This window comes from Rhizobium sp. NZLR1 (assembly GCF_017357385.1).
Taxonomy (GTDB): domain Bacteria; phylum Pseudomonadota; class Alphaproteobacteria; order Rhizobiales; family Rhizobiaceae; genus Rhizobium.
Genome location: NZ_CP071632.1, coordinates 3,734,774 through 3,845,085, shown reverse-complemented (window position 1 = coordinate 3,845,085; position 110,312 = coordinate 3,734,774). Strand labels below are relative to the sequence as shown.

Here is a 110,312-nt window from a genome sequence, read left to right as displayed (position 1 = left end):
GGAACCGTAGCGAGCGCGATGCTCAAACAGAGAAGGAAAATGAGGCGATTAAAGCGCCGGCCGGCTCGATAGGCAAAGAGTGCGCCGGCGCCGTAGATCAATATTGCCGGCACGGCCAACATCAGCACCTGGCCCGGTCTGTCGCAATCGGGAGCGGCGATGCCCTGGGCACGATAGACGTTGGCCGGAAAAACGACGGCAAGTGCTGCAAGCGGCAGCGCGAGCAGCAGGACGAGATAAACGGCGAGGGCGCGCATGGCGTGCTTAGCCTATCCCCCTTAGCCTCGGCGGGAAAGCGTGAATTGTGCGCCGGAATCGGAGGTGCAATTGAGCTGGCTCTGATTGACAAGGGCGCAATTCACCTTGGACTGGGTCTTACGCACCAGCGAGGTCATGTTGATCTCCACCAAGGTCGGCGAAGTGTTGATATAGGTGCCCGAGGCAAGAAGCTGGTTGCTGTCGGTCGTGCGGGTGGTGAAACTACCGCCCTGGAAGGTGGAAACGATGCCGTTCGGATCGCTCCAGTTGCCTTCGACGCCGGTGGCTGACGGCGTCATTGCAACTGGCAGGCGGCGCGGCTCTGATGAAACGCAGGCGGCAAGAGCAGCCGCTGCACCGACAAGAACGAGACCAGTTCTGATTTTCATAAAGCTTCTCCCGGCGAATCGGCGCGGCGGAACACCCGCCAAGTTCGGGCAAAACATGGCGCGCGCCCGCCGTGAAGGCAAGCCTTGGCGGCGCGCCGGGCGGCATTTAGACAGCCGGCGTTACAAAAATGCCCGCCTTGCGGCGGGCATCTTCAGGGTCGCGCGAGCGATCTCAGCGAACGAGAATGTTCTTGAACTGCCACGGATCCTTGGTGTCGATATCTTCCGGGAAGAGGCCTGGGCGGCCATCGAGCGGGGTCCAGTCGGTGTAGTGTCCCTCGACCGGGCCGAGATAGGGCATCTGTACTTCGAGGCAGCGCTTGTAGTCGATCTCGTCGGCCTCGACGATGCCGGCATTCGGGTTTTCCAGCGCCCAGACCATGCCGGCGAGAACAGCGGAGGTCACCTGCAGGCCAGTGGCGTTCTGATAGGGCGCGATGCGGCGCGTTTCTTCCAGCGACAGGCGCGAGCCATACCAGTAGGCGTTCTTCTCATGGCCGTAGAGCAGGACGCCGAGTTCGTCGATGCCGTCCTCCAGTTCGTCCTCGTCGAGAACGTGGTGGACCGGCTGCGCCGTACCGCCATTGCCGAACATCTCATGCAGCGAGAGCACGGCGTCGTTGGCCGGGTGGTAGGCATAGTGGCAGGTCGGGCGGAAGGTCACTTCGCCGTCCTTGTCACGGACGGTGAAATAATCGGCGATCGAGATCGACTCGTTGTGGGTGACGAGGAAGCCGTATTGCGGGCCGGGCGTCGGGCACCAGGTGCGTACGCGGGTGTTGGCGCCCGGCTGCTCCAGGTAGATCGCCGCCTTGTTGCCCTTCTTGTGCTTCTTGGCGTTCTTCGGCATCCACTCTTCATGCGTGCCCCAGCCAAGTTCGGCCGGCTGCAGGCCTTCGGAGATGAAGCCTTCGACGGACCAGGTGTTCCAGAAGACGTTGAGCGGCTTCGGATGCTTGGTGCGCTGGGTGTCGCGCTCGGCGATGTGGACGCCCTTGACGCCGAGCTTCTTCATCAACTTTGCCCAGCCTTCGCGATCGTGCTGGTCCGGTTCCTCGAATTTGAGGCCGGTGTCGTTGGCGAGATTGACAAGCGCCTGCTTGACGAACCAGGAGACCATGCCCGGATTGGCGCCGCAGGTGGAGACGGCGGTGGCGCCACCCGGGTTCTTTGCCTTTTCCTTGCGCATGGTTTCGCGCAGCGCATAGTTGGTGCGGTCGGCATTGCTCATGCCCTTGTCGAAATAGAAGCCGAGCCAGGGTTCGACGACGGTGTCGACATAGGGCACGTCATGCTTGCGGCAGAGCTTGATAATGTCGAGCGAGGAGGTGTCGACCGAGAGGTTGACGCAGAAACCCTGGCCTTCGCCTTCGGTCAGCAGCGGCTTCAGCAGTTCCTTGTAATTTTCCTTGGTGACATATTCCTTGATGTGGCGAACGCCGTGCTTCTTCAGAATCTCCATGTCGGAGGGCTCTTCGCGCGGGTCGATGACGACCATCCGGCTCTTGTCGAATTTGAAGTGGCGCTCGATCAGGGGCAGGGTGCCGCGGCCGATGGAGCCAAAGCCGATCATCACGATCGGACCGGTGATTTCGGCATATACCGGATAGTTTTGTTCCGTCATTCTTTTCTCCTATGGAAGGGGACGAAGGCGTTCAGCCCGAAGAATTCTTTTGAAATTGCCGCAGAGATGCGAAGTGACCGGCTCTAACCATAAAACGGCGTCACAATAAAGAGCGTTGAGGGGGAAAGGGCAAATATCGGGTCGGCGAGGGACGACGGGATCATCCGACCGGCCTCTCTAAAATCAGCGCTTCAGGATTTCCAGCCCTTCGGCCGTCGTCGTCACCGCAAGCTCGGTGATGTCGTATTCGGCAACACCATGGATTGTAAAGGGATCGGCGGCGACATAGGCCTCGATTGTGGCGCAGTCGCCGACTGCCAGGATCGCGCCGCCGGTGCGCGGCACCTTGCGGCCGGAGGCGAGGAACCAGCCCTTCGCATAACCCTCCTTCACCCAGGCCAAGTGCGGCTCCATATGCCGGTCGGCTTCGTCATTGGATTTGATGTAGGTGAGGGAGAGAATGAACATGGTCAGTTCCTGACGAGGTTTGCGCGGATCAGGCCGCGCAGCGAGTTGCCGATATAAAGCGCGCCGGCATCGAGATCGGCAAGCGTGAGGCGGCCGACATGCGCCTTGCGGGCGCAGATCAGCTCCGTGCGCAGCACGCCGGCGAGCAGGCCGCAGGAGATCGGCGGGGTGCGCAGCATGCCGGTTCCGTCGTCCAGGAAGATCGAGGTGATGGTGCCCTCGCAGACTTCGCCGCGTTCGTTCAAAAGAATGACTTCGTCGGCCTCGTCGAGCCTGTATTCGGCGCGTGCGCTTTCGTAGACGGCGCGGCGGGTGGTTTTGACGCGCAGCAGCCTGTCGGTGGAGTTCAGACGTGTCTCGGCAAGGCGCACGGTCCAGGTGGTGTCGGGCGCCAGCGGCACGAACGCGGCGCTTGTCACCTCGATGTGGCCTTGGGCGTCGAAAGTCAGGCGGACACGCAGCCGACCGGCAGCACCGGCAACGGCTTCGTCAAGCCTTGCCATGGCGTCGATCGGTTGCGGGAAGCCAAGGCGACGGGCGGAGCGGGAAAGCCGGGCGAGATGCAGCCGCAGGCGGATAAAACCCTCACCAGGCTGCCAGCGCAGCGTCTCGACCAGCGAAAAATCGATCATCGTGCAATCCATTGGTCGCCGACGGCGAAGCGGGCCTTGAGCAGGCATTCCTCATATTCGGCCTCGGCTGTGGAATCAAAGACGATGCCGCCGCCGACATTGAAGACGGCTCTGCCGCCGTCAAAAAGCGTGATGGTGCGGATGGCGACGGAAAAGCGCATGGCGCCGCTCGGCGAAATCATGCCGATCGCGCCGCAATAGGCGTCGCGGGGCGTGTCTTCGAGCGCATGCAGAATTTCCATCGACCGCATCTTCGGCGCGCCGGTGATCGAGCCGCAGGGAAAGAGCGCGGAGAAGACGTCGCGGATCGAAAGATCCGGACGGAGCCTTGCCTGCACATGGCTCACCATCTGGTGGACGGTCGGATAGGTCTCGATGTCGAAGAGCTTCGGGACGTCGAGCGTGCCCACCTCGGTGATGCGGGAAATATCGTTGCGTAGCAGATCGACGATCATGCGGTTTTCCGCCTGCGTCTTGATATCGCGGCGCATGGCCTCGATGATTTCGGCATCTTCGGCCGCGGTAGCGCCGCGTTTCGCAGTGCCCTTCATCGGATGGGTCTCGATCCAGCCCTCTTCATCAATGCGGAAGAACAGTTCCGGCGAGCGCGAAAGGATAACCGGACCGCCGAGATCAACCAGCGCGCCGTATTTGACCGGCTGGCGTTCGATCAGCGACCAGAAGGCAGCACGGGGATCGCCGTTCCAGCGGGCCTCGACCGGCATGGTGAGGTTCGCCTGATAGGCGTCGCCAAGCCGCAGGTGCTGGTGCAGGCGGTCGAAGCGCTCTTTATAGAGAGGGAAATCCCAGGCAGCCTTGGGGGCCGTCAGGAATTCCTCGTTTTCGAGGCGCTGTTTTGGTTGGGCAAGCGGGTGTGTGTCCGGCTGCGGGGCGTCGAAGACGCCGAAACAGAGTAGCGGCGTTTCACGGTTTTCCCCGGCGAAGGGAGCGAGTTTTTCTTCGAAGAGATATCCGGCCTCGTAGGCCATGTACCCGGCGAGCCATTTGCCCTCGGCCTTGGCCTCTTCCATTCGGGCAAGGCCGGCAAAGAATTCGCCCCGCGTCCTGGCAATAATGATCTCTGCCGGCTCGGCGAAAAGCATCACCTGTCCTGATGTGTCGTCGCGGTAGAGAATAGAGGGTTGGGTTTCGGCCATCAGCGGCGTCTTTTCTTGGAGCACGATCCCTTATCCGCCTGCCGGCGCCTCTCCCCGCCTGCGGGAAGAGGTCGGCCGTGGGGAGGCAGATCAGGCAGCTCTATCCAAAGCTTCCAATTCGTCGATCAGCCCTTCGATCATCGACAGGCCCTGGCTCCAGAACGACGGATCGGTGGCGTCGAGGCCGAAAGGCTTCAAAAGTTCCGAGTGGTGCTTGGTGCCGCCAGCCTTCAGCAGTTCGAAATACTTTTCCTGAAAGCCCTTTTCGGCTTTCTGGTAGACGGCATAGAGCGAATTCACCAGGCAATCGCCGAAGGCATAGGCATAGACATAGAAGGGCGAATGGATGAAATGAGGGATATAGGCCCAATAGGTCTCGTATCCTTCAGAAATGTTGATCGCCGGCCCGAGGCTTTCCGACTGGACGGAGAGCCAAAGTTCGCCGATGTCGTCGGCGGTAAGTTCACCTGATTTGCGGGCGGTGTGGAGCTTGCGCTCGAATTCGTAAAAGGCGATCTGGCGCACGACCGTGTTGATCATGTCCTCGACCTTCTGGGCGAGCATCGCCTTGCGCTCGCGCATGTCGCTGGTTTTTTCCAGGAGCGCGCGGAAAGTCAGCATCTCGCCGAAGACCGAGGCGGTTTCGGCAAGCGTCAGCGGCGTCTGGCACATCAGCGCCCCTTGCGCGCCGGCCAGAACCTGGTGCACGCCGTGCCCGAGTTCATGGGCAAGCGTCATCACGTCGCGCGGCTTGCCCATGTAGTTGACCAGCACATAGGGGTGGGCCGAGGGAACCGTCGGATGGGCGAAGGCGCCGGGCGCCTTGCCGGGGCGGACCGGGGCATCGATCCACTGCTCGTCGAAGAACCGCCTGGCGATCGCCTCCATCTCGGGGGCGAAATTGCCGTAGGCCGAAAGTACCGTGTCCTTCGCCTCGGGCCAGGAGATGACGGCAGTGGAGGTTTCCGGAAGCGGCGCGTTGCGGTCCCAGAAATTCATCTGCTCCATGCCGAGCCATTTCGCCTTCATCTTGTAATAGCGGTGCGAAAGGCGGGGATAGGCTTCGCGGACGGCGGCGGCCAACGCATCGACGACCTCGCGCTCGACGCGGTTTGCCAAGTGGCGGCTGTCGGCAATGTCCTCGAAGCCGCGCCAGCGGTCGGCGATCTCCTTGTCCTTGGCAAGTGTATTGGTGATCAGCGTGAAGGTGCGGATATTCGCCTTGAATGTTTCGCCGAGCGCCATGGCGGCCTTGCGGCGGGCTTCGGGGTCCTTTTCCTGCAGCCTGTTCAGCGCCACTTCGAGCGGCACTTTCTCGCCATCGATATCGTAGCGAAGTTCCGCCATGGTTTCGTCGAAGAGGCGGTTGAAGGCAGCGGCCGATGTCATCGATTTTTCGAGGAAGAGCTGTTCCAGCCTGTCGTCGAGCTGGTAGGGCTTGTCCTTCCTAAGGTCGATCAGCCAGGGGCGATAGTGTCCGGCGGCGGTATCTCTAGCCATGGAGGCGTCGATCACCGCGTCGTCGATGCGGTTCAGTTCCAGCGCGAAGAACAGGAGATGGCCGGAAAATTCGGTGATCTTGGTCTGCACGTCGCCATAGAGCTTGCCGTTTGCCGGGTTGGTGGTGTCGGAGAAATAGGTGAGGCCGGCAAAGGAGCCGAGGCGGCCGATGATGTCGTCCAGCGCCTCATACTCCTTCAGCGCCGCGCCGATGCCCTCAGTGCCGGTCTTGGTCGCCGCCGCGGCCAGTTTGCCCTTCCACTTTTCTTCAAAGGCGATCGCGGCCTTGCCGGCCTTTTCCATGTCGGCGACGAAGGCGGTCGAGGTGGCGGAGGGATAAAGATCCTGCAGCTTCCAGACCGGCAGATCGCCGAGCGCCGGATCGGTCGCCCCAGCTGGCGCTGCTGCCGAGAAAAGAAGGCTGGCGTGCGGGAGCTTGATTTTCATGGGGCAATTCCTCTCCACTTTCATAACAGGTCTGCTTGAATAAGCGCGAGAAGGCCCGGCATCAAGGGCCTTTCGGCGCAAGAAAGGCATCGGTTCGGCACGAAAATGACCCGTTCCAATCGTTAAAATGCAATTATTTCTCAAAACTGGATGTTCAAGCCTTCCTGTCAGAGTGCGCTCAATGGTTTCGCATGAAGTGAGGCGACAATGACCGGTTACAATGAGCTCAAGGGAGCAGGGCAAATCCTCGTGGTCGAGGACGACCCCGTGCAGCGCCGCCTGCTTAAGAATGCAATCGAGCGGCACGGCCATGTCGTGCACCAGGCGGAAAACGGTCGCATCGGCCTGGAAATGGTCAAACGCGACAGCGGCCTTTTCAGCGTCATCGTGCTCGATCTGATGATGCCGGAGATGACCGGCCTCGAGTTCCTCGACGCGCTTCACGAATTCGGCACGCAGATCCCGGTCATCGTTCAGACGGGGCAGGGCGGTATCGAAACGGTGGTGCAAGCGATGCGGGCCGGTGCCTTCGACTTCGTCGTCAAGCCGGTCTCGCCCGAGCGCATCGCCACCTCGATCTCGAACGCGATGAAGCTCGACCAGCGCGAGGTGAAGGCGCGGGCCGGCCGCCGGTCGCGCTCAGGCTCGGTCGGCTTCGACGACATCGTATCGGCAAGCCCGGCGATGATCCGCGTCATCGATCTCGCCCAGCGGGCGGCTCAGTCCAATATTCCCGTCGTGCTCGAAGGCGAATCCGGCGTCGGCAAGGAATTGGTGGCGCGTGCCATCCAATCCGGCGGCGACCGCTCGAACAAGCCCTTCGTCACGGTCAATTGCGGGGCGATCCCGCATAATCTCGTCGAGAGCATTCTCTTCGGCCATGAGAAGGGTGCGTTTACCGGCGCGACCGAGCGCCATATCGGCAAATTCATGGAAGCCGACGGCGGCACCATTTTCCTGGACGAGATCGGCGACCTGCCGCTCGATGTGCAGGTGAAGCTGTTGCGCGCCGTGCAGCAGGGAGAGATCGAGACCGTCGGTGCGCGCACCGCCCATAAGGTCAATGTCCGGCTGATCTCGGCGACCAACAAGGATCTGATCGAGGAGGTCAAGAACGGCCATTTCCGCGAGGATCTCTACTATCGCCTCAACGTCTTCCCGATCACCATTCCGGCGCTGCGCAAACGCAAGGAGGATATTCCGAATCTGGTGCGTGTCTTTGCCGAGCGCTTCTCCAGCGAGCAGAAAAATGGTCGCCGCATGACGGTGAACTCGGGCACGCTGGCGTTGCTGACCGCCTATGACTGGCCAGGCAATATCCGCCAGCTCGAAAACGCTATCTTCCGCGCGGTCGTTCTCGCCGAAGGGCCGGAGCTGACCGAGGGGGACTTCCCGCAGATCGCCGCCCAGCTTCCGGAATACGAAGTCGTGGATCACCTGGCGCTCGTTGCCGACAATACCGGCCTCGATCCCGACGACACCTATGGTGAGGATTTCAGGGCGTCGATCTCGGGAGCGGTGCATCACCGTCTGTCCGAAGCCTCCGAAAACGCGATCGCCAGCGTCAATCCCGCCGGCGACGTACGCAGGCTTGCCGATGTCGAGGAAGAGCTCATTCGATTCGCGCTCAAATTCTATCGCGGGCAGATGAGTCAAGTGGCGCGCAAACTTGGCATTGGCCGGTCCACACTTTATCGCAAGCTCAAGGATTACGGTATAGACCCCGACAATCCCCAGAAAGATGCGGCTTAAGCGCTTTTTGTTAAGACTAAGGCAACCACGATTTGTTACTGGTCATAAACCACTTGTTAGTGGCTCGTTCACTATGTAAAGAAAAGGTTGATCATGTGTGGCATTTTTGCCATCGTGTGACCGCATTTGACAGTCATCTGAGACAGTACGGGACATTGTCTGTCTGACGGGGATCGAGTTGCCGAATCTGAATGGGAATTCCAAGCGTTCGCGCTTGAGCTGGCGTTTGTTGTGCGCCGACATTTGCGGAAAGGCAATAAGGACGGCAGCGGCCGCCCTTCTTGCGCTCGCGGTTTCCTCACCGGTATTCGTTGGTACACCTTCGCAGGCCGCGGGCGACACCCGCAGCCTCAAGCTCTATTTCATCCATACCGGCGAAAAAGCCGTCATCACCTACAAGCGCAACGGCAAGTTCGACCCGAAGGGTCTGGAGCAGCTGAACCGCTTCCTGCGCGACTGGCGCAAGAATCAGCCGACGAAGATGGATCCGCGCCTGTTCGACCTGATCTGGGACGTCTATCGCCAGAGCGGTTCGAGGGACTACATCAACGTCGTCTGCGGTTTCCGTTCGCCGGGAACCAACGAGATGCTGCGCGGCCGCTCGCGCAACTCAGGCGTCGCCGAAAAGAGCCAGCATATGCTCGGCAAGGCGATGGACTTCTTCATTCCGGACGTCAAACTCGCGACATTGCGCGGGATCGGCATGAAGATGCAGGTCGGCGGCGTCGGCTTCTATCCGAAATCGGGATCGCCCTTCGTGCATATGGACGTCGGCGGCGTTCGCGCCTGGCCGCGCATGAGCCGTGACGAGCTTGTCCGGCTTTTCCCGAACGGCAACACCATTCATATTCCGGCTGACGGCAAGCCGCTGCCGGGCTACCAGCAGGCGATGGTCGACTACAAGCGCCGCGTCAGCGGCACGCAGATCGAGATCGCCAGCGCCTCCGAATCGGCGCCGAAGCACAAGACGCTGTTTGCAGCGCTGTTCGGCGGCGGAGCGGATGAGCAGGAAGACGATACGGACGATTCGACCCCTGTTGCCGTCGCCAAGGCGACGCCGCCGAAGTCCGAGCCAGCCCCTGCCGAGCCGCAACAGACCGAGGTCGCCGATCTGAACGCGCCGGTGCCGCAGGTTCGCCCGGCATTCAGCAACCAGCCGGCCGGCAGCGACGTGGCGAGCGCGCTCGTCGCACCGTCTTCGGGTAATGCGGCGCAACAGGCTCTTGCAGCGGCCCTTCCTGCCGATCAGGCCCAACCGCAGCAGTTTGCCGATCTCAGCGCCTATAGTATTCCGGTCCCCTCGCTTCTCGGCCCGCGCCGTGCGCCTGGCGACGCCGAGCTTGCGTCGCTGACGGGCGCCAATGCGCTGCCGGTTCCGACGCCGGTCGAACGCCCTGCCGTTGCCGAGAACCTTCTTGCCGCGGCCGATGCCGATCCCGAAGCGGAGGCCGACGAAGCCGATCAGGACGCGTTGTCTCCCGCCGTCGCCGATGCGCTCGACCAGCAGCGAAACGAGGGTGCGGAAAGTCAGATCGCGTCGAAGGCGCCGCCAATCACAGTAGAGCAGGCGATCAACGCCGCGATGACGCAAAAGGCGCCTGCCGCAAAGCCGCCGCTCGAACTCGCCGCCTTGGCGCCGATGTCCAAATCGGCAAGCTTTGGTGACGGCTTCGACGAACCGGCCACCGAAAGCGCTGTGGCTCAGGGACTTCCTGCCAAGGGCGGCCGCCCGACACACAAGGAAGCCGCCGCAGCCGATGCCAGCCGCGCGGCAGTGCGCACCGAGCCGAAGCTGACGGAAAAGATGATCTCGCAGTGGGCGCTGACCAATGCCCGCCTCGAAATGGCCTCCAAGCAGGTCAAGGCGCCGCGTTTCGTCAGCCAGACGATGCGTGCCCAACCAACCGCCGTCTATGCCGAGGGCTTCAATGTCAAGACCGCTTCGGTCGACCCCGCCCGCTTCAGCGGCACGGCGGTGAACTTCATGCAAGTGCGCAAGTTCAACACGAACTGAGCCGGCCGATCATGAAATATCGAAAACCGTCGGAGCGATTCCGGCGGTTTTTCTTTGTCCGCTTCGACCGAGGCGAGGTGACCATTTAGCCAAGTGTGTTTCAGGGCGTGATGCCGAAAGTGTGAGCGGTTTTCTTATGACATCCTGTTCTAAAGCGCGTCGCATCAAGCTTGATTCATGCGACGCGCTTTAGTCCTTTGTTTTATGCATGTCGTTATCCCGGAACCGCTGCACACTTCCGGGCGACCTGCATTGGGCAAAAGAAAAGCCGCCGGAAGGCCCGGCGGCTTGTCGGCATCCGCGATGCGCGGCGGATCAGCCTTCCGGCGGCGACTCGATCATACCGAGCGCGAGCAGGTAGGTGTCGAGGATGGCTTCCTCCTCCATGCGCTCCTGCTCGTCCTTCTTGCGCAGCGCCACGACCTTCTTCAGGATCTTGGTATCGAAGCCGGTTCCCTTGGCTTCGCCATAGACGTCCTTGATATCGTCGGCGATGGTCTTCTTTTCTTCTTCCAGCCGTTCAATGCGCTCGATGAAAGCGCGAAGCTGATCGCGGGCGACGCCATGAGCATCAGACATCGTGTTCTCCTGATTTTTCGGGTGATCAATTTGGATGCACGTGACTGCCGCGAAGCGGCGTCACGGTCAAGCCTGTTGTCGGCAAGCCAAGCTATTTGTGTGGGTTGTTCAGTTCAAAAGCAGCCTTTTGCACAGGCGAGGCCTCGTTCTGGTGAAGATTCTTCCAGTCTTCATACGGCATGCCATAGACCATCTCGCGCGATTCGTCCCGGGTAATTGGGACACCCTCAGCCTCGGCGGCTTCGCGATACCAGTTCGACAGGCAGTTGCGGCAAAAGCCGGCCAGGTTCATCAGGTCGATGTTCTGAACGTCGTTGCGCTCGCGAAGATGTGCGAGGAGGCGGCGGAAGGCTGCGGCCTCGAATTCGGTCTGCTGTGTTTTGCTGAGCGCGGTCATCTCGCTTTCCTTTCTTCACCAGGGGCCTTCGGGGGCCTTTCACTCAATAGGGACCTGTGCGCGACAGGTGGACGTCGTATTCGTGCAGGGCCGGATCGGCATTCATCGCCGCAAAGATCGGCGCCAGGCGTTCGGCCCATGCCGATATTCCGGCCTCGTCTGCGATCAGGTCCTGGCGCACCTCGAGCAGCGCGTGCGGAATGCCGGTGATCATGCAATGCTGGTACATGGTATCGCCCTTCAGCGCGCCGTCATAGGGTTCGTTATCGCCGACGACAAGATCGGGATCGGCGCGCAACCTCTGGAGCAGCGGGCCGACGGCGCGGTGGTCGCTATCCCAAAGCACGGCGGCGTGCCAGGGGCGGGGAATGCCCTTCCAGGCCGGGGTGAAGGAGTGCAGCGACAGCACCAGCGGCGCCCTGCCGGTGGCATTCGCCACCTTGTCGATCGTTGCGGCCACGGCGCCGTGATAGGGGCGATGAAAGGTTTCGATGCGGGCATTCCACTCCTGCGGCGTGATCGGATGATTGCCTGTTATGACGGCGCCGTCGGAGATCTTCATGATCAAGGTGGGATCGTCTTCGCCGCGGTTCGGGTCGATCAGCAGGCGCGAAAAGCCGCCGAGTACCGCGGGCACGCCGAGCCTCGCCGAAAGCTGCCGCGTCAGCCCCTCAATGCCGATGTCATAGGCGATGTGGCGGCCGAAGGCGGCGTCGGGCAGGCCGAGCCGACCATATCGCGCCGGAAGGCGGTTCATCGCGTGATCTGCGAGGATCACCATGCCTTTGTCATGTTTGCCGGGTAGGATTTCGAAGGATTGGAAGTCGTCCATCAGGAATTGCCGTTTGTCATTGCGCAGTCGGTGGCAGTGATCGCATGCGTCTGCGCCACGTTCAAGCGCCGCAGGCGGACAGCGGTTGAGCCGGACCCTCGACGGGTGGTTTGTGAAAGGAAATATAATCGATTAGCATTGCGTTGACTTTCGCTTGACGGCGGCGCAAGAAGACACCGATACGAATAACCGTGGAGCTATTTGGGAGCCGTGTTGATCCAAGCCGCGCCAAGTTTCCTCACGCGGTCCGGACCGCTGGTCCGTCTCGCTCTGTTCGCTCTTGCAGCCATCATGCCGTTTTTCATCGCAGATGCCGCACGCGCCGATTTTCGCGTCTGCAACGGAACGCAAAATCTCGTCGGCGTCGCGATCGGCTACCGGGCCAAGGATGGCTGGATGACCGAGGGCTGGTGGCAGGTGCCGGCAACGACCTGCGCCACGTTGATCGAGGGAGAATTGCAGTCGCGTTATTATTACCTCTACGCAGAGGACGCCGCCCGGGGAGGACGATGGACGGGCGACGTGCAGATGTGCGTGGCGGAAAACGAGTTCAAGATTACGGGTGTGCAGGATTGTTATGCCCGCGGTTACCAGAAGATGGGATTCAAGGAATATGATACGGGCCGCCAGGGTAGCTGGATGGTCCAACTCTCCGACACCCCAGGGACGCAAGAAAGCCAGAATTGATGAAGCGTAATCGCAAAATTAAAATCCTCGCCACCCTCGGGCCTGCCTCCGCCGAGGAATCGATGATCGAGAAGCTGCACCAGGCCGGTGCCGATGTCTTCCGCATCAACATGAGCCATGCAAGCCACGACCTGATGCGTACGCTGATCCAGCGCATCCGCTCGGTTGAAGCGCGCTGCGGCCGGCCGATCGGCATTCTCGCTGACCTGCAGGGACCGAAACTGCGTGTCGGCAAGTTCGTCGACAGCAAGGTCGACCTGAAGCCCGGCCAAACCTTCACGCTCGACAACAACGAAGCGCTCGGTGATCAGAACCGCGTCTTTCTGCCGCATCCCGAGATCCTGGAATCGGTGCAGCCCGGCCACCGCCTGTTGATCGATGACGGCAAGCTCGCGCTCCGCGCCGAAAAATGCGACGGCAAGAGCATCGTCACCACTGTTATTTCGGGCACGCGCATCTCCGACCGCAAGGGCGTCAGCCTTCCCGACACGCTGCTCGGCGTCGGCGCACTGACAGACAAGGACCGCGCCGACCTCGACGCCGTGCTCGCCACCGACGATGTCGATTGGGTGGCGCTGTCCTTCGTCCAGCGTCCCGATGACCTTGCCGAAGTGCGCAAGATCGCCCGTGGCCGTGTCGGCCTGATGTCGAAGATCGAAAAGCCGCAGGCGCTCGAGCGTATCGAGGAAATCATCGAGCTTTCCGACGCGTTGATGGTCGCCCGCGGCGATCTCGGGGTCGAAATGCCGCTCGAATCGGTTCCCGGTATCCAGAAGCAGCTGATCCGCGCCTGCCGCCGTTCGGGTAAGCCGGTGGTCGTCGCCACGCAGATGCTGGAATCGATGATCTCCTCGCCGGTGCCGACGCGCGCCGAAGTTTCCGACGTCGCAACCGCCGTCTTCGAAGGTGCGGATGCCGTCATGCTCTCGGCCGAATCCGCTTCCGGCGATTATCCGGTCGAGGCCGTCTCGACCATGGCGTCGATTGCCACCGCCATCGAGCGCGAGCCGCATTATCCCGGCATCATCTACGCCCAGCGTGCCCAGCCCGAAGCGACCGGCGCCGATGCGATCTCGCTTGCTGCCCGTCAGATCGCCGAGACGCTGAAGCTGTCGGCGATTGTCTGTTACACCTCGTCGGGCACGACGGGCCTTCGCGCCTCGCGCGAGCGGCCGCAGGTGCCGATCCTGGCACTGTCGCCGATCATCAAGACGGCACGCCGCCTTGCCGTCGTCTGGGGCCTGCATTGCGTCGTCACCCATGACGCGACCGATCTCGACGACATGGTCAACCGCGCCTGCCGCATCGTCGCCGACGAAGGTTTCGGCAAGCCGGGCGACCGCATCATCATCTCGGCCGGCGTGCCGCTCGGCACGCCCGGCGCCACCAATATGATCCGCATCGCCTATATCGGCTCCGACGGCCAAAGCGGCATCTGATCCGATCGGTCCGTTTGAAAGCCCGCTGCCTCAGGAGGCGGCGGGCTTTTTCTTTGACAGGACAGCATTGCTAAGCGCTGCTGTGCGTGCAAGTTTCGATCCTCGATTGGGAGGGATCATCATGGATATCGTCACGCTTCTGGCTTTTGCAGCCGTTTCCTTTGTCGGCATCGCCACACCGGGGCCGACGGTGCTGCTGGCGCTGACCAATGGTTCGAGGCATGGCCTGCGCCGGGCGATTGCCGGCATGATCGGCGCGGTGCTTTCCGATTTCGTGCTGATCGGCGCCGTCGCGATCGGCCTCGGCGCCTTGCTGGCGGCATCGGAATTCTGGTTTTCAATGCTGAAATGGGCGGGTGCTGCCTATCTCGCCTTTCTCGGCATCATGCTGCTGCGCTCGAAGGGCACGATCGATGCGGCGCTGAAATCCGGGGCGTCTTCGGGGGCTATATCTCCCTTCTCGATCGGACTGAAGAGCTTCATGGTCGCGGCGACCAATCCGAAGGGCTATTTGTTCTTCTCGGCCTTCCTGCCGCAGTTCATCAATCCCTCCCTGCCACAGGCAACGCAATATGCGCTGCTCGCGCTCACCTTTGCCGCACTCGATTTTCTCATCATGTTCGGCTACGCCTTTTTCGGCTCGCGGGCGGTGCGTTTCCTGAAAACCTCAGGCGCCCTATGGTTGGAACGGGCTTGCGGCGGCGCGCTGTTGGCGCTTGCCGGCTCGCTCGCCTTTTATCGCCGGGCAATTGCTTGAACTCATGCTCGAGCCAGCGACAGGTGACCGACGCGATAGGCCTGCGTGTGCGCGTCAATTTCAGGAATTTCTCGCCATAGCCTGAAGCGCACCCGCGTCCATGTCGTCGGTTCGAAGCCGGAGACCGAGGCGAGTGCGCCGCCGGTCACGACGTCGGCTGCAGCCTCCGCGCTGTCGGCACGGCGGATTTCGGCAAGCGGAGCGTAGGGCTCGATATGCAGTATATCGCGCGTGGCAAATCTGGCCGCGGCGATGTCGGGCGAGATTTCTGCCTGCCAGACGATCCAGGTCCTCACCTGCGGCCAGCCGAAGGCGCCGGTGAGTGTTTGGAAAGCCGGGCCGCAGAGGAAGTCGCTTGCCCCTTCCGGCTCTTGCCAGAGATAGAAGGGCGCATAGAGATTGTCGCGGCTGCCGAATTCGCCCTTAAGGGCCCTGAGATAGGCCTTGAAGCCGAGATTGGGAAAGCCGTCGAGCAGCGGACCTTTGTCGCGGATACGATGGTCGATGATCGACATGTCGTAATCGGCCGGCAGCGTGAAGCTGTACTGCATGGCGATCATGACCGTGCCTCCACCGGCTGCAGCCATTCGACGATGCTGCCGTTTTCGGCCGGCTGGATGCTGATATAGCTGAAAGGACTGTCATCGGCTGCGCCATGCCAGTGGCGCTCGCCGGGGGCAAACCAGACGGCGTCGCCGGCGCGCAGTTTCTCGACGGGACCACCCTTGCTCTGTGCCAGCCCATGACCCGAAAGCACGTAGAGCAACTGGCCCTTGGGGTGCGTATGCCAGCGTGTGATAGTGCCGGGATCGAGTGTCGCGCGCATTGCGGTGTTCTCACCGTCGGCCCCGCCTTCGAGCAACATTTCGACCCAGAAAGGCGCCGTTGCAACGCCTTCCGGCGAGCGCACCGCCCTGCCGGGGCGCCTGATGGTCATCGTCTTCGGGTTCAACGTGGTCATTGCCGGCCTCCGACCGTCCGCAGCCGCCAGTCGGGATCGGCCATCTGGGCGATGCCGTTGCCGAAGGACCAATCATCCGGTGCGCTGGTGCTGATGACGATCATCACATCCTCGGGCCGGAGGCCCGGCGATTGCGCCAGAAGTTCGCCGAGCCGCCGATAGAGCGCAGCCTTCATCTCGGCTGTCCGGGGTCTGCCGATCGTGATCGAGATGTAGACGAAATCGTCGGAGCGGGGACCGGCGAGGTAGCTGCGGTCGAAGATCAGCTCGTTCTCATCATGCTGATGGATGGCCTGGAAGCGGTCGTTTTCGGGCACGTCGAAGGTCTCGACCAAGGCACGCTGGATGTTGTCGGCCAGTGCGGCGAGATAGTCCGACGACTTGCCTTTGCGAAGCGAAATTCGAACGAAGGGCATCTGGATCTCCATGGTTCAGGCCGTTCGTCGGCCTTGACAGCAGAACCATCGCACAGCACAATGATGCTGAAAATCAGAAAGTTATGGATCGATGATCCTGAAAAATGGGATTATAGAATGCGGCGGACAATTTTCGATCTCGATGTGCTCCGTACCTTTTCGACCGGTATGGAGCTCGGCAATTTCGCCAAGGCGGCCGAAAGGCTCGGGCGTTCCACCTCGGCGGTCAGCGCGCAGCTGAAGAAGCTGGAGGAGCAGGCCGGCACGCCGATCTTCCGCAAGGTGGGGCGCGGCCTGGCGCTGACCGACGCCGGCGAGACGATGCTCGGTTATGCCAGGCGGCTGCTGGAACTCAACGACGAGGCGGCTGCGGCCGTGCACAGCGTCGAGCTGGAGGGCTGGGTGCGGCTCGGCCTGCAGGAGGATTTTGGCGAAAACCTGCTGCCGGAGGTGCTCGGCCGCTTCGCGCGTGCCCATCCGAAGGTCCGCATCGAAGCGCGGGTGGTGCGCAATGCCGAACTGCTCGAGCGCGTCACCTCAGGCAAGCTCGATCTGGCGCTTGCCTGGAGCGATGGCACACGGACTTCGCATTGCGAGCAGATTGGCGAGGTGCCGATGCGTTGGATTGGACCGGTCGAGGGAGCCCCGGGCTGGCATGCGGCAAGCGGTGAGCCGATGCCGCTCGCTTCGCTGGAGGCGCCGTGCCTGTTGCGAAGTGCAGCGACCCGGGCACTTGACGAGGCGGGCATTTCCTGGCGTCTCGCCTTTGTCAGCCCCAGCCTCGGCGGTCTCTGGGCAGCGGCGGCGGCGGGCCTCGGCATCACCATCCGTACACCGATCGGCCTGCCGGCAAAGGTCCGACCGCTGGCGCCGGAGACGATCGGCCTGCCTGATTTGCCAAAGCTCGGTCTGGTCCTGCATCGGGCCGAAGCCGAACCGCAACCGGCTGCGGCCCGGCTTGCCGAACTCGTGCTGCAATCGGTGCATGGCGCCCTGCGCGGGACGGCGGCCTGACACATCACATCTGCCGTTGCTGTAGGGCGGTGCGCCGAATTGCCTGCGGCGGCTGGCCGAAAGCGCGCAGGAAGGCACGGCGCATGCGCTCGCGATCCACAAAGCCGGTTTCGCGGGCAACGACGTCGATCGGGTGGCGGCCCTGCTCCATCATCAGGCGGGCGGCTTCCAACCGCAGGTTCTCAACTGCCTTGGCCGGTGATTGTCCGGTTTCGGCGCGAAAGGCGCGGCTAAACTGGCGGAGGCTAAGGTGGGCCGCTTCCGCCAGTTCCTCAACTGGCAGCGCCGATTTCAGATTGCTGCGGGCGTAGGCGAGTGCCTTCTGGATGCGGTCCGATTTGGGCTCCAGTTCCAGAAGGGCGGAAAATTGCGACTGGCCGCCGGCCCGGCGATGATAGACGACGAGCTTGCGGGAAATGGCACGGGCCACCTCGAAACCGTGATCCTTCTCAACCATCGCCAAAGCCAGATCGAGACCGGCCGTCATACCGGCCGAGGTCCAGACGGAACCGTCGATGATGAAGATCCGGTCTTCTTCCATTTTTATTTTTGGATATCGGCTTTGCAGTTGGCGCGAGACATACCAATGCGTCGTCGCCCGACGGCCGTCGAGGATGCCGGCTTCGGCAAGAAAAAAGGCGCCGGTGCAAATCGAGGCCAAGCGACGGGTAGCGGGCAGGGCGGCGCGGATGAAGTCGGCTTCTGCTGCGCTCGGCAGCCTGACGCCAGGCGCTCCCGCCACGATCAGCGTGTCGAGGGCCGGGTCGCCAAAGGCCTCCGTCTCCATCACCATGCCAAGCGAGTTGGCAATCGACCCACCATGTTCAGAGAGATAATGGATGTCGTAAGCCTTTTCCTCAAGTTCGATATTGGTGAACTCGAAGGCGGAAACGGCCGCCAAGCTCATAATCTGGAAGCCGGGATAGAGCAGAAAGCCAATTCGTTGCACGATCATCAGATCCCAAATGATGTCCTGAAAGGTGGTATATATGACATTCAGGACATGCGCAATCGGGCGTAAGACTCTCCTCAAGCGCAGGGCATCAGGCCAGGGCGTATTCAAGGAGACGGATCATGACACAGGAACTGAAGGGCACGGCGCTGGTGACCGGTGCATCCTCGGGCATCGGCGCAGTCTACGCCCATAGGCTGGCGAAGCAGGGTTACGACCTCATCATCGTCGCCCGCAACGGCGAACGGCTGAAGTCGCTGGCAAGCCGGTTGACGGCGGAAACCGGCCGGACGGTCGAGACTGTCGTGGCCGATCTCGGCGACAAGACAGGCCTCGCCCGCATCGAAGGCGTACTGAAGGAAGACCGGAGCATTACGCTTCTCGTCAACAACGCCGGCGTCGGCGGAACGGCGCCGCTGCTTTCCTCCGATGTCGACAAGATGCAGGCGATGATCGAGCTCAATGTGACGGCGCTGACACGGCTGACCTATGCCGTCGTGCCGGGTTTCGTCGCCCGCGGCGGCGGTACGATCATCAATATTTCTTCCATCGTCGCGATCTCCCCAGAGATGCTAAATGGCGTCTATGGCGGCACGAAAGCCTTCGTACTCGCCTTCAGCCAGTCGCTGAAGCATGAGCTGGCGGAAAAGAACATCCGCATTCAGGTCGTGCTGCCCGGCGCCACTGCGACGGAATTCTGGGGCATCGCCGGCACGCCGGTCGAGTATCTGCCGAATGAGATCGTGATGTCTGCAGAAAACATGGTCGATGCGTCGCTCTCGGGCCTCGGGCAGGGCGAGTTCGCAACGATCCCGTCACTCGAGGATGCAGGCCTGCTTGCCGCCTACGAGGAGGCGCGTCAGGCGTTGATGCCGAACCTGTCTCGCACCGTGCCGGCGGAACGCTACAAGATCGCATGACGGTCGCCGATGAAAGACCGTCCGCCGCTGCTGCTGCGGACGGGTCACGGGCGTTCCTGAAATCCGAGGCCGTTTACAGCCTGCGCCGACACGGTATCTCAGCCGAAGCGTCCGAGCGCCATGGCGAAGATATCGGCATCGACATTGCCGCCTGAGGTAACGGCAACGACGGTGTCGCTTTCCAGCGCCTCGCCATGGAAGAGGGCGGCGGCAAGCGCCACGGCACCGCCGGGCTCGACGACGATCTTCAGCCGGGTGAAAGCCAGCGCCATGGCGCGCAGCGCCTCATCATCGGTGACGACGATGCCGGCGCCGGCGAGACGCTTGAGGATCGGGAAGGTGATATTGCCAGGCTGCGGCGTGAGGATCGCATCGCAGATCGAGCCTGCTGTCGACGCATTGCGTTCGATCCTGCCGGAGGCGAGCGAGCGGGTGGTGTCGTCGAAATCTTTGGGCTCGCAGGGGCGGACGCGAAAGCCAGGGGCGCTGGCTTCGAGAGCGAGCGCGATGCCGGAGGTCAATCCGCCGCCGCCGCAGGAAACGAGGACTTCGGCTGACGTTACGCCTTCCTCTTTGGCTTGCTCGGAAATCTCCAGACCGGTCGTGCCCTGACCGGCGATCACCAGCGGTTCGTCGAAGGGCTTGATCAGCGTCAGGCTGCGCTCGGCTGAAAGCCTCGCGCCGATCTCGTCGCGATCCTCATTGACACGGTCGTAGAGGACGACTTCGGCGCCGAAGGCGCGGGTGTTGGCGATCTTCAGCTTCGGTGCATCGCTTGGCATGATGATGACGGAGGGCACATTGTGCAGCTTGGCGGCAAGCGCGACCCCCTGGGCATGGTTACCGGAGGAGAAGGCGATGACGCCCTTGGCGCGCACGGCCGGATCGAGGCCGGAGACGGCAGACCAGCCGCCACGAAACTTGAACGAGCCGGAATGCTGCAGGCATTCCGCCTTCACGAACAGGCGCCGGCCGGCGATCTCGTTGAGGAAGGGGGAGGATAGAAGCGGCGTACGCCTGATGTGACCGCGCAGACGGGCGCGGGCGGCGACAATCATTTCAATGCTGACCATTCGGGAATCGTCCTGCTTGCGGGTTCGCTCTTGCTTAGGGTGCGGCAAGCGACTTGTGAACGGCGACTTTGTCACCGTGACATAAATGGTGCATCGCGTTTGCAGCTCGCCGCAAGCTGCCGACGTCAGTAGCCGTTGGCCGAACCCTCCGCCGCGCGGCTGTCCATGGCCCCATTATACCGCGCACCGCCGCCCTTTTCGATGGCGGCGAGGCTTTTGCCGCCGACGAGGATGCCGGCGGCCTGGCCCCAGAGCGGCGCGTCATTGCCGCCATCGAAGCTGTAGCCCATGGCGGCGAGGGTCTTTTCCGTATCGGGCGACAGCGCATAGGGTTCGAGATAGACCTTGTCGGGCTGCCATTGATGGTGGATACGCGGCGCGTTCACCGCCTGGCTGATATCCATGCCGAAATCGACGACGTTGAGGATCGCCTCCAGCGTAATGGTGATGATACGCGAGCCGCCGGGGCTGCCGATCACCATGAAGGGCTTGCCGTCCTTGGTGACGATCGTCGGGCTCATCGAGGAGAGCGGTGTCTTCTTCGGAGCGATGGCATTCGCTTCGCCCTGCACCAGGCCGTAGAGGTTCGGCACGCCGGGCTTGGAGGTGAAATCGTCCATCTCGTTGTTGAGCAGGACGCCGGTGCCCGGTGCCACGACGGCGGCGCCAAAGGAGCCGTTCAGCGTATAGGTGACGGCAACGGCATTGCCCTCGTCGTCGATGATCGAATAATGCGTCGTCTCGGTGCTTTCCTTGCCGCCGAGCGGTTTGAGGTTGGCGGAAGTGCCAGCCTTGTAGGGATCGATCTTGGCGTCGATTTCCTTGGCATAGGCCTTGTCGATGAGCTTTGCGACCGGATTCTCGATGAAATCGGGGTCACCGAGCGCAGCATTGCGATCGACATAGGCATAGCGCATTGCCTCGACCATGACATGGACGGTGTCGGCTGAACCGTAGCCCAGGTAGGAAAGTGGATAATTTTCGAGAACGTTGAGGATCTCGCAGATGATGACGCCGCCGGAGGAAGGCGGCGGTGAGGAGATGATGTCGTAGCCGCGGTAATTGCACTCGACCGGCTTCAACTCGCGCACGGAATATTGCTCGAAATCCTCCTTGGCGAGGATGCCGCCCTTGGCCTGGCTTGCCTTGACGATCGCCTCGGCGGGTGCTGCCTTATAGAAGGCGTCCGGACCTTTTTGGGAGATGCCTGCCAGGACCGCGGCAAGGTCGGGCTGATCGAGCTTTTCGCCCGATGCATAAGGTTTGCCGTCGGGTTTCAGGAAGATCTTCGCCGCCGCCTCGTCTTTGGCGAGCCGCTTGGCGCTGCCGGCGAGGCTCGCGGCGTCGCCCTGTTCCAGCGTGAAGCCCTCCGTGGCGAAGCGCAGTGCCGGTGCGATCAAATCCTGGCGCGACTTTGTACCGTATTTCTCGCGGGCGGTTTCGAAGCCCATGACGGAGCCTGGAACGCCAACGGCAAGATAACCGTCGAGGCTGGCGCGCGGCACGATATCGCCCTTGGCATCGAGATACATGGTCTTCGTGGCGGCGAGCGGCGCACGTTCGCGAAAATCGAGGAAGGTCTTCGTGCCGTCCTTCAGGCGGATGGTCATGAAGCCGCCGCCGCCGAGGTTGCCGGCCGAGGGATAGACGACCGCCAGCGCATAACCGACGGCGACGGCTGCATCGACGGCATTGCCGCCGCCCTTCAGCACCTCGACGCCGACATTGGTCGCCAGATGCTGGGCAGTGACGACCATGCCGTGCTCGGCTTCGACAGGGGCAGACGAGGCGGCGAGCGCCGGAGTCAGGCACAGCGACAGGGCTGATATGACGGAGATCGTCCCGATATGCAGGCGGCCCATGACTTCCCCTCTAGTGGACAATGATGGGAAGCATATGGGGCTGCGGCGGCCCGAGGCAATGCGAGGGTTTTGCTTTAGGCAAGAAGCTCGGCGAGTTTCCGGTTGGTGTCCTCATCATCCAGCGGGGTATAGACAACGAGCTTCATCTCCGGCCGGCTCGTCAGCGTCAGCGCTGTATGCTCGAAGCACATGCGGCCTTTTACAGGATGGTCGATGCGCTTGATACCCGACAGCGGGCTGACGACTTCGTGGCGCTGCCACCAGTCACGAAATTCAGAGCTTGCCTGTTTCAGCAGGGCGATCAGTCGCTCGAAATCCGGATCACCGGCATAACGCGCGCTGTCGGCGCGAAACATCGCCAGCGAGACGCGGGCAACCGCCTCCCAATCGACGAGGAGCCGACAATGCGTCGGGTCGGCGAAGAGGCGATGCATGATGTTGCGCTCGTCACGGTCGAGCGTGTCATAACCGCCGAAGAGTACTTCGGCGGCGCGGTTCCAGGCGAGCACATCCCAGCGGCGGCCAAGCACATAGGCCGGTTGGTGCGTGAGGTTGGCGAGTATGCGCTGCAGCGGTTCGTCGACGCATTCGGGTATGCTGGATACTGTCTGCGACGCCTGGCGGTCATTGAGGGTGAAGAGATGTTGGCGTTCGGCCTCGTCGAGACGCAGCGCATCGGCAAGGGCATTGAGCACCTGTGCGGAGGGGCGGACGTCGCGGCCCTGTTCCAGCCATGTGTACCAGGTAGTGCCGACGCCGGCGAGCATGGCGAGCTCCTCACGCCTCAAACCCGGCGTGCGTCGCCGAAAACCCTCTGGCAAGCCGACCTCGAATGGCGTCAGCCGCTCGCGACGAGAGCGCAGGAAGGCCGCGAATTCACGGCGGCGGGCTTCGAATGTGTCGGCTCTCTGGTCCATGCCAGGGATCATATCAGTATCGATACCAGGATAAAAACAGAACTGTTTGACGTTTCCAGGCGGCGCATGATGCAGGCGTCGCTGGTGGTCGAAGCGCCTGCGGCTCGATTAATTTAGGAGCAGCATCATGTCTTTACAGCATGTCGTCGTCATCGGCGGTTCTTCCGGCATCGGCCTCGCCACGGCGAAATTACTTTTGAAACAGGGATATACGGTCACCATTGCGGGCCGCGACGGCGAAAAGCTTGCCGCAGCAAAAGCATCGCTCGACGGCGATCTGCGCAGCCTCGTGCTTGATGCGACGGATTTTTCCACACTCGGGCAGGCCTTCGCCGGAATTGGCGCGTTCGGTCATCTGGTGCTGGCGATGGGCAGTGGTCACGGCGCCGGACCTTTTGCGACGCTCGACATGGCGGATCTGCTTGCCGGGTTCCAGAGCAAGCTCATTCCGCATGCCGCGGCGGCGCAGGCGGCATTGCCAGTGCTTGAGCCGGGCGGCAGCATCACTTTCGTTTCGGCGGTCAGCGCGCAAGCCGCGATGCCCGGCACGGCTGGCCTTGCGGCCGTCAATGCCGGCATCGAGGCGATGGTGCCGGTGCTGGCCGCCGAATTGAAGCCGCTGCGCGTCAACGGCGTTTCACCTGGGGTCGTCGATACGCCGTGGTGGGGTTTCCTGCCGCCCGAGCAGCGTGGCGGCGTGTTTGCGGACTTTGCCAGCCGCACGCCGGTCGGCCGCGTCGGCAGGCCCGAGGACATCGCGGAGGCGATCGCCTTCCTGATCGGAAACGGCTTCATGAGCGGCCACGTCATCACCTGCGACGGCGGTGTGCGTCTCAGCGCCTGATGCAGGTTTAATGCATGTTGCCCGGAAGTGTGCAGCGGTTCCGGGATAACGACATGTATAAAAACAAAGGACTGCAGCGTTGCCGCCGAGAAACGCGAGCCGGAGAGGTCATACGCCGTGCAGGGCGCCAGGCCCCAACGAGGGTACGGTTCCAAGCGTTTGATCGCGTGATGCGGCGGCAAGTCTCTCTTCGGCTCTGCGGGCGATTGCCTGCAGGTCGCGTGGCTTGCCGGCGATTTTTTCGATGGCGGCAATGGCGACATCGGTTGCGAGATAATCCGGCTTGTGGCCGACACCGCGAACGGTAATGAGCTCGGAGCCTGTTATGTCGCGGGCCAGGCCGCGCGAATGCAGGTGCTCCCACACGATCTCGTCGCTGTCGCCTGTTATGATCACGGTCGGCGCGGTGATCCGCGCATAGAGCGGCGACTGTTCCTTCACATAGGCAAGCAGTCTTTTAAAATCGGCCGCGTTGCTGTGGAAAGCGTTGGGTCGCAGCACCAGCGACGGACCGGTCTTTTCGATGTAATCGGCCGGGCGTGGATTGGGGCGGAAAATATTCAGTGTGCCGCGTTCCACCCGGCTCAGCCCGAGGGGCACGACGATCGCGTGGTTGAAGAGCCAGCCGAGGACCGGCACGGTTGCGACGTGATAATACCAGTCGATGCCGCCGGGCCAAGGGTGGGTGGCGGGTGCGAGGAAGAGCAGGCCTGATGTCTTATCGGGATGGCGCAGGCCGAAGGCGGCTACGATCGCACCGCCGAAGGAATGGCCGACGATAACAGCCCTTTCGATGCCGCGCTTTTCCATCAGCCTGGCGATCGCATCGGCCTGACCGGAAGGAACCGCGTTTTCAGGACCGCCGCGTTCGGAATAACCGTGGCCGGGACGATCGACGAACAGCATTTCCGCCCGGCCTTCGAGATCGGCGCGGAAGGCAACGATTTGGTCGAGCAGATTGCCGCTGGCGCCGTGAATGAAGACGAGCGCCGGAAGATCCGCATTTTCGGGACGCTCGATATGGACGGCGTTCATTCGGTAGCCGCCGACATCCGTCAGTTCGCCGATATTCGGATAGGCATATTCGAATTGCCGCGCCTTGTAGGAGGAGAAACCGATGGCGGCGGCGAGCGGGGCGAGAAGAGCGGAAACTTCTGCAAACATGATCTTAACGGCCGATAGTTGCGGCGGTTTTGCCGAGAGCGGACGCGCTGCGTCGTTTCCCGTCTACAGTTCTAAATTGCGCGGCTTGGCTGGAGGTCAAGATCGGCGAGCCGAGATCAGGTGCGGTTGCCGGCGAGTTTTTCCGCAAGCGTGTTGACCTGTTCCTGGGCGGTGCGCTCGGCGGGATAGACATCGAGGAAACGCTCCCAAGCCTTCAAGGTCAGCTGGTCGTTGCCGGAGTTGCTGAGGATCGCCGCCATGCCGGAGAGCGCGCCGAAATGGCGCGGCTCGAGATCGAGCACGTGTTCGATATCCGACATGGATTTGCGATAATTGCCCATGACGAAGTTCAGCGTGGCGCGGCGGTTCCAGCTTTCAGCATAATCGGGCTTCAGCGCGATCGCCTCGTCGAGGAAATCGAGGGCGGCGGGATTGCGCTTTTCCTCGATTGCCTTGTCGGCCCACTGCATCAGCAGATTGACAGTGGCGCTGCCGGAATCGTTCCATTCCATGCGGATTTCATTGGCGATGCCGTTGGCCTTGTCAGGGTCGCGCTCGCGTTTCAACTGGCTGAAGAGTTGGTCGAGGTGTTGCTTCGGCGAATTGGTGACGTCCGTCTGCTCGACGATGACGTTCTTCTCCGCCGCAGCGGCCGGAAAGGCGGAAGTGAGGAGGATGAGGGCGAGCGGCAGCGCCGCTGACGTCAAAGCAAAAAAGCGCATGGCGGACATATTAGCCCGCCAACGCCGAAGATCAAACAAATTTGACGTGATCACCGCAGCGACCCACCGGATATATCTGCCGAGGCAACTGCGCGGCAAGGCGATCCGGGCGCGCGAAATCAGCCCTGACGAGCCTTGAAGCGCGGATTCAGCTTGTTGATGATATAGATGCGTCCCTTGCGGCGAACCAGACGGTTGTCACGGTGACGAGCCTTGAGCGACTTGAGCGAATTCTTGATCTTCATTTTTCTGATCCGCGATCTCTATGGGGGAATTCACATTCGCCCGTATCTTTAACAATCAAAAGCGCGCCATCGGGCGCGCTGTTTAGGTGGGGGAGCAGATACCCCGTCACCTTTTCCGTGTCAACCGCATGACGGTGTTTTTCCCAAGGCGCAAGGGTGTTTTCTCAGCCCAAAACCGGCGATTTCGGCGTCAAGGTGGTGACATGCCCCATCTTGCGGCCGGGGCGCCACTCGGTCTTGCCGTAGAGATGAACCAGCGTATCCGGACGCTGCAGCCAGTTGGGAACGGCCAGGATATCGTCGCCGATCAGGTTCTGCATGATGCAGTCGGAATGACGTCCAGCGTCTCCCAAAGGCATTCCGGCAACGGCGCGGATATGCTGCTCGAACTGGCTGACGACGCAGGCGGCCTCCGTCCAGTGACCGGAGTTGTGGACACGCGGCGCCATCTCGTTGGCAATCAGGCCGCCATCGACAAGCACGAAGAATTCGATGCCGATGACGCCGACATAGTTCAATGCTGCGAGGATCTTTTCGGCCGATCGGCGCGCGGCGTCCGCCGTCGTCGGCGAGATCGTAGCGGGAACCGTCGAGGTGTGGAGAATGCCGCTGCGATGGACATTCTCGGCGGGATCGAAGCAGACGACCGTACCGTCCGTGGCGCGCGCAGCGATAATCGAGATCTCGCGCTCGAAGGCGACGAAGCTTTCCAGGATGAGCGGCACGGCCCCGAGCGCGGCATAGGCGCCATCCGGGCTGTCGGCCACTGAGCGAAAAACCTTCTGGCCCTTGCCGTCATAACCGAGACGGCGGGTCTTCAGCACGCCCTGGCCGCCGAAATCCTCAAGCGCCATTTCGAGATCGGTCTGGCTGTCGATCGCGTGGAAGCGGGCGGTGGTTATGCCGCAGCCGTTGAGAAAACGCTTTTCGACGAGGCGGTCCTGGGCGGCCTCCAGCGCCTTCGGCGGCGGATAGACGGCCACGCTGGCCGAGAGCGTTTCGGCGGCTTTAACGGGCACGTTCTCGAATTCGTAGGTAACGACATCGCAGACATCGGCGAGTTCGGCGAGTGCCGCCGGATCGTCATAGGCGGCGGTAATTTGCCGGTTGGCGAGCTGGGCGGCCGGGCAGTCCGTCTGCGGCTCGAGAATGACCGTGCGAAAATTCAACCGGGCGGCGGCAATGGCCAGCATGCGGCCGAGCTGGCCGCCGCCGATGATGCCGATCGTTCTCGCCGTCATAGGTCGTCCATCGGGTATTCGGCGACTGCAGCACTTTGGCGCTCGCGCCACTCGTCGAGCCGGTCGGCGATTTCTTCGTCGGAAAGGGCAAGTACGGCGGCGGCGAGGAGGGCAGCGTTGACCGCGCCGGCCTTGCCGATGGCGAGCGTCCCCACAGGGATGCCGGCCGGCATCTGCACGATGGAAAGAAGGCTGTCCTGGCCCGACATGGTTTTGGACTGGACCGGCACGCCGAAAACCGGCAGCGGCGTCATCGATGCGGCCATGCCCGGCAGGTGGGCGGCGCCGCCGGCGCCGGCGATGATGACCTTGAAGCCCTCCGTGCGGGCGCCCTTGGCAAAATTGAACAGCCGGTCGGGTGTGCGGTGCGCCGAAATGATGCGCGCGTCATAAGGGATTTCCAGCGCCTCCAGTGTGTCGGCGGCGTTTTTCATGGTCTCCCAGTCGGACTGGCTGCCCATGATGATGGCGACGGACGGTCTGTCTGTCATCATTGCTGCTATCCCCTCAGGCGATGATGTCAGGGATGATCTGATCTTCCAGCTTGGAGAGCCTGTCCTTGATGACAAGCTTCTTCTTCTTCATGCGCTGGACCCGCAGAGCATCGCATCCTATCTGGATCATGGCGTTGATCGCGGCGTCGAAATCCTCGTGCTCCTGGCGCAGACGCGCCACAATGAGCCTGATTTCCGCCTGTTCCTGATCGGCCATATGCATTCCCCGTTATCGTCCTCGGACCTTGTCCGATCTGCCGATGATTTCCGCAAGCTCCTATCACCAAATACAGGTAACGGCTAGTTAGTCTTGATCATGAAATTGCCATCCAGTCTCCATCTTTTGGCCTTCGACAAGCATTCAAAAATATGTCACAGTCCGCCGCGTTGACACCTTGATCCCCGACGATGATGGCCGGGGAGGGTAAGAGGAAGGAAGGGTCAAATGACAGTTCAAGCTCATCTTGAATCACTCCAGAAAAAGCATGTCGCTCTTGAGGAGGAGTTGCATACGCTCAGAACAGCTCCCTCTATCTCCGATACGGAAATTGCCGAATGCAAGCGCCGCAAGTTGCGCATCAAGGACGAGATTATGCGTCTCAAGTCATCCGTCCACTGATCTTCCCAAGGGTCGCCGGTCGACCATCTTGCGAACGAAAAGGTAAATCCATCCATTCCGTCTGAAATCAGCAAGAACCGGTGATTTTACACTAGATTTGCGCCAGCCCGATGCCTGCAGCATCGCGGCTGGCGCTTTTGGGTCGTAGGCTTTGAGCAGCGGTGCATCATAAGCATCGTGTCCCACAGTCTCGCGGGAGCAGGCATCAAGCCCAGAACTGATCGAGCCACAAATTAAGCTTGTCGAATCCGCGGTTATTGACAGTGTAAATGCGCTTCGTGCCTTCAGAGGTCACTGAGACGAGATTGCTTTCGAGCAGCGCCTTCAGATGTTGCGACACGGCCGGGCGGCTGATCGGCAGACCCTCGGCGAGCTCGTTGACTGTCCGTGGCGCGCGGCGCAGTTCCTCCAGCAGAAACCGCCGGTTCGGATCGGCAATCGCAGAGAAAGGGTCCGTGTTCGACATGGCGGGAACGCTACGGCAAACCGGCCGGTCCAGCAAGGAAATTGTGCATTGCAGCGTACTACAGCGCCGCTGTTACACTTAGAATTGCCGACTCTACCAGCCAAGACCCTCGCGCACGATCAGGAAGGCGGCGATCAGGGCCATCGCATACATGAACGGATAAAAGATCGCCGGCTTCATACGGCGCACGCACCAGGCGCCGGCAATGGTGGCGAGCGGAGCGAAGGGCAGAAGCGTCGCGGAGGTCGCAAGATTTTGGGTGTCGAGCTGGCCGAGCGCGAAATAGGGGATCAGCTTGATGGCGTTGAGGATCGCGAAGAAGCGCACGCTTGTGCCGGTATATTCGCGCGGCTGTAGCTTGAGCGGCAGGGCATAGATCTGGAAGGGCGCACCGCCGGCATGGGCGACAAAGCTGCCGTAACCAGAAAATGTGCCCCAGAGGCCGGCGGCCACCGGTCGCTGGCCGCGCGGCGGGATTATCTTGCCGGCGCCCGGGCCGTAATTGTTCCAGAAATAGCGCAGGCAGAAGAGAATGGTCACCGCGCCGATGACGATGCGCAGAATATTGCCCGGAACGAGCGCCGAAGTCGCCCAGCCGAGCGCGATGCCGAAGATTGCCCCCGGCAGCATGATCTTCAGCGTCGCCCAGTCGCCATGTCTGCGCCAGATGACGAGCGAGATCATGTCCATGAAGACCAGGATCGGCAGCAGGATCGCCGCCGCCTCGACCGGCGAGACGACGAGGGCGAGGAATGGCAGGCCGATCAGCGACAAAGCGTCGCCCATACCGCCCTTTGCGAGGCCTACCAGCAGAACGGCGGGCACGGCGGCGTAGTAGAATGACAAATCCTGCGGCATGCTTTCGACGTCCTCCTCTTGCAAGCCTCGTCTAACGGAACTACTCACACAAAACGAGTGCGGATCCCTCCTTTCGAAGGGGAATTCGCAGGAAACGGAAAGACCCCATGACCGAACCGGAAAACCGCTGCCGCCTTGTGCTCATCACACCTGATATCGCCGATGCCGATGAACAGGCAAGGATCGTTGCCGACGCGCTGAGGGGCGGCGATGTCGCCTCGGTGATCGTGCCGCAATACGGGCTTGACGATGGCACCTTCCAGAAACATGCGGAAAAACTGGTGCCGCTGATCCAGAGTGCCGGAGCGGCCGCGCTAATTTCAGGCGACAGCCGTGTGGCGGGACGGGCAAAGGCCGATGGCCTGCACCTTTCCGGCAATGCCGAGGCGCTTTCGGAAGCGATCGAAAAACATGCGCCGAAGCTGATCGTCGGCGGCGGTAACGCAGCCGACCGCCACAATGCACTGCAGATCGGCGAAGTCAGGCCCGACTATATCTTTTTTGGCAAGCTCGACGGCGATATCAAGCCGGAGGCCCATCCGAAGAACCTTGCGCTTGGCGAATGGTGGGCCTCGATGATCGAGATTCCTTGCATTGTCATGGGTGGCACCGATCCTGCTTCGGCGCTTGCCGTCGCCGAGACCGGAGCGGAGTTCGTGGCACTGCGGCTGGCAGTCTTCGGCGAACCCACCCGAGCGCCATCGATCGTCGCCGAAGTCAACGCGCTGCTTGACGAAAAAGCGCCACGGTTTGAGGATTGAAATCGCGCTCATGCCGATCCCGACCGCCCCCCTGTTGAAATTTATCCTTGCCAGCATGGCCGCCCTCGTTGCGGCCGGGCCGGATGTCGTCCTGGCGCAGGCCACCGACAGCGTCATCAGCCAGCCGGGCTCGGCGCCGGCTTCGACTTTCCGCACCGACCGGCCCTCCGGTCCGGTGGTGAGGCCTTCCGATGGTGTCGGCGTGTTCGACCGCATGGGTGCGAAGCTGCCTGACCTGCCGCCGGAGAAGGATTACAAGGGGCCGGTCGACGAGGCTTACGGCGCCTTCCAGCGCGGCTATTATCTGACGGCTATGGACAAGGCGCTGCCGCGCGCCCAGCTCGGCGATGCGGCGGCGCAGACGCTGATTGGCGAAATCCTCTCGCAGGGCCTCGGTGTCAAGAAGGACGTGAAGAATGCTGCCTTCTGGTACGGCAAGGCGGCCGAAGGCGGCGATGCGGCGGCAATGTTCAAGTATGCGCTGATCCTGATGGAAGGCGAAGGCGTGCCGCGCGACAAGGTCAAGGCCGACGACTACATGCGCAAGGCGGCCGAAGCCGGCAATCCTTCGGCGGAATTCAACTGGGCGCAGCTTCTCATCGCCGACAATCCCGGCGAGAAGGGGCTGAGGCTTGCGCTGCCGTTCTACGAGAAATCGGCCGAGCAGGGCATTGCCGATTCGCAATATGCCGTGGCGCAGATCTATTCGACGCTGAAGGACTTGCCGGAGGAAAAGAAACAGCTCGCCCGAGAGTGGATGGCACGTGCGGCGCGCGCCGGCTTTGACACGGCCCAGCTCGATCTCGGCATCTGGCTCGTCAACGGCGTCGGCGGACCGAAGGATTACGTCAAGGGCTTCGAATGGCTGAAACTTGCCGCCAATGGCGGCAACGTCGCCGCACAGAACAAGCTCGCCCACCTTTATATCAACGCCATCGGCACGGCGCCCGATCCGGTCGAGGCGGCGAAGTGGTACGTCCTGTCGCGCCGGGCTGGGCTCGCCGATCCGTCGCTTGAGGATTTCTATCTCGGCATCGAGGACGATCAACAGAAAGCGGCGATCGAGGCGGCCAACAAGTTCCGGCGGCGATAGCAGGCGCACGTCCAACTGAAGCGCGTCGCGATCTTCAGATTCGCTTGTCGCGCTTTAGCTTATTGTTTTTACGGATGTCGTTATCCCAGAACCACCGGGCACTTTGTTTGAATTTGCTCTAGAAAAGCGCGTCGGCGAACAGATCCTCGTCGTTTTCGGCTTTGCCGATCTCGGCTGGAGCGGGGGTGCTGTCTTCGCTCGCCGGGATGATGTCGCGATGAATGTTTCGCTCCTGGGCCATCGTATAGTGCTTGAAGATTTTGCGATCGAGCGGCGCGATCACCTCAGCGAGGTCGGAGATATCGGCGATATCGGTGCCGGCAACGCCTTCGAGCAGATCGGCGCAGCGGGCAAGGACTTCGCCGAGATCGTGCTGGAAATCGAGCTTGCCAATCAGCAGGCTGATGTTGGTGGCGACCTCGCGGCCGTTCTCGGCGAGTACCTTCAGCTCGTTTTCCATCGCGTTGGCCGCAGAGCGGATGTTGCCGACGGCCGACGTCAGGCTTTCTCCCAGGCCGCCAGGCTCGGCGTCCGTGGCGGGGGCGACCCGCCCGGCCGCGGCCTCGAGCGCCGGCAGGCCGTTGACGATGGCGTCGGCGGAATCATCGAGCTTGCCGGCAAAGATGCGTAGTTCGGCGGTGACAACGTTGATCGACTTGCCTTCCTCGCCGAGGCGGCTGCAGCGCAGGTTGGTATTCAAAGCCATATAGTGAATGTCGGTCTTGACGGCGCGGATGTTGCCGATCGCCTCGAAGAGCTTGGCGGCCGTGCCGATCGTCGACTGGCTCACCTGGTCGGCCTGGCGGCTTGTCGTATCGACCTGCTTGACGATTTCGTGGGCGGCCGAAACGCTGGATTCCAGCGCGCGCATGAAGTTGCCGCCGGCTTCGCCGCTCTCGCCGCTCATCTGATCGCGCAGCTTGAGGATCTCCCGCATATCGTGGTCGAAACTTGCTATCGTCTTGACGACGTTCTCCGAATCCCGCTGGAAATTTGCGCGCATGTCGCTCATCTGCGCTGCGGTCAAATGGTGAATGATGTTCTGGAGGCGCTGGCGCGCGCCGGCGTCGAGGCTTGCGCCACCCTCGCCGGCAAAGAAATCGTCAAGCAGCGAAAAGGTGGCCTGCACATGCTCGATGCGCTGGCGGGTGATGTCGCCGATCTGCAGGGCCGATAGCGTCGAGGCGACTTTACTCTGGACGGCGCGTGCAATTGCGCCGACGTCACGGGCGATGAAGCCGAGATCTTTGCGGTGCTCGGCGATCTTGGCTGCATCATCGCGCAGGGCTCCGGCAACCGCCGGAACGGTATCGGCATAACCCTTGGAAATGCTGGCGCCGAAAGAGGCTGCGAGCTTCACCTCCTTGTCGAGACTGTCGAGATGGGTTGCGAAACGGTTGACCTCATCGGTGCCGGAATAGATGCGCTCCAGGATCTCCTGGGCGAAGCCGGCGAATTCGGCAAGGCCGGCACCGGTGATCTTCACGGTCACGGCGAAGGTTCTGAGATAACGCATCGTCTCCTGCATGTCGGAGACATGCTTGCGTAGCTCCCTGCCGGTATGCGCCAGCGAGACGAGTGCCTGCTGCCGGTTTTCCTCGGTGACCGGCAGCGCCGTCAGGCTCTCCACGGTTGCGCGGAGATCGGCGCTGGTGTCGCTCGCCTCCTTGTTGTCGAGCGTCGTGGTGACGCTCTCGAGCGAATTCAGCAAGCGGTTGAGGACATCCATCACCGACAGCAGCACGGTGCCGCCTTCGAGGAAGCGTTCCTCGACCTGGCTGCGGGCGGATTCCAGGGTCTGGCTGATGTCCCGCCCAGACGTGTAGGTTGCAGCGTTCGATGTTACCAGGGCGTGTGCCACTTTTATACCTTTTCTTAGAACACAGGCGATTTGACTCTATTTTTACGGGCAGGATGGAAACGTCCGGTAAACGCGCCGGACTCGCCAGCGTTGTGATTAACGAAAGATGTGGATGGCGCTTCGGCACGCAGCGTCACGGCCGAGAGATCAATTCAACATGCTGTTTTTACTTTATTTTTTTCTAAATTTTGAGAGAAAAATACAACTTTTCCCGGATGAGAATTGAGAGTCGCGCGGCGCGCTATGCGGCGGTTTTCTACAACCGCTGTTTACCCTGCGTTAACGCTGCCATGAGAGTCCTTTTAGGGTCCTCAAGTATTTCCCTGGCCCAGGAGGCTGCATTGGATACTCCGAAACAATATTACGAATCTATAAATTTGCCGGGCGTACTCAGCATTCGCAACGTGTCCGAACTACACTCCAAGATTTCCAACGAATTTCATAGCCGCGATACAATCATCGTCAGCATCCCGGAAGGCGCTGAAGCAGATCTGAGTTTCGTTCAACTCATCGAATCCTCGCGGCGCCAAGCAAAATCCCAAGGAAAGACCTTCAGGCTTTCTTCCCCGGCTAGCGGCTCTGTCCTGAAAGTACTTGAGCGCTCAGGTTTCATCGAATCCTTCGATCAAGAAGACGCAAATTTCTGGTTGCATAAAGAGGTGTCGTTATGAGCGCAAATATCCTGACTGTCGACGATTCCGCCAGCATTCGTCTGACGACCAAAGTCACGCTGACCAATGCCGGCTATAGCGTCACCGAGGCGGTCAATGGGGCCGAGGGCCTGGCGACGGCCAAGGGCAGCAGCTTCGATCTGATCGTCACCGATCTGAATATGCCTGTCATGGACGGGCTGACGATGATCGAGGAACTGCGCAAACTGCCGGCACAGGCCGGGGTTCCGATCATCTTCCTGACGACGGAATCGGACGCCGATCTCAAGGCGCGCGCCAAGGCTGCCGGCGCGACGGGCTGGCTGACCAAGCCGTTCGACCCGGAAAGTCTGGTGAAGATCGTGAAGAAGGTTCTCGGACGATGAGTACGCTCGATCCTGTCGCCGTCTTCCGCACAGAGGCCGCCGAATGCCTCGAAGCGATCGAGGCTGGTCTTCTCGACCTGACCCACCAGCTCGACAACAAGGATCTCGTCGACGCCGTCTTTCGCGGGCTGCACACGCTCAAGGGCTCCGGCGCGATGTTCGGCTTCGAGGCGCTCGCCGCCTTCACCCATCATTGCGAAACCGCCTTCGACCGCGTCCGCAAGGGCGAGGTCGCGGCGACCAGTGAACTCGTCGCCGCCGTTCTTGCCGCCCAGGACCATATGCGTGCCCTCGTCGACCAGCCGGACGCCGATCACGGCGATACCGGCAGCACGCTTCTGGCGCAGCTGCAGGCTGCCGTCGGCGGCAAGGAGACGCCGACTGCTGCAGCGCCGGCCGCTGCTGCTGTAGCCGCTGCCATCCGCGAGGCACCGGCGAAGCAGAAAAACAGCTGGCGCATCCACTTTAGCCTGCCCGCCAATTCGATGGCCAACGGCACCAACCCGCTCGGCCTGTTGGACGAGCTGCGCGATCTCGGCGAATGCACCGTGCGCGCCAACACCTCGGCCATTCCGCCGCTCGACGAGCTCACTCCGACGGAACTCCACATTTCCTGGGACGTGACGCTGACCAGTGAGCAGGACCGCTCGGCGATCGACGACGTCTTCATCTTCGTGCTCGACGATATGGAGCTCAGCGTCGAGGATATCGATGGCGCGGCAGCGGCAACCGCCGCCCCGGCCGCGGAAAAGGCAGCCGCACCTGGCGCTGCAGCATCGGCGCCGGCCGTTCCTGCAGCACCCGTCCCGGAATTCCGTCCTGTCGAGGCGGTTTCGACCAAGCGCGAGGCGCCCGCCGCCGTCAGCCAGGCGAAGGCGACCGAGAATGTCCGCGTTCCGGCCGAACGTCTCGACGAGTTGATGGATCGCGTCGGCGAGCTCGTCATCGCGCAATCGCGTCTCAGCCAGCTCGCCAGCGCCAGTAGCGATATCGCGCTGCGCTCCGTCTCGGAAGAAATCGAACGTCTCTCCGGTGAATTGCGCGACACGATGATGGTGCTGCGCATGGTGCCCGTCGCCACCCTCTTCTCCCGTTTCCGCCGCCTCGTCCACGATCTCGCCCGCGAGACCGGCAAGGTGATCGAGCTGGTGACCGAGGGCGAGAGCACCGAGGTCGATAAAACGGTCATCGAACGTCTGGCCGATCCTTTGGTGCATCTTGTGCGCAACTCGATCGATCACGGCCTCGAAACGCCCGCCGGTCGCCTTGCCGCCGGCAAGTCCGAAGCCGGCACGGTGACGCTTTTGGCCCGTCAGGCCGGCGGCGAAGTGATCATCTCGATTAAGGATGACGGTCGCGGCATCAATCGTGAAAGGGTTCGCGCCAAGGCGGAATCCTCCGGCCTCATCCAGCCCGGCCAACCGCTTTCCGACTCTGAGCTGTTGCAGCTGATCTTCGCTCCCGGCTTCTCGACGGCCGCGGCGATCACCAATCTGTCCGGCCGCGGGGTCGGCATGGACGTGGTCAAGAAGACGGTCGAAGCGCTTCGCGGCGCGATCGACATCGTCAGCGTGCCGGGGCAGGGTTCGGAAGTGTCGCTACGCATCCCGCTGACGCTCGCCATTATCGATGGCCTGCTGGTGCGCGTCGGTTCCGGCCGCTACGTCATCCCGCTCTCGGCGGTCGAGGAATGCCTCGAACTGTCGCTCGAGGAAGATCTCCGCTCGCGCGGCCGCAGCTTCATCTCGCTGCGGGACAGCCTGGTGCCGTTCTTGCGCCTGCGCGATCTCTTCCGCACTGGCACCAAGCCCGACGTACATCAAAAGGTCGTCGTCATCTCGACCGGCATGGAGCGTGTCGGCCTCGTCGTCGACCAGATCATCGGCGACCACCAGACGGTCATCAAGTCGATGTCGAAACTGCACAATAACGTCGCGACATTCTCGGGCGCCACCATTCTCGGCGACGGCAGCGTCGCCCTCATTCTCGACGTCGGGCACCTGGTTGCCGCGGGTCAGCAACAGGAGGCGCAATTGCGTGTAGCAGGATGAGCGCAACAGCAACGACAGCCGAACGATTTGACAATCACTGGAGCTATGCCGAGGAAGTCGAGGTTCTAACCTTCGATCTCAACGGCGAAACCTTCGCGCTGGAAGCGGTCATCGTCCAGGAGATCCTGGATCTGCTTCCCGAGACTGCGGTGCCAGGCAGCCAGCCCTTCGTTGCCAGCGTCATCAACTTTCGAGGCAAGGTCATTCCGCTCGCTGATCTGCGTCTCGCCTTCGGGATGGAAGCCGCAGAGGCGACGATCGACAGCCGCATCATCGTCATCGAGATCGATCTGCAAGGCGAGCACACGCTCGTCGGCCTCAGGACCGACAAGGTGAACGAGGTGACGACGCTTGCAAAGACCGCGAGCGAAGCGCCGCCGAGCATCGGCATGCGCTGGCGCGCCGACTATATCAACTGCCTGGTGAAGAGGGGCGGAGAATTCATCATTCTCCCGAATCTGCAGGCGATTTTTTCATCGAGGCGCAATGCGGCGGGAGCCGCCAGCTGATGTCGGCTGAGTTCAGGTTGGGGTTAAACCGATGCGATTGACAATCAAGACAAAACTGGTGACCGCGTTCACCTTCATCATCCTCATGCTGATGGGCACCGCTGCCTACGGCATCGTCAGCCTTGGATCGCTGAACGATACGATCGGCAATCTCATCGCCGGTCCGGCAGCCCGTCTCGACCTGGCGCAGCAAATCAACATCGCCCAGCTCGAGGCCATTCGTCAGCAGAAAAACTTGCTCACCGCCCGCACTGCCGACGAGACGGCCGGTGCGATCGCAAAGGGCAATCAGGCCCGCAAGGAATTCACCGATGCCTTCAGCCAGGTGCTGGCGCTGGCAACGGAAGAAGGCAAGGTTCGCTGGGCGCGCATCGCCGAACTTTCCAAGACATTCAATGCAGCCGACGACCAGATCCGCGACTATGTGAAGGCCGGTAACGCCGAAGGCGCAAATACCATCTCCGTCACGGCAGCCCGGGCCGCCGCCAACGATATCGACTCGACGCTCGGCGAAATCCTGGCACTCGAAAAGCAGCGCATGAAGGCTGCGGACGATAGCGCCGACGCGCAGTATGCGATCACACGCACGATGATGATGGCGGTGGCTGCTTTTGCCCTGTTGATTGCGGCCATTACCGCCTTCTGGATCGCCAGCACGATCAGCAAGGGCCTTAGCCGGGCCAATACCGTGGTTCGCGAAGTGTCGGAAGGCGATCTGACGAAGATGGCCGATATCACCAGCCGCGACGAAATCGGCGAGCTTCTCGGCAACGTCAACATTATGATCGAACGCCTGCGCGGCGTCGTTGCCGATGCCCTGTCGGCCGCCGACAACGTCTCTTCAGGCAGCCAGGAACTGTCTTCGAGCTCCGAGCAGGTGTCGCAGGGCGCCAGCGAACAGGCCGCTTCGGCCGAAGAGGCTTCCGCTTCGATGGAGCAGATGGCCGCCAACATCAAGCAGAACGCCGACAACGCCGCTCAGACCGAGAAGATTGCCCGTCAATCGGCCAAGGACGCGGAAGCCAGCGGCGAAGCCGTCTCCCGCGCCGTCGAAGCCATGCGCACGATCGCCCAGAAAATCGGCATCGTCCAGGAAATCGCCCGCCAGACCGACCTTCTCGCCCTTAATGCTGCTGTGGAAGCAGCACGCGCCGGCGAGCACGGCAAGGGGTTTGCGGTCGTCGCCTCCGAGGTGCGCAAGCTCGCCGAACGCAGCCAATTGGCCGCTGCCGAAATCAGCGCCATGTCGGGCAATACCGTGACGGCCGCTCAGGAAGCCGGCGACATGCTCGGCCGCCTGGTGCCCGACATCCGCAAGACGGCCGAGCTGGTTTCCGAGATCAGTGCCGCCTGCCGCGAACAGGATATCGGGGCTGCCCAGATCAACGAGGCGATTCAGCAGCTCGACAAGGTGACGCAGCAGAATGCCGGTGCCTCCGAGCAGATGTCGGCAACTTCCGAGGAACTAGCCTCGCAGGCCGAGGAGCTGCAGACGTCGATCGCCTTCTTCAAGGTCGATATGGTGGGCGGGCGCCGTGAGCGTGCGCCAGCTGCAAAAGCCGCGGTCCGCAGCCGGCCTCAGCCCGTACCGCGCAAGCCGGGCACCAAGTCACCCGCCAATACGGTCGCCGGTCAGCAGGCCCGCGTGAAGGGATTTGCCCTCGACATGTCGATGGGTGGTCCCGACACGGCCGATGACGAGTTCAGGGAGAGCGCATAGCGCTCCCTGGGGAAGCGCTATGCGCTCTCGTGCGAATTGTCGTGGGCCAGTCAGCTCGCCCGCGACACACGCTTCCGGCACGCGCATGCCGGCATGGAAGTCTGTCAACTTCCTTCCGTGGCATGTCTTCGCCTACCAGAATTTCTTTGCTGCATGATGCCGCGCCCCTTGGTCCATATTTATTGCCTCGCTCTCAGAGAGGAACATTGAGATGCGTATTACGATTAAACTTAAGCTCGCAGCCGCATTCGGCTTTGTCATACTGTTGCTGGTGGGCAGCGCGGTATATGGGATCATCAGTCTCAGTTCACTCAACGATGCCGTCGGCAACCTCATCTCGGGTCCCGCAAAGAACCTGGAACTGGCCCTGGAAGCAAAAGCCGCGGAGCTCAATGGCATTCGCTGGCAGAAGAATGCCCTTCTGGAAATGGATCCCGAGGTGGCCAGGAAGAATTATCAGAACTCGGCGAGGAGCATGGATGAAATGCTCGCCTTCGCGGCGAGCGGCCAACAGCTTGCAACTGCTGACGGCAAGCCCATGTGGGATAGGCTGATCGAACTGGCCAAGCGCTTCACCGAAGGCTCCCACCAGGTTGCCTCCATCCAGGAAAGTGGTGACAGAGCAGCGGCCAATGCCCTGTCGTCAGGAGAGGTTCGCGCCCTCGTCGCGGAACTGGAAGACGTCTTCGCGGCGCTCGTTACGCAGCAGCAGAAGGCGATGACGCAGGCCGATGACGACACCGAAAGCCTTTATGGCTCCACCAAGAACCTGCTGATCGGCATCGCTATCGCCGCTTCCGTCATCGCCTTTGCCGCCGCATTGTGGATCGCGCTCGGAATCAACAGCGGCCTGCGCAAGATCATGAACGTTGCCAACGCGGTCGCCATAGGCGACCTGAACCAGAAGGCCGAGATCAAGAGCAACGACGAGATCAAGGATCTCGTCAACACGATCAACGTCATGACGGGTAATCTTCGCAACACCGCAGAGATCGCCAACCAGATTTCGAACGGCGACCTGACGGTGTCGCCCAAACCGCTTTCCGACAAGGATATGCTCGGCATAGCGCTCGAGCAGATGGTCGAGCGCCTGCGCGGCGTGGTCTCCGATGCGGCCGCGGCCGCGGAAAATGTTTCGGCCGGCAGCCAGGAACTGTCTTCGAGCTCCGAGCAGGTTTCGCAGGGCGCGAGCGAACAGGCCGCTTCGGCCGAAGAGGCTTCCGCTTCGATGGAGGAGATGGCCGCCAACATCAAGCAGAACGCCGACAACGCGGCGCAGACCGAAAAGATCGCCCGCCAGTCGGCCAAGGATGCCGAGATGAGCGGCGAAGCGGTGACGCGTGCGGTCGACGCCATGCGCACCATCGCCCAGAAGATCGGCATCGTCCAGGAGATCGCCCGCCAGACCGATCTGCTGGCTCTGAATGCCGCCGTCGAAGCTGCCCGTGCCGGCGAACATGGCAAGGGTTTTGCGGTGGTCGCCTCGGAGGTGCGCAAGCTTGCCGAACGCAGCCAATCGGCGGCCGCCGAAATCAGCTCGATGTCGGGCGATACGGTCAAGGCCGCTCAGGAAGCCGGCGACATGCTCGGTCGGCTGGTCCCCGACATCCGCAAGACGGCCGAGCTGGTCTCCGAGATCAGTGCCGCCTGCCGCGAACAGGATATCGGCGCCTCGCAAATCAACGAAGCGATCCAGCAGCTCGACAAGGTCACGCAGCAGAATGCCGGCGCCTCAGAGCAGATGTCGGCAACCTCCGAGGAGCTCGCCTCCCAGGCCGAAGAACTGCAGGCGTCGATCGCCTTCTTCAAGGTCGATGCCGCTGGCAACCATCCGTCCCGCATGCCGGCTGCCCGTATGACGGTCCGCAGCCCGGCTCCCGTCGCCGGCCGCAAGCCCAGCGCTAAGAAGTCGGCCGCCAACAGCATCTCTGGCCAGCAGGCGCGGCTGAAAGGTTTCGCTCTCGATCTCTCCATGGGCGGTCCCGATGATGGGGACGCCGAATTCAAGGAAAGCGCATGATCATGGCCACGACATCTCTGGAAGCGCAATTCGTGACCTTCAGCCTCGGCGAGGAGATCTTCGCCGTGCCGGTAGAGGTGGTACGGGAAATCCTCGACTATGCGGAAGCTTTCAAGATTCCGAATGGTCCCGACTATCTGCTCGGCCTGCGCGATGTGCGCGGGCAGGGCGTGCCGACGATCGATCTTCGATTGAAGCTCGGCATGGCCAAGACCGTGCCGACGCCGCACACACGGGTGCTCGTGCTCGACGTGCCAATGGAAAGCCGGCTGCTGACGCTCGGCCTTGTCGCCGACCGCGTCTTCGAGGTCACGCCGTTCCGGCGCGAGCAGATCGAGGCGGCCCCCGACATCGGCGTGCGCTGGCGCTCGGATTATATTGCCGGCGTCGTTCGCCGCGAAAACGGCTTCGTCGTCATCATCGATCTTGCCCGGTTGCTGTCGCGCGAGGACGCCTCGGCGCTGCAATCGGCCGCCTGACCGCGTTATCAACTTGGAGTACGGCGTTCTATGAGTATGGCAGCAGCGGTGGAAACCCAATTGCCGGGCGACCGGATCAGCAAGCGCAATTTCGACAAGCTTGCCCGGTTCATTTACGACTATAGCGGCATCAAGATGCCGCCGACCAAGCTGACGATGCTCGAAGGGCGGCTGAGGCGCCGCCTTCGTGCGACCAACCATTCGACCTTCGATGATTATTGCGACTTCCTGTTCGATCATGACGGCCTCGCCCAGGAAGCCGTTTACCTGATCGATGTGGTCACAACCAACAAGACCGACTTCTTCCGCGAAGCCAAGCATTTCAACTATCTGCAGACAGTGGCGTTGCCGGCGATCGCCAATAGCGGCGTGCGAACCATCCGCACCTGGAGTTCTGCCTGTTCGACGGGGGCGGAGCCCTATACGATGGCGATGGTGTTGGCCGAATTCGCCGAAAGCCGCAGCGACGTCTCCTACAACGTGCTTGCCACCGACCTTTCCACCGACGTGCTGCAGACGGCGCGCCGAGGCATTTATCCGGAGGATTTGATCGCGCCCGTGCCGCGCGACCTGCAGCGCAAATACGTGCTGACAGCCAAACAGCCGGGTCGGCGGGAGGTGCGCATCACGCCGAAACTGCGCAGCAGGGTGGGTTTTGCCCGCATGAACCTGATGGACGAGAAATACCCGATTGGCGAGGCGATGAACATTATCTTCTGCCGCAACGTGCTAATCTATTTCGACAAGCAGACCCAGGCCGGCGTGCTCAACCGCCTCTGCAACTGCCTGGCGAAGGGCGGCTACATGTTCATCGGTCATTCCGAATCGATCACCGGCTTCGACCTGCCGTTGAAGCAGGTCTCGAACACGGTGTTTCAGCGTATCTAGAGGCTTCATGGCTAAGAAAATCCGCGTACTGATTATCGACGATTCCGCCAGCATCCGCCAGACGCTGGCGCATGTGCTGGAGCAGGATCCCGATATCGAGATCATGGCGGTGGCATCCGACCCGTTCATGGCGGCGCGGAAGCTGCAGGAGGAGATCCCCGATGTCATCACGCTCGATGTGGAGATGCCGCGCATGGACGGCATCACTTTCCTGCGCAAACTGATGGCGCAGCGGCCGATCCCGGTCGTGATGTGCTCGTCGCTGACGGAAGCGGGCTCGGAAACGCTGATCCAGGCGCTGGAGGCCGGTGCCGTCGACGTCATTCTGAAATCGAAGATCGGGGCCGCCGACGGCCTCGCCGAAGATGCCATGCGCATTCGCGAAGTCGTCAAGAGCGCCTCGCATGCGCGGCTTTCCAACGCGCGGAGGGCCGCCGGAACCATCCGCTCGGCTGCCGCGGAGGGGCCGGCCAAGAAGCTGACGGCGGATGTGATGCTGCCGCCGCCGACGGGGCGGGCCATGGCGAAGACGACGGAGATGGTGGTCTGCGTCGGCGCTTCCACCGGCGGCACCGAAGCGCTGCGCGAGTTCCTGGAAGAACTGCCGGCAAATGCGCCTGGCATGGTAATCGTCCAGCATATGCCGGAGAAATTCACCGCGGCCTTCGCCAAACGGCTGAACGGTCTCTGCGAGGTCGAGGTCAAGGAAGCCGTCGACGGCGATCCCGTGCTGCGCGGCCATGTGCTGATCGCACCTGGTGACAAGCACATGCTGCTCGAACGCCAGGGTGCGCGTTATTATGTGAGCGTGAAGACCGGGCCGCTGGTGTCGCGGCACCGGCCTTCCGTCGACGTGCTCTTCCGTTCGGCAGCGCGCTCGGCCGGTTCGAATGCCATGGGGATCATCATGACCGGTATGGGCGATGACGGTGCGCGCGGCATGCTGGAAATGCATCAGGCCGGCGCCTACACGGTGGCGCAGGACGAGGCGAGCTCCATTGTTTTCGGCATGCCGAAGGAGGCGATCGCCAAGGGCGGCGTCGACCGTATCCTGCCGCTCGATCAGATCGCTCGCGAAGTGCTGATGACGCAGCAGAAGTTCTGAGGTCCGTTTCGACCGAACGCGAAAAAGCCGGCGATATCGCCATGCCGCCGGCTTTTATGTGCTCCGTCCGGATCAGGCGAGATATCCTCCATCGATCGTCAGGCTAGCGCCAGTGACGAAGCCGGCTTCCGCGCTTGCGAGATAGGCGGCAAGACCGGCGATCTCGCGGTCTTCGCCCAGTCTGCCGAGCGCCATCAGCGGTTTGAGGCGCTCGTGATCATCCTCGTGGGGGTTCATATCGGTTGCGGTTGGGCCGGGCTGGATATTGTTGACGGTGATGCTGCGCGGGCCCAGATCGCGGGCAAGGCCGCGGGTCATCGAGGCGATCGCGCCCTTCGTCATGCTGTAGACCGAAGATGTCGGAAAGCCGCTGCGATCGGCGGTGACGCTGCCGATGGTGATGATGCGGCCGCCCTCCTTCATGTGCTTAGCCGCTGCCTGGATGCCGACGAAAGCGGCCCGGACATTGACGGCGAACATGCGGTCGAAATCCTCGAGCGAATATTGGTCGAGCGGGTTGAGGATGAGGATGCCGGCATTGCTGACGAAAATGTCGAGCCCGCCAAAATGCTCGGCTGTCAGTGCGACTGCGTCCTGCACGGCTTTCACATCGGCACTGTCGGCCCGGATCGACAGCGCCCTGCTGCCGGCAGCCTCCAGCTCGGCGACGATCGCCTTCGCCTTGTGCTCGGAACTCGAATAGGTGAAGGCGACGGCTGCGCCATCAGCGGCGAGCCTTCGGACGATGGCGGCACCGATGCCGCGTGCGCCGCCGGTAACGAGGGCGATCTTGGTTGAAAGAGATTGAGACATGCAGGTTTCCTTTGTTTTTAGATCGATCAGTCTAGAATTGATCATGGAAAAGTCACCTCGGTGGTGCCCTTTCGTCAGCGGAGGCTTCTGATTGCCATGCGTGCGATGCCGCGAAGTATATCGGGTGAGGCGCCGTTTCGGGCGCTGATTTTCATGCCCGACAGAGCAGAGCCGAGAAATTGAATGGCGTCGGCGATATCGATATCGGTTCCGAGTTCTCCGGCCCTTTGAGCCTCGTCGAGAAGGCTCTCGATCGCCGAGTGAAGCGCGTGGCCGGCGCTGTCGGTAAGAGCTGCAATCTTGGCATCGGTGCGGCCGAATTCGCAGATGGCGCTGACGCCGAGGCAGCCGCGCCGCGCCTCGGCGGCGGGGCGCGAGGCGAAGGCGACGAGCGCGCCTTCCAGTGCCTCGATTGGCCGGCCTTCGCGGTGAAGATCGGCCATGATCTTGCCGGTGCTTTCGGTATTGTAGCGTGTCAGCGCTTCCAGATAGAGACCGCGCTTGTCGCCGAATGTGTCGTACATGCTTTGCCGGCTGATCTTCATCGCCGTCAGCAGTTTCTCGGTTGAGGTGCCTTCATAGCCGTGCTCGGAAAATACGCCGATTGCGGCGTGAAGTGCGATGTTGCGATCGAATTCCTTGTGTCGTGCCATGTCAAAGCTTTTACCGTTATTGGACTGATCTGTCCAGAATAAAATTGATGGTTTCTGGCGCCGCAGGGCAGCCATGCGTGTGTCCCCTTGAAATTTCCCTGATTTTGTGGTCTTGAGGCCGCCAATCTTTGCAGCGCTGCCTGTCATGCATGTTCAGGGACACTTCCCGCCCCTGGCAGCGCGCACCCCGTATCAGTCCCAAGGAAATGCGCCAATGGCCCGTTCAGCTCTTCTCAATGTCATGGTTCAGGCTGCCCTCAAGGCAGGAAAATCGCTGGGACGTGATTTCGGCGAAGTGCAGAACCTGCAGGTTTCCGTGAAGGGACCGGGCGACTTTGTTTCCACCGCCGACCGCAAGGCCGAAAAGATCGTCAGAGAAGAGCTGCTCAAGGCGCGTCCGACCTATGGTTTCCTCGGTGAGGAAAGTGAGGAGATCAAGGGCACGGACGGGGCGCATCGCTGGATCGTCGACCCGCTCGACGGGACGACCAACTTCCTGCACGGCATCCCGGCCTTCGCTGTCTCGATTGCGCTCGAACGCAACGGCGAGATCGTTGCCGCCGTCGTCTTCAATCCGGCGACCGACGAGCTCTACACCGCCGAGCGCGGCGGCGGCGCCTTCCTCAACGACCGGCGCCTGCGCGTCGCCGCGCGCCGCGCGCTGTCGGATTGCGTCATCGGCTGCGGCGTGCCGGCGCTCGGCAAGCGCAATCACGGCAAGTTTCTGGTCGAGCTTCGCCACGTGATGGGCGAAGTGGCGGGCATCCGCCGCCTCGGTTCGCCGACGCTCGACCTCGCCTATGTCGCGGCGGGGCGTTTCGACGGTTTCTGGGAGGTGGAGCTTGCGCCCTGGGACGTGGCAGCCGGCATCCTGCTCATCCGCGAAGCCGGTGGGTTTGCCACCGATTGGGACGGTGGGACGGCCATTCTGGAGAGCGGAGCGATCGTCGCCGGCAACGAAGCTATCCACAAGGCGTTGATCGAAGTCGTCAAGCGACCAATTCCCGCCAAGTAGGCGAACGAAAATCTGGCTGTTGTAAAGTCACGGTTTTCGCCCCGGCATACTTCAATTCGGCACAATGTTGCTCTAGTCTCCGCCAGCAATGACTCCGGAGGCAGCGGACCCTATGGAAAATGTGAATGTGGCGGAGATCGGCTCCACCGAAAAGACGGCCGGCGGTTATGCCTACAGGCTTTCGAGCCCCATGCCGTTTCTCTGGACGATGCTGCTTTTCCTCGTCATCGTCGGCTTTATCGCCGCCATCCTTTTCCGCCAGACGCAGACCGCCTTCATGCACAATCCGGGCCTCAACGGCCTGATCGTCGGCGTTCTCGCGGTCGGAATCATTCTTGTTTTCAACCATGTACTGGCGCTTCGCCCCGAAGTGCGCTGGTTCAACTCGTTCCGCGCCGCCGGCAGCGCCGACAAGGTCAACCGCAATCCGCGGCTGCTTGCGCCGATGCGGGCGCTCATCGGCAGCCGCAAGTCTGCGCTGTCTACGACGACGCTGCGCTCGATCCTCGATTCGATCGCCACCCGCCTCGACGAATCGCGCGATGTCTCGCGCTACCTGATCGGCCTGCTTGTCTTCCTCGGCCTGCTCGGCACCTTCTGGGGCCTCATCGGCACGATCGGTTCGATCAGCATCGTCATTCAGTCGCTCGATGCCGGCTCGAACGGGACGGGGGACGTGCTCTCGGCGCTGAAGGAAGGGCTTTCCACGCCGCTTTCGGGCATGGGCCAGGCCTTCTCCTCCTCGCTGCTCGGCCTCTCCGGTTCTCTCATTCTCGGCTTCCTCGACCTGCAGGCCGGCCGCGCGCAGAATCGGTTCTACATGGAGCTGGAAAACTGGCTCTCATCGGTCACCGATGTCGGTTCCGATCTGGCACCCGCCCTCGAGGCCGTTTCCGGGGCTTCCTCGGAGGACATGCGTGAGCTCTCCGATTATCTGCGCAAGGTCTCCGAAGAGGGCGGCGCCGGCAGCCAGCGCTCCGTCGCTGCCATGGCGAGCCTTGCTGAAGGCATTCAGGGTCTCGTCAAGAACATGCGCAACGAGCAGCAGATGCTGCGCGACTGGATCGAGGCACAGCAGGACGAGGCGAAGGCGATGCGCCGCACGCTCGACCGACTGGCCGAACGCATTGGCGTGCAGGAGCGTGCGGGCGACCGGGGCGAGCGCATGCGCGACCGCGCCAGCCAGACAGAAAAGAGCGAGGGCAAGTAAGCCATGGCTCTTGCCCGCAACCGGCGCCGTGAACGCACGGTGGATTACTGGCCGGGCTTCGTCGACGCGCTGTCGACGCTGCTCATCTCAATCATGTTCCTGCTGACGGTGTTCGTCGTCGGACAGTTCATCCTCAGCCGCGAGATTACCGGACGCGATGAGGTGCTCAGTCGCCTCAACAGCCAGATCAACGAGCTGACGCAGCTTCTTGCGCTCGAAAAGGGCAGCAACCAGGACCTCCAGGATTCGGTCGCCAATCTGCAGGCCTCGCTTGCCAGTGCCGAGGGCGATCGTTCGCGGCTGCAAGCATTGCTGAGTGCCGGATCGGGTGGCCAAGATGCGGCGCAGAAGCGGATCGGCTCGATGACGCAGGAGCTCGACGAGCAGAAGCAGGTGAGCGAGCGGGCGCTCAGCCAGGTCGAACTGCTGAATCAGCAGATCGCCGCGCTTCGCAGCCAGATCGCCGCCGTCGAAGCCGCCCTTCAGGCGTCGGAGCAGAAAGACCGGGTGTCGCAGACCAAGATCGCTGATCTGGGCAGCCGCCTCAATGTTGCGCTCGCCGCGCGCGTCCAGGAGCTGAACCGCTACCGCTCCGACTTCTTCGGCCGTCTGCGCGAGATCCTTTCCGACCGCGAGAATATCCGCATCGTCGGCGATCGGTTCGTCTTCCAATCGGAAGTGCTGTTTCCCTCGGGCGGCGCCGATCTCAACCCGGAGGGGCAGGCCGAAATGGCAAAACTTGCCGCCGCCCTTCTCGACCTTGCCAAGGAAATTCCGCCGGAGATCAACTGGGTGCTGCGCGTCGACGGCCATACTGACAATGTGCCGCTTGGCGGAACCGGCCGCTATCGCGACAATTGGGAACTCTCTTCGGCTCGCGCGATTTCGGTTGTCAAGTTTCTGATCGCACAGGGTGTGCCGGCCGACCGGCTTGTTGCCGCCGGCTTCGGCGAGTTCCAGCCGATCGCGCCGGGCGAAACACCGGATGCACGCGCCACCAACCGCCGCATCGAGCTGAAGCTGACCGAAAAGTGATCAGCTTGGCATGGACTGCCGCGCCTCCTTCAGCCGGTCGGCGAGAAAATCGCGCACCGCGGGGCTGTCGCTGAGGCCGATCGCCGCCATGTAAGCGTCGGCTGCGGCGGCATCGTCGCCGGTCCGTGCCAGAAGAAAGGCTCGCACGGCCCAATAGGGCTGATATGCCGCAACGTCGCGCGGGTCGAGCTTGTCGAGCTGTTCCAGGCCGGCGGCGGCGTTCGAGGCTCTGCCGATCACCGCAGCCTGGCTGACGCGTGCGCCGAGCGTCGGTTTCATCATCACCAGTGCCGCGTAGAGTGTCGTCAGCGCCTGCCAGTCGGTCGTTCCCGAAAGCCGGCGCGCCGCATGCACGGATTGGATCGCCGCCTGGCACTGAAAGGGGCCGAAATGGTCGAAACCTCCGGCCTTGCGCAGCAGGGCATCCGCTTCGGCTATCATGATCGCGTTCCATGCAGCCGTATCTTGCTCGTCCAGCGGCACATATCGGCCATCGCTGTCGCGCCGGGCCTTGTGGCGGGCCTCGCACTGAAGCATCAGCGACAGGAGGCCGATCGCCTCCGGCTCGTCCGGCAGCACCGTCAGAAGCGCCCGGCCGAGCCAGATCGCTTCGCCGGCAAGCGAATGGTGTTCTTCTACGCCGTCGAGACCGTCCCATCCGAGGCCGTAGGCGGCGTAGATCGCCGAAAGCACGGCGGCGAGCCGCCCTGCTAGAGCCGGGCGAGGCGGGATGGCGAAGGGAATGCCGGCATCGCGGATCTTCACCTTGGCCCGCACCAGCCGCTGGCTCATCGTCTCCGGCGAAACGACGAAGGTCCGTGCGATGGTTCTCGCCTCGATGCCGAGAACGGTCTGCAGCATCAGCGCCGTATGCACGGAGCTGTCGATGGCGGGATGGGTGCAGGCGAAGAGCAGCTTCAGCCGCTCATCGGGAAAGACGGCGTGGCCAGCATCATTCATACGTTCCTCCGCCTCCTCGAAGGCGAGCGATATCGTCGTTTGCGCATTGGTCTCGACGGTACGGTGGCGGGCCGCCTGCATGAGGTTGCGGCGCGCGGCCACCAGCAGCCAGGCTTCCGGGTTGCCGGGAACGCCGCGCTCCGGCCAGACACGAAGGGCCGAAGCCAGCGCTTCCGACAATGCGTCTTCCGCCGCCGGCATGTCGCGCGAGCGGGCGGCGAGGAAGGCGATCAGCTTGCCGTAGGACTGTCGCGCTACCTTTTCGGCAGCGCGACCGGCATCGGACGGCATTACCGCCTCACATCTGCAGGCGCGGGCGCACCTCGACCGACCCCTTGTCGGAGATCGGCACGCGGGTCGCCCATTCGAGTGCGGTGTCGATGTCGGGAACGTCGATCAGATAGAAGCCGCCGAGTTGTTCCTTGCCTTCCGGATAGGGTCCGTCTTGAACATCGTGTTCCTGACCTTTGCGACGCACGATCGTGCCGGTCTCCGGGCCTGTCAGCCCGGCGCCTCCGGTCATGATCCCAGCCTGGGCGAGCGCCTTGCTGTAGGCGACCCAGCCGTCGCGATAGGCGGGATCGCTGCGACTGGCGAAATCCTCGGCGGCTTCGCGAATGATAAGAGCATATTGCATGAAAAACTCCTGATCTCGTTGTGGCGTTGATCCGGGCATCGCGATATCGGGAACATCCCGACAGCCGTGACTCCCGGAGGAGCGGTTCAGCCGTTCCGAGACAATGAGGCGCGGCCAACGGCCATTTCGACATGGTTTTCAAGAAATCTGCAAAAAAGAGAAGTGGCGCGGAGATCACAAGCAAATAGGCCGGGCTCGAGGCGCCAGCGCTGCTTATCGGCCGCGCGGAGAGGCAGGGCGGCGTTTCACGCCGCCGCTGCCATCCTGTTCAGGCTTCGGCCTTCGTCTGGTCGATGACGTCGGCACCTGGCGTGTTCTTCTTGATCGATTCGATAGCACTCATGGCGGACGCCTTCGCCTTGTAGCCTTCGGACGAGAACATGGCTTCCCCGTTCGATGCCTTGAAGCGGAAGCGGAACTCGCCGGCCTTATCCTTATAAACTTCGAATTTATACATGGATGTCTCCCGAAACGCTGAATTGCAACCATCAGCGTCAGGGAGGCTAGATCAAAATGGCGAGCTTTTCCACTGCCTTAATTAGAATTGGCTGCTCAGCGTCCAATTGCCACGATTTCCATCGGACGCAAGCGAAAGCGTCTGCGCCGCCGCCGTCACTCCATCTGGATGTTCGCGCCCTTGACCACCGGTCCCCATTTGGCGAGCTCGGCCTTCACATGGGCGCCGAGTTGCTCCGGCGTCGAGCCGACGATGGTGGCGCTGAATTCCTTCATCCTTTCGGCAACGGCGGGGTCTTTAAGCGCCTTATTGGCCGAGGCGTTGAGGCGCATCACGACCTCGCTCGGCGTCTTAGCCGGGGCGAAAAGCGCATTCCAGGTATAGGTCTCGTAACCTGCTATGCCTGACTCGGCGATCGTCGGCACGTCGGGAAAGGAGGGCGCGCGCTCGGCCGTGGTCACTGCCAGCGCCCGCAAAGTGCCGGCCTTGATGTGGCTCGACGAAGAGGGCAGGTTGTCGAACATAATCGGCACCTGATTGCCGATGACGTCGTTCAATGCCGGTCCGGCGCCCTTATAGGGAATGTGCTGCATGCTGACGCCAGCCATGGCTTTGAAGAGCTCGCCGGAAAGATGCAGCGGCGTGCCGTTGCCCGACGAGGCATAGCTGTATTTGTCGGGCTCGGCCTTCAGCAGCGCGACCAGTCCCTGCACGGTCTTTGCCGGCAATTCCGGATTGACGACCAGCACGTTCGGCACGACGACAAGCAGTGAGACCGGCGCGAAATCCTTCTCGGGATCATAGGGGGTCGACTTGAGGATCAGCGGATTGAGCGCGTGGGTCGCGACGGTGCCCATCAGAATGGTGTAGCCGTCAGGTTCAGCACGGGCGACGTTATCCGCGCCGAGATTGCCGCCGGCGCCAGCGACGTTTTGGACGATCACCTGCTGGCCGAGATCCTCCGACATCTTCTGCGCGACGATGCGGGCAACGACATCGGTCGAGCCGCCGGCCGCGAAGGGCACGACCATGGTGATCGCACGATCGGGAAAATCCGCGGCAGCGGCTGATGTGCCGGCGGCAAGGGCCGCAAGCACGCCGAAACCGAGCGCAAGGCCCGCACGTCGCGTCATATCGAAAGGCGCCATTCCTATCTCCTCCCAAGAATTTCGATAGCGATATTCCCCACCCCGGGGAATGTAGAGCTTAGGGCAGGAGGCACGAAAGACAACCGCAGGGAGGTGCGGGGGAGCCAGACTTTATGGGTATTCGGCGACACGTTTCCCGCTCGCGCATCGTCGGACGCTCAGCCGAGAGCATCCCAGTCCGGGGCAAACGGTGGCCGAACGAAGCGTTGATCCTTCAGCAGCGCCGCGACGGCTGCGCGATCCTCGTCGTCGAATCCGAGCTTGCGCAGCCCCACCGATGCTTCTCCGGCGAGGCTGGCCGCTGTCAGTCGGCCGCCTCGGGGCGGCTCTGGCCGACCAGTTCCGCGATGACGCTTGCGAGTGTCACGGTGCCCTTGACCGCCGACTTGCCCTGGTCTTGGAAGGCGATCCAGCCCTCGTTGAAGCCGTCGAGCATGCGGATACGGGACTGCGGGTTCCGAGCGCCCTGAGCGCGGAAGATCTGCTCCCAGCTGTCGCGCGCCAGAATCTCGACCCCGACGGGATGTCCGAGGGCTCTCGTGAAGGCGAAAGCGATGTCTTGCGGCGATACGCGGGCCGGCCCTTCCAATTCGACGACCCGCGTCCCGCTCCAGTTCTCGCGCAAGAGTGCGGCCGCCGTGCGCCCGACATCTTGCGTCGCGACCATCGGAAAGGTTTTGTCGGCCGGCTGCAGGAAGCTGCGCAGGACGCCTTCGTCACGCGCGGCTGGGATGTCCCACAGGGCATTCTCCATGAACCAACTGGGCCGCAGGAAGGTAATCGGCAAACCGAGTTCGCCGAGAGCCTGCTCCAGCAGCGTGCGCTGGGTCAAAAGGTTCTCATGCGGCGCGTCCGCCCCAATGGCCGACAGGCAGACGATCTTGGCGGGACGCGCCTCGGTCAGAGCGGCCACCAGCGCCTCGACCACGCTCCGCGCTTCGGGAAAGCAGGGTTTGGGATCGAATTCCGATGGCGGCAGGATGAAGACGCCCTCGGCACCGCGGAAGGCGGCGGCGAGACTCACCGCATCGTCCATCTCGGCGAGTGCGACCTCGCAGTTCATCGCCGACCATTCGGCCGCCTTGGCCCGGTCACGCAGGACGGCGCGGACGGGCAGCGTGTCGGCAAGCAGGGCGCTAGCGAGGGCGCCGCCGACCTTGCCGGTGATTCCGGTGATTGCGTACATGTCGGTTCTCCTGAAGTTGGGGCTCGCGCGGTGATCAGGCGAGCCCGGCGCGGGGATCGCAGGAAAGCCGGCTGGTAGCCGCTTGCCCACGATGGCGTTGTGGTCCCGCTTTTGTACGCCGCATCATGGAGTGATTCACGCGCATTAATATCAATGTTATAGTGATTAAAAATCACCATCATATCGGGAAGCGTCCTTCCGACATCGACGCTGGCAAGGAGGGATAGAATGGCTTTCGACACGCGGCTTCTAACCGGCGTCGGCGTCCTTGCGGCTGTCACGGAGGCTGGAAATTTCGCGCGGGCGGCCGAGATGCTCGGCCTCACGCCGTCGGGGGTGAGCCGGGCGGTGGCGCGTCTGGAGGCGCGGGTCGGCGTCCGCCTCTTCGACCGCAACCCGCGCGAGGTCAGCCTCACCGAGGAAGGACGGCGCTTCCACGCGCAGGTGATGCCGCTCCTTACCGGTCTCGACGAGGCGGCGGCAGAGGCGGCGGGCGCTGCGGCGGTCGTGCGTGGCCGACTGCGCGTATCCGTTGACCCCTGGTTCGCCCGAATGGTCCTCGCGGCGACGCTCCAGCAGTTTCTGGTGCGTTATCCGCTTCTGTCGGTCGATTTGTTCACCAGCAACTACCGGGAGGAGATGATGGCGGGCGTCGATGTGGCGGTGCGCTTCGGGCCACCGGATGGGTCATCGCTCATCGTGCGCAAGCTCCTCGAAACACCGATCCTGACGGTTGCCGCGCCGGCTTATCTCAAACGCCATGGCCAACCGCGGTCGCCCTATGATCTCGCCCACCACGAGGCGCTCCGCTTCCGCGATCCACAGACGGGATTGCCGTTTCCGTGGGAGTTCCACCGAGGCGGCGAGCTCGTCGAGGTCAAGATGTCCAGCCGGCTGGTGTTGGATGATCCTTCCGTCGCGGTGTCCGCCTGTGTGGCGGGCCAGGGGGTGTTCCAGAGCCTCGCCGTGGGTCTTGCACCCTTCCTGGCACGTGGTGAACTGGTGCGGATCCTTCCGGACTGGTCGGAGGAGCTTTATCCGCTCTATGCTTATCAGCCCTCGCGCCATCTCCCTCCGGCAAAGGTCAGAGCGTTTCTGGACTTCATCCAAGAGATTGCGGCCGGATTGTGAGGCGCTAGTCGTTCATGCGCCCGGAAAACGCGAGTGGCTATTTCGTGGCAGCGAGCACATCCTCGTTGGCGGCGTCGAATTGCAGCCGCGCCAGCCGCGCATAGATGCCGCCATGGCGGATCAGGCTCTGGTGGGTGCCCTCCTCGACGATGCGGCCCTGATCCATGACGAGGATGCGGTCGGCCTTCAATACGGTTGCTAAGCGATGGGCGATGACGAGCGTCGTGCGGCCGTCCACCAGGCCGTCGAGTGCCTTTTGCACCAGCGTCTCGCTTTCGGCGTCTAGCGCGGAGGTCGCCTCGTCGAGCAGCAGCACCGGCGCGTTCTTCAGGATGGCGCGAGCGATGGCGATGCGCTGGCGCTGGCCGCCGGAGAGGGTAATGCCACGTTCGCCGACCTCGGTCTGGTAACCCTGATCCAGCCGCGTGATGAATTCATCGGCCTGGGCCGCAAGGGCTGCTGCGCGGATCTCGTCATGCGAGGCTCCGGGACGGCCGAAGGCGATGTTATCATGGATCGAGGCGGCAAAGATGGTGACATCCTGGGGTACGATGGCAATGCGCTGGCGCAGCTCGTCCGGCGTCGTAAGCTGAGCGTCGACATCGTCGATTTTCACGCTGCCCAGCTGCGGATCGTAGAAGCGCAGCAGCAGCGAGAAGACAGTGCTCTTGCCGGCGCCGGAAGGGCCGACGATGGCGACCGTCTCGCCCGGCGTGATGGCGAAGCTCAACCCATGCAGCGCCGATTTGCCGGGGCGCGAGGGATAGGCAAAGTGCACATCGGCAAATTCGACGCGGCCACAGCCGGGCGAAGGAAGAGCCTGAGGGCTGGCGGGGGCGGCGATCGGCGAGACTTCGTCGAGAAGCTCGGTCAGCCGGTCGGCAGCACCGGCTGCCTGCGAGAGTTCGCCCCAAACCTCCGACAGCGCGCCCAGCGAACCGGCGGAGATGACGGCATAGAGCAGGAACTGGCCGAGCGTGCCGGCCGAAAGCGTCCCGGCGAGCACGCTGTGGGCGCCGACCCAGAGCACGGCGACGACGCTGCCGAAGATCAGCGTGATGGCGATCCCGGTCAGCAACGCGCGCGAGCGGATGGCGGCGCGGGCAGCCTCGTAGGCGGATTCGACGGCGGTGCCGTAGCGCGTCGCTGCGGCATCTTCGCCGTTGAAGGCCTGGACAGTGCGGGTCGCGGCGATCGTCTCGTTGGCGAAGGCGGAGGCACCGGCAAGCGTATCCTGGGCAGCGCGTGAGCGCTTGCGCACCGAGCGGCCGAAGGCGACGAGCGGGAAGACGATCAGCGGGATCGCTCCGATGACAAGGCTGGAAAGCTTCGGCGAAGTGACGATCATCATGCCCATCGCGCCGAGACAAAGGATGAGATTTCTGAGCGCCACCGAGGCTGTGGCGCCGACGGCGGATTTGATCTGCGTCGTATCGGCGGTCAGGCGCGAAACGATTTCGCCGGACTGGTTGACGTCGAAGAAAGAGGGCGACAGCCTCGTCACATGGGAAAAGACATCGCGGCGAAGATCGGCGACAATGCGCTCGCCGATGGTGATGACGAAATAATAGCGCAACGCGCTTGCGACCGCGAGCACGACAGCCATGATCATCAGCATGGCGAAGTAGCTGTTGATGAACCGACCGTCGGACTGGGTGAAGCCATGGTCGATCATGCGACGCACGGCGAGCGGCAGCGCCAGCGAGGTGATGGCGGCAAGCGCCAAGGACATCAACGCGCCAGCCACCAGGCCGCGATACCGTATGACGTAGGGCGTCAGCCTGCCGAGCGGCCGTAGCGACCGCCTCTTGTTTTCCTCAGCCCGTGCCTGCTCTGCCAACTCGTCTCCGATCGCCCGCAGGACCCGCTCAATGCGGCCTGCTGGCTCTTGTTATCTAGGCGTCCTTCATGTATAGGCACCGCATCCTAATGGGAAGCCGTAGCCATCATGACTGCGGCTTCATTTATTCAATCGGTTCTTTGGCCGCAACTGCATGCGGCAAATTGAACTCCGGTAGCGCAGGAAGATTGTTATGAAGGCAGGCATCCATCCCGAATATCACATGATCAAGGTGGTCATGACCGATGGCACCGAATACGAAACCCGCTCGACCTGGGGTTCGGAGGGTGCTGTCATGAACCTCGAAATCGATTCCAAGTCGCATCCGGCCTGGACCGGCGGCAACCAGCAGCTCATGGACCGCGGTGGCCGCGTCTCCAAGTTCAACAAGCGTTTCGGCGGCCTCGGCCTCTAATCGCTTTTGCTCGATGGAATTGAAGAGAGCCCGGTTTTGCCGGGCTTTTTTGCGTTCTCGATGTTCGGAAATAGCTGAGTTAGCAAGCAAATAAAAAACCGGCCGCAGACGCGGCCGGTTTTTATCGAATTCTCGCAGATACGGTCAGTTGTTGCCGAAGGCGGTCTGGAGCAGGGAAAGCTGGGCCTGGACGCTGTTCTGATTGTCATGAACGATCACAGCTTCGGACGGGCGGTAGATCTCGCGGTCGAGCAAGGCGATACGGTTCTGCAGACGCAGCGAGCGCTCAACGAGGTCGCGGAAGGATTCCGGCAGGTCGCCCCAGCCCGGCGCGGCGCGGTCGACGTTGAAGCCATCGAGACGAACCTTGTTCTTCTCGGCCAGCACCTGGTCGCGAGACATTTCGCCATTGTTGACGGCGCGCTGCAACAGCAGCCAGGAGGCCATCTGCATGAGGCGGGTGGTGAGACGCATCGATTCTGCGGCGTAGAGAACCGAAGCCATCCGCGGCAGAACCTTGGAAGCGGCGCGGCCCTGGCCATCCAGATAGGCGGCAGTCTCTTCGACCAGCGACATGCCTTCCGCATAAAGTGCCTTGAACTGCGAGGATGCAGCGGCGCGACCTGCAAAACTGATCGTGTTCAATCCAACTTCCGACATCGCAATAGTCCCTGTTGCACGCAGCTACATATATTCAGGTAACGCGGGCACCGACGGAAAAGTTTCCGAGCCCGGTCTTTATGACTTTAAGATGGTATCATTAGCCCAAATGCGCAAGCCGTTTCTTAAGAAAGGGTTAATCTCCACAGTTTCGTGGAGAAGCGCCGGCCAGAGGAAAAAGAAGAGCCGCAAAAGCGGCTCTCAAGGTAAAACAGGGAGAAAAATCAGACCAATTCACCGCTTGGAAAACTGTCTGAGATCCAGAGAAAATCCGGATGAGTACAGTAATACCTTATAAAGCTTAATAATTTATTAACATTGTGCCGAAGTAAGACTTGAGGCGAACTCGTTTATCCGCCTACAGCTTTGATTTTCGGGGTTTTATCGGACTATGAGCGGAAAAGGCTTTCCGCTGCCTGCCGCCCGGAAGCCTTGCGGGCGGCTTCGGCCTCGAGACGGGCGATCTCCGCCTTCAGCAAATCCACCCGCGCGTTCAGTTCGTCCACCGAAAGCATGGAGAGATCGGCGCCGATCTCGTGGGCGGTCTTCTTCTGCGGCCGGTCGTCATCGATGAAGCTCATGGGTTCTCCTCCGTTGCTGCCTGAAGCATCCTGCCGAAAAGTTACGGAATCGGAATTTAGGCCGATCCGGCCTGAATTCATCCTCAACTCTGTTTTTATGCGTGTCGCTATGCCGGAACCGCTGCACCCTTTCGGGCGACCTGCATTAGCCGAACTTTACAGCGGGATCACCGCTTTCGGGAGACTTCCCGGTTTCAGGCGGTTTGCCAGCGCCGCGATCGGCAAGCGACATGCTTTGCGGTGTCAGCATCGGCGAGGTGCCGGTCGGGATCGTCGTGTAGGCGTCACGATCGCTGGCCGGGACGGCGGCGCGGATGCGGCTCCGGATGATCGCGTAAACGGTGATCAGCACGTGGGCGATGGCGGTGACGAGGAAAAGCGCATGCGGAGTGATCACCGACATGACGGGACCGCCGATCGTCGGGCCGATTACCGTGCCGATGCCGTAGAGCAGCAGCAGTCCACCGGAGACCTTGACGAAATCCTCCGATGCCGCGAAGTCGTTCGCGTGGGCGACGGCGATCGGATAGAGCGTATTGGCCACCGCGCCGTAAAGGACCACGAGCCCAATCAGCAAGGCGGGCGACGTCGGGTGGAGCAAAAAGATCAGCAAGCCGGCAAGGGCGGCGACCCCGGACATGGCAGCGAGCACATAGCGCCGGTCGATGCGATCGGAAAGCCGGCCGGCCGGCAGCTGCATCACGGCGCCGGCGAAGATGGTGGAGCTCATCATGATGGCGATGCTGGTGTCGGAGAGCCCGGCGCCTGCGCCGAAGACGGCGCCGAGCGTACCGTAGGCGCCGTTGGCGATGCCGACGAGCAGAATGCCGAGGCAGGAGACCGGCGAATTGCGATAGAGCGCCGGCAGGTCGAGGCGCACCGCCTTCAGCGGCTGCGGCGAAGCGGCGGTCGAAAGCGTCGTCGGCAGCATGGCAATGCAATAGAAGATGCCGCAGATCATGAACAGCACCGGCGTGCGCACATCCTCGAGCGGGATCATCATCTGGCCGCCGACGACGCCGAGCAGCGTGATGCCGATATAGAGCGAGAAGATCGCGCCGCGGCTTTCGTTGCTGGCGCGCTCGTTCAGCCAGCTTTCGATGATCATCGAGGTGCCCGCCGTGGAGAAGCCGGTGACGGCGCGCAAGACGACCCACCAGACCGGATGGATGAGGATACCGCTGACCAGGGCGATGATGGCGATGATCGAGATAAAGCCGGAGAAGGCGCGCACATGGCCGACGCGGCGCACCAGCTTCGGCGCCACTAGGCAGCCGATGACGAAGCCTCCGGCCCATGAGGTGCCGAGCAGGCCAAGTGTCGTCGTGGCATAGCCTTCGAGATTGCCGCGCACGGGAAGCAGGATGCCCTGCAGGCCGTTGCCCATGAAAAGGAAGAGCGTGCCAAAAAGCAGCGCGGCGACGGACAGAAGGTTTCTCTTCATTTCCCCAGACTCGGTCTCAGTGATTTTGAAATAGACATAAGGCAGGACCTGCGTCAGCCAGCCTCAAGATGATTGATTGTGCCCCGGAATGTCTTTACGGCGTGTGGAGATCCTGTGTTCGCGCGGAAAAATGTCCGTCCTGTGACATTCCGAAAAATGGAAAAAATAAAGCATGACAAAGCTGATAGCCTTGCTGCTCATCCTTGCCATGGCGATACAGGTGATCAAGCCGCTCGGGTTTCCCGGCCTCAGGCGGCGGATGGATTTCTGGAAGATCGCGCTGATCGCTTTCGCCGTCTGGGCATTGGCATTGCTTTCGCGCGACTTCCTGATGTAACCCCTCGATCACATGAACCGGAGGCACGGCCCAAACTGCGGTCGCTAGTCCTGCAGAATAATTTCTCCACGCATGACGGAAACGCAGCGTCCCGAGATGACGACATCGGTGACGATGCCGCCCGATTTCACGACATCGAGGGTGATGACGCTGCGGCGGCCCATTTCGACGCCCTGTTCGACGGTGATGCGGACGTTCATATCGGCGGCCGGCGCAAGCGAAACGAGATAGGCGCCGAGTGCGGCCGAAGCGCTGCCGGTTGCCGGATCTTCGGGCACATTGTCGAGCGGTGCGAACATGCGGGCGCGGATAGTCCACGGATCGTCGGATGCGCGGACATAGAGGAAGAGCGAGAAGTCGTGGCCGCTCGTCGTCTGCCGGCCGGCAGCCGCCTGGAAACCGGTAAGGTTCGGGCGGGCGGCGGCCAGCGCTTCGAGCCCATCCAACTCGGCGACGGCGAAGTTCAGCCCGACGGACGCAAAGACCGGGGCGTGGACGGTGCTGACGACGACGCCGGGTTCGAGCGAGACGCAGCCGGCGATGGTTTCTTCGGCAATGGTCTCGCCGATCGCCAACGGCTGCGGCGCGCGGATGGCGGTGGCCTCGATCCGTCCGTTGTTGCGTTTCAGGCTGACTTCGACGATGCCGGCCTTTTCCTCGAAGCGCAGCTTCTCGCCGACCGGCTTGCCGAAGATCTCCGTCCGCTGGCCGAGCACATAAGCGGTGCCGACATTCGGATGGCCGGCGAAAGGCACTTCCATCGTCGGGGTGAAGATGCGCACGCGGGCGGAATTCTCAGGGTCTTCGGGCGGCAGGACGAAGGTGACTTCGGAATAGTTGAACTCGGTGGCGATCTTCTGCATCGCCGCGTCGGTCAGGCCGCGCGCATCGGAGATGACGGCAAGCGGATTGCCCTCGAAGCGGGTGGAGGTGAAGACATCGACGGTGACGTAGGAGAGGGTGTCCATGGCGGCTCCTGCTGCAGTTGCCGCTATGGATAAGCACGATCTTGCGGCGAGGCGAGCCGCTTTCTTGTCGCCGTGACAATGCAGGAAGGGGCGGCAACATGGTGTTGTCGCCCCTTCTTTATCGGAGTTAAGGCTGCTGAAAAAATCAAGCTGCCTTTTCGAGGTCCTTCTTCCAGCTGCCCTTGGCCGCGAGGCTGTTCATCTCGGCACGGTGGGTGAATTCGCGCTGGCCGGCGGCGACGTTCTCAGGCTTACCGTTCCAGGCCTTGAGGGCGCTGTCCTGCAGGGCGCGGCCGTAGGAGAAGGTGACGAGCCAGGGCAGGTCGGCACTGGAATTGATGGCGGAAAGATGCGCCGTCGCTTCTTCGGTCGTCTGGCCGCCCGACAGGAAGGCGATGCCGGGGACGGCGGGCGGAACGGTCGCCTTCAGAACCTTGACCGTGCGCTCGGCAACTTCCGCGACCGAGGCCTTGCGGGCGTTCTTGCCGTCGATGACCATGTTTGGCTTCAGGATCATGCCTTCGAGGTTGACGCGGGCATCGGCCAGTTCCTCAAAAACGATGCGCAGCGTCGATTCGGTGACTTCGGCGCAGCGGTCGATCGTGTGGTCGCCCGGTTTCCCGTCCATCAGGCATTCCGGCTCGACGATCGGAACGATCCCGGCCTCCTGGCAGAGTGCGGCATAACGAGCAAGCGCCTGAGCGTTGGCGCGGACGGAACCGCGGGTCGGCAATGTCGACGAGATGGCGATGACACCGCGCCACTTGGCGAAGCGGGCGCCGGCTTCATAATAGCGGGCAAGGCGTTCGCCGAGGCCATCGAGGCCTTCGGTGATGGTTTCCGCAGGATATTTCGCCATCGGCTTGGCGCCGGTGTCGACCTTGATGCCGGGAATGGCACCTGCAGCGCGAATGATGTCGACGAAAGGCGTGCCGTCCGCGGCCTTCTGGAAAAGGGTCTCTTCGAAGAGGATGACGCCGGAGATATATTTCTTCATCGCCTCGTCGGAGCGGAAGAGCATCTCCCGGTAGTCACGACGGCTGGTTTCGGTCGATTCCAGGTTGATGGTGTCGAAACGCTTCTTGATGGTGGAGGTCGATTCATCTGCCGCAAGCAGTCCCCGGCCGCCTGCAACCATCTGCACTGCAATGTCTTCCAGTCGTTCGCTCATCTCGTTCTCTCCACAGCATTAAACATCGACGATTTAAGAATATAGGACGGCGATAACAGAAGTTGATAGTGAGGAAAATGGAAGGCTAAGTCATTGAAACGATTGAAATCAATTCAATCGTTTGAATATCTGGGATTTTTTCCACCGGCTGAGCAAAAGACCGCGGAAGGCGCTCTCGCCGCCGCGGTCTATCCACATGTAAAACCAGTCGAATCGGCTTGTGACTATCTGGCGGCGTTGAGGACGGCGACGCCGGGAAGCTCCTTGCCCTCCATCCATTCGAGGAAAGCGCCACCGGCTGTGGAGACATAGGTGAACGCGCCGGCAACGCCGGCATGGTTCAGCGCCGAGACGGTGTCGCCGCCGCCGGCAACGGAGGTGAGCTTGCCGGCTGCAGTGCGCTCCGCGGCGTATTTCGCGGCAGCGACCGTGGCGGCATCGAAGGGCTCGATCTCGAAGGCGCCGAGGGGGCCGTTCCAGACGAGAGTCGAAGCGCGCTCGATCCAGGCGTTGATGGCCTCGACGGATTTCGGCCCGACATCGAGCACCATGGCATCAGCGGGAATGGCGTTGATATCGACTGTCTCATTGGCGGCACCCGCCTTGAACTCCCGGGCAATCACGCCGTCTTCCGGCAGGATGATGGCGCAGCCGGCGGTCGCGGCCTCGATCATGATCTGCTTGGCGGTTTCGGCGAGATCATGTTCGCAGAGCGACTTGCCGACATTGGTGCCGCGGGCGGCGATGAAAGTATTGGCCATGCCGCCGCCGATGACGAGCGCATCGACCTTCTTCACGAGGTTCATCAGGAGGTCGATCTTGGTCGAGACCTTGGCGCCGCCGACGATCGCGACGACAGGGCGGGCGGGATCACCCAGACCCTTTTCCAGCGCCACCAGTTCGGCCTGCATGGTGCGGCCGGCATAGGCCGGCAGGTGGTGGGCGAGGCCCTCGGTCGAGGCATGGGCGCGGTGGGCGGCGGAGAAGGCGTCGTTGACATAGATGTCGCCGTTGGCAGCAAGCGACTTGGTGAAGTCGGGGTCGTTCTTTTCTTCGCCCTTGTGGAAGCGGGTGTTTTCCAGAAGCAGGATATCGCCGTCATTCATCGCCGCGACGGCGGAGGCGGCCGCCTCGCCGATGCAATCGGACGCCGTCAGCACGGCATGATCGAGCACTTCCTCGACCGAAGGGGCGATCAGCGACAGCGACAGGTCCGGCGAAGGGCCGTCCTTCGGCCGGCCGAAATGAGCAAGCAGGATCACCTTGGCGCCCTTCTCGGACAGTTCGAGGATCGTCGGCGCCACACGCTCGATGCGCGTCGTATCGGTGACCTTGCCATCCTTGACCGGGACATTGAGATCGACGCGGACGAGAACGCGCTTGCCGCGGATGTCGGAAAGATCGTCGAGGGTCTTGAAAGAAGGCATGGGGAAATCCAGTCTTGGTTGGCGGAAGTTGCGGCGACCATAGCAAGGATCATTTGAGACGCAAGGCGTTCAACGGCCGTTTTCGCGTGTGCCTTCGTCACGTCGGGGCGGTGCTTTCGCCGCGATTTCGGAGGCGGCGGTTTCGCGGCTTCGGCGCCCTTTCAGCCGGTCGCGGATGCGTTGGATGATGTCCTTGAGATTGATGAAGATTGGCAGCGTGATCGCTGGTTCGACCGCTTCGAGCGACATTCCGACGGAGGTGATGTGGTCGTGCTCGTCGAGATCGCGGACGATGAGAATGATGGAGCCGAGACGGACGCGGTCGGCATAATCGGCCTTACCGCCGAGGCGCTGACGCATCAATTCGGCGATCGTCAGGCCCTTTTCCGTTTCGTTGAGCAGGCCGGGGCCATAGGCGGCGTCGAGATCGGCGGCGGGGCGGGCAGGTGAGAGCGCGAAGGCTCCGAAAAAATCGGCATCGTCCTCATCCACTGGCGCACGGCTGGCGAAGAGCCGGTCGAGCAGGCGGGAGTAGCTCGGCACGATGAAGAGGTAGACGAGATCGTTCTCGCGCAGCCGCCCGGCATATTGGTAGCGCATCGACTTGCCGTCGCGGATCACCAGCGAAGGCGTCGCCCAACGCGGGATGCGTTCGCCACGCAGCACTGGACTATCCTTGATGACGCGGTAGGAGAGCAGTTCGTGGTTGGCCGCGCCCGGCAGGTCGACCTCGACCTTATCGACGGCACCGATGCGCGGCGGAATGATCAGGCCGAGCTTCTTGGCGACGGGCTTGATCGTCCAGCCCTGGAGGAGCAGCGAGACCAGCACAATAATGAAGGCCGTGTTGAAATAGATTTGTCCGTTCTCAAGCCCGCCGAGGATGGGCATGATGGCAAGCAGAATGGAGACGGCGCCACGCAGGCCGACCCAGGCAACGAAGCCGATTTCCTGCTGCGTGTAATCAAACGGGAGCAGCGACAGCCAGACCGCCAACGGCCGGGCGACAAAGGTCAGGAAGAGGGCAAGCAGAATGGCGGGCACGATGATGACCGGGAATTGCGACGGCGTCGCAAGCAGGCCGAGCACCAGGAACATGATGATCTGCGCCAGCCAGGTCATGCCGTCCTGGAAGCGTTTGATGGTGCCGATCGCCTGCATCTTGCGGTTTCCGGCGTAAATGCCGGCGACATAGACGGCGAGGAAGCCGCTGCCGCCGACCGCGCCGGTGAAGGAGAAGACGAGAAGGGCAAGCGCCAGCACGAAGATCGGCGTCAGGCCGCGATCGGTGTCCAGCTTACTGACGATCAGCACGATCATCATGCCGCCGAGCAGGCCGAGGATGACGCCGAGGCCCATCTGCTGCACGAACATGGCGAGCATGCCGATATTGATGCCGGCGGAACGCTCGCCGCTCGCCAGCACCTCGACAAGGGCGATGGTGAGGAAGATCGCCATCGGGTCGTTGGTGCCGGATTCGACCTCCAGCGTTGAGCGCACCTTGTCGCGGATGTTGATGCCGCCAATGCGCAGCAGGAAGAAGACGGCGGCGGCATCCGTCGATGCGACGATCGAGCCGAGCAGCAGACCTTCCAGCCAGGTGAAGTTCAAAAGCCACATCGCCGCGAAGGCAAAGAGCGAGGCGGTAATCAGCACGCCGACCGACGCGAGTGCCAGCGAGGGAACGGCCGCCAGGCGGAAGGCCTGCATCGGCGTGCCAAAGCCGGAATCAAACAGGATGACGGCCAGCGCGATAGAGCCGAGAATATAGGCGAGGTAATTGTTGCTGAACTCAATGCCGAGCCCGTCGACGCCGGCGGCAAGGCCGATCATGAGGAAAAGCAGCAGCAGGGGGGCGCCGAAGCGGAAGGCAAGCAGGCTCGAAAAAGCGGCAAGAAGCACGAGCGCCGTCGAGACCAGCACCACGATATAAAACGCTTCCATGCCCACCCCTTTCCATCGACTGCTTGACGAATACAGCCGCCCCGGCCGATCCGCCTTACTCCAACCCCTCCTCACCCGCGGCGGTCCAGTAAACGGCAAAACGTCAGAGAAGGGTAGGCCTTGCGGCTTAACCTCGTCGCGACGCTGCATCATGCTACTGAACGGCTGCCGGACGGCCAACCGACACGGAATGCTACGGGAGAAATTGTCTATAAGGAATGTATCGGAAATTCAGGCGAGAGCAGGGCAAAAGAGACAGGCACGGATTTTTCCTGCCGGTATCTGCGAACGACAACAGGCCAAGCCACGTTTTTGCGTTCACGCGGTGCGTCTGCCTTCTCAATGATGGGAAAAGGGATTGCAGGCGCGCATGCAGAGAGCGGGGCCGCTGCTCTGCTATCCCAACACCGCCTGAAAAATGACGATGGCGAGAAACGAGAGACCGATGAACGCGGCGACCCAGATAACCAGGCGATTGGCCTTTGCAAGCACCGCAGGTCGGACGTCCCGCTTGCGGTGAAACCGCTGCCGCCGCTTGAGCGTGGTGTGGGACAAGCGTTTTTGTGCCTCTGCCATTAATCGCCTCCACTTGGATTATCTTCGCCATTGCGCGGCGCTATGCATCTCGGCAATCTATCACGCTTTGCCAGCGGATTGCCAAGTGATCAATCCTTGCCTGCGGACGGCAACGCCACACCGAACCCGTCGCTTCGGTGTGGCTTTCGAAATCGGAAAACGATGCAGATCGTCGGTCAGTCTTCTGAGTCCTCGCCCACGTCGGTCAGATCCGCGACCGGGACCAGGAAAACGACGAACTCGTCCTCGATGGTCCGTTCCGGATCATCGTCGAATTCATAGGCGTGCTCGACTTCGCTGGCCTCCTCGGCGGTTGCCTTGCGCAGGCTGAGCACCGCTTTACGGTCCCACAGGGGTTTGCCTTCGGATTCCAGGATGGTCAGATCGTCACGAAAGTCTTCCGCCTCGAAGAAATGGGTCGCTTCCTCGTGATTTTCGGAGCGAAAGCTGGCAACGGCACGGCCGGCGATTTCTACGGTAAAGTAATCCATCCATCTCTCTCATATCAGCGACACTGCCGCCGCACGGTATTGGTGTTCCGCGCCTGGCCGGTGGCCGATGCGGCGCGAGGAAACTGGGCATTTTGGAATGTCCAGGCGAGTTATCCTAACAGATCTCATCTCTGCAATGGACGAAAAGATACCAGTGCGGAAAGGTTGGTTTCGTTTGCGGCATGGCAACAAAAAGCGGCCCGGTTTCCCGGGCCGCTTGCATGTCGATGCCTTAAGAGCGCTCAGATGAGCTTGGCAAACGCAACAGCCGTGTCGGACATGCGGCTGGAGAAGCCCCATTCATTGTCGTACCAGGACAGGACGCGCACGAAATTACCTTCCATGACTTTAGTCTGATCGGTTGCTAAGATCGAGGAGTGGCTGTCGTGGTTGAAGTCACGGGAGACGAGCGGCTCGTCGGTGTAGCCGAGGACGCCCTTCAGCTTGCCATTTGCGGCAGCCATGATGGCTTCGTTGATTTCGCCAACGCTGGTGGCCTTCTTGGCGACGAACTTGAAGTCGACGACGGAAACGTTCGGGGTCGGAACGCGGATCGAGGTGCCGTCGAGCTTGCCCTTCAGATGCGGCAGAACGAGGCCGACTGCCTTGGCAGCGCCTGTCGAGGTCGGGATCATCGAAAGAGCGGCGGCGCGGGCGCGATACAGGTCCTTGTGCATCGTGTCGAGCGTCGGCTGGTCGCCGGTGTAGGAGTGGATCGTCGTCATGAAGCCGTGGTCGATGCCGACGGCGTCGTCGAGGATCTTTACAACCGGCACCAGGCAGTTTGTCGTGCAGGACGCGTTGGAGATGACCATGTGCTCCTTGGTGAGCTGGTCATGATTGACGCCGAAGACGACAGTCAGATCGGCGCCGTCTGCAGGTGCCGAAACGATGACGCGCTTGGCGCCGGCCGTCAGGTGGGCGGCAGCCTTGTCACGGGAGGTGAAGATGCCGGTGCATTCCATCGCGATGTCGACGCCGAGTTCGCGGTGCGGAAGTGTCGCCGGATCCTTGATGGCGGTGACCTTGATCGGCTTGCCGTTGCCGACGATGATCGAGTCTCCCTCGACTTTCACGGTGGCCGGGAAGCGACCGTGGATCGAGTCGTAGCGCAGCAGGTGGGCATTGGTTTCGACGGGGCCGAGGTCGTTGATGGCGACGACTTCGATGTCGGTGCGGCCGGATTCGACGATGGCGCGAAGGACGTTGCGGCCAATGCGGCCGAAGCCGTTGATGGCAACCTTGACTGTCATGTTCATTCACTCCCGATAGAGTAGGGCCCGATACAGCCGGGCCTGGAATTGAGGAGATGGAGAGCGCCTCAAGGCGCCCTCATTAAAGCTTTGCTTCCGCGGCCGCAACGACGGCGTCGGTGGTGATGCCGAAATGCTTGTAAACGTCCTTCACCGGGCCGGAAGCGCCGAAGCCCTTCATACCGACGAAAGTGCCTTCCGGTCCGATAAAGGCATCCCAGCCTTCGCGGACGGCGGCTTCGACGGCAATCTTTACCGGTGAGTTGCCGAGGATTTCCTTGCGATAGGCGTCCGGCTGCTCGAAGAACAGTTCCGTGCAGGGAACCGATACGACGCGCACCGTGACACCCTTGGCTTCAAGGGCTGCGCGGGCGGCGACGGCGATTTCGACTTCTGAACCGGAGGCGAAGATCGTCACTTTGGCGTCGGCATTGCCGGCCAGCGTATAAGCGCCCTGTTCGCAGAGGTTCTTTTCGCTGTATTCGGTGCGAGACGCAGTGAGGTTCTGGCGCGTCAGAGCAAGGCCCGAAGGACGGTTGTGCGTCTTGATGGCGATCTGCCAGCATTCCGCCGTTTCCGTGGCGTCGGCCGGACGGAAGATCATCAGGTTCGGGATGGCACGCAGACCGGCGAGCTGTTCGACCGGCTGGTGCGTCGGGCCGTCTTCGCCGACGCCGATCGAGTCATGCGTCAGGACATGGATGACACGGATGCCCATCAGCGAAGCAAGGCGGATCGGCGGGCGGCAATAATCCGTGAAGATCAGGAAGCCGCCGCTATACGGGATCAGTCCGCCGTGCAGCGCAATGCCGTTCATCGCAGAGGCCATGCCGTGCTCGCGGATGCCCCAATGCATGTAACGGCCGGCGAAATCCGTCGGCGTGATCGAGTGCATCTGGCTGGTTTTGGTGTTGTTCGACGGCGTCAGGTCGGCGGAGCCGCCGAGCGTTTCCGGCAGGAAGCCGTTGATGACCTCGAGCGCGTCTTCCGAAGCCTTGCGAGTGGCAACGGTCGGCTTGGTCTCGGCAAGCTTCTTCTTGAAGGCGCTGATTGCGGCATCGAAGCCTTCCGGCAGCTCGCCTGCCATGCGGCGGGTGAATTCGGCCTTGGCCGGAGCCTTGGCCAGACCCTGTTCCCAGGCGTTGACGAGATCGACGGAGCGGGCGCCGGCTGCACGCCAGGTATCCAAGACGTCCGACGGGATGACGAAGGGCTCAGATTCCCAGTTCAGCGCCTTGCGCGTGGCGGCGATTTCCTCGGCACCAAGCGGGTTGCCGTGGACCTTATGGGTGCCCTGCTTGTTCGGGGCGCCGAAGCCGATGATCGTCTTGCAGGCGATGAAGGTCGGCCGGTCGGACTTGTGGGCAGCCTCGATCGCTTCGGCGACGGCAGCCTGATCGTGACCGTCGATCTCGATCGTGTTCCAATGAACGGCCTTGAAACGGGCGACCTGATCGGTGGAATCCGAGAGAGACACGGCGCCGTCGATGGTGATCGAGTTGTTGTCCCAGAACAGAACGAGCTTGTTGAGCTTCAGGTGGCCGGCGAGCGCGATGGCTTCGTGGCTGATGCCCTCCATCAGGCAGCCGTCGCCGCAGATCGCATAGGTATAGTGATCCTGAAGATCGGCGCCGAATTCCTCGCGCATCTTGCGTTCGGCAATCGCCATGCCGACGGAATTGGCAATACCCTGGCCGAGCGGACCGGTCGTCGTTTCGATGCCGGTCGCGTGACCGTATTCCGGATGACCGGCAGTCTTCGAGCCGAGCTGACGGAACTGCTTCAGATCTTCGATAGTCATGTCAGGATAACCGGTCAAATACAGCAGCGAATAGAGCAGCATCGAGCCATGGCCGGCCGAGAGTACGAAGCGATCGCGGTTCGGCCAGTGCGGCTTCTTCGGATCGAACTTCAGATATTTGGTGAACAGGACCGTTGCCACATCAGCCATGCCCATCGGCATGCCGGGGTGGCCGGAGTTCGCTTTTTCAACGGCGTCCATGGCGAGAAAACGGATTGCATTCGCCATCCGGTCGTGTTGTTCGGGAGAGGTCATGGCTTTTCCGCAAGTTCCGGGTGTCGGGGGATGGCCTCGAGCCTCCAAGACCATCGAGTGAAAGCGGCAGAGACATAGCAGTTGGGGCGGGCAAGTCAATAAATGGCAAGCCAAATCCGGGCGGGCAATGGCAATTTTTGACATTTGATCGCTCGATTGTACAAATGACAAATCACCTATCGTCGGCATGTGTAAAACGCTCATCCACAGGATAGGCCGGTAGGCAAGTGACAGGATTTATTGACGGGCCGTCGGCGAGCTGCATATCCTTTTTAAATCGCAGGATCGGCGCGGCGTGCCGATTCGCGGATCCTGCGCGGGAATTGGGAAGGCATGATGCCCACAGGCAAAACCATGGAAGCAGCGCTCAACGAATTGAGACAGGCGATTTCGGGCCTCGAAAATGCCGTCGACATGCGCGTCGAGCGGCAGCGCGAGCAGGGCGAGATCGAGGGCGAGGTGCGGCGCGTGCACGCCGACCGTTCGCGGCTGGCGCAGGAGCTCGACCAGGCCGAATTCCGCGCAAACCGGCTTGAGGAAGTCAACCGCGAGGTATCGCGGCGGCTGGTGACGGCCATGGAAACGATCCGCGCGGTTCTGGATCGCTAGAACAGGATGATTTTAGGCCAAGTTGGCCCAAAATCTGAATCCTGTTCTCATTTAAGCGTTAAGCATGATGTCGTCCGAAAACCGCTCATACCTTTCGGCATCATGCTCTCGTAGAAAGAGTTTGGCATGGCGCAGGTGACGGTAACGATCGACGGCAAGGCCTATCGCATGGCCTGCGAGGAAGGGCAGGAGGATCACCTGACCGATCTGGCGACCAGTTTCGACCGCTATGTCGGCCATCTCAAGGGGCAGTTCGGGGAAATCGGCGATCTCAGGATCACCGTCATGGCCGGTATCATGATCATGGACGAGATTTCCGAGTTGACGCGCCGCGTCGCCGGGCTCGAATCCGAGCTCGAGTCGCTGCGCGGCAACCGCGACACGGTGCTTGCGGCCACCGCCCGCACCGAAGAAAATCTCGCGGCGGCGCTCAGCGAGGTTTCAAGCCGGATTCGCGGAATCACCGACAAGCTGAACGGACGGCCCCCCCCGAACTCAATGGATCTGAATTAAATAACGACTGCGTGCCGCCGCCACTGGCGCGCTGGCGCAAACGACCTTATATATCGCGATGCGGTCTGCGCCTCTCGACAGGAACCACAATCCCTGGGGCCATACTCGATCCAAAGGGAGCTGTCCCTGGCTAGGCCCGTGGGCCTGGACACACGGCGCCCACCTACGTTTGTAGGCACCCAGGATCGTAAACATCCATCGGTTGTCGTGGATCGCACCTTTCCCTTCCCTCCCCTTCGACGGCGCCGGACCGACCGGGCGAACGCGGTTTACGCGTCCGCCCTGTTCAGCGCGTCCGCTATTTTTTCAGACCTGGAAGGGTGATCTGGAAGACCTGGAACAACGTGTCGACATCGGCACCGCCGTCCGCTTTGTAAGCCGCACCGACTTGGAAACCATCCTGTGTCAAGAAGTCGTTGTCATTGGCGAGGAACAGGAAGTAGTCGTCCGGCAGGTTCGGGTCGAGAACGCTTGCAAGACCCATGGCTTCCCATTTTTCCGACAGGTTGTTCTTGTCGTTCGGCGCACCGTTGTGCAGGCCGAAGCGAGCAAGGTCGGCCTTGTTGTTGATGTCGATGAAGGGCGTCAGCGTCGCCGTCGTCAGCGAGGGATCGACGACGCCCTTCGGCGCGATCGGCTTGTCGGCATCGAAATCGCTGCCGGCGATATCGGTCGCATCGGAGAGGTCGACGATGTTGATCTTGCGGTAGAGCGAGGTGTCGCCCTTCAGGCCCTGGCCGTTGCCGCTGTCGCGGGCGAGCATCAGGAAGGTCTTGTCGGACAGGGCGACGATTTCGCTCTCGGCGGCGATCACCGTCTTGTCCTTGGCATCTTTGAAGACCGGCAGCGGCACAACATATTCATGCACCAGCTTCAGATGATCGGGATCGGCGGCGTCATAGATCATGGCGCGGGTATTCTGACGGGTCGAGCTGGAATCGCCGCCGTCCTGGCGGGTGGCCGACTGCAGCACTGATATGATGAACTTGCCGTCCGGCGTCATTGCCATGCCTTCGAGCCCCTGGTTGTTCTGGCGTCCGGTCTCCGGATCCTTCGGATCAGGAGCGGAGGCGCCGGGGCCGGGATTGTTGGAGGCGAAGCTCAGCGCGCCCTTGCGCATCGGCAAAAGCGCCTTCGGCGGCTGGGTCGCCGAGAGCAGGTGGCCGTCGGCTACGAAGCGGTAGATATAAGGGCCGTATTCGTCGCTGACGAACATGGTGCCGTCGGCCATGCGGATGATGGCTTCATTGTCGAGCGCGATCTTGCCGTTTACAGCCTGCGGCAGCGGCGGAAAATTGCCGGCAGCGACGCGCACGCCGGATTCCGGATCGAGACCGGTCATGTCAGCGCCCTTGTCATCGACAAAGAGCATGGAATCGACAAGCTTTGCGTCGACGCCGGACTGCTCCTTGCCGGCCTCGGGTGTTGCGCCCGGAGCAACCGGCGTGAGGCTGATCGCGATGGTGTTCAGGCGCGGGCGGTAGTCGACTGTGCCGGTGACATTGTAACCCCGGTCGGGCAGCAGGTAGAGCATGCCCTTGTAGCTGGCGCCGTCGCGGCTCCAGGCGGTTGGATCGATCGCCATGCCAGAGCCGGAACCGAAGGTCTCACCGAATTTGTCGCGTTGGTTGGCCGGGATGCGGCCGATGCTGACCAGGCCTTTGTTGATGAAGGTGAGGCCGCCGGCGGTGGCGGAATTCTCGGCCATTGCGACGGCCGGAACGGCGGCGGATGCGGCAAGAACCGCGGCGAACAGCCGCGATGCATATGGTCTGACGTTTTTCATGAAAATACCCTCTCGGTCAAAAGCGCTCTCGAAACGGCTTCCGCCGGCAGGCCGGACACCGCAGACGGTCTATGACGGGATCATGATATCTGGATGACGCTTTGCAGCGAAAAGGCCATGCCGAGAGAATGTCGGGCATCCGCGTGTCCGCATTCCAGTTTGCTGCTTACCCGGCCGGATAAGGCCCTTCGGCAAAGACCTCGTCGTGGTAGAATTTCGAGCCGACGTCCAGCGCCAAGGGGCTGCGCCATTCCCTGTTGTCGCGCAGGCAATCGAGTACGAGTTGGAAATCATATCGGGGCTGCCAGCCCAGTTCCCGCCTTGCGCGAGCGTTGACATAGACACGGTCGAGCGTCGGGGACATCGTCCACCCGCGTGATGCATAGAGAGCGCCTGCACCCGGAAACAGTCGTTCGACGACAAGAGACGCGTCGTGCCGGATCGCGACGAGATCGGTCGCCGAAAACGGCGTCGTGGCGGAGACGATGTAGCGGCCGAAGCCGATTGCCGGCGCCTTGTCGAGCGCCAGCAGATGGGCGCGGACCACATCGGCGATATCGACGCGGCGGTGAAGAAGCTCGTTGGCATGGGCATTCTCTGCCGAATAGCCGCCGCGAATGTGAGGATCGTCGTCGATTTCGGGAAAGAAGCGCGATGTCCTGAGAATGACGACCGGCAGGCCGGAGTTGCGGGCGAAGAATTCGCACAGACCTTCGGCGGCGAGTTTCGTCACGCCGTAGATGTTTTTCGCGACTGAAAGCATGTCCTCGGTCACCCATGCCGCCGGTTCGCCGGCGGCCGGCGTCAATGCCGCACCGAAGGCGCTGGTGGTGCTGGTGAAGACGAAGCTTGCAACGCCCGCGGCGACCGCCTCTTCGAGCAGGTTCAGCGTGCCGCCGACATTGGTGTCGAGGAAATCGCGATTGCCGTGGGTCGCCACATGCGGCTTGTGCAGTGTGGCGGCATGGACGACGTGGCGGATGTCCGACATCGCCTGCCGGATGAAAGCGCGATCAGCGATCGAGCCGACCACGTCGGTGGACGCTGAGGGTTTGATATCGATTCCGCGCGCCGTCCGGTCTTGCGCTCGCAGGCTGCGCATCAGCGCCTCGCCGAGATGGCCGGCGCTTCCCGTCACCAGTATCGTCATTGCATCCTCTCCTTCGGCGGCGGAGGCTATAAAGACTGACGTTTGCGGACAACGCATGATTTATGCATGAGCATGCAGGAAAGCTGCAGGCTCAGCCGATGCTCTGACAAGGGGCCGGGAAGCAAGCTGTTCGCCGGATCATTATTCCGTCTGGCCTTCGAGATCGCTCCTCAACCGGTCGAGGATCGATAGAGCGTGGCCGGCGTAAGCGCTGATCCAGCGGTCATGGATGTGCTTGATCGGCAGGCTGTTCAGGTGGTTCCAGCGTTCGCGGCCTTCCTTCCGGGCGATGACCAGATCGGCTTCCTCCAGCACTTTCAGATGCTGCATCACCGTGCAGCGGTCCATTTGCGGAAACATCTCGCAGAGCGTCCCTGTGGTGCGGGGGGCATCCTTGAGCAGGTCGAGGATTTCGCGGCGGCGATGATGCGCCAGCGCCTTGAAAACGGGGTCGTCGGTCGATTCGCTTGACATGTTATGGTTTTATAACATAATGGATCCGAGTACAATGGAATACGAGCATAATGGAGAAGAGGAGAAGTGCCATGTCTCTCGGAATCCGTGTTTCCGGCCGCATCGGCCGTCCCGTCGCAGAGGTATTTGACGCCGTCGTTAACCCAAAGAAGCTCAGCAGCTATTTCACCACGATCGGCGGGGCGAGCGCACCGCTCGTCAAGGGCACGACGGTGACCTGGTGGAAGGACGCCCAAGTGGAGGTGGTCGAACTCGTGCCGGAAAGCCGCATCGTGCTCCGCTGGGATGGCGGCACCGACGACGACAAGACGACCTATAAGACGTCGGTGGAGATGAATTTCAAGCCGCTGGAGGATGGCGGCACCTTGGTGACCATCGCCGAGACCGGCTGGCGCGAGGACGATGCCGGCCGGCGCGGCAGCTATCTAAACTGCGAGGGCTGGACTCAGATGCTCTGCTGCATGAAGGCTTTTATCGAATATGGCATCAATCTGCGCGAGGGCATGTTCCTCAGCGAAATGAAGGGAGAGCCGGCCAGCGCGCCGGATGTCTGACGAACCTCAAGGAGATCGGCGGCGCAATCGTCGCACTCGCCCATAGGGGCCAGACTTCGCTTGCCTGTCACACTGCGGGTGCTAATTTCCGGATTCGATACTTCATCTCGATTTCCAGGAGATTTTATTATGCAGCTTGGCATGGTTGGTTTGGGCCGCATGGGCAACTACATGGTCCAGCGGTTGATGCGGGGCGGTCACGAATGCGTCGTCTACGACGCCAGGCCGGAAAGCGTTGCCGAACTCGCGGGCCTCGGTGCGACCGGCAGCGCTTCGCTCGAAGAGTTCGTCTCGAAGCTCACCCATCCCAGGGCAATCTGGCTGATGCTGCCGGCGGCGATCGTCGACAAGGTGCTGGCGAGCCTGATGCCGCTGCTGCAGAACGGCGACATCGTCATCGACGGCGGCAACTCGTATTACCACGACGATATCCGCCGCGGCGCCGAACTTATCACCAAGGGCATCCACTATGTCGATGTCGGCACCAGCGGTGGCGTCTTCGGCCTGGAGCGCGGTTATTGCCTGATGATCGGTGGCGAAAAGGGCACCGTCCAGCATCTATCCCCAATCTTCGCGACGCTGGCGCCCGGCGCCGGCACGACGGAAGCCTCGCCGAACCGCACCGCCGAAGCGGCTGCGGCCAGCACCGCGGAACAGGGCTACCTGCATTGCGGCCCGCATGGAGCCGGTCATTTCGTCAAGATGGTGCATAACGGCATCGAATATGGCCTGATGGCCGCCTATGCCGAGGGTCTCAATATCCTGCAACACGCCAATATCGGCGCTGCCTCGCATGTGGCCGACGCGGAAACCGCGCCGCTTGCCCATCCCGAACATTTCCAATACGACTTCAACCTGCAGGATGTCGCCGAAGTCTGGCGCCGCGGCAGCGTCATCACCTCCTGGCTGCTCGATCTGACAGCCGATGCGCTGCATGCCGACCCCTCGCTGTCGAAATATGCCGGCCGCGTCTCCGACAGCGGCGAGGGCCGCTGGACGATCATGGCGGCAATCGACGAAAGCGTGCCGACACCGGTGCTGAGTGCTGCGCTCTACGGCCGCTTCTCCTCGCGCGACAACGACGAATTCGCCAACAAGGTGCTGTCGGCGATGCGGGCGGGCTTTGGTGGCCACGTGGAAAAGCCGGCCGCCAAATCGTGAAGTCAGGCGTCGTGCGCGCCCGTTTCGCATTGTGACCTGGTGTGGCGAGGGCGGCGGCCATAAAACTGCCGGCCTTTCCTCACGGTCTTCGCTTTCGCCCTCCTTGCTGCCGGCATCGGTCGCGGCTATTCCATTGCTATCGGGAGACGTCCGCCTCGCCTTGTGTCGGCGGCCGGCGCTCCATCGGAGGGCGGCAATGAAGCGTGACATGGCAGGGATATTCAGGGTCGCCCTATTCTGGACAATGGCGCTGTCGACGCTTGCTGCGGCAGTTTCCCCAGGAGCGGCGCAGAGCCCATCTTCGGTTCCTGCCGCAGCAGGTCCGCCGGCCGAAGTGCGTGAGATGATGGAGCTCATGCAGAAACCTGAAGTCAAGCAGTGGATGTCGAACCAGATGGCGACAGCACCTGCGGGCGGTTCCGCGGCTGCGGATCAGATGTCGGTGCTGTCAGGCCTATTGCAGCATGCCCGCCGGCACGTCTCGATGGTCTCCGATGCAGCGATGACGCTACCCTTTCAGATCGGCAATGCATCCTCGCTGTTCTTCGGTGAGATCGCCGCGAACGGCTGGTCGCGCATGGTGGCGCAGTTCCTGGCGATCTTCCTGCTCGGCGCTATTGTCGAGAGCATTGCCCGTTATGCCTTCCGCCGTCGCCGGCGTCGCCTGGCTGAGATGGCCGGCATGCATTTGGCGCCGCGCGTCATCCCGGCGTTGATCTTCGCGGCGGCAACGGTGCTTGCGCTTCTCAGCCTCGGCTGGCCACCGCTTAGCCAGAGCATCGCGATCGTCTGCGTCGTCGCGCTCATCGTGCAACGCTTCACGATCTGCCTCGGCGGCGTGCTGGTCGATCTCATCGGGCTGGCGCGGGCCGAAGAAGAACGACAGGGCATCACCGCCCCGACGATGCCGGGGCGTGCCGTTGCGCTCTTCTGGTACCGCCGTTGCGCGACCTTCGTCATCTATTTCATGCTTGGCTGGGCGGTGATCCAGTCGATGGAGCCGCTTGGCTATTCCGCGAGTGTGCGGCTCCTCGTCGGTTATATCCTCGGCATCGGCCTGCTGTTGATTGCGATCGAAGCGGTCTGGTCGCGGCCGCACAAGGATGAGAAGCGCGGTCACGGGACCTCCTGGGCGCTCATCGTTTATTTCCTGTTGCTCTGGAGCCTCTGGGTCGCAGGCTTCAATTGGCTGCTCTGGCTCGGCATCTATGTGCTGCTGCTGCCGCGCGTGCTTGCCGTCTCGACGATTGCGGTAAAATCGCTGCAGCAGACCGAAGCAAGCTTCCTGGCCACGCGCCGCATTGCGGCCGTGTTGCTCGACCGCGGTGTGCGGGCGCTGATCATTGCCATTGCCGCCATCTGGCTCGGGCGCATGCTCGGCGTCGGCGCCGATACGATGGCCGCCGGCGACACCATGGTCGACAAGATCGCGCGCGGCGTCATCGGCGGCATCGTCATCCTGCTTGCCGCCGATCTTCTCTGGCATGTCATAAAGGCCTATATCGACGGCAAGCTGCTCGATTCATCCGTGGATGGCGGAGCAACGGACGAAGAGAAGGCCAAACGCGCACGGATCCTGACGCTGCTGCCGATCTTCCGCAATATCCTTGCCGTCGTCATCGCCGTCATCGCCGCTTTGATGGTGCTCTCCGGCCTCGGCATCGAGATCGGGCCGTTGATAGCCGGCGCGGGCGTCGTCGGCGTCGCGGTCGGCTTCGGTGCGCAGACGATCGTCAAGGACGTCATCAGCGGCATGTTCTATCTCTGGGACGATGCCTTCCGTATCGGCGAATATATCGAAAGCGGCAGCCACAAGGGCGTGGTCGAGGCTTTCAGCCTGCGCTCGGTGAAGCTCAGACATCATCGCGGGCCGCTGACGACGGTGCCATTCGGCGAACTCGGCGCGGTGAAGAACCTCAACCGCGACTGGACGATCGACAAGATCAGCCTCAACGTCAAATACGACACCGATCTGGTCAAGGCGAAGAAGGTGATCAAGCAGATCGGCCAGACGCTGCTCGAAAATCCGGAATTCGGCCCTCATATCATCGAGACGCTGAAGATGAAGGGTGTCGAGCAGTTCGGCGAATTCGCGATCGAAATCCGGCTGTCGATGATGACGAAACCCGGCGAGCAATTCGTCATCCGCCGCAATGCGCTGGCGATGATCCGCAATGCCTTCAAGGAGAACGGCATCGAATTCGCCGTGCCGACGGTGCAGGTGGCGGGTGATCGCGATGCGGAGGTCGATGCTGCCGTCGCCCGCTACGCCGCCCATGCGCGGGCGAATGGCGAGCCGGCGGCATAGCCGCCTCACATTGCACCGGCGGCTGTAATCAACAGGCCGCCGATGATCGCCATGTTGGTTTTCCAGGTGTTGATCGCGCTATCGCGGGCCGTTCCCTGCATATCCCAGAAATTCAGCAGCATGATCGTGGCGGCAAGAGTGAAGAGGATGAGACCGAATGCCGCCGCCGTGACGAAGAGGCCCAGCATCAGCAGGAGGCCGGCAACGATCTGGAACATGCTGCCCGAGAGCAGCACCGATTTCGCAAGAGGGACGCCGCGGGCCTCGATCGCGTCGGTCAGCGGCACGATGACGAAAAAATGATGAATGCCGCCAGCGACATAGATGCCGCCCAGCAACAGACGGCCGAGGACGATCATCATCAGCGCCGGGCCATCATGCATATCGAACTGTTCTCCCGCATCTCAAATCTCCGGCAAGGGTCAAGCTCGCCCGAAGCTTACGAAAATGCAATGTGCCGTCACGCTCGCCTGCGCAAATTCGCCCCAATTGAGGGTGATGGAGGCCAAGGCGGCGGGGCTGGGGTAGCGGCGGCACGGCTTCATGGAGCTTATATGGCTGTCATGTTACGTCTTTCAAAAATGATTCCCGCCGAGCTGGCAATTGCAGCAGGATAAGAGATGTCGGGTCACGACAATTTGAAAGAGATGGAAGACGCGGACGGATTTTCTTTTCGCGGATTGTTCAGGCGTTACAGAACGCCGCTGACGGCAGCGGCGACACTCGTGGTCTTCTGCCTCGTCGGTTATGCGATCATGCAGCTCACCAACGAGGTGCGCTATGACGACGTTGTCGATGCGCTGGCGGCGACCAGACCGAGCGCTATCCTGCTTGCGTTGTTCTTCACGGCCCTAAGCTTCCTCTCGCTGATCTTCTACGATCTCAACGCGATAGAATATATCGGCAAAAAGCTGCCTTTCCCGCATGTGGCGCTGACGGCGTTCAGTGCCTATGCCGTCGGCAATACCGCGGGCTTCGGCGCGCTTTCCGGCGGCGCGATCCGCTATCGCGCCTATACGCGCCTGGGGCTTTCGCCCGAAGATATCGGCCGCATCATCGCCTTCGTCACACTCTCCTTCGGTCTCGGGCTTGCGGGGGTCGGGGCGATCGCCCTCATCATCATCGCCGATGAGATCGGTCCGCTCATCGGCGTCAGCCCCTTCCTGTTGCGGTTGGCCGCCGGTTCGATCGTCGCCATTCTGGGCGCAGTGATGATCATCGGCCGTGACGGGCGCGTGCTCGACCTCGGTCCCGTGGCAATCCGCCTGCCGGATTCGCGCACCTGGTCGCGGCAGTTCCTCGTCACCGCCTTCGATATCGCCGCTTCGGCGTCGGTGCTCTACGTGCTGCTGCCGCAGACGGCAATCGGCTGGCCGGTCTTCCTTGCCGTCTATGCGATCGCGGTCGGTCTCGGGGTGCTCAGCCACGTTCCGGCCGGGCTCGGCGTGTTCGAGACCGTGATTATCGCGTCACTCGGCAGCGCCGTGAACATCGATGCCGTGCTCGGATCGCTGGTACTTTACCGGCTGGTGTACCATGTGCTGCCGCTGCTGATCGCCGTGCTCGCGGTGTCGGCGACGGAGCTACGCCGTTTCGTCGATCATCCGGCCGCTTCCAGCGTGCGGCGCATCGGCGGAAGGCTGATGCCGCAGCTGCTGTCGGCTCTCGCCCTGCTGCTCGGCGTCATGCTGATCTTTTCGAGCGTCACGCCGACACCGGACCAGAACCTCGAATTCCTCTCCAACTATCTGCCGCTGCCGATGGTGGAAGGGGCGCATTTCCTTTCCAGCCTGCTGGGGCTTGCGCTCGTCGTTGCGGCGCGCGGCCTCGGCCAGCGGCTCGACGGCGCCTGGTGGGTCGCGGTGTTCTCCGCCCTTGCCGCACTGACCTTGTCGCTGCTGAAGGCGATCGCGCTGGTCGAAGCCGCGTTTCTCGCCTTCCTCATCTTCGGGCTCTTCGTCAGCCGGCGGCTTTTTACCCGCCATGCCTCGCTGCTCAACCAGGCGCTGACGGCGTCCTGGCTGATGGCGATTGCCGTCATTGTCGTCGGCGCCGTCGTCATTCTGCTCTTCGTCTATCGCGATGTCGAATACAGCAACCAGCTCTGGTGGCAGTTCGAATTCACTGCCGAAGCGCCGCGCGGACTGCGCGCTGTTCTCGGTATCACCATCATCTCGTCGGCGATCGCCGTCTTCAGCCTGCTTCGGCCGGCGACCTTCCGGCCGGAACCGGCGACGGAGGAGGCGCTAGAGCGTGCCGTCGAGATTGTCGCCAAGCAGGGCAATGCCGACGCCAATCTGGTGCGCATGGGCGACAAGAGCATCATGTTCTCGGAAAAGGGTGACGCCTTCATCATGTATGGTCGGCAGGGCCGGTCCTGGATCGCGCTGTTCGACCCGGTCGGCGAACATCGCGCCGTGCAGGAGCTCGTCTGGCGTTTCGTCGAAGCGGCGCGCGCCGCCGGCTGCCGGGCCGTGTTCTATCAGATTTCGCCGTCGCTGCTTTCTCCTTGCGCCGATGCCGGCCTTCGCGCCTTCAAGCTCGGCGAACTGGCAGTGACCGATCTGAGGGCCTTCGAGATGAAGGGCGGCAAATGGGCGAACCTTCGCCAGACAGCAAGTCGTGCCCAGCGCGACGGGCTGGAATTTGCCGTCGTCGTCCCTGAGGATGTGCCCTCGGTCATCGATGACCTCTCCGCCGTTTCCACGGCCTGGCTCGAGCATCACAACGCCAAGGAAAAGGGCTTTTCGCTCGGCGCCTTCGATCCTGACTACGTCTCCTCCCAACCGGTCGGCATCCTGAAAAAGGACGGCATGATCGTCGCTTTCGCCAATATCCTCGTGACCGAATCCAGGCAGGAAGGCACGATCGATCTCATGCGCTTCTCGCCGGATGCGCCGAAGGGCTCGATGGACTTTCTCTTCGTGCAGATCATGGAATATCTGCGCGGCGAGGGTTTCACCCACTTCAATCTTGGCATGGCGCCCCTTTCGGGCATGTCGAAACGCGAGGCGGCGCCTGTCTGGGACCGCATCGGCAGCACCGTCTTCGAACATGGCGAGCGCTTCTACAACTTCAAAGGCCTTCGGGCATTCAAATCAAAGTTTCATCCGCACTGGCAACCGCGCTATCTTGCGGTCTCTGGAGGGGGCAATCCGATGATCGCGTTGATGGACGCGACATTTCTGATCGGGGGCGGATTGAAAGGGGTAGTGAGAAAATGATCAGGACATTCCTTCTTGCCGCAGCATGCGCCTGCATGCTCGCGGCCGCACCAGCTGACGCCGCCGAGGAGACCACGCAGAGCTTTGAAACCGGGCTCATCCCGTCACCGCACATCTTCCTTCCGGAAGGGGAGGTAAAGGGCACGGTGATGCTGATCTCGGATGCCGCCGGTTGGGGCGACTATGAGAAGGCGGAGGCCGACAGGCTGGTCGCCGAAGGCGCCGTCGTCATCGGCGTCGACTTTCCCTCCTATATCCAGGCGCTCAGCCAATATGACGTCAGCCTCAACGATGGCTGCGTCTACATGGTTTCGGACATCGAATCTCTGAGCCAGCAGGTCCAGCGCGCGACCGGCAACAATGCCTACCACCTGCCGATCGTCGCCGGCATCGGCGAGGGCGGGGCCTTAGCGCTGGCGATTGCCGCGCAGACACCGGATGCGACGATCGGCCAGACACTTGCCGTCGATCCGGTCGCCGGCATTCCGCTTGCCAAAGAGCTTTGCACGCCGGCTTCCAAGAAGGTCGTCGGCCAGCGTATCATGTATGGCCTCAGCGACGGTGCCCTGCCGGATCCGATCGTCACCGTCTTCACGCCCAATGCCGCCAAGGATGGCAAGGCGCATGCCGAAGCGCTGAAGAGGGTCCATGCCGCGATCGAGATCCGCGATTCCACCGACGATGCGCAGACGGTGTTTGCCGATACGCTCGACGATCTCGTCACCGCTTCCGGCGCCTTCGGTAATCCGCTCGGCCTGCCGCTTGCGGTCCTTGAGGCGACCCCCGCCCTCGATACGATGGCGGTGATCTATTCGGGCGACGGCGGCTGGCGCGACATCGACAAGGAGGTCGGCGGCACGCTGCAGAAGGAAGGCATTCCGGTCGTCGGCGTCGATTCGCTTCACTATTTCTGGTCGGAACGCAAGCCGGATGAGACCGCCGCCGATCTTTCGAAGATCATCGATTTCTACCGCAAGCAGTGGAAGGTGAAGCATGTGCTGCTCGTCGGATATTCCTTCGGCGCCGATGTCGTGCCGGCGACCTACCAGCTTCTCAAGCCAGCTGAAAAATCGGCGGTGGCGCAATTATCGCTGCTGTCGCTCTCGCACCAGGTCGACTACGTCATCTCCGTTCTCGGCTGGCTTGGCCAGAAAACGGATGGTGCCGGAGGCGATCCCGTCAGCGATCTGAAGAACGTCGATCCAAAGCTCGTGCAATGCATCTACGGCAAGGACGACGATGACGATGTCGCCTGTCCGGCATTGAAGGATAGCGGCGCCGAGGTCATCGAACTGCCCGGCGACCACCATTTCGACGAGAATTACGACCTTCTTACCAAGACGATCATCGACGGTCTGAAAAGACGCCTGCAGGATTAACGCATCAGCTTCGCTTCGCTCCAGCCAAGTTCGGCGAGTTCCTCGCCGCGAAACCGCGCATCGTCGGCGACGATGAATTCGTCGAGCTGTGGCGGAGCAACGCTGGTGCCGGAGAGCATCGCATGCACCTGGCCGCGATGATGCGTCTGGTGCTGGAAGAGGTGAGCGAGCACGTCTTCCATCCGCTCTTCCTGGATGCGGGCGCCGCGATGGAGGCTGATGGTCGAGGTGAGCCTCTCCGGCGTCAGAGCCTCGCAAAGTGCGGTGAGGCGCTGATCAACCTTGGCCTGCGCTTCGGTCAACGATGAAACGTCATCGAAGGGTTCATCGACCTCGAAGGCCTGGTAGCCGAGCGTGCCGCCTTCCAGTCCGTCGACATAGAACCAGTCGACCGTGATATTGTGGTTCAAGGTTTCCTTGATCGAGGGGAAGAAGCTTGTGCGCGGCGCTTCGAATTCGCCGGGCTTCAGTGCCGCGCAGGTCTGAAGCAGACGGTGGTTGGCAAGGGCGTTGTTATAGCCAAGTTTGCGGAATGCCCTGACGGGATCGAAGGTCGGCATCGGCAGCTTTCCTCTTCAAGTGCTTCTAGAACAGGATGGTTATAGGCCCGGTCGGCCTAAAATGATCCTGTTCTGCATTAAAGAGTTAGAGCGTGATGTGATAAGAAAACCGCTCACACTTTTCTGCATCACGCTCTGGAACGGTTGCCTCAGTCTCAGTCATCGAGGTTGCCGTCGCGCCAGACGAGATGACGGGGTGCTAGGGGCAGGTTCTCGATTTCATTGGCGATGAAATAGGGCGGAATGTCGAGCGCGGTCAGGGCCGTGCGCGTTGCCGCCACCCATTTGAATTCGAGATGATTGTCGCCGTCTTCGACGCGATGAATGATTTGGTGTGGCTGAAACGGGAATTCCGGCGGGATGTCCATCAGGTAATAGAAGCCGAGTTCATGCCAGTTGCGGTGTTCGTAGCGGAAGAAGTTCTCGACGATCCAGAGCAGGCGGGAAATTGAGACTTCGACGCCCAGCTCCTCCACCATCTCGCGTTTCAGCGTTTCTTCCGAGGTCTCGCCGATTTCCGCCCTGCCGCCCGGAAAGGTCCAGAAGGGTTCATGCACGGCGCGATGGACGAGCACGTGGCCATCGCGGAAGCCGAGACCGGCGATGCGATAATTGAATCGCTCGGCGCCCGCATTCAGGCGGATGAGAGTGCGCTTGGTCATGCTATTCTATCCGAGATCGATCACGACAATTTCCGGCGGGACGCCGAAGCGCACCGGTGCGATGGAGCAGCCGAGGCCGCCGGACACGATGATATTACGACCCTCCTCGACCATATGGCCATATGCGTAACGATTGCCGTAACGCGAGGGGACGATCGGCGAACGGCCGAGGAAACGGATCTGTCCGCCATGTGTGTGGCCCGATAGCGTCAGCGAGACGCGCTCGGGCACCCGCGGAAAGATATCGGGCTCATGGGCGAGCGGGATGACGGGTGCATCGTCGGTCACCTGAGCCATCGTTCCATCGAGATCGTCGAGGCCGAGCATATGGGTGCGGCCCCACTTTTTGCCGGGCAGCAGCGCCAGCTGATCTTCGAGGCCTGCCAGCCAGAAGCCGCGGCCATCCTTTTCGACCCGAACGGCGCGGTTGCCGTAGACCGGGATTCCGACGTCGGCAAGCGCCCGGTGCCCGAACGTTTCCATGCCGCCGTTTTTCTGGGCCGACCTGTCTTCCCACCAATCGTGGTTGCCCATGATCGCATGGACGCCGAGAGGGGCCCGCAAGGTGGCGAGCGCCTTCGACCATTGGCTCGAATGCACATATTGCGTCACCATGTTCATGCCGGCAGCATAATCGCCGAGGAGAACGGTGACATCGCCTTCGAGTTCATTGGCTCTGTGGCAGATCGCGGTGATGCGGCTTGCCGACATCCACGGTTCGCAGGCATGAAGATCGGCGAGCGCGACGATGCGGAGCTTGAGCCCTGGCGTCCATCCGGGCGGGGTCAGCCGGTAGCGGGTGATGGCGAGCCTTGCCAACGGTTCATAGGCAAAGGCGTAACCGCCGAGGGACATGACGCCTGCGACACCGCCGCCAAGAACCTTGAAGAATCCGCGGCGGGTGATCACTCAGTTGTCCTCCTGGAACAGCCGGAACTGCGCAGCCTCCATATCCTTGGGCGGTTGCATTCCCAGATGTTTCCACGCGATTGCGGTCAGAACACGGCCGCGCGGCGTGCGCTGAATGAAACCCTGCTGGATCATGTAGGGCTCGATGATGTCTTCGATCGCGTCGCGCGGCTCGGAAAGCCCGGCGGCGATGGTCTCGATGCCGACCGGGCCGCCGCCGAAATTGACGGCGATCATGTTGAGATAGCGTTTGTCGAGCTGGTCGAAGCCGACATTGTCGACCAGCAGGCGGGTCAACGCCTCGTCGGCAATCTCGCGGGTGACGGATTCGGCCCTTGCCACCTCGGCGAAGTCGCGCACACGCCGCAGCAGCCGGCCGGCGATGCGCGGCGTGCCGCGGGCGCGTCTTGCAATTTCGCGGGCGCCTTCCTCGGTAATCGGCAGGTTCATCAGCCGCGCGCCGCGGCGCACGATCAGTTCCAGCTCCTCGACGGTGTAGAAGCTCAGGCGCACCGGAATGCCAAAGCGGTCGCGCAACGGCGTCGTCAACAGGCCGAGGCGGGTGGTGGCCGCCACCAGGGTGAATTTCGAGAGATCGATTTTCACCGAACGAGCGGCAGGGCCTTCGCCGATGATAAGGTCGAGCTGGAAGTCTTCCATGGCCGGATAGAGGATTTCCTCGACGGCGGGATTGAGGCGATGGATCTCGTCGATGAAGAGCACGTCGCGCTCCTCGAGATTGGTAAGCAGGGCCGCGAGATCGCCGGCCTTGGCGATCACTGGACCGGATGTCGAGCGGAAATTGACGCCGAGCTCCTTCGCCATGATCTGCGCGAGCGTCGTCTTGCCGAGGCCGGGCGGGCCGACGAAGAGCACATGGTCCAGCGCCTCGCCGCGGTTCTTCGCCGCCTCGATGAAAACTTTCAGATTGGCGCGCGCTTCGGCCTGGCCGGTGAATTCGTCCAGCGATTGCGGGCGCAGGGTGATATCGAGATCTTCGCCCCGCTTTTCCGGCGATATCAGGCGGGCGGGTTCGCTCATGAAAGAAGCTCCATGCCTGGCACGGTCTCGAATGCGTGCCGGTCAAATGTCTTAGTCGCCTGGCATCCCTCAGCCGCGGCGCGATAACCAATCAAGGCATCGGCAAAATCGGCATTGCGCGTTTCCACGGCTCTTAGCGCCATGATAACGAGGGTTTGGTTTTCGATGTCCAAACCTCTGACGCGTGTCAATTTGCCGATTGCATCGACGACGTCCTTTTTCTTGAAGCCGAACCGCGCGCGCAATGCCCAATCCAGTTCCAAAAGGTTCAGCAGGGAGAGAAATCCACGATAATCCCTGCCGATACCCTCGCCGAATTTCAGTGCAGCCGCCCTTTGCTCCGGATCATCGTCGACGATGAGTCTCAGCAGGACGTTGGTATCTACGCCATAGGCGATCATGCTGCGATATCCGATTTCGATCGTCTGGCTTCATCGACCACGTCGCTGCCCGCAGCATCGGTGACGGCCACGTCGATCTCCTCCAGCGAGGCACGACCATTCGGAGGCGCTCCGAGAAGGCCTGCAAGGTCGTTGAAGTTGATCGATTTCGGTGTCATCACGACTTCTCCGTCGATGACGGAGAAAACCAGTTGATCGCCAGGTCGAAGGCCGAGAGCATCCCGCAAGTCTTTGGGGAGCGTGATCTGACCTTTGGGCGAAAGCGTAAATTCTCCCCACATCGTTCGGAAATCCTATTTTTGTGCGGCAGTTGGAATGCTTGCAAACCGGCAGAAAAGTGACAGCTTATCCTACTTTATCGCGCCAATTCTTTCAATCCCAACCTAATCAACTTTGCGCTGTCGGCGCCGTCGCCCGCCGCCTTTATCGCCGCGGCAATGGCATTTGCCGCCTGGTCGCGGGAATAGCCGAGGTTCGTCAGTGCGGAAACCGCATCGGTAACCGGTGCGGCCGCGACACCTTCGCCGAGTTCCTGCTTGAGGGCAATATTGATCCCTTCCCCGGCAAAGGCCGGCGCCCGGTTCTTGAGTTCGGTGACGAGGCGCATCGCCACTTTCGGGCCGACCCCCGGCGCGCGGGAGACGGCGGTGCGGTCCTGCAGAGCTATTGCATTGGCGAGTTCGCCCGGCGTCAGGGTCGAGAGTACGGCAAGCGCCACCTTGGCGCCGACGCCCTGGACGCTCTGGAGCAAATTGAACCATTCCCGCTCCAGCGCCGTCATGAAGCCGAAGAGCTTCAATTGATCCTCGCGCACATAGGTCTCGATGAACAGCATGCAGGCCTCGCCGGCCGAGCCAAGCTTGGAGAGGGTGCGGGCGGAGCAATGGGCGACGTAGCAGACGCCGTGCACATCGACGAGTACATAGTCTTCGCCGATCTCGTCTATGGTGCCTTTCAGCTTGCCGATCATGGGTCGCGGTCTTTCAAGGGTGCGTTTCGGGTGTGATAAGTTCCACGGAGGGAAAGTAAGACCGGTATCCGCCGGGATCGCGGGTCAAAATTTTGTAACCCCTGATCGTCGCATGGGCGCCGATGAGGAAGTCGGGCAATATCCGTTCGCGTCCTCCGCCGGCACGACGGTAAAGCCGGAAAGCTTGAGCAGCGGCAAATACAGCCGGCCAAGGCAGGTTCTCGCGGCGGAATTCATCCTGCGGAAGCAGTTGCTCAACTTCATCCATATCGTCGTAGCGAACGGAAAATTCGGAATAGATAATCGGATTTATGAGCACCGGCCCATCTCTGAAGACGTCGAGCAATTTCCGACGCGACCAGCCATGCCAGTCCGAACTGACCACGGCCAGGTCGACGAGGATGTTTGTATCGACAAGCGTCGCCATCAGCGATCACGGGTCATCGACATGAGGTCTTCGGCATCGATCTCCTGATCACCGGTTCCTTCGAGACGACGGATCGTCTGCAGGAACCGGTCGAGCCGACCTCTATCCTCGATCTCCTGTTTGCCATTTTTCGGCGAGACAACCAGCTTGCCGTTCTCGATCGAGAAGATGACCTCGCTGTTGGCCTCGATGCCGGCAAGCTCCCTGAGATCGCGAGGGATGGTGACCTGGCCTTTGGACGTGACGCGCATCTTGCTGCTCCTTCAAAGTAAGAATTATCCTTACCATCGGAACAAGTCAAGAACAAACTAGCCGGCCAGTGCCTGCCGCATCCGGTTGCTGCCGCGATTGTGGGCATGGCAGATGGCGATCGCCAGGGCGTCGGCGGCGTCATCGCCCTTGAATTCAACTTTCGGCATCAGGATTTTCAACATCATATGGATCTGGCGTTTTTCGCCATGGCCGACGCCGATGACCGCCTTCTTCACGGCATTCGGAGCATATTCGGAGACCTGCAGTCCGGCGCGGGCCGGCACCAGCATGGCGATGCCGCGGGCCTGGCCAAGTTTCAGGGTCGCCACAGCATCCTTGTTGACGAAGGTCTGTTCGACGGCGGCTTCATCCGGCGCGTAGCTATGGACGACCTCCGCCAGGCCATCGTGCAACTGGCAGAGGCGAGAGGCGAGGTCCATGTCTCCATCGGAGGTCACGGTTCCGGAGGCCACAAACCGCAGGGAATTGCCCAGCGTGTCGATGATTCCCCAGCCGGTGCGGCGAAGCCCGGGATCGATGCCGACGATGCGAATCGTATTTTGCATGGTTCAACCTATAGCGACTGCGAAATAACTGCCATCGATATGTGAACAAAACAAAAACATTCTCGGATTTAAGCCGCTCCATTTACCGCGAATTAAAACAGATGCTTGAATTCTAGTGTCAAATACGAAGGGGGTCTCGTGTCGCAAGGAGATAAGCCCCCCGATGTTCGGTTTAAAGATCGGTCGATCAGGCATGCGCTGCGTGCCCACGCCGGCAGGCGTGTCAGAAGGGGTTCGTCGTACATGGCTCAGAGATTTCAGTCCCTGTCCTTCAAGGTCATTGCCACATTCATTCTGCTGACCGTGCTATCGATCGCCGTGATCGACGTGCTTGCCTATTTTGCCAGCAGCCGGATCTCCGACGAGCAAGCGCTGAAGGCTAAGGAGAGCGTGCTGATCTTTCGCGGCGACATGCTGCAGGACCAGCTGACGCAGCTTGAAAACCAGGCAAATTCCATCGCGCGCATCGAAGCGTTGCAGATGTCGATCACCAGCCTGAAGAGCGGCTGGAAGACGATCGAGAAGACCTCGGGCGATGCCCGCGCCGAATTGAAGAAGGTTTTCATTGCGGGCAATCCCAACCCGGCCGACCAGCGGGAGAAGCTGATGAAGCCGGAAGGACCGAGCGGCTTTTATTATTCGAACCACGAGAAAACGCAGGGCGAAGTTGCCCGCGATCTCGAGGGTACCGCCTTCAGCGATCTGCTGATTGCCGACCTCGACGGCACGGTCCTCTATTCCTACAAGAAGCAAGACGATTTCGCCGAGAACCTCAAGTCGGACGCGTGGAAGACCACCGGCGCCGGTATCGCCTTCGCCAAGGCGATCGAGAATACTGCCAAGGCGACCGATGACGCCGCGCCGACAGGTTTTTCCGGTCTTCGCGTCGATGGCGCCAGCGGCAAATCGGCGATCTTCTATGCCGTACCGATCATCAAACTCGGGGCGGCCAAGGGCATCATCCTCTTCAAGGTGCGCGACGACATCGTCACCGGTATCCTTGGCAAGGGCATCGTCCAGGGCAGCACGGCGCAGGCAGCGATCGTCTCTAGCGATGGCTCCGCCGTCGGTCTCGACGCGAGCGGCAAGCTTGCGACGCTCGATGCGGCTCCTTTCACCTTCATCAAGAACGCGCTTGCCAATTCGGCGATGACGGTGGCCGACTTCAGCCGGGCGGACGGCGCGGCCCGCGCCTATGTCGGCGGTATCGACTATCGTGGCGACCGCTTCCTCGTTGTCGAGAGCGTGCTTTTGAGCGAGCTTAATGCCGGCTCGATCGAGATCGCCACGCTGCTGACGATGATCGGCATCGGCGTGCTCGTCGTCATGGCGGTCGCGACCGGCCTCGTCACCAATTTCCTGTTTTCGCCGCTTGCGCGGCTTGCCGGCGTCACCCGTGATGTTGCCGACGGCAAGCTCGACAGCGAGATCGGCAGCCAGAACCGCAAGGACGAGATCGGCACGATGGCGAATGCGCTCGCTCGCTTCCGCCAGTCGCTGATCGAAAGCCGCGAACTCGAAGCCGCCAGCGAAGAAACGCGCCTGAAGGCCGATCACGACCGCCAGCAGAACCTGGCTGAGCGCGAAGCCGAGGCGAAGAGCCTGCAGCACGTCGTCGAAGCGATCGATGAGGGTCTGCATCATCTGGCGACTGGCGATCTCGCCTACCAGATCGATACCCGTTTCCCGAATGAGCTCGAAAGCCTGCGCGTCAATTTCAACGAGGCGCTGGCGACGCTGAGTGAAACAATGACGGCTATCGGCGGCAACTCGATGGCGGTGCGTGCCGGCTCAGAGGAGATGCGCACCGGCGCCGACGAGCTTGCAGGGCGCACCGAGCGTCAGGCCGGCTCGATCACCGAGACGGCGAATGCGATCAGCGCCATCACCCAGTCCGTCCGCCGGCAGATCGAGCGAGCCGAACAGGCCGAGCGCATCGCCCGCGACGCCAAGAAGGAGACGACCGGCTCCGGCCAGATCATGCGCGAGACAATTGCAGCGATGGAGGCAATCCAGACGTCTTCGCGTCAGATCAACACGATCATCTCGGTCATCGACGACATCGCTTTCCAGACCAACCTCTTGGCGCTCAATGCCGGCGTCGAGGCGGCGCGTGCCGGTGAATCGGGCAAGGGCTTCGCCGTCGTCGCCATGGAAGTGCGCGAGCTGGCACAGCGCTCATCGAGTGCGGCAAAGGAAATCTCCAGCCTGCTGCAGAAATCGACACATGAAGTCGAAAGCGGCGTGGCGCTTGTGGAAAAGGCTGGCGTTGCGTTGACCGGCATCGGCGCCCATGTCGAGGCGATCAACGGACAAATCAATGAGATCATGGGTGCGACCCGCGAGGAAGCCAATACGTTACGCGAGATCAACAGTGCCGTCGCCGAACTCGACGCGATGACGCAGCAGAACGCGTCGATGGTCGAGGAGACGACGGCGGCGATCCACAGGCTGGCAACGGAAGCCCTGGAAATGGATCGCCAGCTCGGTAATTTCACGCTGCCGCACGGAAACCACCACCCAAGCGCCGAAGTGCATGTGCTGCGCCGTCACCGGTAAACCGTGGCTTCTGAGAGCTGACACTGGGTCGCGCTCGCGCGGCCCTTTCGTTTGGGTGAATGGTTTGGAATGGCTGGGGCGGCAACCTACATAGACGGCATCGTTCAACCGCCCGGCAGGTTTCCCATGGTTCCCTTCTCCATACTCGACCTTTCCCCCGTTGCCGAAGGCAGCAGCATCCGCCAGTCTCTCGAGAGCTCGGCGCGGATGGCCGGGAAGGCCGAGCAATTCGGCTACAAGCGCTTTTGGCTCGCCGAGCATCACGGCATGCCGGGGATCGCCAGCGCCGCCACTGCCGTCGTCATCGGCCATGTCGGGGCCGCAACAACGCGTATCCGTATCGGCTCCGGCGGCATCATGCTGCCCAATCATTCGCCGCTCGTGATTGCCGAGCAGTTCGGCACGCTCGAGGCGCTCTTCCCCGGCCGCATCGATCTCGGCCTCGGGCGCGCGCCGGGAACGGACATGCGCACGGCACAGGCGCTGCGGCGCAATCTCGAGGCCGGCGCGAACAGTTTCCCGAACGACGTGGTGGAATTGCAGCAACTCCTCGATACGCCAGTCGAAAACCAGACGATCCTTGCGGTTCCCGGCAATTCATCGCGTATCCCGATCTGGCTGCTCGGCTCCAGCCTCTACAGTGCCCAGCTTGCTGCCATGCTCGGACTTCCCTATGCCTTCGCTTCGCATTTTGCGCCCGACATGCTGCTTGATGCGATCGCGATCTACCGGGACCGCTTCCAGCCCTCGTCGACGCTCGACAAACCTTATGTGATGGTCGGCGTGATGGGCGCGGTGGCTGCGACCGACGAAGAGGCGCGCTACCATTTCACCTCCGCCGAGCAGCAGTTCGTCAACCTGCGCCGCAATGTCCGCGGCCCGTTCCCGCGCCCGTTGGCCGATATGGAAAATTTCTGGTCGCCGATGGAGAAGATGAACGTCGAACACACGCTGCGTTACGCCGTGGTCGGATCGCCGACGACGGCGGAGGCGAAACTGACGGAGTTTCTCAAGGAAACGCAGGCCGACGAGGTGATCATCTCGATGCCGATCCACGACATCGAAGCGCGGTTGACGTCGGTGGAACTGTTTGCGGGCTTGGGAAATTTCATGCGGGCGGCCGCGTAGGCTTGCCAAGCTGCGCCTCGAGGGCGGAACATCGCGAGCGCTGACCGTCCATCGGCAGCAGAAACCCGGCATCGCGGCCGGGTTTTCCATTGATGATCGTTCTGAGGAAATTCAGGCCGAGAGTTTCGCCAGCACTTCTTCCGAGACCTCGAAGTTTGAGTAGACGTTCTGCACGTCGTCATCGTCTTCCAGGCTGTCGATGAGCTTCATCAGCGACTGGGCCTTTTCTTCGTCCACCGGCACGTTGTTCTGGGCGCGCCAGACGGCTTTGACAGTCTCGGCGTCGCCCAGGCTCGCTTCCAGCGCTTTTGCCACCTCTCCGAGAGCTTCGAATCCGCAGGTGATGTAGTGGCCGTCTTCGTCGGTCTCGACATCGTCGGCGCCGGCTTCGATCGCGGCTTCCATCACCTTGTCGGCATCGCCGACGGACAGCTTGTAGGTGATTTCGCCGACATGGTCGAAGGAGAAGGAAACGGAACCGGTTTCGCCAAGCGCTCCGCCAGCCTTGGTGAAGATCGAACGGACGTTGGAGGCGGTGCGGTTGCGGTTGTCGGTCAGAGCTTCGACGATGATCGCCGTGCCGCCGGGGCCATAACCCTCATAACGGACTTCATCGTAGTTTTCGCCGTCGGCGCCAGCTGCCTTCTTGATGGCGCGGTCGATATTGTCCTTCGGCATGGACTGGGCCTTAGCGTTCTGGATCGCCAGGCGAAGGCGGGCGTTCATCGTCGGGTCGGGCAGGCCGGCCTTGGCGGCAACGGTGATTTCGCGCGCAAGCTTGGAGAACATTTTTGACCGCACGGAATCCTGACGGCCCTTGCGGTGCATGATGTTTTTAAACTGTGAATGGCCAGCCATGGCACCCCTGTCCACGTCATATTGTTCGGAATGGGCCGCCTTATAAGAGCGAAACGGTACCCGTTCAAGGAAAAAGCAGTTTGGAACAAAGGCGGGGGGATGACGTTTCAGGAACTCCATCCAACGGAAAGGAACGGTCATGGCAAGTCTCAGCGATGCGCAGGAACAGCCAGCACGTCAGCTCTGGGATCAGGTCAACGATGTTCATGCCGGCATGCTCGGGATTTCCGGGCTGGACATGCACATGCAGCCGATGGCGCCGCATGCCGATCCCACCACCAACACGATCTGGTTCTATACCAAGACCGATGCCGACATCGTGCGCGCCATAAAACCGGGAAGCCGCGCGCATTTCTGTGTTATCGGCAAGGATCACGACTATCACGCCTGCCTTGCCGGTGTGATCGACGTGCGCCCTGACCCTTCCAAGATCGAGGAATATTGGACTTCGATTGTCGCGGCCTGGTATGATGGCGGCAAGAAAGACCCCAAGCTCACCATGCTTTCCCTCCATGTCGACGATGCCGAGATCTGGGTTTCCACAGGCAACAAGCTGAAATTCGGCTGGGAGATCGCCAAGGCCAATCTTGACGACGACAAGATGCCGGATGTCGGCATCAAGCGCCACCTGCAGTTCGCTTGATGATTTGAAGAGTGTCGCTTTAGGCCCGGGGAAAATCGCCGGGCCTTTTTACTGCACACCCTTCAGTACATAGATCAGCGGCCTTTTCGGCAGGGTGCGCATGGAGATGGTGATACTGTCATCGGGCGCATTGACGACGTCGAAATCCTTGCCGAACATTGACACGAAGGCTTCGACCGGCGGGCCGCGCCGGTGCATCGGCAGAATCAACGACGAGCGTAGCCGCTTGATGACGCGGCTCATGCTGTCGGCGCCCATGGTCAGGCCACCATCGACCGGGACCATGACGATGTCGAGGCGGCCGATCTCGGTGTAATGGGCATCCGTCAGTTCATAGTGCAGGTGGCCGAGATGGCCGATGCAAAGGCCGGCGATTTCGAAAATGAAGATGGAGTTGCCGTTTTCCTGCGAGCCGCCAAGGCCATAGCTGAAACGGATATCCGTCGGGACATTGCGGATATAGGCATCGCCAATGACGAGATTGATGTTGGCCTTCTCGCCCGGAACGTCGCTCCAGCCATGCAGCACATGCTTGATCTCAGGATCGGGCGTCAAGGTAAAGTGGCTCGTGTGCGCCTTGTTCATGGTCACGACATCGGGCATCGTTCCCGGCTTGTACCAGCCGTTATAATCTGTCGCGATGACGATGCCGCCGGGCGTGTCTATCTCGAAGGTTGAATGACCGAGGAAGGTGAATTTGACGTCTTCGCCCTCGGAGACGGCAGGCGTTAGCGGCGTGGCGCCGGAAAAGCTTGCGAAGGTTGCCTGCGGGACGTTCTGCGCGATCGCCTGGCAGTGGCTGACGGGCGGTCGCTCACCCTGTGCCCCGGCAAGACCTGGCGCGGCGAAGGCCGCAAGGCATGCGATAGCAAGGACAAGATATTGCGGCTTCATGCCACCCCCTCCGGCGCTCTATCACTTTGAATTGGCGGCGGAAGGATGCGGCATGAGGTCGCAGCGGTCCAGACTAGGATGCTCACGATTGCGTGTGGGTCTGCGTATCGGCGCGGGGGCGGCGGGCTTAGAGCATTTCCGTTTTTCTCCAAACCACGGAAATGCTCTATCTATTTGTTTTAACACAGTTCCGGACGCAAAACTGTTGCTCACTTTTGCTGGAATTGCTCTAGCAGTCTGCTGAAAAACCCACTGGCTTTTGGGCTGGACACATGATTCCATCTTGCAAGTGATTTCGAGGGAATTTGGATGCGCGGCGGGGATGATCGGACGGGGTCGCTGTTTTCGTATGTCGACCTTGAGGCACGGGTTCCGGCCCGGCATCCGCTTCGGGCGATGCGCGAACTTGTGAACACCTCGTTTGTGGCGTTGGATGGATCGTTTGCAGCGCTGTATGCCAACACCGGTCGGCCGTCGATTGCGCCGGAGCGGATGCTGCGGGCGGTGCTGCTGCAGATGCTCTATTCGATCCGCTCGGAGCGTCAACTGATGGAACGGCTGGAGTTCGACCTGCTGTTCCGCTGGTTCGTCGGGCTTGGCATCGACGATGCGGTCTGGGATGCCTCGTCGTTTTCGAAGAACCGGGACCGGCTGCTGACGACGGAGGTTGCCCAGGGTTTCCTGTCGGCGTTGCTTTCGCAGCCTGCGGTCAAGCGGCTGTTGAGTGCGGAGCATTTTTCGGTCGACGGCACGATGCTGAAGGCGTTTGCCTCGATGAAGAGCTTCCGGGCCAAGGACGGTTCGGATGAGCCGCCGGAGGATGGCCGCAACGGCGAGCGCAACTTTCGCAAGGAGAAGCGCTCGAACAAGACGCATGCCTCGACGACGGACCCGGATGCGCGTCTGTACCGCAAGGGCAATGGCCAGGAGAGCCGCTTAGCCTATCTGGGGCACGCACTGATGGAGAACCGCAACGGGCTTGTGGTCGACGGCGCGGTGACGCATGCGACCGGCACGGGCGAGCGGGATGCGGCGAGCGCACTGAGCGAGGGCCTTGGCGAAGGGGCGACGCTGGGCGCCGACAAGGGCTACGACGCGGAAGCCTTCGTCGAGGAGTTGAAGGCTCGCAAGATCGTGCCGCATGTGGCGATCAATGGGACGGTGAGCAAGACGGGCAAGGTGCGCAAGACGGCGGTGCCGCCAGAGGTGGCGCAAAGTGCCGGCTATGCGATCAGCCTGCGCTGCCGCAAGCGGATCGAGGAAGTCTTCGGCTGGGTCAAGACGACGGCCGGGCTGGCGCAGCTCAAGCTGCGCGGACTGGACAAGGTGAAGGCCGCCTTCACCTTCGCCCTTGTCGCGTACAACATCATCCGCCTTCCCAAATTGATCGGATCGACGGGCGAAGTGTGTCTTGAGGGAGATCAATAAGCCGATATGGCCAGAAAACCCGCCTCAATCGGCCAAAATCCCACCGCACGACAGCCAGTCTGTAAAAAAATCAGACCCACAGCAAGCAACTGCGCCAACGCAGAGCGAATTTCAGCAGCCTGCTAGCGCCAGAACTCCGGCACCGTCTCGGCCAGCCGCGGCCCGAGCCGAAGCGGCGCGATCTTTTCGGCCAGGCCGGTTCTATCGGAAATCTCCACGCCGACGCCGCAGATCGTCGCCGGGCCGTTCGCGGCTTCCATGCGGCCCTTCGGCATCTTGGAGATGAAGCGGTTGAGCGGCTCTTCCTTATCCATGCCGAGAGAAGAGTCGTAGTCGCCGCACATGCCGGCATCCGACATATAGGCGGTTCCGCCGTTCAGGATCTGTGTGTCGGCGGTCGGCACATGCGTGTGGGTGCCGACGACGAAACTGGCGCGGCCGTCGACGAAATGGCCGAAGCATTGCTTCTCGCTGGTCGCCTCTGCATGAAAATCGAAGATGATCGCATCGGCCTGCTCCTTGAGCGGGCAGGCAGCGAGGATCACTTCCGCCGATTTGAACGGGTCGTCGAGTTCCGGATGCATGAAGACCCGGCCCATGACGTTGGCGACGAGCACGCGCGCGCCATTCCTGGCATAGAACAGGCCGGAGCCGCGGCCGGGCGTGCCTTGCGGATAGTTGGCCGGCCGCAGAAATTGATCGTGCCTCCCGGCAAAGGCCACGGCTTCCTTCTGGTCCCAAACGTGATTGCCCGTCGTCACCACATCGGCGCCGGCATTGATCGTCTCCAGAAAGATGTCCTCGGTGATGCCGAAGCCGCCGGCGGCATTCTCGCCGTTGACGACGACGAAATCGAGCTTGAGGTCGGAGATCAGGCCGGGAAGGCGCTCCCAGACTGCCGTGCGTCCCGTCTTGCCGACCATGTCACCCAAAAAAAGCAGCCGCATTCCCTATCCAATCCAAGAGGCAAAAAAGCGAAGGCCGCTTTCTGTCAGGATGGCATCCAGGCTTATGTCGTGCGGCTCAGCGGGCACATGTGCCACTTCCTGGCAGTCGAATGCAATGCCGATCAGCTTCGGATGCAGGCCTTTTTGTCTCAGCCGGCTGATGGCGCGGTCGTAGTGGCCGGCGCCGTAACCGATGCGGTGGCCGCGGGCATCGAAGGCCGAAAGCGGCACGAGCATGATTTCCGGATTAAGAATGGCGGCATCCGCGCCAGGGCCGACCGTGCCGAAACCGGTATCGACAAGCGGCGCACCCTCCGCCAACTCGCGAAAGACGATGGTCTGTCGATCGAGGATCGCCGGCACGCAGAGCCGCGCACCGCGCACGGCAAAGCGCGCCATCAGCGGCCTGAGATTAGCTTCCGAACGGATCGGCAGGAAGCCGGAGACAATTGTGCCCAGCGCAAAACCAACCGCTTCGCCTGCATGTTCAGCCATTGCGAGACTCTTGGAGGCGCGTTTCTCGCCCGGGATGGCGTCGCGTGCGGACAGCCGTTCGTTGCGCAGCTGTGCTTTCAGTTGTTGAGCGGTCATTCGATCTACCGGTATGAGAGATTGACCGAGCATAGACGCCTGGATGTCCGATGCAAATGCCAGATGCGACAGTGCTGCGCCCGTTTCACGCCCTGTCGGCGGGATGCGGCCGGAGGTCAGATGACGATGCTTGTCGGTATTGTCGCGGTGCCGGTGGATAAGCCTGCCATATCAGGCACGGCGTTGGCCCCGCCCTGCCAGTCCTGCTGCCGCAGGTCGTGCATCGCCTTTTCGAGCAATTGCCTGAGTTCGCGCACGACCGCCTTGAACGCTTCCATCGTTTCTCGGTCATCGGACGAGATGCCCGAGGATTTTGGCGCGTCCTCGGCGGTGCTCTCATAGGCCTCGCGGGCCTGGGCGGCGTCGACCGGTTCCTGCGATCCGGTCGCGGTTTTTTCTGAGACATCCGTCAGTGCAGCCTCAGTCCCGCTCGTCGCGGCGGCTGTTGCATCCGTGGTTGCGTCCACCGGAGCGACTGCTGCAGGGCTGCCGGTCGCGGCGGCCGATGCGAATTCTGAAGCGGCGGTGCCGACCTTGCGCGCCAGTTCGGCGGCCAGACGGGCGACCACCTCGGGCGGCATATTGGAGCTGCGCAGCATCTCCAGCTGTTGCTTTGCCTCGTCGAGCTTGCGTTGTGCCTTTGTCTTGGCTTCGTCCCCGGAATTCGCCAAGGTCTGCCGCATCTGCTGCAGCGTCTGGGTGCTGCGCTGCAGCTTCAGCACACCCTGATCGGTCTCGTTTCCGGCGGCAGACATTGCTGCAGCAGAAGGCGTGCCACGCAAGATGATGGAGGCAGACGTAGTTGCGACCTGCATGAACAATCCCCGACAGCCCGATTGCAATTCGGCGCATCCTGCAACGTCAGACTTGCGTGGACCTGTGTTCTGGGGCCGCCCGTAGGGCCGCGGCGAGCCGTTGCATCGTTTCTTCAAACAGCGTTGCTCCGCCCGGCAACCAGCCGAGCGCGCGGATTTTCGCCGTGCTCATGCGATTGAGCGCCACCCTGTCGGCGGGGGGCGGCAGCACGTGCCGACAGCCGGTCTCGCGCCGGATAGGCGAAAGAATATCGCGCGTGTCGACTGATATGTCCGAGACGTTGAAGACCTCGCCGGAGATGCGGGTGCTTTCCGTCTCCAGCATCAGCCGTACCGCACGCCCGAGGTCGCGGCCGTGAACTTCCGTTCCTACACGCGAAACAACCGCCCGGCCGGCGAGATAATCGGCGGTAAGCCCGTCCCATTTGTTCGGCGAGAGATCGCCGTAGATCCCGGTCGCCCTCAGGCTCACGCCGGCAAAACCCGGCGTGGAGAGGTGGGCGAGCGCGCGTTCGGCATCGAGCTTGACCTGGCCGTAGAGCGTTTCGGGCTTGGCCAGCATGGTTTCCGCCAGCTCGGTTCCCTCGGGATGTTCGCCATAGGCGGCGCGGCTGGACAGGAAGACGCAGCGGCGTGTGCCGGCGCGTTTGGCTGCTTCGAAAAGCCGGACGGTGCCGTCGAGGTTCAGCCTGTGGAAATTCTTCGGATCGTCGCCCTCGCCGCCGCGATATTTGCCCGGAACATGGCTCAAGGCGGCGTGGACGAAGAAATAGGCATCGTCGAAAACACCGATCTGATCCTTGTCGGGATCGAGCGAAAGCGCTGCGAAATCGACCGGGCGCGAGAAGAGGCGGGGCAGCGGCGCACAGCGCCCTCCGACGATCACCTGATATCCGCCAGCCAGCAGCTCCTCGACGACATACCGGCCGACGAGACCCGTTCCGCCAGATACCAGTACCTTCATGCTGCCCCTTCCGGATTATCCAGCGCCGTGATCTCGGGCACATCGCCGTCATCGTGGAAACGGTGCCACAAATCGATCAAGGGTTGTAGTCGCGCTGCCTTGGGATGATCCTTTTCCCACGGTTTTTCATATTGGTAATGCAGGATCGAAATGCTCTTCCAGTCCCAAAGCTCGGGCATGGTGAACCATACATATTGCAGCATGTTGAAATAAACAGGCAGGCCGTGCCAATCCGGAAAGAAAGTCTCGAGAAACGTCTGATCGGTGCGCCGCCAGAAAACGTCTGCCGTGTCGAGCCTTTCGAGCATGTGCCGGAATGTGTCAAGCGACGGCGTGGCGACGAAGACGCCGGAATTCATGCGGCGAAAGTCGGCGAGGTTTTCATAGACATTCGGGGCGGCGGAGAATTCCGGATAGTGGAAGAGCCTGTCGACGTTCTTCAGTACGAGGGCGTCTGCATCGATGAAGACGCAGCGCTCATATTCGACAAGCTGCCACAGCCTGAGCTTGCAGAAATTGTCGAGCGGCGAATGAAAATCCGGTTTGCGGCCCTTGGTGAAGGGGGCCGCCGAATGGAGCTGGCCACGGGCATGGCGTTCGTTAAAGGCAGCTGACAGCGGCAAATGCTCGACCTCGATCAGGCGGCAGTCGAGGATTTTGAGCGGGACGAGGGCGGTGGCATCGACGCCGCCGGTGTGGAGGACGACGATGTCGGCGGTGGTGTCGGTGCGGCGCAGCGAATTCGCCAAGGCGGTGGCGCCCATGGCGTAGTCGGCGTTGGTGACGAGGGTGATATAGGCGAAAGGGGCTGGTTTTTCGCTGGCGCTCGTCATGTCGCCGCTCATGATACCGACTTCAGCCGCTTGCCTTCGGGATCGTGATTGATCGTCGCGGCGATGTCCTTGGTCCAGGCGGAGACGGCCGGCACGCGCGAGCGGTCGACGCGATAGGCGAATTTCTTCGCGACATCGACGATCTCGCCGAGCAGGCCCGCTTCCAGCGTGATCGGTTCGAGGCCGAGATCGCGGAATTTTTCGTTCCGGACGATCAGCTCGTTCTCGGCAGCTTCCTTGCGCGGGTTGGGCAGCCAGGCGATCTCGGCGCCGCTGATCCCCGCGATCATCTCTGCGAGGTCGCGCACCCGGTGGGTTTCGGTCATCTGGTTGAAGATCTCAACGCGCGCGCCGCGAGCCGGCGGGTTCGCAAGCGCCAGCTCGATGCAGCGCACCGAATCCTGGATATGGATGAAGGCGCGGGTCTGGCCGCCGGTGCCGTGTACCGTCAGCGGATAGCCGATCGCCGCCTGGATCAGGAAGCGGTTCAGCACCGTGCCGTAATCGCCGTCGTAGTCGAAACGGTTGATGAGCTGTGCGTGGCGGCGCGTCTGTTCGGTATGGGTGCCCCAGACGATGCCCTGGTGCAGATCGGTGATCCTGAGACCATCATTCCTCGCATAGAACTGGAAGAGAAGCTGATCCAGGCACTTGGTCATGTGGTAGATCGAGCCGGGGTTGGAGGGATAGAGGATCTCCTGGCTCACCGTCTCGCCGCCTGGCGTTTCGATGCCGACCGGCAGGTATCCCTCTGGGATGGCAGCGCCGACCGTCGAGTAGCCGTAGACGCCCATGGTGCCGAGATGGATGAGATGGGTATCGAGATTGAGCTCGGTCAGCGCGTTCAGCAGGTTGTGCGTGGCGCTGACATTGTTGTTGACCGTGTAGTTCTTATGGCGGTCGCTCTTCATCGAATAGGGTGCGGCCCGCTGCTCGGCAAAATGGATGACGGCATCCGGACGGTGTTCGGAAAGCCAGTTCTTCAGCAGTTCGTAGTCCTTGGCGAGATCGATCAGATTGAAGTGGATGCGGCGTCCGGTTTCGACATGCCAGATGCGGGTGCGCTCCTGGATCGAATCCATCGGTGTCAGCGACTGAACGCCAAGTTCCGTGTCGATCCAGCGGCGTGAGAGGTTGTCGAGGATATGAATGTCATGTCCGGCATCGGAGAGATGCAGCGACGTTGGCCAGCCAATGAAACCGTCTCCGCCCATAACCGCAATCTTCATCACATCGTCTCCTTATCGGTCACTCAATGTCGGGAATAGTTAGGAATTATGACAATCATTCAATGCTTGCCGGTCGGGCATTCAATGCTTGCCTGTCGGGAAGCGTTGCGCCAAAGAGGGCACCTCAGTTTGGAGAAAATTATGACGGAGCGCCCTTTTTCCATTTCGGGAGAGCTGACCGAGGCCGGGCATCGCCTTGTCCAGCGGGTCTATTATGAAGATACGGATTTCTCCGGCCTGGTCTATCACGCCCGCTATCTGCATTTCCTGGAGCGTGGCCGCACCGATTATCTGCGTTGCCTCGGCGTCGAGCAGCGCGAACTCGTCAGCGCCGACGAGGAGGGCCTGGTCTTCGTCGTCCACCGCATGGAGATCGACTTCAAGAGCCCGGCGCGCATGGACGATGTGCTGACGATCCTGACGCACACGGAAAAGGCCGGCGGCGCCAAGATGGTGCTCAATCAGCAGATCCGATCCGGCGAGACGCTGCTGATTGCCGCCAAGGTGATAATCGCTGTCATCAACGCCAGGGGGCGGCCGCGGCGGCTGCCGGAAACGCTGGCGGTGAAATTCCTGGAAGGCAGCACGCCGCTATAGCCGCGAATCGCCTGGAATTCGGGCTTGTAAAAACTTGATCTTTATGTGAAGGAATTCCCGCGCCGCAGGATGAGCGCTCTTTCGGCAGCCGGATCTTGCTCCGGTCAAGTAATCCATGGAATGAAATCTTCCAAACACAGGCTTGCTGTCACAGTCCGGCACTAACGATCTATTAACCATAATAGTGTCTTACTGGGAAAGTCGGAGTTTGTGCGGTGCACGCCTTCCTTTGACCAAATTTGACGGCAAGAAGGCGGAAGATGAGCTTGGAAGCTTGACCAGGGCTTTGGGCGGCGGCCACCGGACACTTCTTGCGAGATCAATTTGTGCCGCCCGGTCCAGCACCGGGCGTTTGGATTCGGGGATTTTGGATCAATGGAACAAGTAGGATTGGCAGCAGCAACGACGGACGTCAGCCTCTGGTCGCTTTTCATGCAGGCCGGAATCGTCGTCAAGCTCGTCATGCTCGGGCTTATCGCAGCCTCGGTGTGGACCTGGGCGATCGTTATCGACAAAAACCTGGCCTATGGCCGCGCACGGCGCCAGTTCGACAAATTCGAACAGGTGTTCTGGTCGGGCCAATCGCTGGAAGAGCTCTATCGCTCGCTGTCGGAGCGCAACAATACCGGGCTGGCATCGATTTTCGTTGCGGCCATGCGGGAATGGAAGAAATCCTTCGAACGCGGCGCCCGCTCACCGATTGGCCTGCAGATGCGTATCGACCGGGCGATGGACGTGACGCTTGCCCGTGAGACCGAATTTCTCGGCGCTCGCCTTGGATCGCTGGCAACGATCGGTTCGGCCGGCCCGTTTATCGGTCTCTTCGGCACGGTCGTCGGCATCATGACCTCGTTCCAGGCGATCGCAGGTTCGAAGTCGACCAACCTTGCGGTTGTCGCACCCGGTATCGCCGAAGCGCTGCTTGCCACCGCGATCGGTCTCGTCGCCGCTATTCCGGCGGTTATCGCCTACAACAAGTTCTCTGCCGATGCCGGCAAGCTCTCGGGCCGCATGGAAGGTTTCGCGGATGAATTCTCCGCCATACTTTCGCGCCAGATCGACGAGAAGCTACAGCCGCGCGCTGCCGCTCAGTAACCAACGGAGTATACTGACATGGGTATGGCTGTTGGAGGCAATGACGGCGGGGGCGGCAGACGCCGCCGTCGCGGCGGTCGGAACAGGGCCGTAATCTCCGAAATCAACGTGACGCCGCTCGTCGACGTCATGCTCGTGCTTTTGATCATCTTCATGGTCGCGGCACCGATGATGACCGTTGGCGTGCCGATCGACCTGCCGGAGACGCAGGCCAAGGCGCTGAATTCCGAGACGCAGCCGATCACCATCTCCGTCAAGAACGACGGCGAAGTGTTCCTGCAGGAAACGGCGATTCCGGCCGCCGAGATCGCCGCCAAGCTCGAGGCGATCGCCACCACTGGTTACAACGAACGGATCTTCGTGCGCGGCGACGCGACAGCGCCTTACGGCGTCATCGCCGACGTCATGGCCCGTATTCAGGGCGCAGGCTTCAAGAATATCGGCCTCGTGACGCAGCAGAAGAAGGACCAATAGCGTTCAAGATGAAGACCAGCGTCGTCACATCTGCTGTTCTGCACTGCCTGGTGCTTACCTGGGCGATGGTGTCGCTCAGCGCGCCGGAATCCTTCAAGGTGGAGGATTTCGAGGCGATGCCGGTCGATCTGGTGCCGGTGGAATCCATTACCCAGATGCAGCAAGGCGACAAGAAGGCTCCGAAGAAGGAGACTTCCGCACCCGTGCCGACGACACGTCCGCCGATCGCGCAGCCGGCCGAGAACGCCGGCGACAACAATGTCGACCTGAAGACGCCGCCCGTTCCGAACGCCAAGCCCAGCAATAGCGAGGCTGCCGCGGCGAATTCGAGCGACAAGCCGATGCCGAAAACCGATCCAAAGCCGAATGATGTCAAGGATATCGTCAAGGAGGAAACGGAGGTCGAACAGCCGAAGGAGGTCGCTTCCATTCCGCCGCCGAAGCCTGTCGAGGTGACGCCGCCGAAGCCCGAGGAAAAACCGCCGGAAGAGCAGGCCAAGCCGGAGGAGCCGCCGAAGCCCGATGCCGAGGCGCTGCCGGACAATGTGCCGACACCTGTCGCCAAGCCGCAGGTGAAGCCGCCGGAACCGCAGAAGCCGGCCGAAAAGCCGCCGGAAAAGACCCCGGACCAGCCGAAAACCGCCGACACGCCGACCGACAAGAAGAAGGCGGACAAGAAACAGGAAACAGCGAAGTCCGCTTCATCGATGAAGAGCGACTTCAATGCCGACCAGATTTCGATCTTGCTGAACAAGACCGATCCTTCTGCCGGGGGCGCCAAGCGCTCGACGCAGGAAGCATCGCTGGGCGCGAAGAAGAGCAACGGCGGCTCGAAACTCAGCCAGAGCGAAGAAGATGCGATGCGCAGCTTGATCGAGGGCAATTGGCTTGTCACGCCCGGAATGGAAGGCCTTTCCGGCTTGGTTGTTACGGTGCATTTCAAGCTGGGCAGAGACGGCAACATCATTGGTGAGCCGGAGATAGAATCGTCTGGTGGGAGCAGCAGCGATTCGACGCGTCGTGCGCTGGAAAGCGCTGCTTACCGTGCCGTGATGAAATCGGCTCCCTCGTTTTCTTCGACTCTTCCGATGGACAAATATGAAGCTTGGAATGAGGTCGTTCTTAACTTCGATGCGAGCAGCCTGGGAATCTAGATGCCTAGGAGCCGAGCTTCCAAAGATAAATACAATGCTTGGAAGGAAGTTATCTTGCACTGTCCTACTAGCAAACTGAATTCATGAAGTGCTGAAAGGCTTATTTGATATGGTCAAGTGTTCCCTCATCCGCGCTCTGATGGTCATTGCAGGCCTGTTTGGGGTCGCAGCCTTTACGACTCCGGCGAACGCGGTGCTTACCCTCGATCTTCGAAAAGGTAACGTTCAGCCGTTGCCGATCGCGGTGACCGACTTCCAGGGCGATATGGGCGCGCAGGTATCGCAGGTGATCGCCGCCGACTTGCAGCGGTCCGGTCTCTTCGCACCCATCAACAAAACCGCCTTCATCGAGAAGATTTCTAATCCCGACGCTTCGCCGCGCTTCGAGGACTGGAAGGTCATCAATGCACAGGCGCTGGTCACCGGCCGGGTTACCAAGGAAGCGGATGGCCGTCTTCGCGCCGAATTCCGGCTCTGGGACCCGTTCGCCGGGCAGCAGATGACCGGTCAGCAGTTCTATACGCAGCCGGAGAACTGGCGCCGCGTGGCTCACATCATCGCCGACGCGATCTACAAGCAGATCACCGGGGAAGAAGGTTATTTCGATACCCGCGTCGTCTTCGTCTCCGAATCCGGCACCAAGCAGCAGCGCAAACGCCAGCTGGCGATCATGGATCAGGACGGCTTCAACGTGCGTATGCTGACGGATGGCAGCGATCTCGTGCTGACGCCGCGCTTCTCGCCGAGCCGGCAGGAAGTCACCTACATGTCCTTTGCCAACCAGCAGCCGCGGGTCTATCTGCTGCAGCTGGAAACCGGGCAGCGTGAGGTCGTCGGCAATTTTCCCGGCATGACCTTCTCGCCGCGCTTTTCGCCGGATGGCCAAAAGGTGATCATGAGCCTGCAGCAGGACGCCAATTCCAACATCTATACAATGGACCTGCGCTCGCGCACGACGACGCGCCTGACCTCGACGGCTGCGATCGACACTTCGCCGTCCTATTCGCCTGACGGCGCGCGCGTCAGCTTCGAAAGCGACCGCGGCGGAAAACCGCAGATCTATGTGATGAATGCAGATGGCTCGGGCCAGACCCGTATTTCCTTCGGCGACGGTTCCTATTCGACGCCGGTCTGGTCGCCACGAGGCGATCTCATTGCCTTCACCAAACAGGCCGGCGGCAAGTTCTCGATCGGCGTGATGAAACCGGATGGTTCGGGCGAGCGCATTCTGACGACCGGCTTCCATAACGAGGGCCCGACCTGGGCGCCGAACGGACGTGTGCTGATGTTCTTCCGGCAGGCGGCAGGTGCCGGCGGTCCGCAGCTCTATTCGATCGATTTGACCGGCTACAACGAGCAGCTTGTGAAGACGCCGAGCTACGGTTCCGACCCCGCTTGGTCGCCGCTTATGGAGTAGGCAATGCGCTTCTGCCTTCATGTCGTCCCAAAGTCATGGAATCGAGCGACCAAGGGACAAATCAGTAATTCGTTAACCACAATTTTTGAGGGGCGGTTAACCGAGTGCGGTTACTGTCCGGAAACCCTGATGAACCCGCAAGGAGACCGGCCATGAGCCGAATTCATACCCCGGCAATGAGCCGCATGCAGAATTTCGCCCGCAACCCCGTCATGATCGCGCTTGTCGCCGGTCTCGCGCTTGCGAGCTGCGCCAAGAAGCCGCCGAACAGCGCCGGCGATCTCGGCCTCGGCTCCGGCGCGGGTGGCTCCGCAACGCCGGGCTCGGCCCAGGACTTCACGGTCAATGTCGGCGACCGCATCTTCTTCGATACCGACTCCTCGTCGATCCGTGCCGATGCTTCGCAGACGCTCGACCGTCAGGCCCAATGGCTCGGCCGCTACCCGAACTACCAGATCACCGTCGAAGGCCATGCCGACGAACGCGGTACGCGCGAATACAACCTCGCGCTCGGTGCCCGCCGTGCGGCCGCCGCCAAGGATTATCTTGCTTCGCGGGGCGTTCCGGCGCAGCGCCTGAAGACGATTTCCTACGGCAAGGAACGTCCGGTTGCCGTCTGCGACGATATTTCCTGCTGGTCGCAGAACCGCCGCGCAGTCACGGTTCTCGGCGGCGCCGGCATGTAATTGCCGACTTAGTTCGCTTTCGGAAGGCGGTCCCATCAGGGGCCGCCTTTTCTTTTTGACCACACTTTGGCCAGACTCCGTTGCTTTTTGACAGCAATTGGAAAAATCTCCTGCTCGTGTCATCGAGGCGCGAAGAATCACTGGGACAGGACGATACATATGAAGAAACTTGTCGTGGCAGGCATGCTGTGCCTCGCGGCCGTGACCGGGAGCGAGCGGACGGCCTATTCGGCCTCGTTCTTCGGGCTGCATCTCGGCGGTCGATCCGCGGAAAACCCGTCGGCGCTGCCGGTCGTCAAGGTGCAGAGCGGCGATGCCGAGGTCCGCGTGCAGCAGCTCGAAGAGCAACTGCGGCAGCTGAACGGCCGGATCGAGGAGATGAGCTTCCAGCTGCTGCAGATGCAGGAGACGATCCGCAAGCAGCAGGAAGACAATGAATTCCGCTTCCAGCAGTTGGAAAAGACGGGTGCCAGCGGCGGCGGTGCCAAGGCTCCTGTCAAGAAGAGCGAGACCGACGTCGCTCCGGCAGCTTCCGGCGGCGATGACATCGCCAAGGTGATCCAAGCACCGCAGGGAGCCGAAACGGCTCCCTCCACCGACGTGCCTGCCAATAGCGGCCTCGGCCAACCGCCGAAGGAGCTCGGCTCGATCGATTTCGATCAGAAGGGCAATGCGATCGGCGGAAGTGTCGATGAAAATGCGGGGATCGGCTCCGGCCCGGTTCCCAATACCGCTAATCCGCAGCAGACCGCATCGCTCGGTGGTGAAGCGGACCAGTACAAGTCGGCCTATGGTCACGTCTTGTCCGGCGATTACAGCACGGCCGAACAGGAATTCACCCAGTACATCACCCGCTACCCGAGCAGCGCGCGGGCGGCGGACGCCAATTTCTGGCTTGGCGAAGCGCTCTATTCGCAGGGCAAGTACAATGAGGCGGCCAAAACCTTCCTCAATGCACATCAGAAATACGGCACATCAGAAAAGGCGCCTGAAATGCTGTTGAAACTCGGCATGTCGCTTGCTGCGCTCGACAATACCGAGACGGCCTGTGCGACGCTGCGCGAAGTCTCGAAGCGTTATCCCAAGGCTTCGCGTGCCGTCATAAGCAAGGTTGCGAGCGAACAGAAGCGCCTCGCCTGCTAAGGTCTTCCGGCATGTCTCCGGAAGTCCGATCGCCGCAAGAGGCGATCCTCCAGTTTCTCTCGTCCCTTCAAAGCCCTGCACGCATTCTCGTCGCGATATCGGGCGGCAGTGATTCCACCGGCCTGCTTCTCCTCCTCGACGAAGCCGTGAAGGCCGCGCCTCATCTCAAAATATCCCTATGCGCTGCGACCGTCGACCATGCGTTGCGCGCCGGCTCCGCAGACGAGGCGCATACAGCTGCAGCCCTCTGCACATCACGCGGCATTCCCCACACCATCGCGACCTGGCAGGGCGACAAGCCGAGAACCGGCATCATGGCCGCGGCCCGCGAGGCGCGTTACGGCCTTCTGGCCGAAGCGGCGGCAGCGTTTGGCGCCGATCTCATCGTCACCGCCCATACACTCGACGACCAGCGCGAAACACTTGCCATGCGCGGCATGCGAACGGAGCAGGCCTCGACCGGCATTGCCGATGCGGTGCTCTTCAACCGGCATTTTTGGGTCCTGCGGCAGCTTCTCTTTTCCAGCCGGGCGGATATCCGCTCTTTCCTGAAAGAGCGGGGCGTGCCGTGGATCGACGATCCGAGCAATGAGGATGTGAAGTACGAGCGCGTGCGAATCCGCCGGCAGCTGTCGGCCGGTGCGGGTCCGGAGAAAAATATCCGCAGGGCCTGGGAAGAGCGACTGGCGCTTTCGGCCAAGGCCGCGGAATGGCTGGACCGTCATTTCAGGCTTCACGGCGGCCTGCTCGGGCAGGTGATGCCTGACGGGTTGCGGCGGGATCGGGCAGTCCTCGACTATGCGCTCGGCCGTCTGACAGGCGTTTTCGGCGGGCAGCCGTTTGCCCCGGGGAGGGCGCATATGGAGCGTATCCTTGCATTTGCCACCGGCAGCCAGCCGGCACGGATGACCGCCGGCAGGGTGGTGTTCGATCTCAGGCGTGACGGGCTTTATCTCACACGCGAAAGCCGGGGGATTTTGCCGCTGGTGTTGCGGCCGGGAGAGGCGGGTGTTTGGGATGGGAGGTTTTTTGTGCGCAACGGAGTGGCCAGACCAATCGTCGTCGAGGCCGCATCACACTCCCCCTCATTCCTGTCCCTCGGGTCAAGCCCGAGGACAGGAATGAGGGAACATCATTTTGAGCACCTTCCCAAGGCGGCATGGAACCGCGCCATAGCCTCAGCACCGGCTTTATCCGCCGAAGGAGCGCTTTTATCTCAGGAATATGCCCGCATGGTCGACCTCACGCCCTATTTCGCACCGTTCGACCGCTTTTTGACACGATTTGATTTCATCTTTGCCGATAGGCTTTCGGCGGTTTTCGTAACGGCGCCCTATCCGAGGCCGCCTTTAAGAAGTATTGACGGAAAAACCATCTGACCTGGGGGATCGCCTTGGCAATCGCACGGCGCAACCCTATGTTAGAAGCGAATAAGACGGTCGCCATGAGGCGGCTGTTCCAGTGCTGGGGAGTTCAATGAACCCTAACTTACGTAATTTCGCCTTGTGGGCGATCATAGCGCTTCTGCTGATCGCCCTTTTCAGTATGTTCCAGACGGCGCCGGCGCAGACGGGCTCCCGCGAAATCCCTTATTCGCAATTTCTGCGTGAGGTCGATGCGGGCCGCGTGAAGGAAGTCGTGGTCACGGGGAACCGTCTCTCCGGAAGCTATGTTGAAAATGGCACCACCTTCCAGACCTATTCGCCCGTAATCGACGACAGCTTGCTTGATCGCCTGCAGTCTAAGAACGTTCTGGTTTCGGCCCGTCCTGAAACGGACGGTTCATCGGGTTTCCTCAGCTATCTCGGCACGCTTTTGCCGATGCTTCTGATTCTCGGCGTCTGGCTGTTCTTCATGCGGCAGATGCAGGGCGGCTCGCGCGGCGCGATGGGCTTCGGCAAGTCGAAGGCCAAACTGCTCACCGAAGCGCATGGCCGTGTGACCTTCGACGACGTCGCCGGTGTCGACGAAGCCAAGCAGGATCTCGAGGAAATCGTCGAATTCCTGCGCGATCCGCAGAAGTTCCAGCGTCTCGGCGGCAAGATCCCGCGCGGCGTGCTGCTCGTCGGTCCTCCGGGCACCGGTAAGACGCTGCTCGCCCGCTCGGTTGCCGGCGAAGCCAACGTGCCGTTCTTCACCATTTCAGGTTCCGACTTCGTCGAAATGTTCGTCGGCGTCGGCGCCAGCCGTGTACGAGACATGTTCGAGCAGGCGAAGAAGAATGCGCCCTGCATCATCTTCATCGACGAAATCGATGCCGTCGGCCGTCATCGCGGCGCCGGTCTCGGCGGCGGCAATGACGAACGCGAGCAGACGCTCAACCAGCTGCTGGTCGAGATGGACGGCTTCGAGGCAAATGAAGGCGTGATCCTGATTGCCGCCACCAACCGCCCTGACGTCCTCGACCCGGCGCTGCTGCGTCCCGGCCGTTTCGACCGTCAGGTCGTCGTGCCAAACCCAGACATCGTCGGTCGCGAGCGCATCCTCAAGGTACATGCCCGCAACGTTCCGCTGGCACCCAATGTCGATCTCAAGATTCTTGCCCGCGGCACGCCCGGGTTTTCCGGCGCCGACCTGATGAACCTCGTCAACGAAGCCGCACTCATGGCCGCCCGCCGCAACAAGCGCGTCGTCACCATGCAGGAATTCGAAGACGCCAAGGACAAGATCATGATGGGCGCCGAGCGCCGTTCCTCGGCAATGACCGAGGCGGAGAAGAAGCTCACCGCTTACCATGAGGCCGGACACGCCATTACCGCGCTCAATGTCGCGGTCGCCGATCCGCTGCACAAGGCGACGATCATTCCGCGCGGCCGTGCACTCGGCATGGTCATGCAGCTTCCCGAGGGCGACCGCTACTCGATGAGCTACAAGTGGATGGTTTCGCGTCTTTGCATCATGATGGGTGGCCGCGTCGCCGAAGAGCTTACCTTCGGCAAGGAGAACATCACGTCAGGTGCCTCCTCCGACATCGAACAGGCGACCAAGCTTGCCCGCGCGATGGTCACGCAATGGGGATTCTCTGACCAGCTCGGTCAGGTCGCTTATGGCGAGAACCAGCAGGAAGTCTTCCTCGGCCACTCGGTTTCGCAGTCGAAGAACGTTTCGGAAGCAACCGCGCAGAAGATCGACAATGAAGTGCGCCGCCTAATCGACGAAGCCTATACCCAGGCCCGTACGATCCTAACAGAAAAGCACGACGAATTCGTTGCTCTTGCCGAAGGTCTGCTCGAATACGAGACGCTGACCGGCGAAGAAATCAAAGCGTTGATCCGCGGTG

The 110,312-nt window shown here is 61.6% G+C and carries 113 protein-coding genes, 1 other RNA gene and 1 pseudogene (2 of these 115 running past the window's edge); 47 read left to right on the top strand and 68 right to left on the bottom strand.

Going from position 1 to position 110,312, the window contains the following annotated elements:
* The 7 genes from J3O30_RS19015 to J3O30_RS18985 form a co-directional block, all read right to left on the bottom strand.
* Positions 1-257, bottom strand: the 5' portion of a protein-coding gene (locus J3O30_RS19015; protein ID WP_207581753.1) for a hypothetical protein. 64 nt of this gene lie to the left of the window's left edge; only the first 257 of its 321 coding nucleotides appear in the window; the start codon lies at positions 255-257; its stop codon lies off the left edge, out of view.
* Positions 258-278: 21 nt separating this feature from the next.
* On the bottom strand, positions 279-647 hold the full coding sequence (gene omp10 / locus J3O30_RS19010) for an outer membrane lipoprotein Omp10 (protein ID WP_207581752.1): 369 nt from the start codon (positions 645-647) through the stop codon (positions 279-281).
* A 172-nt stretch (positions 648-819) separates the two neighbouring features.
* Positions 820-2,271 carry a homospermidine synthase gene (locus J3O30_RS19005; RefSeq protein ID WP_007631624.1) on the bottom strand — a complete coding sequence of 484 codons (1,452 nt, stop codon included), beginning with the start codon at positions 2,269-2,271 and terminating at the stop codon, positions 820-822.
* Between the two features lie 183 nt (positions 2,272-2,454).
* Positions 2,455-2,739 (bottom strand): YciI family protein, encoded by a 285-nt coding sequence (locus J3O30_RS19000; RefSeq protein WP_207581751.1) that lies wholly within the window; start codon positions 2,737-2,739, stop codon positions 2,455-2,457.
* 2 nt (positions 2,740-2,741) lie between these two features.
* On the bottom strand, positions 2,742-3,371 hold the full coding sequence (locus J3O30_RS18995; RefSeq protein ID WP_207581750.1) for an aminotransferase class IV family protein: 630 nt from the start codon (positions 3,369-3,371) through the stop codon (positions 2,742-2,744).
* Positions 3,368-4,528 (bottom strand): aminodeoxychorismate synthase component I, encoded by a 1,161-nt coding sequence (locus J3O30_RS18990; protein WP_207584374.1) that lies wholly within the window; start codon positions 4,526-4,528, stop codon positions 3,368-3,370. The genes J3O30_RS18995 and J3O30_RS18990 overlap by 4 nt, the downstream gene beginning before the upstream one ends.
* Positions 4,529-4,618: 90 nt before the next feature.
* The gene (locus J3O30_RS18985) at positions 4,619-6,475 is read right to left on the bottom strand and encodes a M3 family oligoendopeptidase (RefSeq protein ID WP_207581749.1); all 1,857 of its coding nucleotides are present in this window, start codon (positions 6,473-6,475) and stop codon (positions 4,619-4,621) included.
* Between the two features lie 207 nt (positions 6,476-6,682).
* Here J3O30_RS18985 and J3O30_RS18980 point away from each other — a divergent pair, with 207 nt between their 5' ends.
* Both J3O30_RS18980 and J3O30_RS18975 read left to right on the top strand, forming a co-directional pair.
* Positions 6,683-8,227 (top strand): sigma-54 dependent transcriptional regulator, encoded by a 1,545-nt coding sequence (locus tag J3O30_RS18980; protein ID WP_207581748.1) that lies wholly within the window; start codon positions 6,683-6,685, stop codon positions 8,225-8,227.
* A 178-nt stretch (positions 8,228-8,405) separates the two neighbouring features.
* Positions 8,406-10,241 (top strand): DUF882 domain-containing protein, encoded by a 1,836-nt coding sequence (locus J3O30_RS18975; RefSeq protein WP_207581747.1) that lies wholly within the window; start codon positions 8,406-8,408, stop codon positions 10,239-10,241.
* A 315-nt stretch (positions 10,242-10,556) separates the two neighbouring features.
* On the opposite strand, the gene J3O30_RS18970 is transcribed toward J3O30_RS18975, so the two are convergent.
* The 3 genes from J3O30_RS18970 to J3O30_RS18960 form a co-directional block, all read right to left on the bottom strand.
* Positions 10,557-10,820, bottom strand: a complete 264-nt coding sequence (locus J3O30_RS18970; RefSeq protein ID WP_007631616.1) for a DUF2312 domain-containing protein — start codon at positions 10,818-10,820, stop codon at positions 10,557-10,559.
* 91 nt (positions 10,821-10,911) lie between these two features.
* Positions 10,912-11,217: a DUF1244 domain-containing protein gene (locus tag J3O30_RS18965; RefSeq protein WP_207581746.1), complete on the bottom strand. Its 306-nt coding sequence runs from the start codon at positions 11,215-11,217 to the stop codon at positions 10,912-10,914.
* A 43-nt stretch (positions 11,218-11,260) separates the two neighbouring features.
* On the bottom strand, positions 11,261-12,049 hold the full coding sequence (locus J3O30_RS18960; RefSeq protein ID WP_207581745.1) for an N-formylglutamate amidohydrolase: 789 nt from the start codon (positions 12,047-12,049) through the stop codon (positions 11,261-11,263).
* A gap of 201 nt (positions 12,050-12,250) precedes the next feature.
* On the opposite strand from J3O30_RS18960, the gene J3O30_RS18955 reads away from it, so the two are divergent.
* The 3 genes from J3O30_RS18955 (at position 12,251) to J3O30_RS18945 (ending at position 14,932) form a co-directional block, all read left to right on the top strand.
* A complete protein-coding gene (locus J3O30_RS18955; protein WP_089152718.1) occupies positions 12,251-12,736 on the top strand; it encodes a DUF1036 domain-containing protein in 486 nt (161 codons plus the stop codon).
* The gene (pyk, locus tag J3O30_RS18950; protein WP_207581744.1) at positions 12,736-14,175 is read left to right on the top strand and encodes a pyruvate kinase; all 1,440 of its coding nucleotides are present in this window, start codon (positions 12,736-12,738) and stop codon (positions 14,173-14,175) included. The genes J3O30_RS18955 and pyk overlap by 1 nt, the downstream gene beginning before the upstream one ends.
* Positions 14,176-14,296: 121 nt before the next feature.
* Positions 14,297-14,932, top strand: coding sequence for a LysE family translocator (locus J3O30_RS18945; protein ID WP_207581743.1), 636 nt, complete (start codon positions 14,297-14,299; stop codon positions 14,930-14,932).
* 2 nt (positions 14,933-14,934) lie between these two features.
* Here the strand turns inward: J3O30_RS18945 and J3O30_RS18940 are convergent, their stop codons facing one another.
* The 3 genes from J3O30_RS18940 to J3O30_RS18930 are packed head-to-tail and all read right to left on the bottom strand — an operon-like array spanning position 14,935 to position 16,309.
* On the bottom strand, positions 14,935-15,492 hold the full coding sequence (locus J3O30_RS18940; RefSeq protein WP_207581742.1) for a DUF4865 family protein: 558 nt from the start codon (positions 15,490-15,492) through the stop codon (positions 14,935-14,937).
* Positions 15,489-15,893: a cupin domain-containing protein gene (locus tag J3O30_RS18935; protein ID WP_207581741.1), complete on the bottom strand. Its 405-nt coding sequence runs from the start codon at positions 15,891-15,893 to the stop codon at positions 15,489-15,491. The genes J3O30_RS18940 and J3O30_RS18935 overlap by 4 nt, the downstream gene beginning before the upstream one ends.
* Entirely contained in the window at positions 15,890-16,309 is a 420-nt protein-coding gene (locus tag J3O30_RS18930) for a tautomerase family protein (RefSeq protein ID WP_207581740.1), read from the bottom strand. Before J3O30_RS18930 ends, J3O30_RS18935 begins: the two co-directional genes overlap by 4 nt.
* 117 nt (positions 16,310-16,426) lie before the next feature.
* On the opposite strand from J3O30_RS18930, the gene J3O30_RS18925 reads away from it, so the two are divergent.
* Positions 16,427-17,323: a LysR substrate-binding domain-containing protein gene (locus tag J3O30_RS18925; protein WP_207581739.1), complete on the top strand. Its 897-nt coding sequence runs from the start codon at positions 16,427-16,429 to the stop codon at positions 17,321-17,323.
* A 4-nt stretch (positions 17,324-17,327) separates the two neighbouring features.
* On the opposite strand, the gene J3O30_RS18920 is transcribed toward J3O30_RS18925, so the two are convergent.
* On the bottom strand, positions 17,328-18,278 hold the full coding sequence (locus J3O30_RS18920; RefSeq protein WP_207581738.1) for a GlxA family transcriptional regulator: 951 nt from the start codon (positions 18,276-18,278) through the stop codon (positions 17,328-17,330).
* Between the two features lie 119 nt (positions 18,279-18,397).
* Between J3O30_RS18920 and J3O30_RS18915 the strand changes: the two genes are divergently transcribed.
* Entirely contained in the window at positions 18,398-19,195 is a 798-nt protein-coding gene (locus tag J3O30_RS18915) for an SDR family oxidoreductase (protein WP_207581737.1), read from the top strand.
* Between the two features lie 98 nt (positions 19,196-19,293).
* Here the strand turns inward: J3O30_RS18915 and J3O30_RS18910 are convergent, their stop codons facing one another.
* The 3 genes from J3O30_RS18910 to J3O30_RS18900 all read right to left on the bottom strand — a co-directional run bounded on the left by J3O30_RS18910 (position 19,294) and on the right by J3O30_RS18900 (position 23,059).
* Complete coding sequence (locus J3O30_RS18910; protein WP_207581736.1) at positions 19,294-20,268, bottom strand: threonine/serine dehydratase; 975 nt, start codon at positions 20,266-20,268, stop codon at positions 19,294-19,296.
* Positions 20,269-20,393: 125 nt separating this feature from the next.
* Complete coding sequence (gene ggt / locus J3O30_RS18905; RefSeq protein ID WP_207581735.1) at positions 20,394-22,130, bottom strand: gamma-glutamyltransferase; 1,737 nt, start codon at positions 22,128-22,130, stop codon at positions 20,394-20,396.
* Between the two features lie 74 nt (positions 22,131-22,204).
* Positions 22,205-23,059: a helix-turn-helix transcriptional regulator gene (locus J3O30_RS18900; RefSeq protein WP_207581734.1), complete on the bottom strand. Its 855-nt coding sequence runs from the start codon at positions 23,057-23,059 to the stop codon at positions 22,205-22,207.
* Between the two features lie 115 nt (positions 23,060-23,174).
* Between J3O30_RS18900 and J3O30_RS18895 the strand changes: the two genes are divergently transcribed.
* The gene (locus J3O30_RS18895; protein ID WP_207581733.1) at positions 23,175-23,891 is read left to right on the top strand and encodes an SDR family oxidoreductase; all 717 of its coding nucleotides are present in this window, start codon (positions 23,175-23,177) and stop codon (positions 23,889-23,891) included.
* 108 nt (positions 23,892-23,999) lie between these two features.
* Here J3O30_RS18895 and J3O30_RS18890 read toward each other — a convergent pair whose 3' ends face one another.
* The 6 genes from J3O30_RS18890 to J3O30_RS18865 form a co-directional block, all read right to left on the bottom strand.
* Positions 24,000-25,055 carry an alpha/beta hydrolase gene (locus J3O30_RS18890; protein WP_207581732.1) on the bottom strand — a complete coding sequence of 352 codons (1,056 nt, stop codon included), beginning with the start codon at positions 25,053-25,055 and terminating at the stop codon, positions 24,000-24,002.
* A gap of 116 nt (positions 25,056-25,171) precedes the next feature.
* Entirely contained in the window at positions 25,172-25,786 is a 615-nt protein-coding gene (locus J3O30_RS18885) for a hypothetical protein (RefSeq protein ID WP_207581731.1), read from the bottom strand.
* Between the two features lie 110 nt (positions 25,787-25,896).
* On the bottom strand, positions 25,897-26,022 hold the full coding sequence (gene ykgO, locus J3O30_RS18880; protein WP_003566454.1) for a type B 50S ribosomal protein L36: 126 nt from the start codon (positions 26,020-26,022) through the stop codon (positions 25,897-25,899).
* Between the two features lie 164 nt (positions 26,023-26,186).
* Positions 26,187-27,263: a 5-(carboxyamino)imidazole ribonucleotide synthase gene (locus tag J3O30_RS18875; RefSeq protein WP_207581730.1), complete on the bottom strand. Its 1,077-nt coding sequence runs from the start codon at positions 27,261-27,263 to the stop codon at positions 26,187-26,189.
* A complete protein-coding gene (purE, locus tag J3O30_RS18870) occupies positions 27,260-27,754 on the bottom strand; it encodes a 5-(carboxyamino)imidazole ribonucleotide mutase (RefSeq protein ID WP_164008565.1) in 495 nt (164 codons plus the stop codon). The genes J3O30_RS18875 and purE overlap by 4 nt, the downstream gene beginning before the upstream one ends.
* A 16-nt stretch (positions 27,755-27,770) precedes the next feature.
* Positions 27,771-27,974, bottom strand: coding sequence for a YdcH family protein (locus J3O30_RS18865; protein WP_164008191.1), 204 nt, complete (start codon positions 27,972-27,974; stop codon positions 27,771-27,773).
* A 228-nt stretch (positions 27,975-28,202) separates the two neighbouring features.
* Between J3O30_RS18865 and J3O30_RS18860 the strand changes: the two genes are divergently transcribed.
* Positions 28,203-28,376 carry a DUF465 domain-containing protein gene (locus tag J3O30_RS18860; protein WP_007631579.1) on the top strand — a complete coding sequence of 58 codons (174 nt, stop codon included), beginning with the start codon at positions 28,203-28,205 and terminating at the stop codon, positions 28,374-28,376.
* Between the two features lie 205 nt (positions 28,377-28,581).
* Here the strand turns inward: J3O30_RS18860 and J3O30_RS18855 are convergent, their stop codons facing one another.
* Together J3O30_RS18855 and J3O30_RS18850 are read right to left on the bottom strand one after the other, a co-directional pair.
* On the bottom strand, positions 28,582-28,842 hold the full coding sequence (locus J3O30_RS18855) for a metalloregulator ArsR/SmtB family transcription factor (protein WP_164008189.1): 261 nt from the start codon (positions 28,840-28,842) through the stop codon (positions 28,582-28,584).
* A 93-nt stretch (positions 28,843-28,935) separates the two neighbouring features.
* On the bottom strand, positions 28,936-29,700 hold the full coding sequence (locus tag J3O30_RS18850; protein WP_207581729.1) for a sulfite exporter TauE/SafE family protein: 765 nt from the start codon (positions 29,698-29,700) through the stop codon (positions 28,936-28,938).
* A 107-nt stretch (positions 29,701-29,807) separates the two neighbouring features.
* Here J3O30_RS18850 and J3O30_RS18845 point away from each other — a divergent pair, with 107 nt between their 5' ends.
* Both J3O30_RS18845 and J3O30_RS18840 read left to right on the top strand, forming a co-directional pair.
* Complete coding sequence (locus J3O30_RS18845) at positions 29,808-30,461, top strand: thiamine phosphate synthase (protein ID WP_207581728.1); 654 nt, start codon at positions 29,808-29,810, stop codon at positions 30,459-30,461.
* Positions 30,462-30,471: 10 nt separating this feature from the next.
* Positions 30,472-31,554: a tetratricopeptide repeat protein gene (locus J3O30_RS18840; RefSeq protein WP_207581727.1), complete on the top strand. Its 1,083-nt coding sequence runs from the start codon at positions 30,472-30,474 to the stop codon at positions 31,552-31,554.
* Between the two features lie 118 nt (positions 31,555-31,672).
* On the opposite strand, the gene J3O30_RS18835 is transcribed toward J3O30_RS18840, so the two are convergent.
* The gene (locus J3O30_RS18835; protein ID WP_207581726.1) at positions 31,673-33,415 is read right to left on the bottom strand and encodes a chemotaxis protein; all 1,743 of its coding nucleotides are present in this window, start codon (positions 33,413-33,415) and stop codon (positions 31,673-31,675) included.
* Between the two features lie 341 nt (positions 33,416-33,756).
* Between J3O30_RS18835 and J3O30_RS18830 the strand changes: the two genes are divergently transcribed.
* From J3O30_RS18830 to J3O30_RS18790, 9 genes are all read left to right on the top strand, one after another.
* On the top strand, positions 33,757-34,086 hold the full coding sequence (locus J3O30_RS18830) for an STAS domain-containing protein (RefSeq protein ID WP_207581725.1): 330 nt from the start codon (positions 33,757-33,759) through the stop codon (positions 34,084-34,086).
* Complete coding sequence (locus J3O30_RS18825) at positions 34,083-34,451, top strand: response regulator (RefSeq protein WP_003552634.1); 369 nt, start codon at positions 34,083-34,085, stop codon at positions 34,449-34,451. The genes J3O30_RS18830 and J3O30_RS18825 overlap by 4 nt, the downstream gene beginning before the upstream one ends.
* Positions 34,448-36,502, top strand: coding sequence for a chemotaxis protein CheA (locus J3O30_RS18820; RefSeq protein WP_207581724.1), 2,055 nt, complete (start codon positions 34,448-34,450; stop codon positions 36,500-36,502). The genes J3O30_RS18825 and J3O30_RS18820 overlap by 4 nt, the downstream gene beginning before the upstream one ends.
* Positions 36,499-37,011 (top strand): chemotaxis protein CheW, encoded by a 513-nt coding sequence (locus J3O30_RS18815; protein WP_207581723.1) that lies wholly within the window; start codon positions 36,499-36,501, stop codon positions 37,009-37,011. The genes J3O30_RS18820 and J3O30_RS18815 overlap by 4 nt, the downstream gene beginning before the upstream one ends.
* 31 nt (positions 37,012-37,042) lie before the next feature.
* Positions 37,043-38,731 carry a methyl-accepting chemotaxis protein gene (locus tag J3O30_RS18810; RefSeq protein ID WP_207581722.1) on the top strand — a complete coding sequence of 563 codons (1,689 nt, stop codon included), beginning with the start codon at positions 37,043-37,045 and terminating at the stop codon, positions 38,729-38,731.
* A 211-nt stretch (positions 38,732-38,942) separates the two neighbouring features.
* Positions 38,943-40,751, top strand: coding sequence for a methyl-accepting chemotaxis protein (locus J3O30_RS18805; protein WP_207581721.1), 1,809 nt, complete (start codon positions 38,943-38,945; stop codon positions 40,749-40,751).
* On the top strand, positions 40,748-41,230 hold the full coding sequence (locus J3O30_RS18800) for a chemotaxis protein CheW (RefSeq protein WP_207581720.1): 483 nt from the start codon (positions 40,748-40,750) through the stop codon (positions 41,228-41,230). The genes J3O30_RS18805 and J3O30_RS18800 overlap by 4 nt, the downstream gene beginning before the upstream one ends.
* Positions 41,231-41,260: 30 nt before the next feature.
* Positions 41,261-42,118, top strand: a complete 858-nt coding sequence (locus J3O30_RS18795; protein WP_207581719.1) for a CheR family methyltransferase — start codon at positions 41,261-41,263, stop codon at positions 42,116-42,118.
* A gap of 7 nt (positions 42,119-42,125) precedes the next feature.
* Complete coding sequence (locus tag J3O30_RS18790; RefSeq protein ID WP_207581718.1) at positions 42,126-43,223, top strand: chemotaxis response regulator protein-glutamate methylesterase; 1,098 nt, start codon at positions 42,126-42,128, stop codon at positions 43,221-43,223.
* A 72-nt stretch (positions 43,224-43,295) separates the two neighbouring features.
* Here the strand turns inward: J3O30_RS18790 and J3O30_RS18785 are convergent, their stop codons facing one another.
* The gene (locus tag J3O30_RS18785) at positions 43,296-44,036 is read right to left on the bottom strand and encodes a 3-oxoacyl-ACP reductase family protein (protein ID WP_207581717.1); all 741 of its coding nucleotides are present in this window, start codon (positions 44,034-44,036) and stop codon (positions 43,296-43,298) included.
* Between the two features lie 74 nt (positions 44,037-44,110).
* Positions 44,111-44,689: a TetR/AcrR family transcriptional regulator gene (locus J3O30_RS18780; protein WP_207581716.1), complete on the bottom strand. Its 579-nt coding sequence runs from the start codon at positions 44,687-44,689 to the stop codon at positions 44,111-44,113.
* Positions 44,690-44,903: 214 nt separating this feature from the next.
* On the opposite strand from J3O30_RS18780, the gene J3O30_RS18775 reads away from it, so the two are divergent.
* From J3O30_RS18775 to J3O30_RS18765, 3 genes are all read left to right on the top strand, one after another.
* The gene (locus J3O30_RS18775; protein WP_207581715.1) at positions 44,904-45,704 is read left to right on the top strand and encodes an inositol monophosphatase family protein; all 801 of its coding nucleotides are present in this window, start codon (positions 44,904-44,906) and stop codon (positions 45,702-45,704) included.
* A 112-nt stretch (positions 45,705-45,816) separates the two neighbouring features.
* Positions 45,817-46,914: a flagellar motor protein MotA gene (locus J3O30_RS18770; protein WP_207581714.1), complete on the top strand. Its 1,098-nt coding sequence runs from the start codon at positions 45,817-45,819 to the stop codon at positions 46,912-46,914.
* Between the two features lie 3 nt (positions 46,915-46,917).
* On the top strand, positions 46,918-47,949 hold the full coding sequence (locus J3O30_RS18765) for a peptidoglycan -binding protein (protein ID WP_207581713.1): 1,032 nt from the start codon (positions 46,918-46,920) through the stop codon (positions 47,947-47,949).
* Here the strand turns inward: J3O30_RS18765 and J3O30_RS18760 are convergent, their stop codons facing one another.
* The 5 genes from J3O30_RS18760 to J3O30_RS18735 all read right to left on the bottom strand — a co-directional run bounded on the left by J3O30_RS18760 (position 47,950) and on the right by J3O30_RS18735 (position 52,337).
* Positions 47,950-49,200, bottom strand: coding sequence for a DUF6596 domain-containing protein (locus J3O30_RS18760; RefSeq protein ID WP_207581712.1), 1,251 nt, complete (start codon positions 49,198-49,200; stop codon positions 47,950-47,952). It abuts the gene before it with no gap.
* Positions 49,201-49,207: 7 nt separating this feature from the next.
* Entirely contained in the window at positions 49,208-49,546 is a 339-nt protein-coding gene (locus J3O30_RS18755) for a YciI family protein (RefSeq protein WP_207581711.1), read from the bottom strand.
* Positions 49,547-49,814: 268 nt separating this feature from the next.
* On the bottom strand, positions 49,815-50,003 hold the full coding sequence (locus tag J3O30_RS18750) for a YegP family protein (RefSeq protein ID WP_007631484.1): 189 nt from the start codon (positions 50,001-50,003) through the stop codon (positions 49,815-49,817).
* Between the two features lie 155 nt (positions 50,004-50,158).
* Entirely contained in the window at positions 50,159-51,151 is a 993-nt protein-coding gene (locus tag J3O30_RS18745) for a tripartite tricarboxylate transporter substrate binding protein (protein ID WP_207581710.1), read from the bottom strand.
* A gap of 304 nt (positions 51,152-51,455) precedes the next feature.
* A complete protein-coding gene (locus J3O30_RS18735) occupies positions 51,456-52,337 on the bottom strand; it encodes an NmrA family NAD(P)-binding protein (protein ID WP_207581709.1) in 882 nt (293 codons plus the stop codon).
* 228 nt (positions 52,338-52,565) lie between these two features.
* Here J3O30_RS18735 and J3O30_RS18730 point away from each other — a divergent pair, with 228 nt between their 5' ends.
* Positions 52,566-53,468, top strand: coding sequence for a LysR family transcriptional regulator (locus tag J3O30_RS18730; RefSeq protein ID WP_207581708.1), 903 nt, complete (start codon positions 52,566-52,568; stop codon positions 53,466-53,468).
* Positions 53,469-53,505: 37 nt separating this feature from the next.
* Here J3O30_RS18730 and J3O30_RS18725 read toward each other — a convergent pair whose 3' ends face one another.
* On the bottom strand, positions 53,506-55,308 hold the full coding sequence (locus J3O30_RS18725; protein ID WP_207581707.1) for an ABC transporter transmembrane domain-containing protein: 1,803 nt from the start codon (positions 55,306-55,308) through the stop codon (positions 53,506-53,508).
* A gap of 193 nt (positions 55,309-55,501) precedes the next feature.
* Here J3O30_RS18725 and rpmE point away from each other — a divergent pair, with 193 nt between their 5' ends.
* On the top strand, positions 55,502-55,723 hold the full coding sequence (gene rpmE, locus J3O30_RS18720) for a 50S ribosomal protein L31 (protein ID WP_003542805.1): 222 nt from the start codon (positions 55,502-55,504) through the stop codon (positions 55,721-55,723).
* 144 nt (positions 55,724-55,867) lie between these two features.
* Here the strand turns inward: rpmE and J3O30_RS18715 are convergent, their stop codons facing one another.
* The 3 genes from J3O30_RS18715 to J3O30_RS18705 form a co-directional block, all read right to left on the bottom strand.
* A complete protein-coding gene (locus J3O30_RS18715; protein WP_003542804.1) occupies positions 55,868-56,383 on the bottom strand; it encodes a DUF1465 family protein in 516 nt (171 codons plus the stop codon).
* A 389-nt stretch (positions 56,384-56,772) separates the two neighbouring features.
* Positions 56,773-56,964 (bottom strand): DUF1192 domain-containing protein, encoded by a 192-nt coding sequence (locus J3O30_RS18710; protein WP_207581706.1) that lies wholly within the window; start codon positions 56,962-56,964, stop codon positions 56,773-56,775.
* A gap of 145 nt (positions 56,965-57,109) precedes the next feature.
* Complete coding sequence (locus J3O30_RS18705; protein ID WP_207581705.1) at positions 57,110-58,408, bottom strand: MFS transporter; 1,299 nt, start codon at positions 58,406-58,408, stop codon at positions 57,110-57,112.
* A gap of 172 nt (positions 58,409-58,580) precedes the next feature.
* Here J3O30_RS18705 and J3O30_RS18700 point away from each other — a divergent pair, with 172 nt between their 5' ends.
* Positions 58,581-58,745, top strand: a complete 165-nt coding sequence (locus J3O30_RS18700) for a hypothetical protein (RefSeq protein WP_207581704.1) — start codon at positions 58,581-58,583, stop codon at positions 58,743-58,745.
* Positions 58,746-58,789: 44 nt separating this feature from the next.
* Here the strand turns inward: J3O30_RS18700 and J3O30_RS18695 are convergent, their stop codons facing one another.
* From J3O30_RS18695 to tkt, 8 genes are all read right to left on the bottom strand, one after another.
* Positions 58,790-59,713, bottom strand: a complete 924-nt coding sequence (locus J3O30_RS18695) for a PhzF family phenazine biosynthesis protein (protein WP_207581703.1) — start codon at positions 59,711-59,713, stop codon at positions 58,790-58,792.
* Between the two features lie 145 nt (positions 59,714-59,858).
* Positions 59,859-60,884, bottom strand: a complete 1,026-nt coding sequence (locus J3O30_RS18690) for a class I fructose-bisphosphate aldolase (RefSeq protein WP_207581702.1) — start codon at positions 60,882-60,884, stop codon at positions 59,859-59,861.
* Positions 60,885-61,108: 224 nt separating this feature from the next.
* A complete protein-coding gene (locus tag J3O30_RS18685) occupies positions 61,109-62,311 on the bottom strand; it encodes a phosphoglycerate kinase (protein ID WP_207581701.1) in 1,203 nt (400 codons plus the stop codon).
* A 69-nt stretch (positions 62,312-62,380) separates the two neighbouring features.
* Complete coding sequence (locus J3O30_RS18680; protein WP_207581700.1) at positions 62,381-64,255, bottom strand: potassium/proton antiporter; 1,875 nt, start codon at positions 64,253-64,255, stop codon at positions 62,381-62,383.
* A gap of 396 nt (positions 64,256-64,651) precedes the next feature.
* Positions 64,652-64,831, bottom strand: coding sequence for a hypothetical protein (locus tag J3O30_RS18675; RefSeq protein ID WP_207581699.1), 180 nt, complete (start codon positions 64,829-64,831; stop codon positions 64,652-64,654).
* Between the two features lie 176 nt (positions 64,832-65,007).
* On the bottom strand, positions 65,008-65,322 hold the full coding sequence (locus tag J3O30_RS18670; protein ID WP_207581698.1) for a hypothetical protein: 315 nt from the start codon (positions 65,320-65,322) through the stop codon (positions 65,008-65,010).
* A gap of 242 nt (positions 65,323-65,564) precedes the next feature.
* Complete coding sequence (gene gap / locus J3O30_RS18665) at positions 65,565-66,575, bottom strand: type I glyceraldehyde-3-phosphate dehydrogenase (RefSeq protein WP_207581697.1); 1,011 nt, start codon at positions 66,573-66,575, stop codon at positions 65,565-65,567.
* An 82-nt stretch (positions 66,576-66,657) separates the two neighbouring features.
* Positions 66,658-68,631: a transketolase gene (gene tkt / locus J3O30_RS18660; RefSeq protein WP_207581696.1), complete on the bottom strand. Its 1,974-nt coding sequence runs from the start codon at positions 68,629-68,631 to the stop codon at positions 66,658-66,660.
* 333 nt (positions 68,632-68,964) lie between these two features.
* Between tkt and J3O30_RS18655 the strand changes: the two genes are divergently transcribed.
* The 3 genes from J3O30_RS18655 to ssrS all read left to right on the top strand — a co-directional run bounded on the left by J3O30_RS18655 (position 68,965) and on the right by ssrS (position 69,971).
* Positions 68,965-69,240, top strand: coding sequence for a DUF4164 domain-containing protein (locus tag J3O30_RS18655; RefSeq protein ID WP_037078920.1), 276 nt, complete (start codon positions 68,965-68,967; stop codon positions 69,238-69,240).
* A 126-nt stretch (positions 69,241-69,366) separates the two neighbouring features.
* Positions 69,367-69,753, top strand: coding sequence for a cell division protein ZapA (locus tag J3O30_RS18650; RefSeq protein ID WP_207581695.1), 387 nt, complete (start codon positions 69,367-69,369; stop codon positions 69,751-69,753).
* A 59-nt stretch (positions 69,754-69,812) separates the two neighbouring features.
* Positions 69,813-69,971: non-coding RNA, 6S RNA (ssrS, locus tag J3O30_RS18645), on the top strand.
* An 80-nt stretch (positions 69,972-70,051) separates the two neighbouring features.
* Here ssrS and J3O30_RS18640 read toward each other — a convergent pair.
* From J3O30_RS18640 to J3O30_RS18630, 3 genes are all read right to left on the bottom strand, one after another.
* A complete protein-coding gene (locus tag J3O30_RS18640; RefSeq protein ID WP_207581694.1) occupies positions 70,052-71,539 on the bottom strand; it encodes an esterase-like activity of phytase family protein in 1,488 nt (495 codons plus the stop codon).
* 166 nt (positions 71,540-71,705) lie between these two features.
* Positions 71,706-72,689, bottom strand: coding sequence for an NAD(P)-dependent oxidoreductase (locus tag J3O30_RS18635; protein WP_207581693.1), 984 nt, complete (start codon positions 72,687-72,689; stop codon positions 71,706-71,708).
* A gap of 141 nt (positions 72,690-72,830) precedes the next feature.
* Complete coding sequence (locus tag J3O30_RS18630) at positions 72,831-73,163, bottom strand: metalloregulator ArsR/SmtB family transcription factor (protein ID WP_207581692.1); 333 nt, start codon at positions 73,161-73,163, stop codon at positions 72,831-72,833.
* Positions 73,164-73,234: 71 nt separating this feature from the next.
* Between J3O30_RS18630 and J3O30_RS18625 the strand changes: the two genes are divergently transcribed.
* From J3O30_RS18625 to J3O30_RS18615, 3 genes are all read left to right on the top strand, one after another.
* Positions 73,235-73,717, top strand: coding sequence for an SRPBCC domain-containing protein (locus tag J3O30_RS18625; RefSeq protein ID WP_207581691.1), 483 nt, complete (start codon positions 73,235-73,237; stop codon positions 73,715-73,717).
* A 129-nt stretch (positions 73,718-73,846) separates the two neighbouring features.
* Entirely contained in the window at positions 73,847-74,878 is a 1,032-nt protein-coding gene (gnd, locus tag J3O30_RS18620) for a phosphogluconate dehydrogenase (NAD(+)-dependent, decarboxylating) (protein ID WP_207581690.1), read from the top strand.
* 196 nt (positions 74,879-75,074) lie between these two features.
* A complete protein-coding gene (locus tag J3O30_RS18615) occupies positions 75,075-77,186 on the top strand; it encodes a mechanosensitive ion channel family protein (protein ID WP_207581689.1) in 2,112 nt (703 codons plus the stop codon).
* Positions 77,187-77,191: 5 nt separating this feature from the next.
* Here the strand turns inward: J3O30_RS18615 and J3O30_RS18610 are convergent, their stop codons facing one another.
* Complete coding sequence (locus J3O30_RS18610) at positions 77,192-77,569, bottom strand: DoxX family protein (protein ID WP_207581688.1); 378 nt, start codon at positions 77,567-77,569, stop codon at positions 77,192-77,194.
* Between the two features lie 237 nt (positions 77,570-77,806).
* Here J3O30_RS18610 and mprF point away from each other — a divergent pair, with 237 nt between their 5' ends.
* Both mprF and J3O30_RS18600 read left to right on the top strand, forming a co-directional pair.
* Complete coding sequence (mprF, locus tag J3O30_RS18605) at positions 77,807-80,410, top strand: bifunctional lysylphosphatidylglycerol flippase/synthetase MprF (RefSeq protein WP_207581687.1); 2,604 nt, start codon at positions 77,807-77,809, stop codon at positions 80,408-80,410.
* Positions 80,407-81,789, top strand: a complete 1,383-nt coding sequence (locus tag J3O30_RS18600) for an AcvB/VirJ family lysyl-phosphatidylglycerol hydrolase (protein WP_207581686.1) — start codon at positions 80,407-80,409, stop codon at positions 81,787-81,789. The genes mprF and J3O30_RS18600 overlap by 4 nt, the downstream gene beginning before the upstream one ends.
* On the opposite strand, the gene J3O30_RS18595 is transcribed toward J3O30_RS18600, so the two are convergent.
* The 11 genes and pseudogenes from J3O30_RS18595 to ruvC all read right to left on the bottom strand — a co-directional run bounded on the left by J3O30_RS18595 (position 81,786) and on the right by ruvC (position 87,577).
* Positions 81,786-82,349: a DinB family protein gene (locus J3O30_RS18595; protein WP_207581685.1), complete on the bottom strand. Its 564-nt coding sequence runs from the start codon at positions 82,347-82,349 to the stop codon at positions 81,786-81,788. The two genes, J3O30_RS18600 and J3O30_RS18595, sit on opposite strands and share 4 nt — an antisense overlap.
* A 155-nt stretch (positions 82,350-82,504) precedes the next feature.
* Positions 82,505-83,011 carry an NUDIX hydrolase gene (locus tag J3O30_RS18590; RefSeq protein WP_207581684.1) on the bottom strand — a complete coding sequence of 169 codons (507 nt, stop codon included), beginning with the start codon at positions 83,009-83,011 and terminating at the stop codon, positions 82,505-82,507.
* Positions 83,012-83,017: 6 nt separating this feature from the next.
* The gene (locus tag J3O30_RS18585) at positions 83,018-83,920 is read right to left on the bottom strand and encodes a metallophosphoesterase (RefSeq protein ID WP_207581683.1); all 903 of its coding nucleotides are present in this window, start codon (positions 83,918-83,920) and stop codon (positions 83,018-83,020) included.
* Positions 83,921-84,961, bottom strand: a complete 1,041-nt coding sequence (ruvB, locus tag J3O30_RS18580; protein ID WP_130678301.1) for a Holliday junction branch migration DNA helicase RuvB — start codon at positions 84,959-84,961, stop codon at positions 83,921-83,923.
* The gene (locus tag J3O30_RS18575; RefSeq protein ID WP_207581682.1) at positions 84,958-85,362 is read right to left on the bottom strand and encodes a PIN domain-containing protein; all 405 of its coding nucleotides are present in this window, start codon (positions 85,360-85,362) and stop codon (positions 84,958-84,960) included. The genes ruvB and J3O30_RS18575 overlap by 4 nt, the downstream gene beginning before the upstream one ends.
* Complete coding sequence (locus J3O30_RS33245; protein WP_246762771.1) at positions 85,359-85,520, bottom strand: hypothetical protein; 162 nt, start codon at positions 85,518-85,520, stop codon at positions 85,359-85,361. The genes J3O30_RS18575 and J3O30_RS33245 overlap by 4 nt, the downstream gene beginning before the upstream one ends.
* Positions 85,521-85,565: 45 nt before the next feature.
* Positions 85,566-85,643, bottom strand: a pseudogene (locus tag J3O30_RS33240) (AbrB/MazE/SpoVT family DNA-binding domain-containing protein); the annotation flags it as partial.
* Positions 85,644-85,717: 74 nt separating this feature from the next.
* Entirely contained in the window at positions 85,718-86,332 is a 615-nt protein-coding gene (gene ruvA / locus J3O30_RS18565; RefSeq protein ID WP_207581680.1) for a Holliday junction branch migration protein RuvA, read from the bottom strand.
* Between the two features lie 13 nt (positions 86,333-86,345).
* Entirely contained in the window at positions 86,346-86,759 is a 414-nt protein-coding gene (locus J3O30_RS18560; RefSeq protein WP_207581679.1) for a type II toxin-antitoxin system VapC family toxin, read from the bottom strand.
* Complete coding sequence (locus J3O30_RS18555) at positions 86,759-87,010, bottom strand: AbrB/MazE/SpoVT family DNA-binding domain-containing protein (protein ID WP_207581678.1); 252 nt, start codon at positions 87,008-87,010, stop codon at positions 86,759-86,761. Before J3O30_RS18555 ends, J3O30_RS18560 begins: the two co-directional genes overlap by 1 nt.
* Positions 87,011-87,067: 57 nt before the next feature.
* Entirely contained in the window at positions 87,068-87,577 is a 510-nt protein-coding gene (gene ruvC, locus J3O30_RS18550) for a crossover junction endodeoxyribonuclease RuvC (RefSeq protein WP_207581677.1), read from the bottom strand.
* A 243-nt stretch (positions 87,578-87,820) separates the two neighbouring features.
* Here ruvC and J3O30_RS18545 point away from each other — a divergent pair, with 243 nt between their 5' ends.
* Both J3O30_RS18545 and J3O30_RS18540 read left to right on the top strand, forming a co-directional pair.
* Positions 87,821-90,136 (top strand): methyl-accepting chemotaxis protein, encoded by a 2,316-nt coding sequence (locus J3O30_RS18545; protein ID WP_207581676.1) that lies wholly within the window; start codon positions 87,821-87,823, stop codon positions 90,134-90,136.
* A gap of 126 nt (positions 90,137-90,262) precedes the next feature.
* A complete protein-coding gene (locus J3O30_RS18540) occupies positions 90,263-91,264 on the top strand; it encodes an LLM class flavin-dependent oxidoreductase (protein ID WP_207584373.1) in 1,002 nt (333 codons plus the stop codon).
* 111 nt (positions 91,265-91,375) lie between these two features.
* On the opposite strand, the gene J3O30_RS18535 is transcribed toward J3O30_RS18540, so the two are convergent.
* Positions 91,376-92,122, bottom strand: a complete 747-nt coding sequence (locus J3O30_RS18535) for a YebC/PmpR family DNA-binding transcriptional regulator (RefSeq protein WP_207581675.1) — start codon at positions 92,120-92,122, stop codon at positions 91,376-91,378.
* 139 nt (positions 92,123-92,261) lie between these two features.
* Between J3O30_RS18535 and J3O30_RS18530 the strand changes: the two genes are divergently transcribed.
* Positions 92,262-92,765 carry a pyridoxamine 5'-phosphate oxidase family protein gene (locus J3O30_RS18530; protein ID WP_207581674.1) on the top strand — a complete coding sequence of 168 codons (504 nt, stop codon included), beginning with the start codon at positions 92,262-92,264 and terminating at the stop codon, positions 92,763-92,765.
* A 48-nt stretch (positions 92,766-92,813) separates the two neighbouring features.
* Here J3O30_RS18530 and J3O30_RS18525 read toward each other — a convergent pair whose 3' ends face one another.
* The gene (locus tag J3O30_RS18525) at positions 92,814-93,659 is read right to left on the bottom strand and encodes an MBL fold metallo-hydrolase (RefSeq protein ID WP_207581673.1); all 846 of its coding nucleotides are present in this window, start codon (positions 93,657-93,659) and stop codon (positions 92,814-92,816) included.
* 309 nt (positions 93,660-93,968) lie between these two features.
* Here J3O30_RS18525 and J3O30_RS18520 point away from each other — a divergent pair, with 309 nt between their 5' ends.
* On the top strand, positions 93,969-95,087 hold the full coding sequence (locus J3O30_RS18520) for an IS5 family transposase (protein ID WP_141335696.1): 1,119 nt from the start codon (positions 93,969-93,971) through the stop codon (positions 95,085-95,087).
* A 122-nt stretch (positions 95,088-95,209) separates the two neighbouring features.
* Here the strand turns inward: J3O30_RS18520 and J3O30_RS18515 are convergent, their stop codons facing one another.
* The 6 genes from J3O30_RS18515 to J3O30_RS18490 form a co-directional block, all read right to left on the bottom strand.
* Positions 95,210-96,034 carry a TIGR00282 family metallophosphoesterase gene (locus J3O30_RS18515; RefSeq protein ID WP_164008083.1) on the bottom strand — a complete coding sequence of 275 codons (825 nt, stop codon included), beginning with the start codon at positions 96,032-96,034 and terminating at the stop codon, positions 95,210-95,212.
* A gap of 3 nt (positions 96,035-96,037) precedes the next feature.
* Positions 96,038-96,625, bottom strand: coding sequence for a 5-formyltetrahydrofolate cyclo-ligase (locus J3O30_RS18510; protein ID WP_207581672.1), 588 nt, complete (start codon positions 96,623-96,625; stop codon positions 96,038-96,040).
* Positions 96,626-96,741: 116 nt separating this feature from the next.
* A complete protein-coding gene (locus J3O30_RS18505) occupies positions 96,742-97,440 on the bottom strand; it encodes a hypothetical protein (RefSeq protein ID WP_207581671.1) in 699 nt (232 codons plus the stop codon).
* Between the two features lie 46 nt (positions 97,441-97,486).
* Positions 97,487-98,404 (bottom strand): NAD(P)-dependent oxidoreductase, encoded by a 918-nt coding sequence (locus J3O30_RS18500; protein WP_207581670.1) that lies wholly within the window; start codon positions 98,402-98,404, stop codon positions 97,487-97,489.
* Complete coding sequence (locus tag J3O30_RS18495) at positions 98,401-99,237, bottom strand: glycosyltransferase (RefSeq protein ID WP_207584372.1); 837 nt, start codon at positions 99,235-99,237, stop codon at positions 98,401-98,403. The genes J3O30_RS18500 and J3O30_RS18495 overlap by 4 nt, the downstream gene beginning before the upstream one ends.
* An 8-nt stretch (positions 99,238-99,245) precedes the next feature.
* Complete coding sequence (locus J3O30_RS18490; protein ID WP_207581669.1) at positions 99,246-100,466, bottom strand: NAD-dependent epimerase/dehydratase family protein; 1,221 nt, start codon at positions 100,464-100,466, stop codon at positions 99,246-99,248.
* A gap of 141 nt (positions 100,467-100,607) precedes the next feature.
* Between J3O30_RS18490 and ybgC the strand changes: the two genes are divergently transcribed.
* The 9 genes from ybgC to ftsH form a co-directional block, all read left to right on the top strand.
* Positions 100,608-101,063, top strand: coding sequence for a tol-pal system-associated acyl-CoA thioesterase (gene ybgC / locus J3O30_RS18485; protein WP_012758853.1), 456 nt, complete (start codon positions 100,608-100,610; stop codon positions 101,061-101,063).
* Positions 101,064-101,438: 375 nt separating this feature from the next.
* Entirely contained in the window at positions 101,439-102,158 is a 720-nt protein-coding gene (gene tolQ / locus J3O30_RS18480; RefSeq protein WP_207581668.1) for a protein TolQ, read from the top strand.
* 18 nt (positions 102,159-102,176) lie between these two features.
* Positions 102,177-102,632: a protein TolR gene (tolR, locus tag J3O30_RS18475; protein WP_207581667.1), complete on the top strand. Its 456-nt coding sequence runs from the start codon at positions 102,177-102,179 to the stop codon at positions 102,630-102,632.
* Positions 102,633-102,640: 8 nt separating this feature from the next.
* Complete coding sequence (locus J3O30_RS18470; protein WP_207581666.1) at positions 102,641-103,786, top strand: hypothetical protein; 1,146 nt, start codon at positions 102,641-102,643, stop codon at positions 103,784-103,786.
* A 109-nt stretch (positions 103,787-103,895) separates the two neighbouring features.
* Positions 103,896-105,203: a Tol-Pal system beta propeller repeat protein TolB gene (gene tolB / locus J3O30_RS18465; RefSeq protein ID WP_207581665.1), complete on the top strand. Its 1,308-nt coding sequence runs from the start codon at positions 103,896-103,898 to the stop codon at positions 105,201-105,203.
* Between the two features lie 152 nt (positions 105,204-105,355).
* Positions 105,356-105,889, top strand: a complete 534-nt coding sequence (pal, locus tag J3O30_RS18460; protein ID WP_207581664.1) for a peptidoglycan-associated lipoprotein Pal — start codon at positions 105,356-105,358, stop codon at positions 105,887-105,889.
* A gap of 159 nt (positions 105,890-106,048) precedes the next feature.
* Complete coding sequence (ybgF, locus tag J3O30_RS18455; protein WP_207581663.1) at positions 106,049-107,032, top strand: tol-pal system protein YbgF; 984 nt, start codon at positions 106,049-106,051, stop codon at positions 107,030-107,032.
* An 11-nt stretch (positions 107,033-107,043) separates the two neighbouring features.
* Entirely contained in the window at positions 107,044-108,411 is a 1,368-nt protein-coding gene (gene tilS / locus J3O30_RS18450; protein WP_207581662.1) for a tRNA lysidine(34) synthetase TilS, read from the top strand.
* 97 nt (positions 108,412-108,508) lie between these two features.
* Positions 108,509-110,312, top strand: the 5' portion of a protein-coding gene (gene ftsH / locus J3O30_RS18445; RefSeq protein ID WP_207581661.1) for an ATP-dependent zinc metalloprotease FtsH. It continues 125 nt past the right edge of the window; the window shows 1,804 of its 1,929 coding nt (coding positions 1-1,804); its start codon is at positions 108,509-108,511; its stop codon lies beyond the right edge, outside the window.

What these genes read in the sequence shown, in the direction of transcription:
- omp10 (WP_207581752.1), bottom strand. Translation starts at nt 647, where the DNA reads ATGAAAATCAGAACTGGTCTCGTTCTTGTCGGTGCAGCGGCTGCTCTT.
- J3O30_RS19005 (WP_007631624.1), bottom strand. Translation starts at nt 2,271, where the DNA reads ATGACGGAACAAAACTATCCGGTATATGCCGAAATCACCGGTCCGATC.
- J3O30_RS19000 (WP_207581751.1), bottom strand. Translation starts at nt 2,739, where the DNA reads ATGTTCATTCTCTCCCTCACCTACATCAAATCCAATGACGAAGCCGAC.
- J3O30_RS18995 (WP_207581750.1), bottom strand. Translation starts at nt 3,371, where the DNA reads ATGATCGATTTTTCGCTGGTCGAGACGCTGCGCTGGCAGCCTGGTGAG.
- J3O30_RS18990 (WP_207584374.1), bottom strand. Translation starts at nt 4,528, where the DNA reads ATGGCCGAAACCCAACCCTCTATTCTCTACCGCGACGACACATCAGGA.
- J3O30_RS18985 (WP_207581749.1), bottom strand. Translation starts at nt 6,475, where the DNA reads ATGAAAATCAAGCTCCCGCACGCCAGCCTTCTTTTCTCGGCAGCAGCG.
- J3O30_RS18980 (WP_207581748.1), top strand. Translation starts at nt 6,683, where the DNA reads ATGACCGGTTACAATGAGCTCAAGGGAGCAGGGCAAATCCTCGTGGTC.
- J3O30_RS18970 (WP_007631616.1), bottom strand. Translation starts at nt 10,820, where the DNA reads ATGTCTGATGCTCATGGCGTCGCCCGCGATCAGCTTCGCGCTTTCATC.
- J3O30_RS18965 (WP_207581746.1), bottom strand. Translation starts at nt 11,217, where the DNA reads ATGACCGCGCTCAGCAAAACACAGCAGACCGAATTCGAGGCCGCAGCC.
- J3O30_RS18960 (WP_207581745.1), bottom strand. Translation starts at nt 12,049, where the DNA reads ATGGACGACTTCCAATCCTTCGAAATCCTACCCGGCAAACATGACAAA.
- pyk (WP_207581744.1), top strand. Translation starts at nt 12,736, where the DNA reads ATGAAGCGTAATCGCAAAATTAAAATCCTCGCCACCCTCGGGCCTGCC.
- J3O30_RS18945 (WP_207581743.1), top strand. Translation starts at nt 14,297, where the DNA reads ATGGATATCGTCACGCTTCTGGCTTTTGCAGCCGTTTCCTTTGTCGGC.
- J3O30_RS18940 (WP_207581742.1), bottom strand. Translation starts at nt 15,492, where the DNA reads ATGATCGCCATGCAGTACAGCTTCACGCTGCCGGCCGATTACGACATG.
- J3O30_RS18935 (WP_207581741.1), bottom strand. Translation starts at nt 15,893, where the DNA reads ATGACCACGTTGAACCCGAAGACGATGACCATCAGGCGCCCCGGCAGG.
- J3O30_RS18930 (WP_207581740.1), bottom strand. Translation starts at nt 16,309, where the DNA reads ATGCCCTTCGTTCGAATTTCGCTTCGCAAAGGCAAGTCGTCGGACTAT.
- J3O30_RS18925 (WP_207581739.1), top strand. Translation starts at nt 16,427, where the DNA reads ATGCGGCGGACAATTTTCGATCTCGATGTGCTCCGTACCTTTTCGACC.
- J3O30_RS18920 (WP_207581738.1), bottom strand. Translation starts at nt 18,278, where the DNA reads ATGATCGTGCAACGAATTGGCTTTCTGCTCTATCCCGGCTTCCAGATT.
- J3O30_RS18915 (WP_207581737.1), top strand. Translation starts at nt 18,398, where the DNA reads ATGACACAGGAACTGAAGGGCACGGCGCTGGTGACCGGTGCATCCTCG.
- J3O30_RS18910 (WP_207581736.1), bottom strand. Translation starts at nt 20,268, where the DNA reads ATGGTCAGCATTGAAATGATTGTCGCCGCCCGCGCCCGTCTGCGCGGT.
- ggt (WP_207581735.1), bottom strand. Translation starts at nt 22,130, where the DNA reads ATGGGCCGCCTGCATATCGGGACGATCTCCGTCATATCAGCCCTGTCG.
- J3O30_RS18900 (WP_207581734.1), bottom strand. Translation starts at nt 23,059, where the DNA reads ATGATCCCTGGCATGGACCAGAGAGCCGACACATTCGAAGCCCGCCGC.
- J3O30_RS18895 (WP_207581733.1), top strand. Translation starts at nt 23,175, where the DNA reads ATGTCTTTACAGCATGTCGTCGTCATCGGCGGTTCTTCCGGCATCGGC.
- J3O30_RS18890 (WP_207581732.1), bottom strand. Translation starts at nt 25,055, where the DNA reads ATGTTTGCAGAAGTTTCCGCTCTTCTCGCCCCGCTCGCCGCCGCCATC.
- J3O30_RS18885 (WP_207581731.1), bottom strand. Translation starts at nt 25,786, where the DNA reads ATGTCCGCCATGCGCTTTTTTGCTTTGACGTCAGCGGCGCTGCCGCTC.
- ykgO (WP_003566454.1), bottom strand. Translation starts at nt 26,022, where the DNA reads ATGAAGATCAAGAATTCGCTCAAGTCGCTCAAGGCTCGTCACCGTGAC.
- J3O30_RS18875 (WP_207581730.1), bottom strand. Translation starts at nt 27,263, where the DNA reads ATGACGGCGAGAACGATCGGCATCATCGGCGGCGGCCAGCTCGGCCGC.
- purE (WP_164008565.1), bottom strand. Translation starts at nt 27,754, where the DNA reads ATGACAGACAGACCGTCCGTCGCCATCATCATGGGCAGCCAGTCCGAC.
- J3O30_RS18865 (WP_164008191.1), bottom strand. Translation starts at nt 27,974, where the DNA reads ATGGCCGATCAGGAACAGGCGGAAATCAGGCTCATTGTGGCGCGTCTG.
- J3O30_RS18860 (WP_007631579.1), top strand. Translation starts at nt 28,203, where the DNA reads ATGACAGTTCAAGCTCATCTTGAATCACTCCAGAAAAAGCATGTCGCT.
- J3O30_RS18855 (WP_164008189.1), bottom strand. Translation starts at nt 28,842, where the DNA reads ATGTCGAACACGGACCCTTTCTCTGCGATTGCCGATCCGAACCGGCGG.
- J3O30_RS18850 (WP_207581729.1), bottom strand. Translation starts at nt 29,700, where the DNA reads ATGCCGCAGGATTTGTCATTCTACTACGCCGCCGTGCCCGCCGTTCTG.
- J3O30_RS18845 (WP_207581728.1), top strand. Translation starts at nt 29,808, where the DNA reads ATGACCGAACCGGAAAACCGCTGCCGCCTTGTGCTCATCACACCTGAT.
- J3O30_RS18840 (WP_207581727.1), top strand. Translation starts at nt 30,472, where the DNA reads ATGCCGATCCCGACCGCCCCCCTGTTGAAATTTATCCTTGCCAGCATG.
- J3O30_RS18825 (WP_003552634.1), top strand. Translation starts at nt 34,083, where the DNA reads ATGAGCGCAAATATCCTGACTGTCGACGATTCCGCCAGCATTCGTCTG.
- J3O30_RS18820 (WP_207581724.1), top strand. Translation starts at nt 34,448, where the DNA reads ATGAGTACGCTCGATCCTGTCGCCGTCTTCCGCACAGAGGCCGCCGAA.
- J3O30_RS18815 (WP_207581723.1), top strand. Translation starts at nt 36,499, where the DNA reads ATGAGCGCAACAGCAACGACAGCCGAACGATTTGACAATCACTGGAGC.
- J3O30_RS18810 (WP_207581722.1), top strand. Translation starts at nt 37,043, where the DNA reads ATGCGATTGACAATCAAGACAAAACTGGTGACCGCGTTCACCTTCATC.
- J3O30_RS18805 (WP_207581721.1), top strand. Translation starts at nt 38,943, where the DNA reads ATGCGTATTACGATTAAACTTAAGCTCGCAGCCGCATTCGGCTTTGTC.
- J3O30_RS18800 (WP_207581720.1), top strand. Translation starts at nt 40,748, where the DNA reads ATGATCATGGCCACGACATCTCTGGAAGCGCAATTCGTGACCTTCAGC.
- J3O30_RS18795 (WP_207581719.1), top strand. Translation starts at nt 41,261, where the DNA reads ATGAGTATGGCAGCAGCGGTGGAAACCCAATTGCCGGGCGACCGGATC.
- J3O30_RS18790 (WP_207581718.1), top strand. Translation starts at nt 42,126, where the DNA reads ATGGCTAAGAAAATCCGCGTACTGATTATCGACGATTCCGCCAGCATC.
- J3O30_RS18785 (WP_207581717.1), bottom strand. Translation starts at nt 44,036, where the DNA reads ATGTCTCAATCTCTTTCAACCAAGATCGCCCTCGTTACCGGCGGCGCA.
- J3O30_RS18780 (WP_207581716.1), bottom strand. Translation starts at nt 44,689, where the DNA reads ATGGCACGACACAAGGAATTCGATCGCAACATCGCACTTCACGCCGCA.
- J3O30_RS18775 (WP_207581715.1), top strand. Translation starts at nt 44,904, where the DNA reads ATGGCCCGTTCAGCTCTTCTCAATGTCATGGTTCAGGCTGCCCTCAAG.
- J3O30_RS18770 (WP_207581714.1), top strand. Translation starts at nt 45,817, where the DNA reads ATGGAAAATGTGAATGTGGCGGAGATCGGCTCCACCGAAAAGACGGCC.
- J3O30_RS18765 (WP_207581713.1), top strand. Translation starts at nt 46,918, where the DNA reads ATGGCTCTTGCCCGCAACCGGCGCCGTGAACGCACGGTGGATTACTGG.
- J3O30_RS18760 (WP_207581712.1), bottom strand. Translation starts at nt 49,200, where the DNA reads ATGCCGTCCGATGCCGGTCGCGCTGCCGAAAAGGTAGCGCGACAGTCC.
- J3O30_RS18755 (WP_207581711.1), bottom strand. Translation starts at nt 49,546, where the DNA reads ATGCAATATGCTCTTATCATTCGCGAAGCCGCCGAGGATTTCGCCAGT.
- J3O30_RS18750 (WP_007631484.1), bottom strand. Translation starts at nt 50,003, where the DNA reads ATGTATAAATTCGAAGTTTATAAGGATAAGGCCGGCGAGTTCCGCTTC.
- J3O30_RS18745 (WP_207581710.1), bottom strand. Translation starts at nt 51,151, where the DNA reads ATGGCGCCTTTCGATATGACGCGACGTGCGGGCCTTGCGCTCGGTTTC.
- J3O30_RS18735 (WP_207581709.1), bottom strand. Translation starts at nt 52,337, where the DNA reads ATGTACGCAATCACCGGAATCACCGGCAAGGTCGGCGGCGCCCTCGCT.
- J3O30_RS18730 (WP_207581708.1), top strand. Translation starts at nt 52,566, where the DNA reads ATGGCTTTCGACACGCGGCTTCTAACCGGCGTCGGCGTCCTTGCGGCT.
- rpmE (WP_003542805.1), top strand. Translation starts at nt 55,502, where the DNA reads ATGAAGGCAGGCATCCATCCCGAATATCACATGATCAAGGTGGTCATG.
- J3O30_RS18715 (WP_003542804.1), bottom strand. Translation starts at nt 56,383, where the DNA reads ATGTCGGAAGTTGGATTGAACACGATCAGTTTTGCAGGTCGCGCCGCT.
- J3O30_RS18710 (WP_207581706.1), bottom strand. Translation starts at nt 56,964, where the DNA reads ATGAGCTTCATCGATGACGACCGGCCGCAGAAGAAGACCGCCCACGAG.
- J3O30_RS18705 (WP_207581705.1), bottom strand. Translation starts at nt 58,408, where the DNA reads ATGAAGAGAAACCTTCTGTCCGTCGCCGCGCTGCTTTTTGGCACGCTC.
- J3O30_RS18700 (WP_207581704.1), top strand. Translation starts at nt 58,581, where the DNA reads ATGACAAAGCTGATAGCCTTGCTGCTCATCCTTGCCATGGCGATACAG.
- J3O30_RS18695 (WP_207581703.1), bottom strand. Translation starts at nt 59,713, where the DNA reads ATGGACACCCTCTCCTACGTCACCGTCGATGTCTTCACCTCCACCCGC.
- J3O30_RS18690 (WP_207581702.1), bottom strand. Translation starts at nt 60,884, where the DNA reads ATGAGCGAACGACTGGAAGACATTGCAGTGCAGATGGTTGCAGGCGGC.
- J3O30_RS18685 (WP_207581701.1), bottom strand. Translation starts at nt 62,311, where the DNA reads ATGCCTTCTTTCAAGACCCTCGACGATCTTTCCGACATCCGCGGCAAG.
- J3O30_RS18680 (WP_207581700.1), bottom strand. Translation starts at nt 64,255, where the DNA reads ATGGAAGCGTTTTATATCGTGGTGCTGGTCTCGACGGCGCTCGTGCTT.
- J3O30_RS18675 (WP_207581699.1), bottom strand. Translation starts at nt 64,831, where the DNA reads ATGGCAGAGGCACAAAAACGCTTGTCCCACACCACGCTCAAGCGGCGG.
- J3O30_RS18670 (WP_207581698.1), bottom strand. Translation starts at nt 65,322, where the DNA reads ATGGATTACTTTACCGTAGAAATCGCCGGCCGTGCCGTTGCCAGCTTT.
- gap (WP_207581697.1), bottom strand. Translation starts at nt 66,575, where the DNA reads ATGACAGTCAAGGTTGCCATCAACGGCTTCGGCCGCATTGGCCGCAAC.
- tkt (WP_207581696.1), bottom strand. Translation starts at nt 68,631, where the DNA reads ATGACCTCTCCCGAACAACACGACCGGATGGCGAATGCAATCCGTTTT.
- J3O30_RS18655 (WP_037078920.1), top strand. Translation starts at nt 68,965, where the DNA reads ATGATGCCCACAGGCAAAACCATGGAAGCAGCGCTCAACGAATTGAGA.
- J3O30_RS18650 (WP_207581695.1), top strand. Translation starts at nt 69,367, where the DNA reads ATGGCGCAGGTGACGGTAACGATCGACGGCAAGGCCTATCGCATGGCC.
- J3O30_RS18640 (WP_207581694.1), bottom strand. Translation starts at nt 71,539, where the DNA reads ATGAAAAACGTCAGACCATATGCATCGCGGCTGTTCGCCGCGGTTCTT.
- J3O30_RS18635 (WP_207581693.1), bottom strand. Translation starts at nt 72,689, where the DNA reads ATGACGATACTGGTGACGGGAAGCGCCGGCCATCTCGGCGAGGCGCTG.
- J3O30_RS18630 (WP_207581692.1), bottom strand. Translation starts at nt 73,163, where the DNA reads ATGTCAAGCGAATCGACCGACGACCCCGTTTTCAAGGCGCTGGCGCAT.
- J3O30_RS18625 (WP_207581691.1), top strand. Translation starts at nt 73,235, where the DNA reads ATGTCTCTCGGAATCCGTGTTTCCGGCCGCATCGGCCGTCCCGTCGCA.
- gnd (WP_207581690.1), top strand. Translation starts at nt 73,847, where the DNA reads ATGCAGCTTGGCATGGTTGGTTTGGGCCGCATGGGCAACTACATGGTC.
- J3O30_RS18615 (WP_207581689.1), top strand. Translation starts at nt 75,075, where the DNA reads ATGAAGCGTGACATGGCAGGGATATTCAGGGTCGCCCTATTCTGGACA.
- J3O30_RS18610 (WP_207581688.1), bottom strand. Translation starts at nt 77,569, where the DNA reads ATGCATGATGGCCCGGCGCTGATGATGATCGTCCTCGGCCGTCTGTTG.
- mprF (WP_207581687.1), top strand. Translation starts at nt 77,807, where the DNA reads ATGTCGGGTCACGACAATTTGAAAGAGATGGAAGACGCGGACGGATTT.
- J3O30_RS18600 (WP_207581686.1), top strand. Translation starts at nt 80,407, where the DNA reads ATGATCAGGACATTCCTTCTTGCCGCAGCATGCGCCTGCATGCTCGCG.
- J3O30_RS18595 (WP_207581685.1), bottom strand. Translation starts at nt 82,349, where the DNA reads ATGCCGACCTTCGATCCCGTCAGGGCATTCCGCAAACTTGGCTATAAC.
- J3O30_RS18590 (WP_207581684.1), bottom strand. Translation starts at nt 83,011, where the DNA reads ATGACCAAGCGCACTCTCATCCGCCTGAATGCGGGCGCCGAGCGATTC.
- ruvB (WP_130678301.1), bottom strand. Translation starts at nt 84,961, where the DNA reads ATGAGCGAACCCGCCCGCCTGATATCGCCGGAAAAGCGGGGCGAAGAT.
- J3O30_RS18575 (WP_207581682.1), bottom strand. Translation starts at nt 85,362, where the DNA reads ATGATCGCCTATGGCGTAGATACCAACGTCCTGCTGAGACTCATCGTC.
- J3O30_RS33245 (WP_246762771.1), bottom strand. Translation starts at nt 85,520, where the DNA reads ATGACACCGAAATCGATCAACTTCAACGACCTTGCAGGCCTTCTCGGA.
- ruvA (WP_207581680.1), bottom strand. Translation starts at nt 86,332, where the DNA reads ATGATCGGCAAGCTGAAAGGCACCATAGACGAGATCGGCGAAGACTAT.
- J3O30_RS18560 (WP_207581679.1), bottom strand. Translation starts at nt 86,759, where the DNA reads ATGGCGACGCTTGTCGATACAAACATCCTCGTCGACCTGGCCGTGGTC.
- J3O30_RS18555 (WP_207581678.1), bottom strand. Translation starts at nt 87,010, where the DNA reads ATGCGCGTCACGTCCAAAGGCCAGGTCACCATCCCTCGCGATCTCAGG.
- ruvC (WP_207581677.1), bottom strand. Translation starts at nt 87,577, where the DNA reads ATGCAAAATACGATTCGCATCGTCGGCATCGATCCCGGGCTTCGCCGC.
- J3O30_RS18545 (WP_207581676.1), top strand. Translation starts at nt 87,821, where the DNA reads ATGGCTCAGAGATTTCAGTCCCTGTCCTTCAAGGTCATTGCCACATTC.
- J3O30_RS18540 (WP_207584373.1), top strand. Translation starts at nt 90,263, where the DNA reads ATGGTTCCCTTCTCCATACTCGACCTTTCCCCCGTTGCCGAAGGCAGC.
- J3O30_RS18535 (WP_207581675.1), bottom strand. Translation starts at nt 92,122, where the DNA reads ATGGCTGGCCATTCACAGTTTAAAAACATCATGCACCGCAAGGGCCGT.
- J3O30_RS18530 (WP_207581674.1), top strand. Translation starts at nt 92,262, where the DNA reads ATGGCAAGTCTCAGCGATGCGCAGGAACAGCCAGCACGTCAGCTCTGG.
- J3O30_RS18525 (WP_207581673.1), bottom strand. Translation starts at nt 93,659, where the DNA reads ATGAAGCCGCAATATCTTGTCCTTGCTATCGCATGCCTTGCGGCCTTC.
- J3O30_RS18520 (WP_141335696.1), top strand. Translation starts at nt 93,969, where the DNA reads ATGCGCGGCGGGGATGATCGGACGGGGTCGCTGTTTTCGTATGTCGAC.
- J3O30_RS18515 (WP_164008083.1), bottom strand. Translation starts at nt 96,034, where the DNA reads ATGCGGCTGCTTTTTTTGGGTGACATGGTCGGCAAGACGGGACGCACG.
- J3O30_RS18510 (WP_207581672.1), bottom strand. Translation starts at nt 96,625, where the DNA reads ATGACCGCTCAACAACTGAAAGCACAGCTGCGCAACGAACGGCTGTCC.
- J3O30_RS18505 (WP_207581671.1), bottom strand. Translation starts at nt 97,440, where the DNA reads ATGCAGGTCGCAACTACGTCTGCCTCCATCATCTTGCGTGGCACGCCT.
- J3O30_RS18500 (WP_207581670.1), bottom strand. Translation starts at nt 98,404, where the DNA reads ATGAAGGTACTGGTATCTGGCGGAACGGGTCTCGTCGGCCGGTATGTC.
- J3O30_RS18495 (WP_207584372.1), bottom strand. Translation starts at nt 99,237, where the DNA reads ATGACGAGCGCCAGCGAAAAACCAGCCCCTTTCGCCTATATCACCCTC.
- J3O30_RS18490 (WP_207581669.1), bottom strand. Translation starts at nt 100,466, where the DNA reads ATGAAGATTGCGGTTATGGGCGGAGACGGTTTCATTGGCTGGCCAACG.
- ybgC (WP_012758853.1), top strand. Translation starts at nt 100,608, where the DNA reads ATGACGGAGCGCCCTTTTTCCATTTCGGGAGAGCTGACCGAGGCCGGG.
- tolQ (WP_207581668.1), top strand. Translation starts at nt 101,439, where the DNA reads ATGGAACAAGTAGGATTGGCAGCAGCAACGACGGACGTCAGCCTCTGG.
- tolR (WP_207581667.1), top strand. Translation starts at nt 102,177, where the DNA reads ATGGGTATGGCTGTTGGAGGCAATGACGGCGGGGGCGGCAGACGCCGC.
- J3O30_RS18470 (WP_207581666.1), top strand. Translation starts at nt 102,641, where the DNA reads ATGAAGACCAGCGTCGTCACATCTGCTGTTCTGCACTGCCTGGTGCTT.
- tolB (WP_207581665.1), top strand. Translation starts at nt 103,896, where the DNA reads ATGGTCAAGTGTTCCCTCATCCGCGCTCTGATGGTCATTGCAGGCCTG.
- pal (WP_207581664.1), top strand. Translation starts at nt 105,356, where the DNA reads ATGAGCCGAATTCATACCCCGGCAATGAGCCGCATGCAGAATTTCGCC.
- ybgF (WP_207581663.1), top strand. Translation starts at nt 106,049, where the DNA reads ATGAAGAAACTTGTCGTGGCAGGCATGCTGTGCCTCGCGGCCGTGACC.
- tilS (WP_207581662.1), top strand. Translation starts at nt 107,044, where the DNA reads ATGTCTCCGGAAGTCCGATCGCCGCAAGAGGCGATCCTCCAGTTTCTC.